The organism is Marinobacter sp. AL4B (assembly GCF_019916045.1).
GTDB lineage: Bacteria > Pseudomonadota > Gammaproteobacteria > Pseudomonadales > Oleiphilaceae > Marinobacter.
Genome location: NZ_JAILWZ010000013.1, coordinates 399199 through 514541 on the forward strand (window position 1 = coordinate 399199; position 115343 = coordinate 514541).

A 115343-nucleotide genomic window follows, 5' to 3' on the forward strand; every position below is an offset into this window, starting at 1 on the left:
CCGTCTACCTTGCGCTCGCAGACGAAGAATCGGCAGCCAGAATGATCAAACAGCTCGAATTTTTCGGTTTCCGCGCGTCGGCCTATCAAACGCCCAACGAATTAATGGAGGCGTGTGCACTGAGCAAACCCGAAACCATCCTGATCGACATCAACTTTGGTGGTGGAGCATCTTCGGGAATTTCGACGATTGAGCACCTGCAGGAACAGCATGACACCCCCATCCCGATAATTTTCATGAGCGACGAAGACGGCTCAATCGAAACGCGGTTAAGAGCGTCCCGGTGTGGTGGCGAAGAGTTCTTCTATCCGGCGGTTGATCCGGGCCAGTTGATCGAGAAAATCGAGACTTATACCCATGGTAATACCGTCGAGCCGTACAGGGTACTGGTGCTCGACGATTCCCGGGCTCAGGCCAAATTCATGGAAACGGTGCTGAAGAAGGCCGGGATGAACGCCCACATCATCACCGACCCGATGCAGATCATTACAGCACTGGAGCAATTCTCTCCCGAGATCATCCTGCTCGACATGTACATGCCCGGTTGCACAGGTATGGAGATTGCCCGCGTCATTCGCCAACAGGACAAATTTCACAGCGTACCGATCATCTACCTGTCGGCCGAAGACGACGTTGGCAAACAGCTGCACGCTATGAGCTTGGGCGGTGATGACTTTCTAACCAAACCGGTTGACCCCAAGCATTTGATCGCCACGCTGCACAACCGTGGCCGTCGAGCCCGTTCCTTATTGGCACTGATGATTCGCGACAGCCTGACGGGGTTGTTCAATCACACCCACACTCTGTATTTGCTGGAACAGGAAATCGTTCGGACGCGCCAGAAAGACCAACCGCTTTGTTTCGCCATGATCGATCTGGACTACTTCAAGAAGGTGAACGATACCTTCGGTCACCCGATTGGTGACCGAATCCTCCGAAGCTTATCCATGTTCCTGAAGCAACGGCTGCGAAAAACTGACCACATCGGGCGGTACGGCGGTGAGGAGTTCGCGCTAATTCTGCCTAACACTCGCCCCAGCGATGCCCGCAACGTGGTCAATGAAATTCGGGAACGATTTGCCGAGCTCGTGCAAGAGGCCGGCGACCGCCAGTTCAAAGTGACCTTCAGTTGCGGGCTGGCCGCGTCGCAGGGCGACAGTTCACAGTCGTTGTGTGAACGGGCCGATCAGGCCTTGTATGTCTCAAAAGCTAATGGTCGAAACTGCGTCACACTGGCTGAAGAATGATGCCCCCGGGCCGGGCTTTCTGCTCGGTCCATGAAACCAATGTCGAATACCCGCCCTATTCGCCATCACCGACAATGCTAGCCATCAACGAAATGTCATCGCGCGTGAGGCAATTGCTGTGTAATCTTTTTCAGGATCAAAAGTCGTATCCGAAGATTGTCAAAAAGTGTTGATTTGAAGCGAATAAGTACGCACCATTCAACTAAACTGTCGTTATCTTCGGCGATCCTGTAAAAAATAAACAAGGCAAATTTCATCATGTCTACCATACTTGTGCTACATGGCCCCAACCTTAATATGCTCGGCACACGAGAGCCCGAGGTTTATGGCCATGAGACGCTGGCAGACATCGACGACCGCTTGCGACATCAGGCTTCAGAACAAGGCCACCATCTGCTGCATCTGCAATCGAATGCAGAGTATGAATTGATTGACCGTATTCACGAAGCCCGGGCTGAAGGGGTGGACTTCATCATTATCAATCCCGCCGCCTTCACCCACACCAGTGTCGCCTTGCGGGACGCTCTGTTGGCCTCGGGCATCCCGTTCATTGAAGTGCACCTGTCGAACGTGCATGCGCGGGAGCCGTTCAGGCACCACTCGTATTTTTCAGATATCGCCCAAGGCGTTATCTGCGGTTTAGGCAGCCAAGGTTACAATCTTGCTTTACAGGCTGCCCTGCAAAAAATTCACTGATATACCAGAGACAATGGGACTGGAATAGTTATGGATATTCGCAAAATCAAAAAACTGATCGAACTGCTCGAGGAATCTGACGTCGAGGAGCTGGAAATCCACGAAGGAGATGACTCCGTTCGCATTTCCCGTCGTCGCGAGCAAGCCGCCGCAGGCCAATTCGTAAGCCACTACGCAGCGCCAGCACCACAAGCGGCCCCGGCTCCTGCAAGCGCACCTGCAGCGGAAGAAGCCCCTGCGGCATCCCCTGCCATTAATGGCCACGCGCTAAAATCGCCGATGGTGGGCACCTTCTACCGTTCGCCGTCACCGTCTGCACCGGCCTTTGTAGAAGTGGGCCAATCGGTCAAGGCCGGCGACGTCATTTGCATTGTTGAAGCAATGAAGATGATGAACCAGATTGAAGCAGACAAGTCTGGCACCATCACCGAAATTCTGGTCGAAAATGGCCAGCCGGTGGAGTTTGACCAACCTCTGGTCGTCATTTCCTGAATCTGGTGATTGCTACCCATGGCTATGTTAGAGAAAGTTCTGATCGCAAACCGCGGTGAAATCGCCCTGCGTATACTCCGCGCCTGCAAAGAGCTAGGCATTAAAACGGTGGCGGTTCACTCTCAGGTAGACCGCGACCTGATGCACGTTCGCCTGGCAAATGAAACCGTCTGCATCGGCCCAAACAGTCCGACAGACAGCTATCTGAACATCCCGGCGATTATCAGTGCGGCGGAAGTGACAGATTCTGTCGGTATCCACCCCGGCTACGGCTTTCTGGCAGAAAACGCAGACTTTGCCGAACAAGTCGAGAAAAGCGGGTTCCGCTTCATCGGCCCGAGAGCAGAGACCATTCGCCTGATGGGCAACAAAGTCTCTGCAATCGAAGCCATGAAGAAAGCTGGCGTACCGACGGTTCCCGGCTCAGACGGCCCTCTCACCGATGACGATGAGCGGACGTTGCAGGTAGCTCGCAAAATCGGCTACCCGGTCATGATCAAAGCAGCTTCCGGCGGCGGTGGTCGCGGTATGCAGGTAGTTCACTCCGAGGCAGCCCTGCTCAAAGCCGTTCAGATCACTCAGTCAGAAGCAAAGAACGCTTTCGGCGATCCCACGGTTTATCTGGAAAAGTTTCTGGAAACGCCGCGCCATGTTGAGGTTCAGGTTCTCGCCGACATGCACGGCAACGTGATCCATCTGGGCGACCGCGACTGTTCTATGCAGCGCCGCAACCAGAAGGTCATTGAAGAAGCCCCGGCCCCGAATATCAATCCGGAATCCCGCGAGCGCACCCTCAAAGCCTGCACCGATGCTTGCAAAGAAATCGGTTACGTAGGCGCTGGCACCTTCGAATTCCTGTATCAGGATGGTGAGTTCTACTTCATCGAAATGAACACCCGCGTTCAGGTAGAGCACCCGGTATCCGAAATGGTCACTGGCGTGGACATCGTCCGCGAACAGTTGCGCATTGCCAGCGGGTTGCCACTGGAATACAGCCAGGACGAAATTCAGATTTCCGGTCATGCCATGGAATGCCGGATCAACGCAGAGGACCCTCAAACCTTCGCGCCCAGCCCTGGCAAGATCAAGCATTTTCATGCCCCCGGCGGCAACGGTATTCGTGTCGACTCCCATCTGTACAGCGGCTACACCGTGCCTCCGTACTACGATTCACTGATCGCCAAGTTGATCACGTGGGGTGACGATCGAAACATCGCACGCCGACGCATGAAGAACGCATTAGATGAAATGTTGGTTGAGGGCATCAAGACAAATCAGCCACTGCACAGAAAACTGGTGCGCGACGGAGGTTTTAAACAGGTAGACTTCACCATTCACTACCTTGAAAAACTGATACAGGATTAACCATGCCCTGGATACAACTCCAGATTCCAGCTGATCCCGACAATGCGGATCAGCTGGAAGACTTGCTTATGGAAATGGGTTCGGATGCCGTTTCCATGGAAGATGCCGCTGATCAACCCCTCTACGAGCCTGACCCAGGCACAACCCCGTTGTGGAGCCAAACCACCGTAACAGGTCTGTTTCAATCGGACCGGGATATCGAGCAGCTGTGCTCCGATATTCGGGATGCCTGGCATCAGCAAACCCAGCAAACTCTGGCAGAGATTGAGGTTACGCTGGTCGAAGACAAAGATTGGGAGCGGGCCTGGATGGACGACTTCCATCCATTGCGTTTTGGCGAGCGGCTCTGGATTGTTCCAAGCTGGCACGAAGCCCCCGACCCGGATGCCGCTAACCTTCTGCTGGACCCGGGCCTGGCTTTCGGCACCGGCACCCATCCTACAACAGCCCTCTGCCTGCAGTGGCTGGATGGCCAGGATGTTGATGGCAAGCAAGTAATCGACTATGGCTGCGGCTCCGGCATTCTCGGCCTTGCGGCTCTGTTACTGGGCGCCAAGCACGTGATTGGCGTAGACACCGACCCTCAAGCTCTGGAAGCCAGCCGTGAAAATGCCCGGCGCAATGAGGTTGAAGACGATCGGCTGGACCTTTACTTGCCCGGCAGTGACCCCGACACCCAAGCCGACGTGATGCTCGCCAACATTCTGGCACAACCGTTGATTGGCTTGGCGCCTCGTTTAGCCGCCCTGACTCGCACCGGCGGTAGCCTTGTACTCTCCGGTATTCTGTCGAACCAAGCCAGAGAAGTTATGGAAGCCTACGAACCTTGGTTTATCATGGACGAACCCGAACAGAAAGAAGAGTGGGTACGCCTCACAGGACGGCGCAAGGACGAGTGACGAATCAAACGTTTACGTCTAAACTGCGTGGTTCTTAGTAATCACGCAGTGACGGAGCGTTCAGGATAACAGCATGACCCAGAGCAGCCTGCAAACACAGTGCCCCGAGTGCGCCACTCGTTTTCGGGTAACTGACGAACAGCTCAGTGTCGCCGGAGGCAAAGTCCGCTGCGGCAACTGCATGGCCATCTTTAACGCGAAAGAGCACCCCATAACGGCTTCCCGCGAGAGTGCGTCATCTCCAACCCCTGCCCGCTCCGGACCTTCAATAACTAAAGATTCCACCAACGAAGACACCCGCAGCAGCGTGATTGACGACGACTTTGTCTTCGCTGATAACCCTGAAGAGGATGCGGAAGAAGGCCTTTACGCAGGGGGCAAACTCACGTTCTCTGAAGACGAACTGAGCGAAAGTTTTCTCTCGGTTGACGACCGTCATAACGAAAGTTTCTCTGAAGACCACGAAGACCCTATAAGCGCAAATATCGATGAAAGCTGGGCAGAAGCCATGCTTTCAGACGATCATCCCGCACATCCAGAGAAACATACCGCTGAGCCTGAGCCTGAGCCTGAGCCTGAGCCTGAGCCTGAGCCTGAGCCTGAGCCTGAGCCTGAGCCTGAAACAGCATCCGTCAGCTCTGCTTCAGACGGCCAGCACGACCAAGAAACAGGCGGCCCAGCCCTCTCAAGCGAAGAAGCTGACCAGATGGGCGACCCCATAATTAATCAGGCTCGCCCGGAACAAACCTCTGCGACCTTATATCAGGATTTACGGCGAGAGCCAGTGTCGGTTGGCGGCGGGGGCAGCCGCCTTCGGGCAGTGCTGTGGAGTCTTGTGACACTCGCACTGCTTGGGCTCTTAGTGGCACAGGCTACCTGGTTCCAGTTTGACCGGTTATCCGCCATTCCTCAGCTACGACCCTTTTACGAGAAAGGCTGTGAATTGGCCGGTTGCGAGCTTCAGCCACTGGTGAATGTCGATGCCATACAAAGCCGTAAATTGGTGGTTCGCACAGCCCCGGACAACCGAAACCAGTTGATCGTCGATGCGGTTATCATCAATCGCGCCAACTTCGAGCAGCCATTTCCCTCTATTGCCCTGACCTTTTCCAACTTGAATGGAGACGTGGTGGCGCAAAGCGTTTTCGGCCCCGAAGAGTATATCGCCGGTGACGGCAAGGCACTGGAAAACATGCCCACAGATACCCCGGTCAAGATTGCGATCCGGATTCGCGACCCCGGACGCGACGCGGTCAACTACAACCTGCTCTTCCGTCCGTAGATACCGATAGCCCAAACAAAGGCCTGCAGTCGGTCGAGCAAAAGTCAACCAGACAGAGCGAAAAATAATCAACTTTTTCGCTCATTTATCCCTTCAATCAAACTGCCCTCGGCGGTATCATTACCGCCCTTCGGGAAACAGTCGATCAGATTTTGAGCAACGACTAAAAACCGAATTTTGCTAAACCCGCTGTGACACGGACTCAGATCATGCTGCCAACGGCAAAAATCGGGCCGTACACCCTGCCCAACCCATTGATAGTTGCACCCATGGCCGGTGTAACAGATCGCCCGTTTCGGCTTTTGTGTCGAAGAATGGGCGCCGGTTTGGCTGTATCGGAAATGGTCATAGCGGATAGCAAGCTCTGGCATACGCGCAAATCTCGCACCCGGATGAACCATCAGGGCGAACCCGAACCCCGGTCAGTGCAAATTGCCGGCGGCGACCCAGACATGCTGGCCGATGCCGCAAGGCAAAACGCCAAGTTTGGTGCCCAGATCATCGACATCAACATGGGGTGTCCAGCCAAAAAAGTTTGCAACAAGGCCGCTGGTTCGGCCTTGATGAAAGACGAAAAGCTGGTTCGGGAAATTCTGGAAGCGGTGGTCAGCGCCGTTGATATTCCGGTGACACTGAAAATGCGCACAGGTTGGGATCGCGACAACCGAAACGCCAAAATAATTGCAAAAATGGCGGAAGACGCAGGCATTCGGGCCCTCGCTGTACACGGCCGCACAAGAGCCGACAAATACCTGGGCGATGCCGAATACGACACCATTGCCGAAGTAAAAGCCAGTGTTGGTATTCCAGTGTTTGCCAATGGCGACATCACCACACCAGAGAAAGCCCGCCATGTGCTGACCTACACCGGCGCAGACGGGCTGCTGATCGGCAGAGGCGCACAAGGCCGTCCATGGATTTTCCGGGAAATCATGCACTTTCTGGAAACCGGCGAACACCTTGCGGCTCCGCCCCTGAATGAAGTCGAGCAGATACTCCTGGAGCATCTTGCCGAGCTGCACAGCTTCTACGGGGAAAAGATGGGCGTGCGTATCGCCAGAAAACATGTGGGCTGGTATCTGCAGACCCACGACGAAAGCAAACAGTTCCGCAGTCGCTTCAATGGGATCGAAGACCCACTGGAGCAAAAAGACAGCATCGCACAGTACTTTGCACGCTTACGAAATGGAGAGGTATTCGCAGCATGACCGCTGAGACTTTGGCACACGATAATCTGAGCACCCCGGCCAACGATGAATTGCATCAGTTGCACACGGTAAACGGCAGCGGCAATAGCGTCACCCTGCGCGACAGCGTAGAAGTTGCTCTGAAGAACTACTTCGCGCAACTGGACGGAGCACCCGTCACCGATGTGTATCAACTGGTGCTCTCTGAAGTTGAAGCACCGCTGCTCGAGCAGGTAATGAAGTACACCCGCAACAACCAAACCAAGGCATCCACCATGCTTGGTCTGAATCGCGGAACCCTGCGCAAGAAACTGAAGCAATACGGTCTGCTATAATCAGACTCGATCCACAAGGGCCTCCCGGATTCGTTCGCGAGGCCTTTGTTCTTTATTCAGGCTACCCTCGGCTTATCTGAACAGCGAAGAAACTGAACCATGGCAAACCAGGCTAACACCCCCGTCCGTCGCGCCCTGATCAGCGTGAGTGATAAAACTGGCATCGTCGATTTCGGCCGTGCCCTGACCGAACGCGGTATAGAGCTGCTCTCTACTGGCGGCACTTTCCGACTGCTACAGGAAAACAAAGTACCGGTCACCGAAGTGTCCGACTACACCGGCTTCCCGGAAATGATGGACGGCCGGGTGAAAACCCTGCATCCGAAGATCCACGGTGGCGTTCTGGGCCGTCGCGGTACCGACGACGCCATCATGGCCGAGCACGGCATTAACCCGATCGATATGGTGGTGGTGAACCTCTACCCGTTCGAAGACACCGTTGCCAACCCGGATTGCGATCTCGCCACGGCCATCGAAAACATCGACATCGGTGGCCCGACAATGGTTCGCGCCGCGGCTAAAAACCATAACGACGTTGCCATTGTGGTGAACGCTTCCGACTACAGCCGCGTATTGAAAGAACTCGAAGAAAACGACGGTGACCTGACCTACAACACCCGTTTCGATCTGGCGGTCAAAGCCTTCGAACACACCGCCGGTTACGACGGTGCCATCGCCAACTACCTAGGCGGACGCACACCGGATAACGACAACGCTGACTTCCCTCGCACCTTCAACGCCCAGTTTGTGAAGGTTCAGGATATGCGTTACGGCGAAAACCCGCACCAACGCGCCGCTTTCTATGCCGAAAGCAACCCGCGTGAAGCTTGCGTCGCCACTGCCAAACAACTGCAAGGCAAAGAGCTCAGCTACAACAACGTAGCCGATACCGACGCCGCTCTGGAATGCGTGAAGCCATTCGCAGATCCTGCCTGCGTCATTGTTAAGCACGCCAACCCTTGCGGCGTCGCCATTGGTGCCGACATTCTTCAGGCCTACGACCTGGCCTTCGCCACCGATCCGACCTCAGCCTTCGGTGGCATCATCGCCTTTAACCGCGAGCTCGATACTAAAACCGCCCAAGCCATCGTTGATCGCCAGTTCGTGGAAGTCATCATTGCCCCTAGCATCGCGCCGGAAGCGGTAGAGATCGTATCTGCCAAGAAGAACGTTCGCCTGCTGGCCTGCGGCGAATTCGACAGCCACCGAGCCAAGACCATGGACTACAAGCGCGTCACCGGCGGCCTGCTGGTTCAAGATCGCGACTTGGGCATGGTAGCGATGGAAGACGTTAAAGTGGTTACCGACCGCCAGCCCACCGAAGAAGAGCTGAACGACCTGTTGTTTGCCTGGGAAGTGGCCAAATACGTTAAGTCCAACGCCATCGTCTACGCCAAAGCCGGCCGCACCATCGGTGTGGGTGCAGGCCAAATGAGCCGCGTATACAGCGCCAAAATCGCCGGCATTAAAGCCGCCGATGAAGGTCTGGAAGTCAAAGGCTCGGTGATGTCTTCCGACGCCTTCTTCCCATTCCGTGACGGCATCGATGCCGCCGCCGCTGCCGGCATCACCGCGGTGATTCAACCGGGCGGTTCCATGCGCGACCAGGAAGTGATCGACGCAGCCAACGAACACGGCATCGCTATGGTCTTCACCGGCATGCGCCATTTCCGTCACTGATCACAGCATTCAGGAGCACAACATGAACATTCTGATTATCGGCAGTGGCGGTCGTGAACACGCACTGGCCTGGAAAGCCGCCAAGTCCCCGCTGGCCGACAAGGTTTTTGTCGCACCAGGTAACGCCGGCACAGCCCGCGAGCCCAGTCTGGAAAACGTCGATCTGGACGTCATGGATCTGGACGGACTGGCCAACTTTGCCGAACAGAACAATGTCGGCCTCACCATCGTCGGACCGGAAGCCCCGCTGGTTGCCGGCGTGGTCGACAAGTTTGAAGATCGCGGCCTACGCATCTTCGGCCCCAGTGCCGGAGCAGCCCAGCTTGAAGGCTCCAAAGCCTTCACCAAGGATTTCCTGGCCCGCCAGAAAATACCAACCGCGGACTACGCCAATTTCACCGACGTTGACGAAGCCCTCGCCTACGTTCGTGAGAAAGGCGCACCGATTGTGGTTAAGGCTGATGGCCTGGCCGCCGGTAAAGGCGTCATCGTTGCGATGACTCTGGAAGAAGCCGAAGACGCCATTCGCGACATGCTGGCTGGTAACGCCTTTGGCGATGCCGGCAGCCGCGTGGTCGTTGAAGAGTTCCTGGACGGCGAAGAAGCCTCGTTCATCGTTATGGTTGATGGCAAGAACGTACTGGCCATGGCGACTTCCCAAGATCACAAGCGCGTTGGTGACGGCGACACCGGCCCCAACACCGGCGGCATGGGTGCTTACTCTCCGGCGCCAGTGGTCACAGCCGATGTGCACCAGCGCATTATGGACGAAGTGATCATGCCGACCGTTAACGGCATGGCAGCAGAAGGCCACCCTTACAAGGGTTTCCTGTACGCCGGCCTGATGATCGACGCTTCCGGTGCTTCCAAGGTGATCGAGTTCAACTGCCGCTTCGGTGATCCGGAAACTCAGCCAATCATGCTGCGCATGAAGTCTGACATCGTTGAACTGTCCCTGGCAGCCGTTGACGGTACCCTAGACCAGTGTGATTCCGTGTGGGACGAGCGCGCCTCAGTGGGCATCGTTCTGGCCGCCGGTGGTTATCCGGGCAGCTACAATAAGGGCGACGTGATCTCCGGCTTGCCGGAAACCGAGGTAGACGGCGAGAAAGTCTTCCACGCCGGTACCAGCCTAAAAGACGGCAACGTTGTCACTAACGGCGGTCGCGTACTCTGCGCCACAGCCCTCGGCAACACCGTCACCGAAGCTCAACAGCGCGCCTACGAATTGGCCGTGAAAGTTGAGTGGGACGGCGTATTCTGCCGTAAAGACATTGCATACCGGGCGATTGCCCGTGAACAAGGCTGATTTGTAACGCCGATCACACGCAGTGTCAGCCCGGTCATTGACCGGGCTTTTTTATGCCGTAATGTGGTACCCCTTCAAAAAATGAACGACCTCAACGCTCCCGGGGAACCAAGCATGTTGCAATCATCACCTATATCCCTTGCTCTGCTGTTTGTAACGGTGTTGCTCACCACCGCATGCTCGCGGCAAGGCATTTACGAAAATGCCATGGACTGGGAACGCTCCGGTGCCGGGCTCGAAGTCAGCCAAATAAACGTAGGTGAGTTGGAAATTACTTACCTCCGAAACCGTGAAGCCAACAACGGCAACACCATCGTTCTTGTGCACGGCTTTGCCGCCAACAAAGACAACTGGATACGAATGGCAGGGGAGCTCACCGAAGAGTTCAACGTATACGCCATCGACCTACCCGGCCACGGCGACAGCAGCAAACCCCTCGACCTCGGCTACCGACTGGAAGAGCAAGTCGGTTATCTTGCCCTCATTCTTAAAGCCCTGAACATCGAAACCATGCACATGATGGGCAACTCCATGGGTGGGGCCATCACCGCGCTCTATGCAGCCACTTACCCCGAACAGATTGAAACGGCGGTTCTGTTTAACCCCGCCGGCATCCTGGAATACCACAACGAACTCACCGAACTGGTGCTTGCCGGCGACAATCCGCTGATCCCCACCCAACCGGGCGACTTTGAGCGTTTGGTCGACTTCGCGATGGAAGAAAAGCCCTTTATTCCCTGGCCCATACTGGGAGTGATGGAAGAAAAAGCCATTGCCAATCAAGACATCAATAAAAAGATTTTCTCCGACATCCGCGAAGCTGGCCTGAACTCTGATTTTCGTGATGCAATCAAACACATTGAAGATCCGGTTCTGATCGTCTGGGGCAAAGAAGATCGTGTGCTGGATTACCGTAATGGAGCCCTCTTCAAACAAGACATACCCGGCGCCCAACTGACCATCCTCGAAGGCATCGGCCATGCGCCGATGATCGAAACACCGGAAGAATCGGCCCAGCTGTTTCTTGAGTTTTCCCAGCCCTACCGGTCAAATAACGACCAAGAAAAAATGGTAGCGCGTTAGCCGTAAATCGACTTCAATGCGGGGAAAAAACAAGGTAGCCTTCTTGTTCTGTTCCCCGGTAAGAGCCTTCCATGCCTGAAGCGATCTGGATTTCCTTTGCCTTTGGCCTCGGCCTGCTGATCAAAACGGTGCATCTGCCCCCGCTCATTGGCTATCTCGCAGCGGGCTTTATCCTCAGCGCCATGGCTGCTAACCCATCCATCCCGATCTCGCCGGAACCCACCGCCGTGCTGGATCACATCGCCCATCTGGGCGTTTTGCTCATGCTCTTTACCGTCGGACTCAAGCTGAAACTGAAATCGGTGATCAGCCCGGAAGTCATTGGTGGCAGCCTGCTGCACTTCGCAGTAACCGCATTGGTATTCGCACCCGGCATATATCTGATTCTTGACGTCAGCTGGTACACCTCGCTGATGCTGGCGATCGCCTTGTCCTTCTCCTCGACCGTGCTGGCCGCCAAGGTATTGGAAAACAAACGAGAACTGCGTGCTTTCCACGGACGAGTGTCGATTGGCATTCTGATCATGCAGGATTTAATTGCATTGGTGGTGATGAGCCTGGCGGCAGGGCAAACGCCATCGCAATGGGCGCTGATCGTATTTGGTCTGCCCTTGCTTCGACCGGTTCTGTACAAGCTCCTGGACGCAAGCGGCCACGAAGAACTGCTGGTCCTGCTTGGCTTGTTGCTTGCACTGGTGCTGGGTGGCTTGGGCTTTCAGGCAGTTGGGCTTAGCTCGGAACTCGGCGCACTGGTGTTCGGTGCCATTCTGGCCAACCATCCGAGAAGTCAGGAACTGGCCAAATCCTTGTGGAGCGTGAAAGAAATCTTCTTGGTGGGATTCTTTCTTCAAATCGGCATTGACGGCCTGCCAGGAAAAGACGCCATCATCTTCGCAATTGTCGTGGCCTTGATTCTTCCCTTAAAAGGCATCTTGTTCTTCTTCCTGATGCTGCTTTTCCGCCTGCGTGCACGTAGCAGCTTCCTGACCTCATTGGCACTGACCAATTACAGTGAGTTCGGCCTGATTGTCGCCAGCGTAGCCCTGCCTGAATGGTTGGTTCCGCTGGCCTTAGCGGTGGCGCTGTCATTCCTGATATCCGCGCCGCTCAACCGCTTGGCACACCCACTGTACGAACGCTGGAGCCACCGCCTCGTGCCCTTCGAAAACGATCGGCGGCACCCGGATGAACTGCCGATATCATTGGGTGATACCCGCGTGGTTGTGATGGGTATGGGGCGAACCGGAACCGCCGCGTACGATGCACTGAGCGACACCGAAGCCCGCCTCATGGCTTTGGATTCCGACTTAGCCAAAGTTGCGCGACATCAGAAACAGGGGCGCAACGTGGTCTACGCCGATGCCGAAGACAACACCTTCTGGGAAGCCCTGCACATGCCCTCGGTGGAAGCCGTCATCCTCGCTATGGGCGATATAGAAGCCAAACTGATCGCCGCCCGCATGCTGAGGAAACTCGGCTTCACCGGCTACATCGTCGCCCACACCATGTTTGAAGACGAAGCCGAACGCATTCGCGAAGCCGGAGCCAACGAAGCCTATCTCACCATGAGCGAAACCGGGGTGGCCCTAGCGAGCCACTTGCAGCAGATAGCCCCGGAAGTCCCTGAACCGGAGGTTACGCTTTCCGACCCCAGGCAGCCATCAACTTAACGCGCAGGTACGAAAACCGGTAAACACATCATTTCTCTGGGGCAAATAAGCCTGCCGATACGTGCCACGAATCAAACTCGATGTCGTGGCACAACTCCCGCCGCGAGTCACCTTGTGGTCGCCAAACTGCAGCGTTGACATAAACGGGTACATATCCACTTTGAAGCCGTCGTAGGGCAAAAACTGATCGCTGGTCCACTCCCACACCGAACCCAGCATCTGCCGACACCCAAACCGACTCTCACCCGCGGGGTAATCAAACACGGGATTCTGCGACATCGAGCGACCATTCATATCCGCGCGAGAAGCGTCCGGCGCCTGATTCCCCCAAGGGAAGCGCCGAAAAACCTCACCTGGCTGGTTCGCCAAAGCGGCCACCTCCCACTCATACTCCGTCGGCAAACGCCGCCCGGCCCAACGACACCATGCCTCCGCCTCCCAGAACGAAACATGTGTCACCGGCGCATCCGGGTTCAACGGCAGCCACTGATCAAACAACCGAACCTGCCACTGCGCCTCATGGCACCGCCAATACACCGGGTGCCCTGGAGCTGACGCCAACCACTGCTGCCCGCCAAACGACCACAACTCCGGCCGCTGATAACCGTCATCCTCAACAAACGCTAAAAACTCCCGATTCGTCACCAACGCCCGACTGATCGCAAACCCCGGCAACTGCACCTCAAACCGCGGCTTCTCCGCATCAAACGCAAAATCCTCCGCCGCAAACGCCTCCGAAGCCCCGGGCATCCCCATCACCCAACGCCCCGCCGGTACCTCCACATCACCGGCAACCGCGTCACCCGGTGCCGGCCGATCACCAACAAAATCCGCCGGGGCCGGATAATTCACCGTCTGACGACACCAGATCAAAGACTCAATGTGCATGTTCTGGTGAAAAATCGCATAGCGATACAAATACAGCTCCTGATCCGTCAGCTCACAACGCCGAATACGCTCCGCAACTCGATCATAAACCGTCCGAAAATACGCCAGCGTCTCCTCACGTCCGGGAAACAAATCCCTGCGCCAACGATCCCGGTGCTGAACATGAAACGAATCCCAGAGATCGTCCATCGCCGGGTTATAACTCGCCGTGCCGTCCAGCAATTTGAATACAAACACCTCATAGAAAAACGCCGAATGCCCCATCTCCCAAAGCGGCGGATTCACACCGGGGTGATAGGGAACCTCCAGCTGGGTGTCCGATAACGACTTGATGAGTTGTTCGGTTCTGGTACGGGCGAGCGCCAGCTCATCAAACAACTGGGCTTTTATTTCAACGACAGACATCGAGTTTAGGTTCACTAAAAGTATCTCCCTGCGCCTGGGAATCGGCAGAGGGGAGGCGCTTCCAAAAATGTGCGCAGCCATGGATGGCGGAGCAGAAGCGTCACATGGACGTGCCGAAGGAGCGGTTTTTGGAAGCGCCTCCCCTCTGCCGGCTCTTACTCCCAAACAGCATAACAACAAAAAACCGCCGAGGGCAGAAACCCAAGGCGGTTCAATAACATTCACAAAGAGCCGACCGAAGTCAGCTCTAATCGTCAGGCCTTCTTACGCTGCTTGCGCCAATCCCCAAAGTCCTCAATTAACATATAGAACAAAGGCACAAAAAACAGCGCCAAGGTACTGGCCGCCAGCATACCGCCAACCACCACCGTACCAATCTCCTGACGACTCACCGCACCCGCGCCGGAACTGAACGCCAACGGCAACGACCCCACAATGAAGGTCAACGCCGTCATCATAATCGCTCGGAAACGCTGGCGCGCAGCCGCACTGGCCGCCTCAAACGAACTCATACCCGATTTCCGGTTCTGCGCCGCAAACTCCACAATCAGAATCGCATTCTTCGCCGCCAGCCCAATCAACACCAACAGCCCCACCTGGAAATAGATATCATTCGGGAAGCCACGCCACAACGACGCCAGCGCTCCCCCAAACACGCCAAACGGAACCGCCGTCGCCACCGCCACCGGCAAACCCCAACGCTCATATTGTGCCGCCAGAATCAGGAACACCAGCAACAAACCCATGCCAAATGCCATGGCTCCGGAGTCTGCGGAATCCTGTAACTGATAGGCTTCACCGGTCCAGCCAACCAACGTATCGCGATCAAACTGCTCTGCAGCGACAGACTCCAACGCCGCCAGCGCCCCACCCGTGGTATACCCCGGGCCAGGGTCAGCCAGCAACTTCGCCGCCGGATAGACGTTAAATCGGTTCAAGATATCGGGTCCACTGGTACGTTCCAGCTCAACCAACGAGCTGAGCGGAATCATCTCGCCGTAATGGGAGCGAACAAACACCTTACGTAAATCCCCCGGATGGCTACGAAACTCTCCTTCCGACTGAAGGTTCACCTGCCAGTTACGGCCCTCCAGGGTAAAGTCGTTCACATACAATCCACCAAAGGTGCTCTGCATGGTCGTAAAGATCTGGTCAATGGGCACACCGGCTGCCTGAGCCTTCTCACGGTCCACGTTTGCCTTGTAACGAGGAATACCGGTATCCAGCGTCACCCGTACGTTGGTCAACTCCGGGCGAGCATTCGCGGCCTGAGTGAACTTGTCAGCCATCGCCTTGATCTCGGCAGGGGTACGGCCACCGCGAGCCTGAATGTAGCCTTCCACACCACCGGTGGTCGACAAGCCTTGAATCGGTGGCGGCGTAAAGGCAATCACAAAGGCTTCCGGCATGCCAAAGCCAATACCCATGATCTTCTTGGCAATATCGGCTGCACCCTGGCCATCGCCTTCTCGCTCAGCCCAATCTTCAAGCGTCACAAAGGCCACACCGCTGTTGGTGCGCAGTGCACTGGAAATGATATCGAAACCGGCAAAAGCCACCACGTCTTTCACTTCGGGCAGGCTCTTCATCTTCGCCGCCAATTCATCCCGGGCATCCTCAGTGCGGCTCATAGCCGACACTGGCGGCAAGGCATAAGCCGCCAACACAAAGCCCTGATCTTCCTGCGGCACCAAACCCGAAGGCATCTTGTTCATCAGGAACACCACGCTGCCCAGCATGGCCGCAAACAACAGCACACCCACGACCGCGTGGTTCAGCAACCAGTCCACCACACCCGAGAAACCTGCTGTCAACTTATCGAAGCCGGCATCAAACCAGCGGAACACCGTCAGCTGTTTACTCTCTTTGCCCAGCAGCATGGCACACATAGCCGGTGTGAGCGTCAGTGCCACAACGCCTGAAATGACCACCGACACAGCAATGGTAATCGCAAACTGCCGGTACAGCTCGCCACTGAGCCCACCCAAGAACGCAACCGGCGCAAACACCGCCACCAGTACCAATGTTGATGAAACTACCGCTCCAGACACCTGGCCGATGGTGGTTACCGCGGCATCGTATGCGGTCATGCCTTTCTCTTTAATCAGCCGCTCAGCGTTTTCCATAATGATAATGGCGTTATCCACCACCACCCCGATGGCCAGTATCAACCCGAACAGAGTCAGCAGGTTCACCGAGAAACCCAGTGCCTGCATACCCGCAAAAGTGCCGATCAAAGACACCGGAATGGCCATCAATGGAATCAGGGTGGCACTGATGTTCTGCAGGAACAGGAACGTCACCAACACCACCAACACAACCGCCATAATAAAGGTGCTGAACACCTCTTGAATGGAGATATCAATAAAGCGGGTGGTGTCATAAGGAACGCTGAACTCCAGACCTTCCGGGAATCGATCCGAAATCTCTGCCATCGCCTTGTTCACTGCTTCAGCGGCATCCAGGGCGTTGGCTCCCGGCTGCAGATAGATGCCCATAGGCACAGTCGCACTGCCGTTATAAATCGCCGCAAAATCGTAATTCAGAGCACCTAATTCAATCCGCGCAACGTCTTTCAAACGCAAAGACGCACCTTGCTCGTCGCTGCGCAAAATCACTTCGCCAAACTCTTCTGGACTGGTCAGGCGGCCGGGGGCCGATACACTGAAGGTAAAAGCCTGTCCTTTCGGCGCCGGTTCTGCGCCAATTCGGCCGGCAGCAAATTGGGCGTTTTGGGCACGCAGTGCGTTCGCCACATCGCCCGGGGTCAATTCGTACTGAGCGAGTTTGTCAGGCCGGAGCCAGATTCGCATCGAGTAATCCTGTGCACCGAACAAAGAGGCATTACCAATACCCGGCAATCGCACCAGTTCGTCGAGCACATTTAACAAGGCGTAGTTAGAGATCTCCACCACGTCCATGGAGTTATCGGGAGACGATAACGCAATAACCTGCAGAATCGACGTGGAACGGGCTTCTACTTTCAGGCCTTGGTCGCGAACGGATTGGGGCAGTCGCGCCAGCGCCTGTTGTACCCGGTTGTTCACGTTGATGGTCGCCTGATCCGGATCGGTTCCGATCTCGAACGATACTGAAATCCGAAAGCTGCCAGAGTCGGTCGCACTGGATTCCAGATAGATCATGTCGTCCACGCCGTTGATCTCTTGCTCCAACGGTGCGACCACCGAGTCAGAGATTACATCGGCACTGGCACCGGGGAATCGTCCGTCCACCACGACTTGCGGCGGCACCACATTCGGGTATTGCTCCACCGGCAATCCGAGCAGAGCCAACGCACCGCCCAAGGTGATAATGATCGAGATAACCGTAGCGAAGATCGGCCGGTCTATAAATGTGCGCAACATCAGTTCGCGCCCTCCCTGGCACTCTCATCCATAATCTTTACCGGTGAATCCGGGCGAAGGTTGGCCAAACCACTGACAATGAAACGATCACCGGCTTCCAATCCTTTCAGGATAATCTGGCGGCCGTTGGTTACAGGGCCCAGTTCAACACCCCGCGTCTGGGCTTTACCCTCACTGTCGACCACATACACCATCGGTCCTTTGGGGCCCTCCGCTACGGCGGCTTCCGGCACCAGTATGACGTTTTCGAAGTTTTGCAGCTCAACCCGCACTCGCACAAACTGCCCCGGCACAATCACATGTTCCGGGTTCGGGAATACGGCTCTCGCCGACACAGATCCGGTGCGGGGGTCGAGAGTAGAGGCGGTAAAATCAATCCGACCCTCCATCGGATATTCTTCACCATTCACCAACACCAACCGGGCGGATACATCCTGAACTTCATCCGAACGGGCCATGCCCTCCGTTGCGGCACGGCGAATACTGGCGTCGTTTTCTGGCAACGCGAAGCGCACGTGAACCGGATCAAGCTGAACAATGGTCGTCAGCAACGTGCCCGTGTCCACCAAACTGCCTTCCGGTAGGTCCTCAAGGCTGGTCACGCCACTCAACGGCGCGGTCACTTTCGTGTAACCTCGGTTCAGCTCCGCTTTGGTCATACCCGCCTCGGAAACCGCCAAATTAGCTTCCGCCAGCTCCAGAGCCGATTCGGCAGAATCACGATCCCGCTCACTCACCGCTTTACGCTTATACAGAGACGAGATCCGGGCCCATTCCCGCTCTGCCTGACGCAAATTCGCTTCGGCCACCTGACGCTGGGCCTTGGCCAACTGGAACGCTGCCTCTGCTGGTTTGGGGTCTATAAGGAACAAAGGATCAGTCTCTTTTACCATTTGCCCTTCTGCATAGAGCCGTTCCTCAAGCACCCCGCTGACGCGCGCGCGCACTTGCACCTCCCGCGCACCCCGTGCTCGTCCGGCGTAATCCTGGCGTACGGTGGCATTGCTCAACTCAGCCGTTTCTACCGTCACCGCTGCCGGCGGGAAACCGCCTCCGCCTTGCTGCCCGGCACTGTCTTCACTGCTACAGCCAGTTAACACTAACAGAGTCGACAAGCCGGCAATAATCAACCCGGCTCGGGCTGTGGGGCGATGAAATATTTCCATGGTCATGTGCGTTCTCCTGAACACGAGGCAAGATCAATCCGGGCAAACAAGCAGGTTAGAATGGCCTGCAAAATTAGCATGCAAACATACATTCATTCGTGTATGTATGTAAACATATTCTCCGCTATACTGACGGTATATACCGACACTAAAGTTACGGGATCATGGCACGGAAAACGAAAGCAGAAGCAGCGGCGACTCGCGAGTCCATTCTCGATGCTGCCGAACAGGTATTTTTCGACAAGGGCGTTGCGCGCGCTTCGCTCGAACAAATCGCTCACATCGCTGGGGTAACCCGAGGCGCTATCTATTGGCACTTCCGCAATAAACAAGACATTCTCGATGCCATGCTTGAACGAGTACGCGCACCTGTGGAGGACATGTTAGCAAACGCTGGTGAAGGCGACGGTGGCTTCGACAACCTTAAAGCAGTCTGCATTTTAGCGCTGAAAAAACTGGCCGAAGACAAACGCTACTTCAGGGTCCACTACATTCTGCTGCACCGCAACGAGTCCGACCAAGCATTAAGCCGCCACCGCGAGCTGTCTGCCAACGAGATCGCTCAACTGATCGAGATCATGACCTTGCCGGAGAACCGGCAGCGACTGCGCTCTCATCTCACGCCTGAGCAGGCGGCCTATTTGCTGCACACTCAAATGCTTGGCCTGTTTTTCCACTGGCTAACTGCCCCGGATCAATTGCCCCTGGCCGATATGGCCCACACACTGGTCGAAACTGTATTCTTTGGCCTGCTTGCGGACAATTAGGACCACACCCAAAGAATCATCGGCACTGCGACAACGATCACGACCAAAGAAAGCGGCAAGCCCAGCCGCCAGTAGTCACCGAACCGGTATCCGCCCGGCTCCATCACCAACGCATTGGATTGGTGCCCAATAGGCGTCAGGAAGGCACAGGAAGTTCCCACCGCAACCCCCATCAACGCCGCATCTGCCGGCAAACCTAATTGGGCCGACAGCCCCAGAGCAATGGGAGCCACCAGTACCGCTGCCGCTGCGTTATTCACCAGATTCGACAACAACATAGAGCCGGTCAGAATAATCGTGAGCGCCACCCAGTTTGCCTGCCCCTGCGCCACACTCAAAATCTGGGCCGCGATAAGATCGGCCCCTCCGGTCGTCTCCAGCGCCTGACCTACCGGAATCATTGCGGCAAGCAACACGATGACCGACCAATCAATCGCCTGATAAGCCTCATTAGCATTGAGGAGCTGAAACACCACCATCGCAACCGCACAGCCAACCAACGCCACCGGCGGTGCAAGTACTCCCGACATAATCAGACCTATGGATCCAATGAAAAGACCGCCCGCCAACCACAGGCTCTTTTGCCGCCCCAACGACAACTCACGCTCTGCCAAGGGTAAGCAGCCGAGCGTTTTGAGCGTCGTCATCAGGGTACTTTCATACGCCTGAACGAGCAGAATGTCACCGGAACGAAATCGAATATTGGATACCCGCTGGGTTAATCGATGCCCCTGCCGGGCAATTGCCACCACGTTCAAGCCATACCGCTCCCGAAGATTGATGCGGTTGGTTGTGCGCCCGATGAGCTGGGACGACGGTGTAATCACCGCTTCAATGAGCCGAACATCGCCAGCGGCAATTTCTTCCTCTCGCTCTTCACGAGCCTTTTTAATCCGAGCCTGTTTATCTTCACCACCGTCTTCGTCGCTGTCTTCAACGGTATTCGCTAATGCTAGCCCGGTCTTTTCAACAAATTCCTGCAGACTTTGGGCATCCGCCTGCACCAACAAAACATCGCCTTCCCTCAACACCTGATAAGGAGACGGCGCCGGAGAACTTTTCTCGTTTCGAATAAGGGCCAATACCGCCACACTCTCCTCTTCCTCGCCAGACGTCAGGAGGTTATGCAAGGTGCTCCCTGCGTAATCACTGGCATCCGGCACTCGCAGTTCGGTGACATAATCCCCGACATTGAAGAGAGCCTCGTCGTCGGCAGGGTTAACTCGCCGAGGCGTGAAGCGCCAACCCACCAGCCCGATAAAAACAATGCCTGCGAAGGTGATTGCCAACCCTACGGGCGCAAAATCAAACAACCCGAAACTGCCGCCCTGTCGGTAGCTGGCAATGATGATGTTTGGCGGGGTACCAATCAGGGTAATAGTGCCGCCTAATAGCGATCCGAACGCCAGGGGCATGAGCAGAAAAGACGGTGAGCGGCCAGACTTTCGCGACATCCAAATTGCGACCGGCATCAGTAGGGCCAGCGCCCCCACGTTATTGATAAAGGCAGAACAAAGAGCAACAACCCCCGTCAACGTCACGACTTGCAGTACCGCATTGTGCCCGATTCTGGCCAGGTAACGGGCAATCGCATCAACCACCCCACCACTGACCAGCCCCTGGCTGATCACCAGTACCGCTGCCACAGTAATCACCGCAGGATGGCCAAAACCGGCAAAAAGATCAGCAGCGGGCACCAATCCCGCAACCGCGATCGCCAGCAACGCCAGCATGGCCACCACATCAAAACGCAGACGATTCCATACGAACATAATCAGCGTGATCGCAAGCACCAAAAAAACCGTGCCTTGTTCAACGTTCAATAGCGCACTCCTTTTGCCAGCTTTCTTGGAGCATACAACAAAGCACAGAAAACGAGAGACTCACTCTAAAAAGCATCAGCCCTTTATACACCTCGCCATAGCGACGCGATCGGCGGAAGATCGCAACTCTTGTCAGCCTTTCTGACGTTATTCCAGGCACAAAAAAAGCGGCCCCGTTTCCGGGGCCGCTTTTAAACACTGTTTAGGTAGTCGAGATTAGATGTTCTCGAACTGACCCATAGTGTTGTCTTTACCACCAGCCTTCAGCGCAGCGTCGCCTGCGAAGAATTCTTTGTGGTCATCACCAATGTTAGAACCAGCCATGTCCTGGTGCTTAACGGTAGCGATGCCCTGACGGATTTCCTTACGCTGTACACCAGCAACGTAGGCCAGCATGCCTTCGTCACCGAAGTAGCCTTTCGCCAGGTTGTCAGTAGACAGTGCCGCAGTGTGGTAAGTCGGCAGAGTGATCAAGTGGTGGAACACACCGGCTTCACGCGCCGCATCACGCTGGAAGTTGCGAGTCCACTCGTCAGCCTGTTCAGCCAGCTCAGTGCCATCGTAGTCAGCGCTCATCAGACGATCGCGATCGTATGCAGATACGTCCTTACCTTCTTCCTTCATGGCATCGAACACCTGCTGACGGAAGTTCAGAGTCCAGTTGAAGGACGGGCTGTTGTTGTAAACCAGCTTAGCATCGGGAACAACTTCCTTGATGCGGTTTACCATGCTAGCGATCTGACCAACGTGAGGCTTCTCAGTCTCGATCCACAGCATGTCGGCGCCGTTCTGCAGAGAAGTGATGCAGTCCAGAACAACACGATCTTCGCCGGAGCCAGCTTTGAACTGGAACAGGCCAGATGCCAGACGCTTGGGCTTCAGCAGCTTGCCGTCAGACTTGATCACAACGTCGCCGTTTTCGATCTGGGAAGCGTCTTCGATGTACTCGCCATCGATGAAGCTGTTGTACTGGTCACCCAGGTCACCCGGCTCGTTGGTTACAGCGATTTGCTTGGTCAGGCCAGCACCCAGTGAGTCGGTACGAGCAACGATAACGCCATCGTCTACACCCATCTCAAGGAACGCCAAACGAACAGCGTTGATCTTGGACAGGAAGTCGGCGTGAGGAACGGTTACTTTACCATCCTGGTGGCCACACTGCTTCTCGTCAGAAACCTGGTTTTCGATCTGGATGCAGCACGCACCCGCTTCGATCATTTTCTTAGCCAGCAGGTAAGTTGCTTCGTCGTTACCGAAACCAGCGTCGATGTCAGCAATGATCGGTACAACGTGAGTTTCATGGTTGTCGATCTGCTTGATCAGCTCAGCAGCCTTGGCGCTGTCGCCTGCATTTTCAGCAGCTTCCAGTTCACGGAACAGGTGGTTCAGTTCCCATGCGTCAGCCTGACGCAGGAAGGTGTACAGTTCTTCGATCAGAGCAGGTACAGAAGTCTTCTCGTGCATAGACTGGTCAGGAAGAGGACCGAACTCAGAACGCAGAGCAGCAACCATCCAGCCAGACAGGTACAGGTAACGACGCTTGGTGTTACCGAAGTGCTTCTTGATAGAGATCAGCTTCTGCTGACCAATGAAACCGTGCCAGCAACCCAGAGACTGAGTGTACTTGGACGTGTCGGCGTCGTAAGCAGCCATGTCTTCACGCATGATCTTCGCAGTGTACTTAGCGATGTCCAGACCAGTCTTGAATTTGTTCTGGGCGCGCATACGAGCAGCGTGCTTAGGGTTGATGGCATTCCAAGTCGGGTTTTGCTTGACGAGGGATGCGATCTGATCAACGTCTTGTGAGTAGGGCATGATCTCTATCCTTTCTACGTTAGTGTTCAAAAGGTACGAATGACTGCTGCCAGGCAGTAATCGCTGTCAGCCTGCTAGGTAAATGACGAGCATTGGCTGACGTTGGGCGACACTTTACTGCCTTCAATCTTATAATTGAAATTTATATTATGTATTTTCAGCATTTTCTCTATGAATAGTGCTTCGAACCACTTTCACCTCAAACACTTGCAGAACTCACTCACCCACTAAGGCATTGGGAACCGCTTAGGTTCGGCACATCACCAAGAGCTGATCACCTTTGCGAAGGTCCAGGTATTGCTTACGCGTCGGGTTCATTTGCAGGTGGCGGCCACGTTCATCCGCTAATTCGCGACGAACGCCCAGCGCGATCTCTCCTCTGGTCGCCAGAGTTTTTTCGAGAAACTGAAAATCCGCACTGGCAGGCAAGGGATAGTCTTCGGGATCACGGAACTGAATTTCCGCCCCTCCCACGGTAAACAACTCGTCGAGTACCACTCTCAACTCTCGACGCAGCGCAACTTGAGCCAGCACATGGCTCAAGATCACCGGGCTAATCAGCATTTCACTCTGATGACCGTACATCAGGTGGCGGTTGTCCGGGTCGCTCAATTCGAGTGTGACCTGCGGCCGAACCGCGGCTTCCGACAGGATATCTTCCAGTTGCAGATAACCGACCATGGCACGGGCATCCGCTTCCTCACCGGAACCCATGCGATCACTGCTCAGCAGCATCACGGTATCATATGAGGCAGGGTCCAGCTTCCTGAGCTCATCCTCCACCATGTAATCGGCTTCAAGCAGGCGGCCGTTGATCTTCTCAATCTCGACACCGTAGCGGGACAACTCTCGCTGCCGTTCATCCAAAGGCGTGGCAGACACCATGTCCAGTTCGAACTGCAACCCAGAATAGCTGCCAAACTCCGCCACCAAACTCGGCACCCGGCGGTTCCAGCCCAGCACCAGAACACGATGCTTTTCAGACTTTACTCGGGCCGCCACAGGCATCGCCACTCGCTCGACAGGTGCCAAGGGTTCTGCCTTTGGATCTGGCCCGGTGTGGGCGTATTCTCTGGCAAGTACCACCACGCGGTCCTCGGTTCGGATCACGGTGTCAGAAGTCGCCAAAAGATTCACCTTCCAAGTACCGTTATTAGCCGGGTGCAGGAGCCCCAACACAATCGCGTATGGCCGCTGCGAGGCCAGTTCGCCCAACGTCAAGCCCTCCGCAGTTTCACCGCCTCGAACAAAAATCTCGTTGCCACCATCGGCGGTCAATAACTCGTTATAGACTTCGGATAGATTCGGATGCAGCACGTTCTGTACCATCAAGCGACTGATGGTGGAGCCGCCCGCAACCACCTCAACAGCACCCGGGTATGCCCTTTCAATAACGGGCAACTTGCGCATATCCTGAATTTCAGCGACAACATAGGGTAAAGGAGCATTTAAATGACGGGCTTGAGCGGCAATGGATAACAGCGCTTTCACCGTTTCCACATCGGAAGTCACTATGCTTCCGGCGTTATAGCCCTGACTGGGCACAATCACCGCCGCCGCATCCAAGCAAGCCACTCGATGTAATGCCTCCGGCTGGATCGCAGAGCCGCTTCGTAAGATAACCTCTCGAGCACGACTACCCACCCCGGGCTCGTTGCGCAACTCGTAGAGCTGCTCGACACTGGCTTCTTCCGCCAGTACCACGAGACGTAGCCGCTGAGCATCGTGCTTCTCGAGAAAACGCTGCATTCTGCCTGTTGACCCGAACAACTCCGCCACTAGCGGCGGAGTTTGTGCGGTCCAGCCAAGCACCACCACATGACTTTTCAAGGTAACAGGAGTCAGACCACGCTCAAGGTCAGTCATTTTAGCGATCAACCAGCGGGTCAGGATCGCCACCAGCGTACCCATGAACACCACATAACCAAGGATGGTCAGCATGGTTGATACAATTCGCTGCCAAGCACCTACATCGTCGCCCAGATACCCGGGATCGGTCAGGCGCAAAAAGGCCCACCAGATCGCTGCGCCTGGCTCCTCAAACTCGCCGCCTTGAGGGACCACCAAGAGGCCGCCAATCAATGAGATCAAACCTATAAAAAGTCCGACCACCAATAATTGAAAACCCGCGCCTTTAAGTAATTGGCGTTCTAGAACAAATTTAACTCGATCGATAATTCGAAATGGCAGCATGATGACCCTCTTTTGAGGGCAGTTTAACGCAGATTTTGCAGAGAGCCAGAAGAGGCCGCCTCCAAAGCTGCCGACAATGTCGGATAGAACTGACTGACACCCGCCTCTGGCTGCACACCGGCGCGAGCCAGAGTCCGCAGAGGCTGGAACTGAAGGTCCGCAACGAATATCCGGGTATTGGCTTCGCGGCAACTCGCAATCAGTTTATTGAGCGCCGACAAGCCACCGGCGTCCAGCACGGTCACGCCATCCATGTACAAAACAATACCGCGCGCTTGTTGGGACAGCCCCGCCAACTCTCCGAACACCCGGTCTGCCGCCGCGAAGAAAAGTGGGCCATTGATTTTGAACACTTTCCAGTCTTCCGATAAGCCGAACGGCTTTACCCGCTTACTACTGGAAATGTCGGTCACTTTGGTCATCTGCGCCATTTCCCGCATGAATAACACCGCAGCCAGCAGAACCCCTGCGGTTATGGCGATCACCATATCCAGGATGACGGTCAGACTGAAGCAGGTCAGAAAAACCAGCACATCCATACGCGGCGCGGTTTTCAGAAGGTGAACAGCTTTAGGCGCCTCACTCATGTTCCAGGCCACCATGATCAACAAAGCGGCCATCGCAGGCATTGGAAGGTAGGCAAGCACGCCCGCCAGAGATATCAGCGCCAACAAAACCACCAAGGCGTGAATCATCGCTGACACGGGGGACTCGGCACCGGCGCGATAGTTCGCAGCAGAACGGGCAATCGCGGCCGTAGCCGTAATACCCCCAAAAAACGGCACGACAATGTTACCAATACCCTGGCCCATCAATTCACTGTTCGCGCTGTGACGCTTGCCCGTCATGCCATCCAGCACCACGGCACACAACAGCGACTCAATGGCTCCCAGCATGGCAATAGCAAACGCCGCTGGTAACAACGCCTGAACCATCGCCCAAGACAATCCAACAGGATCGCCTTCTGCATTCAATTGCTGCCAAGGCCAGGTAAATTCAGGCAAGAAAGGGGGAATACCCGCGCCTGTGCTGCCGTCCGGCAGCAAGTAACTGAAACGGGAACCAATGGTTTCAATCGCTGCTCCGTTTGAGTTGAACCAAAGCGCCAACAAGCTACCAATAATCACCGCCGGAAGGTGTGGAGGCACCGGAGTTTTCAGCCGGGGCCACAGAAGCATGACCGCCAAGGTTGCTGCCGCTACCAGAGTACTCATCCCGTCGAGCGCCGGCATCTGCTGGGCCAGCACCGCCAGTTTGTCCCAATAGTGCTCAGGCATACTTTCAACCGACAAGCCAAAAAAATCCTTGACCTGCAAGGTGGCGATGACCACCGCTATGCCGCCGGTAAACCCAAGCGTGACCGACTCCGGGATGTACTCAATAAAACGTCCTAAGCGCATAAGCGCCATCATCACCAGCAACACACCCGACATCAGCGTAGCCAGCAGCAAGCCGCCCAATCCATAGTTCTGAGCGATGGGGTATAAAATGACGACGAAGGCTGCGGTGGGGCCAGATATACTGAACCGGCTACCGCCCAACAACGCGATAATAAAACCGGCAATGAAAGCGGTATACAAACCGTATTGGGGAGCCACGCCACTGGCGATCGCCAGTGCCATGGCTAACGGGATGGCGATGATTCCTACGGTAACGCCGGCCATCAAATCTTTCAAAAACCGGGAGCTGGTGTACCGCTCATCAATACAGGCTTCGCGAAGTGCGTGGGCAAACCTCAAGGAAAAAAGATGAGCGCGATGCGGCATGAGCAAACTCCCGGTTGCGAAGACAGGCCTACAATTATATGCTCATCTTAATAACATTCAATGTTAACCTGATTAACATGCGAGGCACTCTGAAGTCATGACGAAAGAAAATCGTACCGCGCGCCTGACCCTTCTTATCGACCCCGATAAAAAAGCCGTATTCGAAGAACTCTGCAAACAGGACGATGTCACCCCTTCCCAAAAGGTTCGGCAATTCATCCGCGAGTACGTGGAACAAAAGCTGGGGGAAGATTGGCGCGAACAACGTAATAAAGACCTCGATTAAACAAGGCACCCTACGTCTATGACAAAGCTTTCAATCGCTACGCTGATCGCCGTAGCTATGCTCATCTCATCGGGCTGCGCGCTGACGCAGCCACAGGTCGAATCAAGCATCTCGGCACCGGCAACGCTATACGAAAGCGTAGTAATTGACTCAAACTCTCGCCAGCCCGTGTCGCTTGAAGAAATCTCTAATACGCTGTCCAAAGCAGACATCATCATTATTGGCGAGTATCACGGCCACCCGGCCTCCCACCTTCTTCAGGCTCGGTTGTTATCGTACCTCCACAACCACAACCCACACATCACGTTAGCTATGGAACAATTCAACCTGGACCATCAGAGCGATCTAAACAACTACCTCGCCGGCAAAACGGGTGAAGCGGAAATGATCGAAGATGCCAATGCCTGGGACAATTATCGCGGCTCATACCGGGCGATTGTTGAATACGCGCGCGCCCACAATCTTCCGGTGATCGCAGCCAATGCCCCTGCGAAAACGGTTCGCTGTATCGGTCGAATTGGGCCAGACTACCTCAATGCACTAACCGAGAATCAACGGCAACAACTGCCTGCACAGCCCTTTCTGGATACACCGGCCTATCGGGAAAAGTTTATTAAAGCGATTTCCGGCAGCCACGGCTCAAACGACCCCGCAATCTCGGAGCGTATGGCCAACGTTTACAAGGCCCAACTGTTACGCGACAACACCATGGCCAGCCGTATTTTGCAGGCGAGAAACAACCATCCGGAGCATCCGGTGCTGCACCTGACCGGAACCTTTCACAGCGAGGAGAATCTCGGTACCGTAGCTCTGCTGAAAGAACGTGCGCCGGAGCTGTCGGTTGTTGTACTGAGTCCCGTATTCTGGGAGACAAAGGACACCTCCCCATCTTTGGAGCCACAGTTAGGCAAGGGCGACTTCTTATACTTGATCCAACCGTTACCCAAGGAATATCGTGATCGCGACCGGCAGAATAAAGCCATGAAGACACGCTTTAGCGGCCGGACAGAAACCCACTGCACCAGCGAATAGCGAGCAACAACCAAAAGGAAATGGAATTATGAAGGTACTCGTTGCAGTCATCCTTGGGCTGAGCGTTGTTTTCTCTGCCTCACTGCTAAAGGATGGACTCACCGGGCTAAAAACCGGAGACCGCTTTGTCACTGTCAAAGGTGTCGCGGAACGGGAAGTGAACGCCGACCTCGCGCTCTGGCCTATTCGCTTTGTCGCCAGCGGTAAAACCTTGGAGCAGGCGCAAGCAAAAGCCCGAAGCAGTCGGGAAGCCATCATGGCATTCCTGAAGCTTCAAGCCATTGAAAACAACGCGGTGGAGCTGCAAAGGCTCGACGTCACCGATACCCGCGCTAATCCGTATCAAAGTGACGGCGAGCAAAAGTTCATCGTCAATCAAACGCTGATGGTGCGTAGTGCACAGATTGAGCGCATTCGCCAAGCGGCACAGAATGTCAGCGAACTGGTAGATTCTGGCGTTCTGCTCTCGTCCGATTACGGCCCCGGCGGTCCCACTTACCTGTTCAACGGACTGAACACGATTAAGCCCGAGATGATTGCCGAAGCCACCGCGTCTGCCCGGCAGGCAGCGAGCCAGTTTGCCCGGGACGCCAACGCCAGCTTGGGTGGTTTACGCAGAGCCAATCAGGGTGTATTCCAAATCCTTGCCCGGGATCAGGCTCCCGGCATTTCCGAACAGCAGCAACCGGTGAAAACCGTACGAGTGGTCTCCACCTTCGACTACTATTTGGAATAACCCCTCACTGGGTTTGCACCATTTCATCAGTGACCTGATAGTCGCCGGCCAGCCAGCGCATAATTTCGCTGGCAGCCGGGTGATCAAAAGCATCGTAGGTGTGTGCCAGAGCCTGCTTTCGCTCCTCACTGAGACGCCCTAACCCCGCATCCTGCAAGCTCAACAAATCCTGCTGAATCTGGTTTGCCAAGCCGTCGCCAAGCAGCTCTCGGGCCGCATGGTAAAAGGCTTGGCCGTACTGGTAGTTCGGCCCCTGCCAATAGGATTCAACCAAGGTCAGCGCCGGTATCGCCGTCAGCGTCGGTTGCAAAGCAGGATTAATGGCATGGCCTGCCAGATGCGCCGCATTCGCGGCCGGCCGGCCGGTAAAAGCCCGGAGGTGCAGGTGCCGAGACATTCGGTCACCATCGTTCACCGGATAGTTGTCCCACAACACCGGTTTTCGGCCCAGACGATCGCCCACACGCTTTAGATGCCCCGAAGAGATTTCCCGTGAGCACACTTCCTCACCGGTCCAGAACACCCGTACATCTTTATCAAGTTCGGCGCCCAGCGTCTCAAGATAATCTGAAGGCCGCTCACCGAACACCCGATCCAGCACCGGATCATCGGAATAATAGGTGGGGCAGATGCTGAATGTCGTTGCGTCACTGTGCGCTTTCACCCAGCGGACAATATCAGCCTGAGTGCTGGCCAGCGACGGCGTGTTCGAATGCATGTCGTCAAACAGAATCGCCAACTCCTGCACCCCGATTCGATCCAGCGCTTTCAGTTTTGCGGCCAGCGCATGTCGCGCATTCTCGTCGAACTGATTGAAAATCTCGAACGGGCTCAACCCCACACCAAAGCGCACACCTTCGTGTTTACACAAGTCGGCAAACTCTACCAAAGCAGCAAACTCTTCCGCCGGATGCGGCTCCTGCCAACACCGGCGCAAATAGGGGTCCGCCTTGGGCGCGTACAAATAAAAACCATAACCATGCCCTGCCAACGTTTTAAGCAACTTACGCCGCTCGGCCCAACTCCACATAGGACCGTAAAACCCCTCAATTACCCCGAGCTCAACTGTCATACCTTGCTTGCTCCCTAGCACTGACTTTTAGACATCATACACCCGCGCTGAAACTCTCTTCGAACCTTAAACCATGAACAGATGGTCAGTTAGGGGCAACCGAATTGTATACTTGCCCGGCGTCAGGCCCGCTATCATGAACCTACATCGTCACCGGAACGTGCCAACGCCATGCAGAATAACCAAAGTCGCCTGACAGCCCTAGATGCGCTTCGCGGCATTGCCGCACTCGGCGTTGTTCTGTTCCATTTTCTGCCCTACTACAACGAACTCTATGGACACAGCTTTGACAGCCCTTCCTTTCTGGAGTTCGGGCGTTACGGCGTACATCTGTTCTTCATGCTCAGTGGTTTCGTCATATTCATGACTTTGGAACGCACCCAAACCGCCGGGTGGTTTGGTCTTGCCCGAGCGTTTCGGCTGTTACCTGCATTGTGGGCGGGCATCGCTTTGACCTTTCTGTCCGTACATTGGCTGGGGCCCGAAGACCGTGCCGTCGAGCCGGTGTCGGCGCTCTTGAACATGACCCTTCTGCACGAATATCTGGAGCATCCACATGTTGATGGCGCCTATTGGAGCTTGGTGATTGAGGCCAACTTTTACGTCTGGATTGCCCTACTCTTTTACGGACTGAAGAGCTGGCAACGGCTCCGCCCTGCACTCTGGTTGTGGACTGCAGCCAGCTACATAGGCGTACTCTGGTGGAAAGCGATTCCGGAGCCGATGGACTTTCTAGTGAAAGATCTGTTGTTCGTGCGTTATGCCCCTCTGTTTATCAGCGGCATGCTGCTCTTTCGCTGGCATAAATACGGCAAACCACCCGCCGCCGATATTATCTTGCTGGCTCTGACCCTTGGCCATTGTCTGATCGCCTACAAAGCTCCCTACAACCTATTTGTTCTAGCGTGCTACGGCGTTTTCATTCTGGCCGCCAGCGGTCGTTTGAACGTACTGTCCCGGCCGAGCTTGCTATGGTTGGGCAGCATTTCCTATACCCTCTACCTAGTCCATCAAAATATCGGCTATGGGCTGATCACGCTGTTTTATCAGTGGGGGCTGCCCGGCCCTGCGGGCGTTGCACTGGCTCTCTGCACAATCATTGCTTTGGCTTCAGCCCTTCATTATGGCGTTGAGAAACCAGCCTTAAGCGCTTTCCGCCAATGGCGCAACTATCGTACCCGAACCACGTCTGCCAGCTCCCGAGAGGGAGCCTGAGCGCGCAACCCTTTCGGCACTAGACATATGTCGTAATTTGTACATTTTTTGATGCACTCCATCCGCCAAGTATGCAAACCTGAACTAAGCTATTTAGCAATACTCGCTGGAAACATTGTCCAGCTCCCCGGCACACAATTAAAACAATAGAAAAGGTTGGAAAGACCATGAAGATCCGCACCTTTATATCGGCGACTGTGCTCGCTGTGGCCACCACGTTTTCTGCTTCGCAGGCTCTGGCCCAAGAAAAATTCACGTTAAAACTTGCCGAAACCTGGGGCCCAAACTTCCCGATCTTTGGCGACACCACCAAACGCTTTGCCGAAACCGTTGAAAAAATGTCCGACGGTCGCCTGCGAATCCGTATCGACTCGGCCAACAAACACAAAGCCCCACTGGGTGTGTTCGACATGGTTAAAGCCGGTCAGTACGACATGGGCCATTCCGCCTCCTACTACTGGAAGGGCAAAGTCCCCGAAACCTTATTTTTCACCAGCATGCCCTTCGGCATGAACGCCATGGAGCAGTATGCGTGGTTCTATCACGGTGACGGCATGGAGCTGATGCAAGAAGTGTATGAGCCTCACAACATGTTGTCGTTTCCAGGAGGCAACACCGGCATTCAGATGGGCGGTTGGTTCCGAGAAGAAATCAAATCGCTGGACGATCTTAAAGGCCTGAAAATGCGGATTCCCGGCTTTGCCGGCGAAGTCTTCGCCGAAGTGGGCGTAAACCCCACCAACATCGCCCCGGGCGAGCTGTACACTGCTCTTGAGCGCAACACCATTGATGCAGTTGAGTGGGTTGGTCCGGCACTGGATTTGCGCCTAGGCTTCCAGCAAATCGCTGACTACTACTACACTGGGTGGCACGAGCCTGCGACCGAGTTGCAATTCCTGATCAACAAGCGTGTATGGGAAAAACTGCCAGCAGACTTGCAAGAAATTATGCGAGTAGCCATGCGCACTGCATCCTACGACATGTTGGTGCACTCTCAGCACGCTAACGCGGAAGCTTGGGCGAACATCAAAAAAGAATACCCCAACGTACAGATCAAACGATTCCCCGCTGACATCTTCCAGGCCATGTACGATGCCAACAAAAAACTGTTGAAAGAATCAGCCGAGAAAAGCCCAATGGCTAAAAAAATCATCGACTCACAGCTGAGCTACCAGAAGCAAAGCCGTGCCTATACCGAAATTTCTGAACGTGCATACCTCAACACCATGGGAGAAGTTCAGTAAACTCTGGGCCATGCTAAATCAGAGCCGGGATCGCTCTTGAAAGTGGTTCCGGCTTTTTTCATTAAAAAGCCACATAAAACATCCACTCAGCGGAGGAAGAGGTTTAATGCGCTGGATTATCAGATTAGATGAGGGCCTGGCCTGGCTCTCCAGACTCTGCGGTTGGATCGCCTGCGTGGCCATGATTCTGATGGCCGCCAACGTTTTCTACGACGTCGTCACCCGCTACGTTTTCAGCGATGTCTCGATTGGCATGCAAGAGATGGAATGGCACCTGTACTCGATGGTTTTTTTGATGGGCATCCCCTACGCCCTGCGCACAGACGGCCACGTACGAGTAGATGTGTTCTACACCAATTGGCAGCAAAAAAACAAAGCGTGGATTAACCTTATCGGCGCCCTGATCTTTGTGATCCCCTTCGCCTACCTTATCGGTTTTTATGGCTACAGCTTTGCGATTGACGCCTACGAGATGGGCGAAGGCAGTGGCGACCCGGGCGGCTTGCCCCATCGCTGGATCATCAAATCGGTTATCCCGATCAGCGCGTTCTTTATCGGCGCTGCAGGCTTGAACATGATTACCTACGCCGTCCGCGTACTGGCCGGTGAAAAGTCCTATGATAGCGAGCACAGCGCAGGAGGTTTGGCATGATCGGTATGATTATGTTCCTTGTGGCCCTGTTCATGCTGATGCTCGGCTTCCCCGTGGCCTTTACCTTTGGGGGCGTGGCCTTGTTCTTTGGCATCTTCGCCGAGGGCATGGATCTGTTTGCCTTCATGCCTTACCGCATCATGAGCGTCATGCAGAACACGGTACTGATGGCCGTGCCCCTGTTCATCTTCATGGGCGTGATCCTGCAACGCACGAAACTGGCCGAGCAACTACTGACCTCAATGGGCCGTTTGTTCGGCGGCTTGCCGGGTGGCTTGGCCATTTCCACCATTCTGGTAGGCGCACTGCTTGCCGCCTCTACCGGCGTGGTAGGTGCCAGTGTGGTGGCCATGGGTTTGATTTCCCTGCCGGTTATGCTGGCCCACAATTACGACAAGCGTTTGGCCACAGGCACCATCTGCGCTTCGGGAACTTTGGGCCAGATCGTACCGCCATCAATCATCCTGATCATTTTGGGCGACGTATTAGGCTTGCCGGTTGGCGATTTGTTCAAAGCTGCCGTCGGCCCCGGCATGTTGCTGATTGGACTGTATATTGTTTACATTCTGTTCATGACCCGCCTTAAGCCACAGACGGCTCCCCCGATGCCACCGGACGACAGCATCAGCCGCAGCAAAGAAATTCGCAACGCACTGCTGGCCATCATCCCGCCTTTAGCGCTGATTGTCGTGGTTCTTGGCTCAATCTTTACCGGCATCGCCACCCCCACCGAATCATCCGCACTGGGCGGCGTAGGTGCCGTGGTTCTGGCCATCATCTACCGCCAATTCAGTTTTAAAATGGTGTGGGACGCTTCCAAAGACACCGTGAAAGTGACGGCCATGGTCTTTGCCATTCTTATCGGTGCCACTGCTTTCTCAATGGTTTTCAGCTACACCGGCGGTGACTACTTGCTAGAAGAATGGTTGCTGATGCTGCCCGGCGAACAATGGGGCTTCATCATATTGGCCATGTTGGTGATTCTGGTACTGGGATTCTTCATCGACTTCGTGGAGATTTCCTTCATCATCGTGCCAATTCTGGCGCCGGTGGCAGAAGCTATGGGCATCAACATGCTCTGGTTTGCCATCCTGATTGCCATGAACCTGCAAACCAGCTTCCTGACGCCACCCTTCGGGTTTTCGTTGTTCTATCTCAAGGGCGTTGCGCCCGCCGAGGTGAAAACGACCGACATCTACAAAGGCATTATTCCGTTTATTCTGATTCAAATTCTGGTGTTAGCGCTGATTGTCATCTTCCCGGAATGGTTCGGGATGAGCTCCACCTACTAAACCCCGCATGAAAGGCAGGCCGGAATGCTCCCGGCCTGCCTTTCATCTCCCCCCCCGACCTGTCAAAATCTGGTCATTTTATATACAATTCAGGAAGAGCGACTCTCAGTCTGGCTTTCGGGACCGCCGGTATTGCAACCAACGGGAGCCTGAATTATGTCTAGCAGCAACGCCCGCAAGGCTAAGCAATCAGGCAAGGATGCTCCGCACCTCCTGAGCATTTCTCGTGAGGGGCCTCTTCCTGACCGGGAACCCCACAACTACGAGCGCTGGCTGCTCGACAAATTCATTCGCTTGGCCGGCTCCCCCCCCATTTGTTTCCAATTATGGAATGGCGATCGGATCGAGCCGGAATACCAGACCGCCCGCTTCACCTTAACTCTGAACGATTCCAAAGCGCTCTATGCCCTGGTAACCGACCCAAACTTGGCCATGGGCGATTTATACAGCTCGGGGCGGATCGACATAGACGGTGATCTCAGCGACTTCCTGGAAACCGTGTACCGCTCGGTTCACGCCGCCCGTCGACAGTGGCCAAAGTGGCTAGATAACCTATGGAAGAATCCGAACCCACGCTCTTCCGGCCTGCCGCAAGCCAAAGAAAACATCCACCACCACTACGACCTGGGTAACGAGTTCTACAAACTGTGGCTGGATCAGGCTGAAATGCAGTACACCTGCGCCTACTACGAACACCCGGACTACACACTCGAACAAGCACAGCTGGCCAAACTGGAGCACGTATGCCGAAAACTGCGACTGAAACCGGGTATGACTGTGGTGGAAGCCGGCTGTGGCTGGGGCGGCTTGGCCCGCTATATGGCGCGCAATTATGGCGTGACCGTTCGTTCCTATAACATTTCTCGAGAACAACTCAACTACGCCAAAGCGGAAGCACGACGGCAAGGGCTTAACGATCAAATCCGTTACATCGAAGACGATTACCGCAACATACAAGGCGAGTACGATGCATTTGTATCGGTGGGTATGCTGGAACACGTAGGCAAGGACAACTACCCGGCACTGTCCGATGTAATAAAAAGATGCCTTAAGCCCGACGGCCTTGCTCTACTTCACAGCATCGGGCGCAACCAACCAATGCTGATGAACGCCTGGATCGAAAAGCGCATTTTCCCCGGCGCCTACCCGCCTAGCATTGCCGAGTTCATGCACATCTGCGAGCACAATGATTTTTCGGTACTCGATGTGGAGAACCTGCGTTTGCATTACGCCCAGACCCTGAACCATTGGATGGAAAACTTTGCCCGGCAGCAGGATGCCGTAACCGCTTTGTACGATGAAGGCTTCACCCGAGCCTGGCGATTCTATTTAGCGGGCTCCATCGCCGCCTTCCGCGCGGGCTCGCTGCAACTTTTCCAGGTTGTTTTCAGCCATGGCGATAACAACCTGTTACCGCGAACCCGTCAGGATTTGTACGCCACACCGACCACACCGGAGCACTCATAATGGATACCTTCGATGCCATCATCGTGGGCGCCGGCCCCGCCGGCTCCACCCTCACCCATGCTCTGGAGAATGCCGGCAAGAACGTTTTGATCGTTGATAAAGCGTCGTTTCCCAGAGACAAAACTTGCGCTGGCTGGGTAACGCCGGCGGTTCTTGAAACCTTGCGCATTAATATCAACGACTACCGCCGCGATCGAACACTGCAATCCATCAGTCGATTCCGGATCCGCATGATGGGCCAGAGTCCTGTGGAAAACTGCCATGGCGGCGTGGTCAGCTACGGCATTCGGCGCTGCGAGTTCGATGCCTACCTGCTGGACCGGGTCAAATCCCGCAAACAACTGGACACCCCGGTGAAATCCATCACCCGGGATAGCGGCCTCTGGCAGGTGAACGAGCAGTGGCAAGCCCCGCTCTTGATCGGAGCGGGAGGGCACTTTTGCCCGGTAGCCAAACAGATCGGCTCAGGCCCGGGTAAACATGAAATGGTCGTAGCCGCCAAGGAAGTGGAATTTAAAATGACCCCAGCGCAAGCCAAAGCCTGCGCAGCTCGGGGTGACACCCCAGAACTCTGCTTCTGCCACGACCTCAAGGGCTACGCTTGGGTATTCCGGAAAGGTGATTTTCTGAATATCGGCTTGGGGCGCGAAGACAATCACAAGCTGACCGATCATCTGGAGGACTTTGTTCACGAGATGAAACAAGCCGGTCGTATTCCCAACGATTTACCCAACCGTTTCAAAGGCCACGCTTATCTGTTGTATGACCACGCCGGGCGGCCGCTGTTCGATGACGGGGTTCTATTGGTCGGGGATGCGGCGGGGTTGGCGTACACCCAAAGCGGTGAGGGCATTCGGCCCGCCATTGAGTCCGCATTGATTGCGGCCCAAGTCATTCTCGACGCACCGGATTGCTCCGCCTTGTCTCTTCGCCACTATGGCGAGCACATAGCCAAACGCTTTGGTCGCCGTTCCGATGCACAGGCAACAGCTTTCGAAATGCCGGACTGGCTCAAACAACCTCTTGCCAGCACTTTGATGCGCTCCCACTGGTTTACACAGAAGGTAGTGACAGAAAAGTGGTTCCTGCATCAGCAGATCCCGCCGCTGCAGATCGCGGTATAAAATACACAAAAGCCGGGCAATGGTGCCCGGCTTTTGTTTTCCTCGCGCCAACCGTTGGCGTGACCAAGGTTAGCGGTTGGGGGGGGTGCGGCTTAGAACTTCACGCGCATACCGGCCAAAAAGCCCATGTCCGTGTCATCCTCATCGGTGTCGGCGATTTCAGCAAATACGCTGACGTTCTTTGCCGTCGGGAATTTGTAGGTCACGTTCGCGTACCAGGCCGTCACGTCGTCGCTCTTGTCTTCTTCCTGGTTCTGCATGCCAAGTGCGACAGCCGTGGTGCTGGTAACGTCAATGATCGCTGCAATGTTATACAGCGTTGTCTCGAGATCCGTATTGCTATCATCGGTGACACTGTAGTCAGCGGCCAGGCCAAACATGCCGAAGTCATAACCGGCACTCAGCCCCCATGTATCGTTGTCGTCCTGACCAATGGGCGTATTACGCTGGTACGCAGCAGCCAGTTCCAGGCCAGCAATTTCCGTAGAGGCAAACAAATCGAAGAACTCGCCGGTGATGCCGCCTTTGTCCTCCGCCTCCAGTTCGTAAGAAGCAACCAGGTAAACGTTGTCCAGTTCTACATCAACGCGGAAGGTATCGTCACCATCCGTTTTTACCGCGTCAAACTGATCTTCGTCCAGCGGTGATTCATAAGCTTCTTCAATACCAAACTCGTCAGATGCAAAGTTTTGCTTACCCATGGATAGCGATGTAACGCCATACTGGATACCAACGTAGGCTTCTTCAATCGGCTCATCGACATCTTTGCCGTTGGCGTGGTCTTTGAAATCAAAATCCAGGCGACCGAAGGCTTTCATATCGTTGCCCAAGTCATAGCTCACGTAGTTCTTCAGTTCCAGGTCATCAAAATCTACGTACTCATTAGTGTCGTCACCGATTTTCTTGCGCAACTGAACTTGGAAATCACCGTTCAGTTTGTAAGTAAAACCTTCTTTTTCATAAACGGTCGCGGCATTTACAGATCCTGCAGCAACAGTAGACACAGCAACAGCCAGAAGAAGCTTTTTCATTATTTACAACTCCACGTTCATTTTTGGTTTCGTGTTTATCGGTTGCTGGAATCGACCCAGCTGTTCCACTCTTCTCGAGTTTGTTCGTCAGCTTTCAAATACCAGTAACGCAGCATCCTGCTGACCATTTTCTGATCCGGATCGCCTTGCGGATCCAATAACCCTTCTGGGGTCATTTGCAGCTCCGCATCGACGTTCTGTGCTCGCACAGCCACCGCCGCAAAGGCGCGGGAACGGTTGTAGGCCGACAGCTCGCGCGGATAATCGCGCACCAGCTGAAAGCCCTCTTTCTCGAGCACGTCGGTCGTGAACGCCACGGCTCGACCCTGCTCATCCATCAGCCGCCAATTGCCCTGCTGATTGAAGTTCTCCATTTCATGTCGGGTATCGATTCCCGGAGCACTTAGCTTCAGCTCGGCATTCTCACCGCTGAAACGGACAACGAAGGCATTGCTGGTTTCCCGAATATCCTCCCGGCCGACTTCGGTGGTGCACTCCACCACCAGCTGTTGTGTGCCATCAGCCAACGTGAGTCGCTGGCCGGAGGAGGCGGTCTGTTCGCTGCCCTGCACCGCTTGCACATTTACACAAGCGCCCAGCGTCAGCTGCACCTCAGCGAGAGCCGGTAGCGGCAGCAGTGCAATCGTCAAACAGGTAATGCGGGTAAATCTCGTCACGTTCTGAATCCAATAGGTGGTCACCGGCAACGGTGTTGAATCAACTGGAATGACACTATGGAGGGAGGGTATGACAGCGCTATTACAACGCGATTTGGCCAGGTCGTTTTTATTTCTTGGTGTTCAGAAAAAGTAAAACCGCACCTGGAGGCGCGGTTTTACTAGGCAGTTAAGGCTTTAATATCAGTTTGTTGATGCTCCAGCCGATTCAATTCGATAGAGCGTAGTGGTTCCACTTACCTCGTTACCCACCGCCAGGATCGGCCGGCGGGTCGGACTGTCTTCGGCCCGGATGAACGCCATGCCCTCGGGCCCCAGATCTCCGGCCTTGCCAGTTTCAACCTCCGACGAGTTGACAGAGAAATCTCGATTATTCAGGTACTGCACAAATTGTGGACTCTGAGGGTTTGTGACGTTATAGACCATAATGCCTCCCACGCGCTCCAATCCGATAAAGGCATAATTCTGACCTTGGATCTCGCCAACGGCCACGGCCTCAGGTTCGGGCCCCTTATCATCAGAACGGTCATCCACACCGTTCTCATCGTTGGTTGCATTAAAGCCTTCAGGAATCAGATTAGCCGTGATGCGCTCGAAGTCGTTGCCAGAATCAAACACTCGTTGTCCCTGTTCGTTCCAAATAGAGAACGACCGGGCACCATAGCTAAAGAGCTCACCGAATACACAATCTTTCTCGACATCGGTGGCCTTATCGGCCGGATCACAATCGTTGATCACGCCCAGTGTGGAGGTCACCTTCAAGCGGCCCAGATTAGCCTTATGCTGCAGTGCCTCGCGCTGCGTCTCGTTACCGAACGCTTCGTTTAGCTGAAGGTCCTTCACCCGGAACTCTTCACTAAAGCCGTCGTAATCCCGAGCGTCACCTTCGTTCGCGGTAATGTAATAGGTCTTGCCGTTGTAGCCATAGCTGGCAATCGCATCGGGCTGATACATGCCTTTAACGGGCCAATTCTGAAGATTGATAGCGCCATCCTTGTTACTGGCATCCATCTCATTACCCAGTAGACGATGGTCTTTGAAACCCAACGGCAGAACATCGACAATCCGGGCGTTCTCAATATCCAAAACAGCAACCGCATTGTTCTCCTGCAAGGTCACCCAGGCTCGGGCATTGTCTTGAGAAACCGCGATGTACTCTGGCTCAAAGTCCTGAGCGGCTGAAGCCCCCGGTCCAAAGATGCGAATACCGGATTCACGCAGTTCCTGTTCACGACCGTTGTAGGCACGGAAGTCCGCAGTTTTTACCGTAGCGTTTGCAACACCGTTGGCAAGGTCGATCACGCTCACCGAACCTTCCGGGTCTACGGTGTAGTCACCACTCGGCTCGCCCTCGTTAGCGACCAATACTTTTTGACCGTCGAGGGTAAAGGTCACCATGTCTGGCAGCGCGCCCACCGTCACCTCACCCACTTTGGACAAGTCGGATGAGTCGTAGAACACAACTTTGCCTTTCGCCTGCTTGACTTCCGCTTCAATGGCTACCGCCACCAGGTCCCCATAAACCGCGACACTGTTGGCAGATGCCCCTTTCCGGCTGGCGTCGATAGTGTCGATCAGTACAGGAGAAGCCGGCTTGCTAATATCCAGCACATCCACCGTGGCAGCCTTGGCGTTAACCACAAACAGCCGCTGGTGCGTGGGATCGTGCGCGATGATTTCCGCAGCGCTTTCATCAAACACATCACCTTTCGGTACATAGCTGCCCAGCACACTCAGCTCAACCAATCCGGGTACTTCAGCGTTGGTCCGAGAGTCAGTGTCTACTGCACAGGCAGCAAGGCTGCTCGCTGCAGCGAGAACGGCGGAAGTCAGGAGAGCACGTTGAAAAATCATGTTTACCTCGGGTTTGGGTCGTCGTTGTTTAAATGACGACTCACCCTATGGCAAACAGATGACAGAAAAGGGACGAAAATAAGTCAAGTTGAAGACATACGTAAAAAAATGGCGGCTCCAAGAGCCGCCATTTGAGATGCCGTCACTTAAGCGGGTTTAGTGTCCCAGGTAGCTCCGGTACATCCAGACTGTTTTTTCCTGCTCTGAAATGTAATCACTCATCAACGCAGAAGTACCTTCGTCGTCGGCTTCGCCGGCAAGGTTAAGAATGTCACGTTGCTTGGCGATCAGCTTGCTGAAGCTATCAACAATGTTGGTAACAGCTTCTTTGCCGTCAGACACATTCTTCCGCTCAACCACTTCCGACTGTTCCATGTACGTGCTGTATGCATGCGCAGGTACGTGGCCCAGAGTCAGAATGCGCTCAGCAATCTCATCAATTTTGAGCAACAGGTCGTCATACTGCTCTTCAAACTTCACGTGCAGTTCGAAAAAGTTCTCGCCCTTGATGTTCCAGTGGTATCCGCGAACGTTCATGTAAAAAATCTGATAGTTCGCCAGAAGCCCGTTCAGGGCGTCCGCCAGTTTCTGAGTTTGTGCTGTATCAAGACCGATAAAATTCTTACCCATGATGAACCTCCTGGTTTTATTTTGGGCTTTCGATGGCTAAACAATAAGCCCATTTGTGGCGCTATTGAAGTTTAGTTCTCCAATCGCAACGATAGCGGTCAACTATAAAATAAACCTAAAGCTCATAGGTTAGCGCTATCACGATCACTCAAACACTCTATTTGAGAATTACTATCATTTGATTTTTAATGGCGTTAACACATTATCTTTGCGGAGTAAGTCATGAGCGCGTTAAAGCACTATGTTCACAATCACGGTAAAAACGTTGATCAGTCGATGCTGAAAACCATCACGTTTGCGATTACTCATTTTACCGTCGCCTTCTCCGTCGCTTACCTGTTAACAGGCGACCTGTTAATCGGCGGATTGATCGCCATGGTCGAACCGGCCATCAACACTGTCGCTTACTTCTTCCATGAAAAGATGTGGGCCCGCCACACCACGAATTCAACCACTACACCTGAAAGTCACTTTCAGGTGACACCCCAACACGGCTGATTCCTACCTCGAGCCCGGGCTAACTGCCCGGGCCACAGTCCATGCACTCGTCGACCGGCTCGGGCCCTTCCTCCAGGCTGTGATGAAGATTTTTCAAGGCGGTTCTCAACCCTTCTTCAATAACCGGGTGGTAAAAGGGCATGGCCAGCATCTCATCGACACTCATTCGTTTTTGAACACACCACGCCAACAAATGCGCGATGTGCTCTGCTGCCGGGCCGAACATCTCGGCGCCAAGAAACAAGCCGCTACCGTGTTCGCCATACAGCCGTAACAACCCTCGATTTTTACCGATGACTTTACTGCGGCCTTGATTCTCGAAACTGACCTCTCCAACCGCAAAACACCCCGGATATTTTTTATCAACGTCATGAATGTTTAAACCAACGGAAGCAATCTGCGGATCGGTAAACACCACCCCCATCGAGGCTTTCCGCGTTACCGCTCTTACATCAGGCCAGTTAGCAGCGTTATCTCCAGCGATGCGCCCTTCATCTGCCGCTTCATGCAGTAGCGGCCGCTCGTTGTTAACGTCGCCAACCAAAAAGATATGGCTATCACTGCACCGCATAGAGTTGGCGTCCACGTCTGGCATGCCGCGGTCATCTAGCTCGATACCCGCATTCTGAATATCGAGGTTATCAATATTCGGCCGGCGCCCTGTCGCCGCCAACAGATACTCAAAGGTATCCTTATGCTCCTGCCCATCTTCTACCCAAGTGATCTGCACACCCTTTTCGGTTCGCTCGATTCGCTTGGTCTCGGCTTTCGAGCTCAGAGGGAGCTCCTCACCAAACGTTTTCAGCGCGTAGTCGCGAATTTTCTCATCACGAATGCCGCCTATGCCGCCGCGCACGCCAAACAAACGAATGCGAACGCCCAACCGGCTTAGCGCCTGCCCCAACTCCAGCCCAATTACACCAGGACCAAACACGGCAACCGATTCGGGCAAGTCGTCCCAATTGAAAATGTCGTCGTTCACCACCAAGCGATCTTTCGCATCGCTAAACATACTTGGGACATTCGGCCTAGAACCCGTTGCAATCACAATGCGATCAGCAACCACTTCGGTATGTTCGCCCACAATCAAACGGTTTGGGCCCGCAAAACGGGCGTGTCCCATCAACCGCTGTTCGTCTGGTTGGTTCTCCATGGACCGGACAACCGATTGCACAAACCGGTCTCGTTCGTTGCGCACTCGTGCCATCACCTGTCGGCCGTCAATTTGGATGTCACCAACCTGCACACCAAACTGACCAGCCTGGCCGGCGTTGTGCGCACTTTCTGCAGCAGCGATCAGCAATTTGCTGGGCATACAGCCCACGCGGGCACAAGTGGTGCCGTATTGGTTGCCTTCGATCAGCAACACCTTGTCGGTTTTCTTTCGTGCCCGCTGGTAAGCAACCATACCTGCGGTGCCAGCACCGATAATGGCCACATCAACTTCACGCTTTTCCATCAGGCCTCCTAAAACAACATTTCGCCGAGTTTTCTATGACTTACGCTTCGAGTATAGAAGCTTATTGACTCATGACAGGTGAAAACGATAAAAAATCCGCTTATGCTTTCGGCTTTCACTAAGATGGGGACAACAGGTGCAGAACTACTGGCTGGAATTTCTTACCGTGGCGTTGATTCATCTGCTGGCCGTCGCCAGCCCCGGGCCCGACTTTGCAGTGATGCTGCGCCAGGCCATCACTCAATCACGGCGAAACGCATTGCTCAGTGCCGTGGGTATCGGGCTGGGGATTTTGCTGCACGTTGGCTATTCGCTGCTGGGCATCGGGCTAATCATCCAGCAATCGGTCATGTTGTTTACCGTGTTGAAAATCGTTGGTGCTCTGTATTTGTTGTGGATTGCCTGGCACTGCCTACGAGCAAAGCCTGGCAATGTTCATGTGGAAACGAATAATGGAAAGGTTCAGTCAGGTTGGGCCGCTTTCCGGCTCGGCTTTCTAACCAATGTGCTTAACCCGAAAGCAACGCTGTTTTTTGTGTCCTTGTTCTCCGTGGTCATTAACCCGGACACACCCGTGCTGCTTCAGGCCGGGTACGGCCTCTATATGGCCGTGGCTACTGGTTTGTGGTTTACCTTGGTGGCGCTGTTCTTCACCCACCCCCGTGTCCGCCGGGGCTTCAACCGGTTCGGACACTGGCTGGACAGGGTCATGGGCGGTGTTCTGGTGCTGCTGGCCGGGCAGCTTTTATTCTCTACAGTGAGCGGATCAGAGCCTCTGTCTGCTCCCAACCCAGGCACGGGTCAGTAATCGAGCACCCGTAAACCAGGTCTTCGCCGTCGTCCTGACGGCCGAAGGCCAGAAAGCTCTCCAGCATCAAGCCTTTGATGTGGGTGCCGCCGTTGCGCTTCTGAGCCATCACCTCATGGGCAATCTCGACTTGCCGTTCCGCCTGTTTGCAAGCGTTATCATGACTGCAATCCACCATCACTGATGCTGACACACCGGCGCTTTGCAATTCCTTCACCGCTCGAGCAATGCTTGTCTCATCGTAGTTAGTGACACCTCGGCCACCACGCAGCACCAGATGGGTATCCGGGTTTCCGGCCGTAGTGATCATCGCCGGCGCTCCCGATTGGGAAATGCCCATATGGTGATGGCTGTGCGCCGCAGACTTCATGGCATTGATCGCCACAGCCACGCCACCGTCAGTACCGTTCTTGAAACCGGTAGGCATTGGCAAACCGCTGACCAATTCACGGTGAATCTGAGATTCTGTCGTGCGGGCACCGATTGCCGTCCAGCTTACCAAGTCACCAAGGTAATCCATCATGAACGGACTCAATGCCTCAGTGGCCAGCGGCAACCCCAATTCAGACAAGGCCAGCAACAACTTTCGGGAACGCACCAGACCTTGGTTCAAATCACCTTCACCGGTGCGGGCAGGGTCGTACAACAGACCTTTCCAGCCCACCGTCGTACGAGGCTTTTCAAGGTAGGCACGCATCACAATCAGGAACCGGTCACTGACTTCATCCGCCAGTGCTTTCAATTTGGTGCCGTAGTCCAGCGCGGCCTGCTCATCGTGAATCGAGCACGGCCCGATAACGATCAGCGTGCGCGGGTCATCGCCATTCAGCACGTTGCGAATCTGCTCTCGGTAACCGGCGATGGCCCGGGTCAATGGCTCACCGGCAGGAAACTGATGGCGCAGCTCATTGGCGGTTGGCAGCTTGGCTTCCTGGCGAGGCTGGCAAGTGGTCGACGATACTGTATCCAACGTTTCAGTTTTCAGAGGCATGTTCATATCCGTGTTCCCGTTATCCCTATGTCAGAATCAAAAAAGCCCCGGCTGGGCTACCAGTCGGGGCTTTTTGAGTCCGGTGGCAGCCTGGGTTGTTTGCCGGGCTGCCTTCCTCGCTAAATTCGGTCGATGAAGATCTTACGGGCGGCCCGAGCTCTGGCTAAAATAAAAGCCATAACCACACCACCAAAAATACACAGCCGAACCTTCGGCCTTCAGGTTTTCACCGAAAGCTTTCAGAACATTCAATTGACAGGCTGCGTATAGTGTCTTCATGCTTTTTACTATATACCCACGGTTTTAGGGTTGGCAACCGGCAATCCTGATTATTTTATCGTCAGCTGCCGGCTTAAAGGATTGTGGAGGTCTGCATGAATATCGTAAAACTGAGCCGGTTCATCCGTTTTCAAGTCTTAGGGATGACTTGCCTGCTGGTATTGTCCGTATTTGCTGCCAACGTTCAGGCAGAACCCGAAGCCCGCATTTATCAGCTGGAAAACAGGACCGCTGAAGCTGTCTCCCAACAAATTCGTGCGCTCTATCAACAAGCTCCCGTTACTGTGACAGCGCGGGGCCTGCAACTAGTAGTTCGAGGAGAACCGGAACTGCTGGACGAAATTGGCACATTGGTGAACACCATGGACGTAGCACCGATTCAAATGCGCATCAGCGTTCGCTACCGACAGGACATCGGAGGTAAACAATCAGGGGCCGGCGTCAGTTTTTCAAACAACAAAGCGAACGCCAGTGTGCAAAGCCGCACCTACAGCACGAATTCCAACACGACTCGTCAGCTGATCGTTCAAGACGGCCAGTCAGCGCACATCACGTCGGGCAGCGTGCGCAGCTTGCCATTCGCCGTTCAGGGTGGCCGAAACCCGGCGTTGATTCTGGAAAAGGTCAAAACCCGAAGCGGCTTCGTGGTGAGCCCACAGGCCATATCGGGCCAAGCCATCGAGCTGAATATCGTTTCCTTTGAAGAAGATCCGGCCGCACTGGAAGGCTATGAAACCGAAGCTTTGATGACCATACGCCGGGTTCAACCCGGGCAGTGGGTTGAACTTGGCGGCACTCGGACGGAGGAAACACACCAGCGAGACGGCATTATCTATCGGGCAAACGGCAAGCAAGCCGACAACCAGTCGATTGAGGTAAAGGTGGAAGTACTGCCCTGACTCAAACGCCGCGCTTACCCAGCAGCAGGTCTCGGGCCTCATTCAGCTTAGCCGCCAGATAATCATTGCCCCCGCGATCCGGATGCAGTTTCTGCATGAGTTTTCGGTGGGCAGTAACAATGTCATCCCGGGGACATCCCGGTTGCACACCCAGAATATCGCAGGCCTCTTGTTCTGACATCGTTCCGGGGGTTGAGGCATTTTGGCCGGCCGAAGCGCCATTCGGGCCATTGGCCCCCTCGTTTTGAGACCCCGACGAATCACCCATCATTTTTCGAAACAAAGGCGCATAACGGAGCAGCGCAGGCAGCTTACGTAATAAAGGAATAAGCGCAGCCACCGCTGCGGTCAAAACATGCACTCGCCCGGTCAGCACCATAAACAGCAGCATCGCGCCGCCGGCCACCAGTACAATTTTCCAAATGGCGGCTTTCTGCCCTTGCGGCGACAAGGCTCCCCACTTTTTAAGCACCACAAAGACCGCAGCGGCCAGGGCCAGGCCCAATATCAGCTGCATGGTTCAATCCTCTCCTGTCCCGGTCAGGGATCATCGCATCACGGTTTGAGGGCCAATGTACTGCGTTCAGCACCGTCACGCACGAATCAATTTTGCGCATCTGGCCACAAAATAATCAAATAGGCCTAACATTGTTAAATACTGGCCGTAATTACCCTTAAAAAGGTCTTTTTAAGCAACCAAGTTGATGACAAAACACTGTAGCTTTTGTAGCATGCTACTTGCTACGATTGCTGACCATTTTTGTCACTACTTTAAACAACCGTCATCAGCCCTTGACTCGCCAAGACAAGCTATTGCTTTTCTTCGTCTTGGCGACGGAATACGCATCAGGAAACCAGCCCCAGGAACTCATCTATGCGCACCGCATCCCGTTTTGTCATCGCCATCATTTTTCTGGGTGTCGTCCTCGGCGGCATCTTCGGCTACAAATTCATGCAATTTGGCCAGATGAAAGAGATGTTGTCACAGCCACAACCGCCCGCCATTATTTCGGTTACTCAGGCAACAACCGAGAACTGGCAGCCCTCCATCAAGGCCGTTGGCAGCATTGAAGCTGTAAACGGTATTGCTGTTTCCAACGAAGTTCCTGGTGTCATTAACTCCATCAACTTCGAATCCGGCGATAGCGTTAAAAAAGGCGATATTCTGATCGAACTGGACGCCGCGATTGATGAGGCTGCATTGCGCACCCGCCGAGCCGAAGCGAATCTGGCCGATCAAGACTTCAAGCGGATTTCCGACCTTCTGCCCAAGCGTGCGGTTTCACAGTCTCAATACGATACGGCGAAAGCCAATTACGACGCCGCTCGTGCCCGCGTCAACGAAGCACAAGCGCAACTCGACAAGAAGATCATCCGGGCGCCGTTTGATGGCACACTCGGCATTCGCATGGTTAACCAGGGTGAATATCTCCCAACCGGCAGCCCTATTGTCGAAGTAAACATGCTGAACCCCATCTACGTGGACTACACGCTGTCAGAGAAACATCTGGCTAACGTTGATCGGGATTATCCGGTGTCTGTCACGGTTGCCGCCGTGCCTGATCAAAAGTTTGAAGGAAAAGTCAGCGCCATCAACACCTCCGTCAGCCCGGAAACCCGCACCGTGCGGATTCGCGCCACGCTGAACAACGATGAGCACCTTCTGCGCCCAGGCATGTTCGCGACCATCCAGACCGGCCAGCCCAGAGACAACAAAGTCGTCACGCTTCCGCGTACCGCTATCTCCTACAACACCTACGGCAATTTTGTATTTGTAGTGACTGAGAACGACAGCGGCAAGCTGATCGTTGAGCGCCGCACCGTCACGACCGGCGAAGTTCGCAACGGTCGCGCTGCTATTACTTCCGGATTGGAATCGGGTGAAACCGTGGTGTCCAAAGGCCTGCTCAGATTGCGTGCCGGACAACGTGTCGAGATTCAGGATGAATCCGACAAGGAGGCGTCTGAATAATGCGTTTCACTGATATCTTCGTCCATCGGCCGGTTCTTGCCACAGTGGTCAGCTTGCTGATCCTGTTGGTAGGTGCACGGGCCGCCATGGAAATGGAAATCCGCCAGTATCCGAAACTGGAAAGCACCACGGTTACCGTCACCACGGCTTACCCCGGTGCCAGCTCGGATCTGATCAAAGGTTTCATTACCACGCCCCTGCAGCAAGCCATTGCTGAAGCCAGTGGCATCGATTATTTGACCTCCACCAGCTCCCAAAGCGTGTCGACCATTCAGGCTAAAATGGAGCTGAACTACGACGCTAACGATGCCTTGGCAGAGATTCAAGCCAAAGTAGCCAGTCAGCGCAACGTATTACCCGCGGAAGCTCAGGACCCGGTGATCACATCCACCACCGGTGACAGCACCGCATTGATGTACATCGCCTTCTACAGCACCGAGCTGGATGTTCCGCAAATTACCGATTACCTGACCCGGGTTGTGCAACCCAAGCTTCAGGCCTTGCCCGGCGTCGGTAAAGCTCAATTATTGGGCCGAACCTTTGCCTTGCGAGTCTGGCTGGACCCGGAGCGCCTCGCCGCAGTTGATATGACGCCGACAGAAGTCGCCGCCAAACTTACAGCGAACAACTACCAGGCCGCCGTGGGCCAAACCCGGGGCAAATACACCGAAGTCAGCCTGACCAGCGATACCGACATCGCAGACCCTGACGCCTTCCGTAACCTGGTGGTTAAGCAATCCAATGGCACGCTGATTCGGCTGCAAGACATTGCCCGTGTTGAACTCGGCTCCCAGAACTATGACAAGATTGCGCTGTATAAAGGCCAACCGGCTACCTACGTCGCCATCGAAATGGCGCCGGGCGCCAACCCGCTGACCGTTGCAGATCTGGTGAAGTCCGAACTGCCAGACATTGAAAGTCAGCTACCCAGCGGCATGGGAGTGCGACTTGCGTACGATGCCTCTGACTTTATCGAAGACTCCATCAACGAGGTAATAAGTACCCTGATCGAAGCCATGATCATCGTACTGGTGGTGGTGTTCCTCTGCCTGGGCTCAATCCGGGCCTCTGTGGTACCTTCCGTTGCCGTCCCGCTGTCTTTGATTGGCGGCGCGTTCATCATGCTTATTTTCGGCTTCTCCCTAAACCTGCTGACTCTGCTGTCGATGGTTTTAGCGATCGGTCTGGTGGTGGATGACGCCATCATCATGGTGGAGAACGTTCACCGACACATAGAACAAGGTGAGTCACGCTTCGAAGCCGCCATTAACGGCGCCCGTGAAATGGCGACCCCGATTATCGCCATGACCACCACATTGGTGGCGGTGTACGTGCCTATCGGTTTCATGGGCGGGCTGGTTGGCTCGCTGTTTACCGAATTCGCGTTCACGCTAGCAGGCACTGTAGTTATCTCCGGTATCGTCGCCCTAACACTCTCACCCATGCTGTCCGCCAAGGTGCTGAAGCCTCACGGCGAGCCCGGAAAGTTCGAACAGTTGGTCGAGAAGTTCTTCAACGGTATAGCCAATGGCTACAAAGCGGCACTTTCATCGTTGATGCAAACCAAATCGGTTGTCGTATTCTTCGCATTAGTGGTGTTGGGCTCCATCTACTTCATGCAGATGATGAGCCAGAGCGAGCTGGCCCCTACCGAAGATCAGGGCATCCTGTTCCATCAGGGCCTTGGCCCCGAAACATCCACCTTGGACTATCTGCTTGAACACGGTCAGGAAGTGCAAGGCCGCATGTCGGAGCTGCCGGGTTACAAAGAGGACTTCATGATCATCGGCATTACCAGCCCGAACGCCGTGTTTGGCGGCTTCAAAATGGCGCCATGGAGTGAACGTGAAGTCAGCCAATTCGATATTCAGCCAAAACTGGATGCCGAACTGAAGAACGTAACCGGCTTACAAACAGCCGTATTCCCGCTGCCTGCATTACCGGGTTCTGGCGGCGGCCTGCCCTTCCAGTTCGTGGTCAGCACCGGTGGTAGCTATGAACAGCTGGATCAGGTGGCCGACGAAATTCTTGGTAAGGCGATGCAAAGCGGCAACTTCATGTTCCTGAAGAAGTCCATCAACTTCGATAAGCCGGTCACCCGCATTCACATCGACCGTGATCGTGTTGCCGACCTGGGTCTATCGATGCAGGAAGTCGGGCAATCGTTGTCTAGTATGCTCAGTGGCGGTTACATCAACCGCTTCAATATGGAAGGCCGCTCTTATCAGGTAATTCCACAGGTAGATGACCAGTTCCGCCCGAGCAAAGAATCGCTGGATGATTACTACATTCGCACCGGAAGCGGCGAACTGGTACCGCTATCCAGCGTAGCCAGCTTCACCGAAGAAGTAGAACCGTCGAACCGCACCCAGTTCAACCAGCAAAACTCGCTGACTCTGGAAGGCGTGGTGATGCCGGGCGTTGCTGCAGGCACCGCCATGGAATTCATTGAGCAAACCGCCGATGAAGTGTTCCCGCAAGGCTTCAGCTCTGACTACACCGGAGCCTCCCGCCAGCTGGCGAACCAAGGTAGTGCGCTGGTTGTGACGTTCTTCTTGTCACTGCTGGTGATCTATCTGGTACTGGCGGCTCAGTTTGAGAGTTGGCGCGATCCGATCATCATTCTGGTGTCCGTGCCCATGTCGGTGGCAGGTGCCATGGTGTTTATCGTGCTCGGCTTTGCCACCATGAACATATACACCCAGGTGGGCCTGATCACGTTGATCGGGGTGGTGTCGAAGAACGGTATATTGATCGTGGAGTTCGCCAACCAACTGCAGAAAGAGCGTGGTCTGAACAAGGTCGACGCGGTGATCGAAGCAGCAGCAATTCGCCTGCGCCCGATCATCATGACCTCTCTGGCGCTGATTTTCGCGATGGTCCCACTGCTGATCGCAGTAGGCCCGGGTGCACAAAGCCGATTCGCCATTGGCCTGACCATCAGCGCCGGTCTGGGCATTGGTACTTTGTTCACCGTGTTCGTGCTGCCAGCCTTCTACATCTTGCTGGCGCGTGATCATCACAGCGAAGCCGGTGATAAAAACAACGATGAAAAAGAGGTCGCAAAAAGCAGTAGCTGACCGAATGTTTAGCCACCACCTAAGCGGATCGCTTTGAGTGGTGGCTAAACGCCCTTCCCCGCAACAATTCCCCGAACAGACGCAATAAGGTAGTCTGGCGTTTTCGCGGTCTGATTGACCGTTCACCCCAAATCACCAACAGGGCCGCCAGCACATTGACTCTCGGAACTCTCTTCTGGCTTTTCACCGCAGGCTTTGCCGCTTGGTATTGGTGGCAAGCCAAAGCCATCACAGACTTCGTACTCGATGCCGCTCGCCGGTACTGCAAAACCATGGACGTGATGCTTCTAGACGATGCCGTCTTTCTCCGGGGCCTTTGGTTCAAGCGTGACGACACCGGCAGCGTTCGGGTCTGGCGCCGGTTTCTGTTCGACTTCACCACCACCGGTGAAGAACGCTATACCGGCCGTATAATCATGCTCGGGCGCAAAATCATTCAGATGGAACTGGAACCCCACAAATTCTAAGTCCTGAAACACAATTGTCACATTTCTGTAGCATCCTATCTCTATCGCAACTGTTTGGTATGGATGCTCTTAAATGGCTGTTTCTGATCGAATTTACCTCCTTCTTTTCTTGCTCTGCTCAGTGCTGGCGTTCCCCCCACTGACCACGGCCCATGAACTGGAAATTCACGGTTCCAATACCGTCGGAGCCACTCTGGCGCCATCGCTGGTCGAGGGTTATCTTGAGCAGCTAAGCAACGATCAGGTCTTACGCCAACCCGCTGCCCGCGAGAACGAGCAGATTTTGGTCACCCGTCAACACAATAAAAAGCTGTCAGTATTGGTTGCCGCCCACGGCTCCAGCACGGGATTTCGCACGCTGGCAAATGGTCAGGCCGACATCTGGGCATCTTCCCGCCCGGCACGCCCTGGCGAAGCGGCAAAAGTCAGCGACACCGCAGACCTCACAGGACTTGCCAGTGAACACGTGATTGCCATCGATGGCCTTGCCATTTTGGTTCATCAATCAAACCCGGTCAGCCAGATGAGCATCGAAACACTTCGGAAAGTGTTCAGCGGTCAGATTCGAAACTGGGCGGAAGTGGGTGGAAGCAATAATCTCATTCGACTGTATGCTCGGGACAACCGCTCCGGCACCTGGGATACCTTCAAGACGTTAGTGCTCGATAAAGCAGCCCCCCTGCACGACTCAGCGCTTCGATACGAATCCAACGACCAGCTATCCGATGACGTATCCCGCGACCCTTACAGCATTGGTTTTGCCGGATTAGCGTCTGTTCGAAACAGCAAGCTGCTCGCGATTTCTGACGGTGACGCCCCCGCTCTTAAGCCTAACCAGCTCACGGTCGCCAGCGAGGATTATCCGCTGTCCCGCCGGTTGTTCATGTACACCTTGGGCGAACAAACACCCGACTTGGCCAAAGGGCTGATTGAATATGCACTCAGCGCCGAGGGCCAGGGTCGGGTAGCGGGCTCCGGCTTTATTTCCCAAAACCCGATCGCCGTGAAGCCCGAGTTTGATGACTCTGTTCCGGCAACCTTCAAACGCCTGACCCAAAGCTACCAGCGCCTGACGGTCAACTTCCGATTCGCGGAAGGCCGCACCAAACTCGATAACAAAGCACACCGGGACTTGCTGCGGGTGAAACACTATTTGCAGCAGCACAAACGCTCTGCTGACGACCTGCTGCTCATCGGTTTCGCCGATGCCCAAAGCGACGAGCTACGTGCCCAAATGATCTCTGAGCTGAGAGCTCTGTCAGTTCGCCGAGCGCTTAATCACGCGGGCGTTCCGTATGTGTCCTACACGGGTTACGGCCACTACATGCCTGTTGGCGGTTCGGGTAATCAGCGCAATGGTCGAGTGGAGGTGTGGATAAAATCCCGGTGATGGTGCTGGCGGAATAGCGTAACGGGAAATGCCTACTCGGATACCAGACACAGGCCCGCCGGGCGGGCCTATACTGCCATTGTCACCTCCCAACAACAGACAGGAACAATGGACATCAAAAAAGACCACCTCTTTGCGATCAACCTGAACGTCCGGGGCATTCAACCTTCGGCCACCCTCCGCATCAACGAGCAAAGCAATCAGCTGCGCGCGGAAGGTAAAGACATCATTAAACTGGGTTTGGGGCAATCCCCGTTTCCGGTTCCCGAGCGTGTGGTGCAGGCACTCAAAGACCACGCACACGAGAAAGATTACCTTCCGGTCAAAGGCCTTAAAGGTCTGCGAGAGTCCATTTCCGGGTACATTAACCGCAGCGAGCGGATGCGTTCTACCTGGGAAGACGTACTCATTGGCCCAGGCTCTAAAGAACTGCTGTTCATTCTGCAGCTGGCCTACTACGGTGATTTGCTGATTCCGCGCCCGAGTTGGGTATCTTACGCACCGCAGGCTCGCATCATCGGCCGTTCAGTACATTGGTTGCCGACACACGCCGAAAACAACTGGCAACTAACCGCCGAAGAGCTGGACATCATCTGCCGGGACGACCCATCGCGCCCGCGCATCCTGATTTTGAACTACCCGTCCAACCCGACCGGCTGCACCTACACCGACGACCAGTTACTCGCTATCGCCAATGTGGCTCGGAAGTACGACCTGATTTTGCTATCGGATGAAATTTACGGCGAAGTGCACTTCGAAGGCCGGCACAAATCCATTGCCCGCTACTATCCCGAAGGCACCATCGTCAGCACGGGTATGAGCAAATGGTCGGGTGCCGGTGGCTGGCGGTTGGGCACGTTCATTTTTCCGCCCGAACTGCGCCCACTACAAGATGCCATGGCGATCATTGCCAGCGAGACCTTCACCTCGACGGCGGCTCCCATCCAGTACGCGGCCATTACCGCTTTCAATGGCGGGGATGACATTGACCACTATCTGAACCAGTCCCGGCGAGTACTCAAAGTGGTGGGTGAATACGTGCACCGTCGCCTGAGTGAAATGGGCGCCGTAGTACGTAAACCCGAGGGTGCCTTCTACGTATTCCCGGACTTTTCGAGCTTCAGCGAACGATTAGCCAATCGGGACATCAAAACCTCGCAGGCGTTCTGCTCAGCGCTGTTGGAAGATACCGGCGTCGCCATTTTGCCTGCCAGTGATTTCGGCTTTGTGCCGGACCACATGGGCGCACGTTTGGCGTTTGTCGATTTCGACGGCGCACAATCGCTGGTTCTCGCAGGCGGCGATTACGCTGAAAAAGAATTGGCCGATGATTTTGTGCAACAGGCTTGCCCACGCATCGTGCTGGCCATGGACAACATGGAGAGGTGGCTGAACAGCTTGTAACCCCCCCGCATGTTAGACTGGCACCCTCACTTAATCATCACGGGGGTGCCATGTCTGATTCTCTGTCTATGCGCGACATAACCGATTTCGCCGAAGCGCTGGCTAAAGAGGCTGGAGAGCTGATCCGCCGCGAACGGGAAGAAAGCACCCTCCGCACCGATTACAAAGACCAGACCGAACTGGTCACCCACGCCGACGTAATGGCCGATGAGTTCATCACCAACGCTATTCGCGAGCGCTTCCCCGACCACCGCATCTTGTCGGAAGAAACCATGCCGGACCTGACTCAGGCTGAGCATCTCGAGACTCCGCTATGGATCATCGACCCCATCGACGGCACCGTTAACTATGCTTATGGGCACCCTCAGGTGGCGGTTTCCATTGCTTACGCCGAGCGCGGGCAGGTGCAAGTGGCCGTGGTGCATGCGCCCTTCCCCGGTGAAACCTTCCGGGCCACCAAAAGCGAAGGCGCCACACTGAACGGTAAGCCTATTCAGCACAGCGGTGCTACCTCACTGAGGCAGTCGCTGTTCGCCACCGGCTTTCCGTACACCAAAGACCATCTGGAACCCCTGATCAAACGGCTGGATGCCATGATTCACCAATGTCGCGATCTGCGCCGAATCGGCTCTGCCGCACTGGATATTTGCTGGGTAGCCTGCGGCCGGCTGGATATTTACTATGAAAACGTCAGCCCGTGGGATTTTGCGGCTGCACGCCTGATCGCCTGGGAAGCGGGCGCAACGGTGGGCCATTTCGGCGATGTACCGGCAGACTATCCCGTCGACCTCTGGGGCCGGGATATTCTCATCTCAGCACCCGAGGTATGGCACCCGGCACGGTCGATTCTTCGCATCGCCTCCGGCTACGAGTAAGCCGGGACGGAATCAGCCCCAGATGGACTCAGCGACCAAGGCCCAAGCCTCGTCGAAATCTGCGCTGGGAAGTCGGGAGAACGACGAGCGCACAAAACGCTGAATGCGCCCTTCCAAAAATACCATCACGAAGTCGGCTCCACGTGCCGCACTGGTACGTGGGCGCAAGCCCTGCCGGATTTCCCCTTCCTTCAGCGACTGGCGCATCTGGGTTTCCAGGCGCTCATAAAACTGGGATGCCCGCTTGCGAAGGGATTCGTCTTCGCCCATCAAGGCATCGCCCGTCAGCACACAACACAGCCCCGGGTTTCGTTCAGAAAACACCAGCACCAGATGCACAATCTGTTGCAGGCGCACACGTACATCGTCCTGCTCCTGCAGGACCACCTGACAACGAGAAAATACTGCGTCTTCCGCAAACTCAATCAAGGCCTCGAACATCTTCCGCTTGCTGGGAAAATGCCGATACAAAGCCGCTTCGGTCACGCCCACAGACTTCGCAAGGCCTGCCGTGGTAATACGGGCCCCCGGATCTTTCTGCAGCAATTCAACAAGAGCCTGCAGGATCGTCTCCCGCCGGCTGGATTTTGGCTTGGTCATATAGGGATTACAGCGCTCTGGAATTCTGTTTTTAATATTATACGCCCTCTCCTCGAACGGGAGAGGGTCGTGAAAATCATGACTTAGAAGAAAGTGCCGTCAATCGGTGACGATGCACTGGCGTATAGCTTCTTGGGCATACGGCCTGCCAGATACGCCTCGCGGCCGGCTTCGATGGCCAGGCGCATGGCGTTTGCCATTCTGATCGGGTCTTTTGCCTGCGCAATGGCGGTGTTCATCAACACGCCGTCACAACCCAGCTCCATCGCGATGGTGGCATCCGAAGCCGTTCCGACCCCCGCATCAACCAGCACCGGCACCTTGGCATTTTCCACAATCAAGCGAATATTGTAGCGATTCTGAATACCCAGCCCGGAACCAATCGGCGCACCCAACGGCATGATGGCAATGCACCCCATCTCTTCCAAACGCATTGCCAGCAGCGGGTCATCCGAGCAATACACCATCACCTTGAAGCCGTCTTTAATCAGCTCTTCAGCGGCAGCCAAGGTTTCAGGCATGTTCGGGTACAGGGTTTTATGCTCACCCAATACCTCCAGCTTCACCAGATCGCGACCATCAAGCAGTTCACGGGCCAGCTTACAGGTGCGCACGGCGTCTTTCGCGGTGAAGCAGCCGGCGGTGTTCGGCAAAATGGTGTAGCTGTCTGGCGAGATCACATCCAGCAGATTCGGCTCATCCGGATTCTGCCCGAGATTGGTACGACGCACGGCCACCGTCACAATCTCTGCCCCACTGGTCTCAATGGCGTGGCCAGTTTCCATCAGATCGTTGTATTTTCCTGTCCCCACCAACAAACGGGACTGGTATACCTTGCCTGCAATTTCCAAAGGCTTATCTTCGGGGAGCTGGATTTCCGGTGTATCTGTCATAACCTACCTGAGTTGTATGAAAAAGAGGGGGCGTTCACGGTTCGTGAACCTGGCGGGGCTGACCACAAAGGTGGTGGAATCAACCACCACCGATGGCATGCACAAACTCTACCCGATCGTTCTCGCCGAGGGTAAATTCCGCATGTTTGCTACGGGGCACGATGTCCTCGTTCACCTCAACCGCGACCCGTTTGCCGGTCAGCGCAAGGTGCTCAATCAAAGCCGAAATGGTAACTTCGCCGGGAAGCTCCATCACTTCTCCGTTAACCTGAACCTGCATAGCTCTGCTTTTCTCCATCATCGTTTCAACGCTGCCGCAACCAGCAGCGCCCAACCAATTATCAGGCATACCCCACCCATCGGTGTTACCGGCCCAAGCCATGAGGCACTGGTCAGCACCAAAAGATACAAGCTGCCGCTAAACAGAAAAATGCCTGCCAACCAAAAACCACAAGCAAGGGTCAACAAGCGGTGATTCAGGCGTAGCGCGGGCATCAAACTCGCAACCACCAACGCCAACGCGTGGTACATCTGGTAACTGACGGCGGTTTGAAACACGTCCAACCCACGTTCGCTGACAACATGGCGCAGGCCATGGGCACCAAACGCGCCCGTCATCACCGCCAACAAGCCGGCAAAAGCACCGGCCACCAGGGCCCAGCGCAACACAATGGCTTTGGGGCTAACTGCAATCACAGTGAACTTTCTCCCCGGTGTCGAGATTCATCAGCGTCAGCACACCGCCCCATACGCAGCCGGTATCAAGGCCTATAAAGCGATCGCTGCCAGTATCCCCTTCGATGGCTGCCCAGTGGCCGAAAACCACTTGCACATCATCCTGACGTGGATAGCTGAACCAAGGGGCGTAACCTTCCGGCGCGCTGTCTGCCGATTCTTTGGCCCTTAGCTCAAGGCTACCGTCCGGCGCAATAAAACGCATACGAGTGAGGTAGTTAGTAATCACTCGCCAACGGTCCATGCCAGAGAGGGTATCACACCAACGCTCGGGCTTATTGCCATACATTTGGGTGAAGTACTCGTCGGCATCGCTACCCTGAATCACCGCTTCGACTTCGCGCGCATAAGCCACCGCCTGTTCAACACCCCAGATATGAGGCAAACCAGCGTGGGTCATCACCAGATTGCGATTAGCATCGTGGACACACAATTTTTGCTGGCGAAGCCAGTGCAGCAAGCGGTCACGATCCGGTGCTTCAAGAATGTCGTGCAGCGTGTCTTTCTTCTTTGGACTATGGCCACCCCATGCCACCGCCAACAAATGCAGGTCGTGATTACCCAGCACCACCTTGGTGGCATCGCCCAAACCCTCGAGATATCGCAAGGTCGCCAACGACGAAGGCCCCCGGTTGATCAAATCCCCGGCGACCCACAGCCGATCCCGCGAGGGCGAGAAATCGACCGAGGCCAACACATCTCGCAATCGTTCGTAGCAACCCTGAATATCGCCAATGGCGTAGTCAGTCATTACTTACCTCTTCTGCACCGCCGTTCGCCGATTTCGCATCGACCAACAAATCAGCGATTCGCACATAGTCGGCCAGGCTCAGGTTTTCCGGGCGCAGGCCGTCGTTGATATCCAGCGACTGAAGCTGCTCTACCGTTACCATCGCCCCCAGTGCCTTACGCAGGGTTTTTCGGCGCGCATTGAACGCCGTGCGCACGACCGATTGAAGGGTTTTTAAATCCTTGGCGGGGTACGGCAATTCTTTATGGGGCACCAATCGAACAATGGCAGAATCCACCTTCGGCGCCGGCCGGAAGGCTCCCGGCCCAACTTCGAACAACGGCTGCACTTTGCAGAAATACTGAGCCATGATCCCCAAACGGCCGTAGTTGTTGTCACCCGGCACCGCGGCCAAGCGTTGCACCACTTCCTTTTGCAGCATGAAATGCATGTCTTGCACCACACCGGCCTGGGCCAACAGGTGGAAAATCAGTGGGGTCGAAATGTTATACGGCAAGTTACCCACAATACGCAGCGGGCGGTCAGTGGCCAGCTGGCTAAAATCAAAACTGAGCGCGTCGGCCTCGTGGATTTTGAAATCCGGGTAGTTGAAAAACTTGGTTCTCAGTACCGGAATCAAATCCCGGTCCAGCTCAACCACCTGCAAGCGCGGGTTGATCGACAGAATTTCTTCGGTGATCGCTCCAAGCCCCGGGCCAATCTCAACGATCACGTCTTCTGGCTTCGGATTGATCGAACGGACGATCTTTTCAATCACGCCCGGATCGTGCAAAAAGTTCTGGCCGAAGCGTTTGCGGGCCTTGTGGCCATGTTGGTTACTCATTCATGCTCTCCGGCTGTAGCCGCCTGGCGGCAGCGGGCCATGTGTTCACCCACGCGAATGGCTGTGTGCAGGCTGCCAGCATCGGCTTTGCCGGTGCCAGCCAAGTCCAAAGCGGTGCCGTGGTCTACCGAGGTGCGCACAATCGGCAGCCCCAATGTAATGTTGACCGCACGGCCAAAGCCTTGATATTTCAGCACCGGCAGGCCCTGATCGTGGTACATGGCGAGTACCGCATCAGCGTCGTTCAGCCAATGCGGTGTGAATAATGTGTCTGCCGGCAGCGGGCCGGTCAGCAATATATTTTCTTGGCGAAGCTGATCCAACGTGGGCTCAATCACTTCAATTTCCTCTCGGCCTAAATGGCCACCTTCACCGGCATGGGGGTTCAGTCCGGTAACCAGAATGCGGGGCTGCTCAATACCGAAAAAAGTTTTCAGATCGGCGCTCAGAATACGCGTTACTTGCGTCAGGCGTTCCGGGGTAATCGCCGCCGATACGTCTTTCAGAGGTAAGTGAGTGGTTACCAAAGCCACCCGAAGTTCTTCGGTGGCCAACATCATCACCACGCGCTCAACGCCGCATAATTCCTGCAGAAATTCAGTATGGCCACTGAACGCAATACCGGCTTCGTTAATCACGCCTTTGTGGACGGGCGCGGTAACCATGCCATCAAAGTCGCCGCCCAGGCAGCCTTGGGCAGCCAGCGTTAGCGTATCCAACACGTATTGACTGTTACCAGTATTCAGCTTGCCCGCAGCGGTAAAATCACAACCGTCTACGTGGCAAACCGATAGGTGCCCTGCACAGGTTTCCGGCTGCATGCCCGGTTGCCAGTCGTGCAGTTGCACCGCAAGGCCCAGTTGCCGGGCCCGCTGTTCCATCAGGTTTTTGCCGGCAACCACCACAATGCCTGCAGCCCGGTTTTCACCTGCCAGCTGCAAACACAGTTCCGGCCCGATTCCGCCCGGCTCGCCGGCGGTCAGCGCCAGAATGACCGGGTTCGTCATGATGCCTCTTCGTCCTCTTCCTCGCTGCTTTCGTTCATATCAGCGTATTCGCCTTTGAATTCAATAAAGGCTTCGTCGCGGATTTCCCGCAACCAGTTCTGCAGTTCGGTTTCGAACTTGCGCATATAAATCGCCTGCCGCGCTTTCGATGCACGGCTCTCTGCCGTCACATCCTGATTCCGGCGCTCTTCCACCAAAATCAGGTGCCAACCAAACTGCGAGCGAACCGGGCCGTACACTTCGCCAACCTCAGCGTCGATCATGCCCTTCTCGAATTCTGGCACCATCTGGCCGGGGCTTACCCAACCCAGATTACCGCCGTCAGAACCGGATACCGAGTCATCGGATTCTTTACGCGCCAGCGCTTCAAAATCAGCACCGTTCTGCAACTGCTGGTAGATGTCGCGAATCTTGCGCTCAGCTTCCGCTTCGGTCACTGCCTCGGATGGACGGATCAGGATATGGCGGGCTTTATGCTGTTCAATAAAGGTTTGTTGTTCACCGCCACGCTTGTCCATCACCATCACCAGATGGAAACCACTGTTGTTTTCCAGCACTTCAGAAGGCGTACCCACTTCCAGATTCGGCACCACCGGCGCAACCAGTGAAGGCAACTGGCTTTCCGCGCGCCAGCCCATGTCGCCGCCTTCAAGGGCGTTACTGGCATCAGATTCTGCAACCGCCACTTCTCGGAAGTCTCGACCCTCCAGGATTTGTTCACGCAAACGCTCAGCTGTATCACGAGCTTCATTTACCGACGCTTCGTTACCGGGATCATCCACTTGGATGAAAATGTACGCCAACCGGTATTCAGCGCCCTGGCTGCCCGAAGCCTTCTGGGCCTGCAGGTAGTTTTCCACTTCGCGGTCGGTAATCCGAATGCGGTTCCCCACCCGGCTCTGCTGCACACGGCTGGTCAGCATCTCATTACGAATCTGCTCCCGAGCCTGCCGGTATGTTACGCCTTCCTCCGCCAGCTGCCCCTCGAACTGAGCCAGCGTCAAGCCGTTGCTGGCCGCAATATTGCCCAGGGTCTCGTTCAGCTCGTTATCGCTGATCCGCATGCCCATTTTGTCTGCCATCTGCAGCTGAACCGATTCCACAATCAACTGCTCAAGCACACGCTCTTCCAGCATCTTACGAGGTGGCAATCCGGTGCCTTGGGTGCTCAAACGACCAATGATCGTGTTCAACCGTGCTTCCAAATCGGTTTGCAGAACCACACCGTCATCGACAATGGCTACCACACGATCCAATACTTTTCGTTCCGCTTGGGCTGCCACTGACAAAGCCATCATGGTCAGTGCCAACAGCAGAGTCAGTCCGTGGCGTACAGTCGCCTTCATAGTCACCTCTTGGTTTTTAAATTCTCAGCCGCCCCGGCGAGCGTCAGGGTTAACAGCCTTAGTTCGTTTTAACGGTACGCAGTTCCAAAACGGCGGCGTTCGCGCTCGTCATAACCGTAGATCGCATCACCGATGCTGTTAGACGCCCCGCCGCTGCCACCAAGCCCTTTCAGCTCAATGCGGAAAAGCAAGCGGGTGTCCAATTGCTCGTCATCGGTCAGGTAGTTCTGGTGCACTACCTGGAAACTCCAGCAGCAGTTGTTGTATTCGAGACCCGCCAACGACCCTACCGTGCGGTCGAGTTCGGAGTCCCACACCCAGCGGCCAATGGCGCTGAGTTTATTGGTTACCGGGAATACCGTACCAATGTCGGTTTGTTCAAGTTCATCCGGGCGGCTGTAGGTGTGGCCCAGCGTGGCCAAATAGCGGTAATCCTCGGAATGGAAAATCAGCTGGCTACGTCCTTCTTCGGTTTTCTGGGTGTCGTGGTCCCACAAGCCCGAGGTACGAATTTCAAGATTGTCCAGCGGGTTCAATACCAACTCACCCGCCAGCGGCGAATTGGCTCGGTCCGACGCCCCCTCACCAAACAAATTCACTTCCCGGTCATCAAAGTAGCGAATCTGACCGACACTGATCCGTGCACGTTCAGCACCGGTGACCAGATCGTTGAAGCGACTAGTCAAAGCCACCGTCAGCTGGTTCGCATCGCCAACCCGGTCGCCGCCGTTAAAGCGGTTGCGCTCGAACAACCGATCAAATCGGAAGCTTTTGACATCGGTATCGAAATCCGGAATGTCGTTCTGATCCGCGTCGGCATCGGCCCAAGCGTAGTACAACCGCGGCTCCAATGTTTGATTGTATGGAATATCAAACAGGCTGGAGCGGCGGTCAAAATACAGCCCGTTATCCCATTCAAACACCGGTACAGTGCGATCCACACTCGCATTCGCCAGCGTGTAATCGTCCAACTCGTAGCGGGTATAATCCAGACTCACCGAAGGCCGGCTGAAACCCCACAGCGCGCGCATTGGCAATGCCACTTCCGGAATTGCCCGCAGACGATGGCCGTTAGCCTGATCCAAACCGGTCAGGTCGTCGTTATCGCGGTAGAACCAGGTGTACTGACTTTCGACTCCCGCCTGAAACGCACCTACATCCACCTCGCCAGCGTAAAGCACTTCAGGCAGCTGGGCATAAGGCTTGTTAACGTCGGCAATGCGTTCGGCAACGGTTTGGTAACCGTTCAAATAGGCATCGAAATACTGGTACTGGTCGGAATAGCTCACCCCGCCACGGCGTTGCAAATGCGTGGTTTGGTCAATTTCCAGCGAGCGGTTCAAATCGCTCAGGTAATCTTCATCCGATACGACAGAGAAATCACCGTAACCCCGCCAACCGCCTCCAAAACTGGCGCGGGTGGAGAAATCCAGCGCCCAGCGTTCTCCGTCGGCACCAACGACTTCGTCTTTGTAGGCTGGGTCATCATTGATGTACCCCAACTGCAACACGGATTCACCATACCGGCTCAGATAACGTCCTTCCGCTTCGGTGAACAGGCCACGGCCATGAATATACTGGGGCGTGAGCGTGGCATCGTAATGGGGCGCCAGGTTCAGGTAATAAGGCAGCGCGAAGAACGCACCACTACCCGCACTAGACGAGCCGAATTGCGGGTACAGAAAACCGGTCTTGCGGCGGTCATCAATGGGGAACGTAATGTAGGGCCAATAAAACACCGGCGCATCCAGCACTTCCAAACGCACATGCCTAGCCGAACCGAAGCCTTCGGCCTGATCCAACTCGATGTCGGATGCCACAATCGCCCAGTCATTCTGCCCCGGACCACAGGTGGTGAGCAGGCCATCGGTGATCAACACCTGATTTTCGTCCACCCGCGACAGCGAAGATGCCTCGCCTCGCAACTCAGACTGGTGCAGCAGGAAGGTCGCCGTGTTGATATCCAGCTGGCCGGAATCGGCCGAATAATGGGCGTTTTCACCCGTCAGCAAAAAACCTTCACCGCGGCTGACCATCGGGCCTTGCAGGCTCAACTGACCGGATTGAGTGTTATAGCGGGCTTCAGAACCGGAGGCCTGAAAACTGCCCTGACGCAGGCGCACATCGCCTTTCAGGTACAACTCTGAATCCACCTCATAGCGGGCATCCAGCGCACTGGCTTCCAAAGGCTGATCGCTTCCTGCTCCGGCGGGAAACACAGGGACCTGACCACTCGCGGAAGTAGACGGCAAATACCCGCCGCCACAAAACACTGGAACCTGTGCTTGCACGTCCGGGGGCAGCTCACTTCGGGGGCGCCAATCGATCTCCGCCGCGCTCGGGGCCTGATGACTATGTTCTTCCGCAATAGAGGCCGCTGGCGCAACTACCATTGCCAGCAAAAGCCCGGATAAACGGGGCTTAAACCACAACTGCTGACGGTAACGGCTGGGCACGACGGCAGGCTTCCTGTTTCAGATGAATGGTGACTGTTCTCAAGAACAGCTGCCTAGTTTACACGCGCCCCCCGAGCTTGTTAACGGAAACACCGCTGCAAATCCGTTTTACGCTCTTTATACTCCTCTGCTAACGTTGCTACACAACAGAACAACTCAGGAATTACCATAAAATCATGGATACCCGTCTGCAGCAGCTGACCGATTGGGTCAGGCGTTTTCCCGGTTTTGACAGCGCCAGCCCGGAACCCGTTTCCGGCGATGCCAGCTTCCGCCGTTACTTCCGGGTATGGCGGGAAACCTCCGGACAAGCGCGCACGCCGTTCATCGTGATGGACGCACCACCCGAACACGAAAACTGCGAGCCCTTCGTCGCCATCGCCAAACACTGGCACCAGCACGGCATCCACGTGCCCGACATCGCCGGCGAAGACCTCAGCAAAGGCTTCCTATTGCTGGAAGATTTCGGCGACAACCTGATGCTGGGCGCAACCACCGCAAGCAATGCCGACAACCACTACCGGCAAGCGCTGGACGAACTGGCACGCATCGCACAGCAAACTGCTCCGGCGGCCCACCCATTGCCCCACTACGACGACGCCATGCTCGACCGGGAAATGGCACTCTTCCCCGACTGGCTGCTGGAAAAACACCTTGGCCTGAACCTCAGCAATCAGGAACGAGCGCTGCTGGACACCACCTTCAGCCTGTTAAAAGAAAGCGCACTGACCGAACCGGAAGTGACCGTGCACCGGGACTACCACTCCCGAAACCTGCTGATTCGCGATGGCCAAACCGCCCCCGGTGTGATCGATTTTCAGGATGCCGTGATCGGCCCAGTCACTTACGATGCCGTTTCATTACTGAAAGACTGCTACGTCCGTTGGCCGGAAGAAAAAATTGTGGAGTGGCTGGAACACTACCGTATGGCCAGCCTGAATGCCGGCCTACACAACGCCGACCCGGAAACCTTCCGCCAGTGGTTCGAACTGATGGGCATGCAACGTCACCTGAAAGCCGCCGGTATATTTGCCCGGTTGGCGATTCGCGATGGCAAAACCGGTTATCTGGGAGACATTCCTCGAACTGTCAGCTACATCCGCGATGCCAGTGCCCGCCAGCCAGCCTTCCGCCACTTCCATGAATGGTTGTGCTGCACGGTCATTCCGGCCATTGAGAGCACAATTGGCCCGGTGCCCATCCCGGAGAAACGCTCATCGTGAAAGCCATGATTCTGGCCGCCGGCAAAGGCGAGCGTATGCGCCCACTCACGCTGACAACCCCTAAGCCTCTGCTTCGCGCCGGCGGCAAGCCGTTGATTGTTCATCATCTGAACAACCTGAAGCAGGCCGGTTTTCAGGACGTGGTGATTAACCACGCCTGGCTGGGCGAGCAAATTGAACAACAGCTCGGCAGCGGCGAATCATTCGGCGTAAACCTGCACTACTCGCCCGAAGGCGAGCCGCTGGAAACCGCCGGAGGCATCGTGCGCGCCCTGCCCCTGCTTGCTGCCGATGACGCCGAATGGTTCCTGGTGATCAACGGCGACATCTGGACAGACTTCCCACTCGGCCAATTGCAGCCACCGACCGACCCAAACTGCGATGCCGTGCTGGTGCTCACGAGCAACCCCGAACACCACCCCACGGGCGACTTCCACCTAACACCGGAAGGCCTGCTATGCTCTGAAGGCGAAACCAAACTCACCTTCACAGGCATCAGCCTGTTGCGCCGCCGCCTGTTCAACGGGCTCGACGACACCGCAGGCAAACTTGGCCCGGTGCTTCGCGATGCCATGGCACAACAACGCGTAAGAGGCTTGAAGCATTCGGGCCAATGGATTGATGTGGGCACCCCTGCCCGGCTGGAACAACTCGACACTTTGCTGACGGAAAACGCACCGCAACCATGACCAACGCGACAGGGCCGTCTTTGCCGGCAAGCATTGAATCGGTTTTCTCGGACCTGCTACACGAGCTGTCCAGTTGCGGGCATCAGGCCAACACCTTGATCGAACGCGCCCGATTGCCACGCCGCTGCCGAAAGCCGCTGTTCTTCTTTTTGGGCTACATCGCCAAAGCCGATGGCCGGGTAATGGAAGGCGACATTCGCTACGCCGAACTGCTGATGAAAGCGCTGCGCTTATCCTCGCGCCAGCGCAAAAAAGCCATCGAGCAATACCAACTCGGCAAAGACGCCAGCGGCACACCCTTACATCGTGGGCTCTGGAACCGCATCGTCGCCAAACTGTCTCCTGGCGCCGCCATCAAAATGGCCATGTGCCTGTGCCACGGCGCACAGATTCTCGGTAAGCCCAGCAAAGAACGACGCTACCGCTGTGAAGACGCCATCGACAACCTCGGCCTGCCGATGGCCGTCAGCGACGACATTTTTGCCAGCTACGCCAGCAAAGTATGGATTCGTTCCGCCAGCATCGTCGAAAAGCCCAAAAGCTACGAACAAGCCTGCGAAATACTGGGTGTTACCCGGCGGGACAGTTTCGAAACCATCAAACGCACTTACCGCAAGCGCCTGTCTACCTGCCACCCGGACAAACTCTCGCAGCAAAAACTGTCGCCTACCGAGCTGGATGCCGCCAAAGATCAGCTTCTGCGCTATCAACAAGCCTGGGAGCTGATCAAACGGCATAACCGTTAACAAAACCACATCCCTCGCGCTGCGAAAACCAGCAACAAGCTGATAGACTTACAAGCTTTGACAGCTGCCGTAATTCACCTGACCGAGAGTGCGCCGATGAACCCTTTCCTGATTGCTCCGTCTATCCTCTCCGCCGATTTCGCCCGCTTGGGTGAGGAAGTCGATAACGTATTGGCCGCGGGTGCCGACGTGGTGCACTTCGACGTGATGGACAATCACTATGTACCCAACCTCACCATCGGCCCCATGGTGTGTGAAGCCTTGCGCAAGCACGGCGTTACCGCCCCCATCGATGTACACCTGATGGTGTCTCCGGTGGACGACCTGATCCGCATGTTCATCGATGCCGGTGCCAGCTACATCACCTTCCATCCGGAAGCTTCCAGCCATGTTGACCGCTCTCTGCAACTGATCCGCGATGGCGGCTGTAAAGCCGGGCTGGTATTTAACCCGGCCACGCCACTGAGCTATATGGATTACGTGATGGACAAACTCGACATGGTGCTGATGATGTCGGTTAACCCGGGCTTCGGCGGCCAGAAGTTTATCCCCGGCACCCTCGACAAACTGCGGGAAGCCCGCAAGCGCATCGACGACAGCAACTACAACATCCGTTTGGAAATCGACGGCGGCGTTAAAGTTGACAACATTCGTGAAATTGCAGAAGCCGGTGCCGACACCTTCGTGGCCGGTTCTGCCATTTTCAACACTTCGGATTACAAGGCCACCATCGACGCCATGCGCGAAGAACTGGAACAGGCCCGCAAGGTTATAGGCGGATGAGCTTAAAGGGACTTTTTAACCACCGGTGGCCAGCCGCAGCGCTGTTTGACCTAGACGGCACACTGGTTGACAGTGCGCCGGACCTGGCGGCTGCCGTTGATGATATGCTCACCAAACTGGGCCGAAGCCCGGCCGGGCTTGCCAATGTGCGCAGCTGGGTGGGCAATGGCGCCAGTATTCTGGTGCGCCGCGCACTGGCCGGCAAAACCGATTGGGAGCCTGCGTCGCCAAAAGACGATGCCCTGCACCCGGATGCACTGAACATTTTCTACCAGAGCTACGCTGAACTGAACGGCCGCCACGCGGTGGTATTCAAAGGCGTGTTCGAATGTTTGGATCACCTCAAAGCCAACGGCTGCCGCATGGCCGTGGTCACCAACAAGCCCGATCAGTTTGTTGCGCCCTTGTTGGAACAAACCGGACTGGCGCCCTATTTCGAACTGTTCGTGGGTGGTGATACCTTAGCGGTGAAGAAACCAGACCCGGCTCCGTTGCTGCATGCCATGGAAAAACTGGGCAGTACCATCGGCACCACGGTGATGGTGGGCGATTCCACGGCAGACGTAAACGCGGCTCTGAAAGCAGGCATGCCCTGCGTCGCTGTGCGCTATGGTTACAACTTCGGCGCTTCCATCGACAGCCTTGGCGCCGATGCAGTAGTAGATTCGCTGACCGAGCTTTTATAAACACGCAGACCCGAATTCAGGAAACGACAAAATGACACCTGAGCACTTCTCCAGACTGGCCCAAGACGGCTACAACCGTATCCCGGTGTACCGCGAAGTCCTGGCGGATCTGGACACACCTCTGAGCACCTACCTGAAACTGGCCAGTGGCCCGTATTCCTATCTGTTCGAATCTGTTCAGGGTGGTGAGAAGTGGGGCCGGTACTCCATCATCGGCCTGCCCTCACGAGAAGTGCTGAAAGTCTACGATCACCGCATCGAAGTTAGCCAGAACGGCAAGGTAGTGGAACAAGCCGACGTGGAAGACCCACTCGTTTTTGTGGATCAATACCAGAAGCGCTTCAACGCACCCGATCTGCCCGAGCTGCCTCGCTTTAACGGCGGGCTGGTGGGCTACTTCGGTTACGACACCGTGCGCTACATCGAGAAGCGCCTGCGCAAGAGCTGCCCGCCCGACAAAATCGGCACCCCGGATATCCTGCTGATGGTGTCGAATGAAATCGTGGTGTTCGACAACCTGCGTGGCAAGCTGCACCTCATCGTGCACGTAGACCCGGCGGTTGAAGGTGCCTACGAACAGGCACAGGCCCGCATCGACGAACTGGAAAACCAGCTGCATCGCACCACCGCTGATGCACCTCGCACGCCAGAGCACCTGCGCGGCAAAGAAGTGGACGAGAGCGATTTTGTTTCCGGTTTCTCGCAGGACAAATTCGAAGCGGCTGTGGATAAAATCAAAGGCTACGTGCTGGACGGCGACGTGATGCAAACCGTCATCTCCCAACGCATGTCGATTCCCTTTGAAGCACCGCCACTGAACCTGTACCGCTCGCTTAGGGTGCTTAACCCGTCGCCATACATGTACTTCCTCGATCTGGACGATTTCCACATTGTGGGCTCGTCACCGGAAATTCTGGCACGGGTAGAAGACGAAGAAGTGACCGTGCGCCCTATCGCCGGCACCCGCAAACGCGGCGTCACCGATGCCGAAGACAACGCACTGGAAAAAGAACTGCTGGCCGACCCAAAAGAAATCGCCGAGCACCTGATGCTGATCGACTTGGGCCGCAACGACGCTGGCCGGGTATCCGAAACCGGCACCGTGCGCTTAACCGACAAGATGATAGTGGAACGCTACTCCCACGTGATGCACATTGTCTCCAACGTCACCGGACGCTTGGACAAAGACACCAGCTGCCTGGACGTACTGCGCGCCACTCTGCCAGCAGGCACCTTGAGCGGCGCCCCGAAGATCCGGGCAATGGAAATCATTGATGAGCTGGAACCGGTAAAACGGGGCGTATACGGCGGGGCTGTGGGCTACTTGTCGTTCAACGGCAACATGGATACGGCCATCGCGATCCGCACCGCCGTGATCAAAGACAACACCCTGCACATTCAGGCGGGCGCCGGCGTAGTCGCCGACTCAGTACCTCGTCTGGAATGGAAAGAAACCATGAACAAGGGCCGGGCCATTTTCAAAGCCGTCGCCATGACCTACAACGACTACGACCACTAAGGCCCGGTACGAATTACCTGCCGATCAGTTCGCTGACGGCAGGTTTCCTCCCAACATATTCTCGACCACTGCGGCGTTATAAAAGGTTTCCACGGTTTGAATCTTTTCGTCCCGAACCCGGAACCAAACCGCCAACCGCACATCGCCAATCTGCTCGAAGTAGGTTTGGTAGTCCAGAATCGCATACACATGCTCGCCATCGGCACTGAGTTGGCGCAGCAATAGATCTTTCTGGATGGCCACCATACCGAACTGGTAAGACACCATGTCATCTCGATTCAGAAAACGCATGTTCGGGCCGACATACTCAAAGCCCTCTTCAGCCAGCAGCGTTTTTGCTTTTTCCAGGCGCTGGCCACTTACGTCAGCGATAAATTGCGCCACAATCTCTTTCGGCTGCATGACTCAAAACTCCGATTTTTATTAGCGTGAAATAGGTGCACTACAGACACTTCGAATTCGCTCAGCGGGCACCCAAAGCTGCTTGATCAAATACACCTTGAACGACTCATCGAACGGCTGATCGGCCACGGCTTTTTGCATACACCGCATCCAGGCATCGCGATCTTCTTCACCCACGGGCAAATGCCGATGAACCATCGGAATGTTGATGCTACCGAAATGTTCTGCAAAAAGCCTTGGCCCGCCTAGCCAGCCCGACAAAAAGTAAGCCAATTTGGTGCGGGACTCGGTTAAATCCGGCCGGTGCATCGCCAGAATCTGCCGCGCCTCCGGCAGCGTTTCCATGTAATCGTAAAACGCATTCACCAACCGGGTAATACCTTCCAGCTCCCCGGCGGCGCGGTAGGAGGTATCACCCTGGCCGTATTCAAGTATTACCGTGCTCATATAGCTTTAACTCTAATGTAAGAAGCTGCCAAGAGCACTCTACTACAGTTCTGACAGGCTAATACACTCGACCATTGAACCTACTATCGAGTCGGCATCAACGTAATTTCGCGAACATCGCATCTCGGGTTGGCAGACATCGCATACACAACCGCATCCGCCACATCGCTGGCATCCAGCTTGTCCGGCTTGGCTTCATCGAAAAAGGGCGTATTCACCATGCCCGGGCAGATGGTGGTACACCGGCCGTTCCATTCCCTCATCTCGGCTGCCAGGTTCTGACCGAAGCCGTAAGCAAACCACTTGGAGGCACCATACACAGAGCCTTTCAGCGTGATCTTCCCGGCCACGGAGCTGGTGATAATGAAGTGCCCTTGAGTTTCTTTTAAGGAGGGCAAACTGGCTTTGGCCGTATACAACAGCGCATTAATGTTCACATCCAGCATGGTCTTCCATTCATCGGGATCGCCGTTTTCAATGCCGGGAGAGTTCACGCCGGTACCAGCATTCGCGAACACCACATCGATTCGGCCAAACGCTTCTTTGGCCTTTTCCACGACATGGGTAATTTCGTCCAGCTTGGAGACATCGGCCGTAACTGCCAAGACCTTGTCGTCACCCCACTTTTTGACCATTTCATTGAGCTTATCGGTGCTTCGCGCCGTAATAACAACTTTATGCCCCGCTTCGATCACCTTCTCAACGGTGGCAGCACCAATACCACTGGACGCGCCAGTGATCAGAACGATTTTTTCATCTTTCATTGCTGTTACTCCTGATTGAGGCCAAGCTCTTTTAGAACTGCGACATTTAACTCTACTCGCGTGAAACGATGACAACCAGCTACCTCGAACAAACCACATTTGCGTTTCTCGATATTGAAACCACCGGCGGAAACTCGTCCCACGACCGGATTACGGAAATAGGAATCCGCTTCTGGCGCGCCGGAGAGGTTGTGGATGAGTGGCAAACCTTGCTGAACCCCGGCATGCGCATCTCACCGTTTATCGAGCAACTGACGGGCATCTCCAACGCCATGGTCGCCGATGCACCGTCGTTTGAAACCATCGCGGATACGCTCGAAGAGAAACTAAGGGATACCGTATTTGTTGCTCACAACGCACGCTTCGACTACGGATTCATCAAATCGGAATACCGCCGGCTCGGGCGGCTGTTTTCGGCACGGGTACTTTGCACCGTGAAGCTGTCCCGGCGCTTGTACCCAGAGTTTCGCAGACACAACATGGACACGTTGATTGAACGCCACGGTCTGGCACAGGTACAACGGCATCGCGCCATGGGCGATGTGTCGGCTATGCTGGAGTTTTTCACCCACGCGCGGACGGAAAAAGGCGACGCAGAACTGGAAGCAGCCATTGGCACCCTGCTGCAACGGCCGAGCATTCCCTCACACCTGCCGCCGGATACCCTGACTGATTTGCCACGGGGCCCGGGTGTTTATCGGTTTTACGGTGAAAACGACGTGCTCTTGTATGTGGGCAAGAGCACCAACATTGCCCAGCGTGTGGCCTCGCACTTCTCCGGTGATCACAACACCAGCAAAGGCGTGCGCATTTCTGAAAGTTTGCGCAGGATCGACTACACCGAAACCGCCGGCGAACTCGGAGCCCTGTTGCTGGAGCTTCGACAGATCAAAACGCTGAATCCGCTTTTCAATCGCCGATCCCGCGCGGCGAAGAATCTCGTGAGTATCGAGCTGGCACCGAACGAGTCCGGTTACCTGCGAGCGCGCTTGGTTCGGGAGATAGAGCCGCATCGGCTCGCCCGTTATTTCGGACTGTTTCGCAGCAAGCGCGATGCCGAGCGCGCGTTGACCGGCATTGCCGCCAAAAACGAACTGTGCAATCAACTGCTAGGACTAGAGCCGGAACGCGATGGCCCCTGTTTCCAACGTGTGCTGGGGCGCTGCAAAGGAGCCTGCGAAGGCATTGACGACGTAACTCGTTATAATCTGAGAGTGCAGATTGCGATTCACCAATTACGTTTGCAAACCTGGCCGTGGAAAGGCCCGGTCGCGATTGTGGAGCATCGAAGTGATGGGGCACAGCCTGACATTCTGGTGATCTACAACTGGATTCACGTGACCACAGTGCACGACGAACAAGAGCTTTATGATCTCTCCCTGTCGGGCCAGTCGGTCACCTTTGATCTGGACTCTTACAAGTTACTGGTTAAAGCGCTGATGGGCAGCGGGCCAAAAAACCATTCACTGATCGAACTGCCGGCCGTGGGTGCGCCCGATGTGCTCATGGCAACCACTCGCGGCTAGTGCTTATATAGGTATTACCACCTACAAAAAAGCTGATCACAGCCAAGTTTCATGCAATACTCAGCCTTCATACCAAAAGCGACCGTAGAATGACCTCTTTAAAGCGAACCATTTGCATACTGACTCTACTACTAACCTTTGTCGGCTGCAGCAGCAACAAGAGCATTCAGTTCGAAGGAGAAGAGCTCGAAACCTCCGCTTACGACGGTACCTTGGCCCGCGTTTCGATTTACGGCATCAATGATGGTTACGACTCTGCCGACGGCGACGTTCTGGCGGAGCTACAGGCTGTCGCCAAAGACAAGCTAAAGGGAAACCGCAGCCTTTTCAGCGGCTCCCGCGACAAGCTGTACATTTTAAAAATTAAGGCTTCCCCTTCAGAAAGCGGTGTGGAGTGTATCAATACGAAATTCAGCCACACCACAGAAGGCACGCTCGACACCCATTTCACGTTGGCGACTCTGGAACGGACTCCCCAAACGTTATTCGATGTGGAGATCGAGACAAACGGCCGCCACGAAGTTTCGACGTTCTCGGATGCCAAACACTTAATAAACTGTGGAACGGTAACCGCCATCGCGACCGATGCCATCTCCCGAAGCATCCGCATTTTTGATCTCTTGATCAAAGAGGCCAACGGCCTGGATGTCACACGCGAACTGGAAACGGTGAAAAACGACGAAGACATAAACGGCAGCACCATTGTTATGAAAGCCGTCGGCAAAACGCTTTATGGTGTTTTAGCGCCCGTTGCTATCGTTATCAACAGCGCCGCAGAAGCGGATTGGAGCAGTGCGATTTCATCAGCAGCCAAAGCCGCGGATAACATGCCCACAGCCAGTTATGACCCGCTCACAGCACCCCATACAACACCGGCTTATACTGTTAACAGCCCTGTAACTCAACGACCGCAATCAACACAAACCACGTCACCCCAAAATCAGCCTTCTAGCGGCTCAACTCAAAGCCGCCCGAAAACACCGGCCGCAACCAAGACAACGCCAACCAGAGCCCCCCGCAAAACGGCCACGGCGGAAATCCAAGCCCGCGGAACAACGGATATGCACTTCCCTTATGACCAAGCGCTGAACCTGGCGACCACCAATGCCGACACCCAGGCCCGACAGTCGTGCAGAGAGAACTACCGGGGCAAAATCAGCACGCTGGGCGACCCGAACATGGAAAAGAAAGAGTGCGTAGAAAACCGCAATCAGGAATATCGCTGTGTGGTTCAGATCGTTCATACCTGTGAATACAAACAATAGAAGGGCAATCGTTATGAAGTACCTGCTACTGCTGGCTCTGACGCAGTCTTTGCTAGGCTGCGCCATCGCGTTCCCGCCCAGTGATAAAGGCTTCAACCAACAAGCGGTAACCGGCAAAGAAAGCGTTTACATCGCCAGCGCAAGCAACAGCAACCCCGCCTGTCATGACAGCAGGCTCATCGAAGAGCTGAAAGGTCGCTTTGAGGTATTGAACTACGTTGAAGCCGATTCCGAATATGACGCGGATCTCGCGCTTTTTCTTGATTCAGAGTGCAGCGTGGAACAAAACGGCGCAGACATGGCCTCGGTAATTCTCCCCGTTGCTTCATTCTTCATTTTGCCCATTACCGCAACAACGGAATACCACGTTCGTGTCGAGACCTTCGAGCACGGCGCGCCGGCAAAAGACTATTTTTTCGATGGCAGCAGCAAAGTGCTAACGCATCCGTTTTACTTCGGGAAACTCGCGGACAAGCATAAAGAATACGTGGAGCAGTCCACGCCGGCGATGAGCAGCAGAATCATCAATGCGCTTGAGGAAGATTACTTTTTGTAGGATTTCAGAGCTTGGCAGGTAGCATCAAAGTCAGCGCTTGAAACTCTGAGGCCAACATCGAGTAAATCGCCTGATCGAGATAACGGCCGTTCACATACTCCCGCTCCCGAAGCACGCCTTCAAGCTTGAACCCCAACCGCTCCGGAATGGCTCGGCTTTTGGTATTACCGGTGGCGCAGGCAATCTCGATTCGGTTCAAATCGTATTCCCGAAAGCCTTGCTCAACCAGTGCCTGCACCGCCCGCGCCATGAAGCCTTTACCCGAATAGGCTTCACCCAACCAATATCCGATGCTGCCAGTGCGATTAGACAAATCGAACGAATGAAAACCGCACACACCGCATAACGCCGAATCGGAGAAAATGGCGTACTGCGGGCCTTGGCCGGATTGGTATTGATTGATGGCGGCTTCGAGAAAGCATTCCGTATCAGCAGGGGACTCGGTTAGATCGACCCAGGGCAACCACTCGCGCAGATGCTCGCGGTTGGTGTTAATGAGAGTGAACAGCTCATCTTTGTAGGTCAGGCTAAGTCGTTTTAGCTCCATGAGTTCGGCTATGAACAATTTTTCCTCCCGTTCCTGAAGATAAGCGAGCGTAGGTATTACCACCTACAAAAAAGCTGATCGCGACTAGGTTTCATGTAATACTCAGCCTTCATATCAAAAGCAGCCGTAAAAAGCTCCCTTTAACACGAACCTTTTGGATTCTGACGAATGCGCAGAAAACCGCAATCAGGAATATCGCTGCGTGGTTCAAATCGTTCATACCTGCGAATACAAACAACAGAAGGGCAATCGTCATGAAGTACCTGCTACTGCTGGCTCTGATGCAGTCTTTGCTAGGCTGCGCCATCGCGTTCCCGCCAAGCGATAAAGGCTTCAACTCGGAAGCCGTAACCGGCAAAGAGAGCGTCTACATCGCCAGCGCAAGCAACAGCGACCTCACCTGTCATGACGGCATACTCATCGAAGAGCTAAAAAGTCGCTTTGCATCATTGAACTACGTTGAAGCGGACACCGAAGACAATGCTGATCTCTCGCTGCTTCTTATATCGGAATGTAGCCTGGAGCATACTGGCGCAGACTTGATCTCGGGAGCCTTCAACATTCTCTCTGCGTTTATTCTGCCCAACACCGCGACAACGGAATATCATGTGCGAGTCGAGGCCTACGAATATGGCGCTCCGGCAAAAAACTACTTTTTCGATGGCAGTAGCAAAATACTGACTCATTTTTTTTACTACGGGAGTCTAGCGGAAGAGTACAAAGAGTATGTCGAGCGAACGACTCCGGCTATGAGCAGCAGAATCATCAATGCGCTTGAGGAAGATTACTTTTTGTAGGCTTTCACAGCGGGGCAGATGGCACCCAAATCATTACCGCGTCGCAGTTTCACCAGACAGCGTCTCGATAATGCGGCAGTCCATGATAGCCCCGCCTTCGCAACACGCCGTCAGCCTTTCCAACTCGTGTTCCATTGCACGTAAATCTTTCAACCGAGAGCGCACCTGTTCCAACTGTTGCTCTACTTTGGCATCCACGCCAGCACAGGAGTCCTGCTGCCGATCAGCCAGCGACAGCAGTTCCCGAATATCATCCAAGCTGAACCCCAGCCCGCGGCTTCGCCGAATAAACAGCAGCCGTGAATAATCCGCTTCGGAGTACAAACGGTAGCCAGATTCCGACCGGCTGGCTTCCGGTAACAGCCCAATTTTTTCGTAATAGCGAATGGTCACGGCCTTGATGCCCGTATCAGCGGCCAGCCGGCCGACTGTGTAACTTTTTTCGCTCATCGTCATTGACCTTATAGTTACTATAACCCTTAGTGTACCGATGAACTGCCAACTTTAGGAGGCTCTGTCGTGGACAGCTGCTGCGAGAATAAGGCCGGTGAACTGGCCCAACTGAGGGCCAATCAAAGCCGGGTGCTTTACATTGCCTTTGCCATTAATGCGCTGATGTTTGTGGTGGAATTCGCCGCTGGCTGGATCGCAAGCTCGACCGCGCTACTGGGCGACTCCCTGGACATGTTTGGCGATGCGTCGGTCTATGCACTGACACTGTTCGTACTAGACAGAAGCCGGCAGGCACGCGCAGGGGCGGCGCTGTTCAAGGGCGGCTTCATGCTGTTGTTTGGGCTGGTTGTTGTAGCAGATGCTATCCGCAAGCTGATGATACAGGAAGTGCCCGCAGCTGAATGGATGGGGGCGATTGGCGTTCTGGCTCTGATCGCAAACGGCATTTGTTTCGCGCTGCTCTACCGCCACCGAGCAGATGACCTCAATATGCGCTCCACCTGGCTGTGTTCCCGGAACGACTTGTTCGCCAACACCAGTGTCATCATTGCCGCTGGACTGGTCGCCCTCACAAATACACTGTGGCCGGATATCATTGTGGGCCTCGCCATTGCCGCGCTGTTCCTGCACTCCGCCTGGCAGGTTATGCGTGAAGCGGTTCAGGAGTGGCGTGTCGGTCGTGCTGAAACTACCAACCAACAAAGCAAGGAAGAGGTCAAAAGCGCCGAAAGCAGCTGCTGCTCATCAGCGCAAAGTACCTGCGGCAGCAAATCCGGAGGGAACTCCCAGTAACGGATAACCGCCAGCAGCTTCATGTGGGCGGTTGGCCATTGTCATCCTATTTTTACTCATCCATCGGAGAATTCATTCATGAATCGTCGTACCATCGTTGTTGTCGTAGGATTGGTACTGGTTGCCGCCATTGCAGCCGCTGTTTTGTACCAGCCACAGCCCGAACAGACTCAAAAAACGACCGCCAGCGAAAAGCCCATAGCCACGGCCGAACCCATCGCAAACCAGCAAGCATTGGAGCGCTTTCATTCGCCCACATTCGGACCGGCCGATGCACCGGTGACCATCGTTGAGTTTTTCGACCCGTCTTGCGAAGCCTGCCGGGCATTCTACCCGGTCGTGAAACAGATTCTTGCGGAATACCCAGGCCAAGTGCGGCTGGTATTGCGCTACACCCTGTTTCATCAGGGCTCTGAAGAAGTCTCAAGAATTCTGGAAACCGCCCGCCTGCAAAACATCTACGAACCGGTTCTGGAAGCTGTGTTAGAAGTGCAGCCTGCCTGGCACGACGACCCGACAGTGGCCAAAGCATGGGAAGCGGCTGAAGCAGCCGGTCTGGACCTGACCAAAGCCCGTGAAGATATGCAGTCTGAACGGATAAACGCCATCCTTGAGAAAGACATGCAGGACGTCCAAACCATCGGCGTTATGGGCACCCCGAGCTTCTTCGTGAACGGCCGCAAACTCACGCAGTTTGGTGCTAAACCGCTACTTCGCCTTGTTCAGGAATCACTTCGGAACGCAGAGCAATAAGCCTCTGCGGCTGACTAGAATTCGGATCGGCTTGGTGTCCCCGGAAACGCCTATAAGGGGAACGGGGCACCAACGATCACGTATTAAACGAACCCACAGATACGTGCGAATGGATAGGGGCTCGCCAATCTACCTTGTTAAGCCGCCACCTGCTTCGGATTCGCTCCGTACTGGTTTTGCTCTGGCTTACTGTCCAGAACCATAAACACCAGCAGTACCAGTGCGCCGATAACCGGGACAAGTACAATCAGAAACCACCAGCCACTGCGCCCCGTATCATGAAGCCGGCGAACGGTAACCGCTATCCCCGGGATTAAAACAGCGAGCGAGTAGATGCCACCCAGCAACCCTACTCCCGCAGTTTCGCTATAACTCCCCATCACACCATCGATTGCCCCAAGCGCAAGGCTGATGATGATATTGAACAAGATGAAAAACCAATATTCTTTACGTCGCGCCCGGCCGCTGAATACTGCATATTTCTTTAATACTTCCAGATACCAGTTCATCTAAAATCCTTTTAAGCCCCGACGTTAATTGGGCCCGTCAGCAGAGGGGCGTGCTGCCAACGGGCCATTACTGCACAGGAAAAAGGCTAAAACCCCCACCAATTCCAAATCTTGCCGATACCGCGCCAGATTCCCCCGAGAATGGCTGGAAACAGTTTCGGGAGCAACAGGGCCAATACAGCAAAAACGACAATACAGGTAACGAGATAACGACTGCTGAGAAAACCATCCCAATACACGGCCAGTTCTAGGTTTACCCAGAACCAAATGAATACTGCCGTTGGGATAGAGAAGAACAACGATGCGAAGAGGCTGATCAACCTTGATTCAATTGGTCCGCGTTGGTTGCGGTTATTTGCCATGAGTTTTGAACACTCCTTGCGTATATCGCTTCGTGAAAACGGCACCATAGGCCGCAGGAAGCCAACTTTCACGTCACCAGCCCAGCGCCTCATCGCATTTATCCACAGGGGTTACGATTCCCTAACGGACGGACTCCCGCATATCTAATGCGGAGAGCAGGCAAAGTGGTTCCTGAATTGCAGACCAGCCTTCCTCGGATACCAGAACGGCGTTGTTCCGCTTACCCATGATGACGATTGGCTGGTGCAACTCGGCGACCTCATCAATCAACCGATAGAGTTTTTTTGCGCGCATCAGTTACTGTGATTTCTGTCATAACGCGCCTCTCGCGTGTTTAACTTTTGACCAATCTGTACGCTTTTGGATAAGTATGTTAAAGCGAACGTTTTTCATGACGCTGAGCTAAGCGGCGGCCCTTCATGGACCTTGGACTTACGCTATATGTTATATTCACCTGTTTCTCTGAACAGTGCCTACAGCTTTACGAAAACAAGGATGCACTTGGACTTCCTTTAATAACGGATTCGTTGTGTCACCAAAGTAATTTACTTTACTTCCTCCGTCCCCTCCCTTCACAAAATCACCAAAAAAACCAATATTGAAAAGCACTTTCGCCAAGCCTTGAGTATTCGCATCACTCCTAAGCTTTGCAAACCATTCTTCGTCTATACTTACCTCATCAAGAATTTCAAACATTCTTTCTTCGAGAGTAATTTCGTCGATTTGATACTTTGTTCTGAAATACTTATGCCTCCAGAACTCAAATACTCTATCAAGATCAGGATACTGGTTCACGAATTCAGCACACAAATCCTCTTTTTTCCAAGTGGAATAGTCGTCTTCAACATCCTTTAACGTATCACCATCCGGTCTATTCTCGGCAAGCGCCTCTGTGTATATGCGCGACAGCTGTAGAAGTTCTCGAGGCCTACCTAGCGTCCTCTCTATCATCCATCCAAGAGTAAATTGATTACCTACCTTCTCTGGAAAGACCCTTAGGAAATCTTTTTGATTTTCTCTGCTAGGCTCACCGTCTAACGATTGACAAACCCTCTCTGCCAACAAACTTCTAAAACTATCATCCGTCCACTGAATTCTATATATGTCTCGATACTTGTCACTATGCGTCGTCTTCTTCATTAGAATGGAATATATGTCATCCCTAATAAAAAAAATCAAATTAACGTTGCTGTGAATTGACTTCAAATACATTGATGCCGTTAGCAGTCCAAGAAGGATTTGATTACTCCTTTCACTATTATCCCACCCAACATCAAGGTCATCGACCAATATAGTTGTTTTGCAACCATCTTCTGCCAGTTTCTTTAGATGGTATTCGTACCTGTCTATTGCCGAAGATTCTTTGATTATGCTTTCGAGCTGAAATCCCAGTTCACCGATATCCTTAAATCTCAGCTTGATTGAGCTTAGTATGTTAGATACGGCTTCTACAAAATCGGAGTTCGTAACACCTTCGGCTTTAGCAAATTGCCTAGCAGCATCTGCACTTCCAACGGTAAGTTTGTTCCCCTGCTCCGAACCTATTGCATTGAGACTTTTTCGCATGATGCTATTCAACCATGCAAATTGAAAAATAGTCTCATCACCACGTTCCTCCTTCAAAAGATCTACGCCTGCCAGATTTCTAAAAATACCATTTGTAGGTGATACTTCGACAACTATGTGGTTTTTTTCATCTGAAAAATGATCTATCAATTTCTTTCTAATCGCAGTTTTTCCCGCGCCTTTTCTACCAATTACAAATGTCTTTTTGAAATTTGTCACTCGGTTAAAGTTCGATGGCGTAACAAAATAAGTCAATAGCGCCGGGTCATTTTCTGCGCTGTCATTACCCCAATCAATTTCACGTATATCCTGCATTTATATCCCTTAATACAATTAAATTTTAAGCAATTTTTCTAAAACATAACGTGACTGCAGAAAAACCATAAATGAGCGAGCATTCCAACGTCTACAATCTCGTCTTTTAGCTGGCCCGTTCAGCCGACAGTTTCCAGTTTTAGGATCGATTGCCCTTTATAGCTCCCGATCCTAGCGTTTCAGCGTTCAGGCACCCCTGACCGGCGTCCGAGGCGTGCGTCAGGAGGACATAATTCCCGGGATCATGCCGCCATCTGCCCGTAATGCGCCAACTTCTCAATATTGTGCTCCAAGCATTTTAGCTGCCACTACCCTGCACTTTCTTTCTATCCCGTAGGCTGAAACGATTGAGCCGCTCATTCGCGCCGATGTTGCCGGACACTGGCTCCTCCACCGACATACGATGACTGTAGATTTCCTTGCCCTGCGGACTGTCCATTCGGTGCTTCATCCAATCGAGGGAAGTCCACCAATCAGTTAATGGACATGTTAGGTTTTTTGACGGCTTGAGTTCTCTGCCAAAGGTTCTGGTTCTTGTTGATCGAGTTCTTCTCGAACCTTACTCGTAACAGTTTCTAATAGCTCTTGGACCAACGCGGTTTTCAATACTATTCCTAACCCGAGTACCTGCTGAACACCAGCGGAGACACCAACAGGTATCGTTTGCAACTGTTGGTGTTTAATCATCGTTTCTGTAACTACGCCGACCAACTTGAAGTGTGAGCCTAAAGTTGCGAATACTGGGCTGCCGCTTGATCCAGGAAAAACTTGCGCATCTATAACCATCTGTTGATGATTATTGAAATTAATCTTTGGGACGCTCGCTATATACCCTTTCCTTAATATCGGTAGGTTGTGGGCTACGTCATAGCGATTTTCTGGATATCCCACGAACCACACATCTTTACCGGGAAGCAAGTCGGGTTCCTGAAACGTTGAAAGCATTTCAGGATAAAGATTCTTATGGAAGATTTCTTGATCTTCTTGCGTTATAACCGAAACATTTAAGCAAGCAAGATCGACAGATGGATTCGGATGTTCGGAATACACCCCAGAGAAATTATCAGCCTCAAGGGTTTTTATTTCACCTAATAGAGGGCGAGAAGGGTCTTCGGGGTCCCGCCGATGAAAATTTAGCGTGATTTTTTGATTTGGATTCCCATAAACATGCTTATTGGATATTAGAAGCATCACCGCACGATTCGAATCATCTCCAAGTGGCGCTTTAAAAAGAAACCCCGTTCCTATAGATGCCCCCTCTCCCGAAGCCTGAGGAATCGTGATTCGCACTGTGCTAAAAAAAACCTGCTCTTCAAACTTTTCCAAATCCATTTTTTACTCCTTGGAAGCCTAACATGGCGTTATACGAACGCGTTCGTATAACGCCGTCTCTTTAAAAACCAGCACAGACCCCACAGCAACCATATCAAAAGCTTACTAACAGTCACGCTTTTTCCCTCAAAATTCCGAGAACCGTCTCCCAATCAACACAGTTAGCCGCTTCCCTCTTTCACCACCCCCCCATGCAGTCCTCCCCCCAATCCCGCTATACTCCAGAACCATCAGCTCTATACTCCATAGCCAAATTCCGTAAGGCCTTCAATGACCCACAAAACCACACTGCGGATTGCCACTCTTTCTCCGGTTCGCTCGCCCATCAGCGCCAACAGCGAACACCGCGCGGCCAAGGCGTTGCAGGGTGGCTCCGGTTACGGTGGCAAGCGTTTGCTGCCGGCTTCGGATGCGCTTACGTCTTTCGATTGGCCCTGGGCCAACGGCTACGGCACGCTGGCCCACGACAGCTTGCCGGTGTTCTTCCAGCCGTTTGGTTGCTACGACATTGATACTGCGGCCGCCCAGGAGCGTTCGGAGAATCTGGCGCGCATTTGCCATGAGTGGAACGGCGAGATCGAGGCCTGCCAGTTGTTCCTGTACGACGACACAGTGGCACTGCTGCGGTTGGATGTCATGATCCAAGTAGACGAGGCCATGCTGGCAACGCTGATTGAATCCGGCCGGTTAGACCGTACCCTGTCGGATGCGGCGAGCGACGTTTACGGGGCGCTGATTTATCCGTGTTTTCAGGCTTACTGCCGGGAGTTTTCCGGGCGCTTTGGCAAGCGTAAATCCGGCGATGAGCAGCAGCTTCGCGATCCGAACAAGCTAGCGGTTTTTAAAGACGTTGCGTTCAAAGAAATCACCGCTCCGGACAGCCATGTGCTCTGGACCGGGCGAAGTATTGTGGCCAGCCCGGAAGAGCTGGATCAGCCAGTGGGAGAGCTGTTGCGCCAGTGGGCGTCTTACGCCGGCTCCCTCGACGATCTCAAACAGGCGCGCCACTATGTAGGATCTGGCAACATTCTGGTGGTGGGTGACCAGCCGCAAGACTGTCGCGACGACTGGTTCCGGGGCTTGTCCATCTGCCAGCTTTATAACGCCATACTGTTCATTTACGGCGCCATTCTGAAATCCAGTTATTCACAGCTCACCGATCTGCTGAACGCAAAGCGTACCCGCAACGGCGAGTTGAACCGGTTAATGGCGAATATCACGGTGAGCCTGGATCACCTCGAATTCAGCCGGCTGGAGTTCAAAGAAGCCCGGGCCGGTGTTCAGGCGGAACGGGCGCGAATCGTGGAAGACACCTGCGCGGCCTGGCAGCTGGACACGTTGATCAGCAGCGCGCTGGAACGTACGGATTTGATTCGTTCGCGCATTGCCCGGTTGCTGGAGGCGCGCAAATCTCGCGTGGATAAAACCGTTGAACTGATTCTCGCCGGCATCGGGGGCGTGGCGCTGGTGGAGCTATTCCTGTCGCTGACCACCGCATCCCGCAACCTGCCTAAAGATGACTTCCCGGGTATTCTGGATGTGTTCTTGTGGTTGCCGCCCAATGGGGCCATTGCGTTATCGTCTGCCCTGCTGGTGGCGATCTTCATCTATATTTATCTGGCCAAGCGCTAACTCGTGACTGATAAGGTTTTAACCATGACAGACAATGCCCGTATCCGCTTTTTGGTGCTGTTCTCAATCAGCCCGGAGAAAATGACCGATGTCGGCGACTTTGTGGCGGGCCATTTGTCGCAGCGGTTTGGTGGAACCACGGTGCTGCATTCTTCCGACAGCGCAACTTTAACCGGGTTCTGGGCTGATGATGGTCAGGCGTTCAAATCCGCCTACGAGGGCGAAATCCACAAGGAGCCAGTGATCAGTCTGATGCTGTCGGTAATGCCGGACGACGAGGAAGAAGCCTTCAGCCGGATTAAGGCCACACTGGCAGAGGCCGCCAAACGCTTTGCGCTGGATTGCCGACACGTGCATGTGGAAACCCTGCGCGCGTCAGCACGGCATTTTGATCTTCAGGCCGAAGTTTGATCTCGGCTTCAGGCGTCTGCACGTGGGGCAACCGCTATAGAGCGCCAAGCCGCATCAGCGAACACATCAATGTGCTCTAGTGGGGACGTGGTTACACGGCCCGATAGCCACGCGCGACAGTAGTTTTCCGACTGACCAATCAGTAGTGACGGATAGGTTTCAGCTGGCAATGAGCGAATCAGGCCTGCTTCAACAGCAATTAACAAAAACTTCTTAAGCGCTCCATAGCGCACCTCATTGCGCTCCTTTAACTGCTCTTTTCGCGCCCCGGTAGAAATACTTTTACGAGACTCAAACATAAAGCGCGCGAGGCGGGGGTTTCCAACAATCCATTCAATGTAGACACTAACCCATGCTTTGAGGGCCTCGCGAACGCTGCTCGTCTTCAGCAGCGCGACCTTGAAGCTCGCCTGCTGGTCATCAAGGGCCGCGAAATAAATCGCCGCGGCCAACCCTTCCTTGCTGCCAAAATGATGGTAAATCGTCCCCGTGCTGCTACCGGATTTCTCCCTGATTTCCTCGATCGTTACAGCCTCGAATCTCCCCTCATCAAAACACTTTAACGCGCAACTCAAAATATGGCGCTTCGTCGCTTTATTGGTGCCCGGGTACGCACGCTCAAATGCTGGCTCCATCTGATCGGCTCCTCAGCCATTGACAGAATATAATTCTAGAATAATATTCTAAAAAACTTAACAACGGTACCGCTGATTATGAAAAATACGATTCAACCCAACCTCGCGCTGTTCCAAAAAATGAGTTCGCTCCCCATGGGGCGGCAACTGTTCAGCAAGGGCGTGTGTATCAAGGCGCCATATTTCAATTCCATCAAGCCGCTCATGACCGACCTGCGACCAGGAAAAGCAGAAGTCCAAGTCAAAAAACATCGCGCGATACAAAATCATCTGGGCACGGTTCACGCTATTGCTATGTGCAATATGGCCGAGTTGGCCGGAGGTATGATGACAGACGTCAGCATACCGACGACTCATCGATGGATCCCCAAAGGAATGAAAGTCGAGTACCTCAGCAAAGCCACCAGCGATTTAACCGCCGTAGCAACAGGGACTCTGCCCGACGTCTGGCCCGACGCTGACGAGTTCACTGCTAATGTCGACATTAAAGACCGGCAGGGCGTTTCGGTTGCGCGGATGGAAATTGCAATGTGGGTCTCGGTGAAGAAGAAATAGCAGAAGTAGCCATTTTCAAAGCGAATAAAGGAAAAAGGACTTTCCTGCTGGATGCTCTCGAGCAACTGAGTGTTGTACCGGTGCCTGCCGGCTGCAATAATCGTTCGTCTTTAAACGCACTCATTTCAAACGAAAGCCACTGAGAGTAATATTGTGAGTAACACCGCCAGCACGGCAGTAAAATACACTTACAAAACGATAGGTTAGAACTGCTATGCTGCTGATGATTGATAACTACGATTCCTTCACCTACAACATTGTCCAGTATCTGGCCGAGCTGGGTACCGAGGTTCAGGTGCACCGGAACGATGAAATCACCATTGAGGAAATCGAGGCGCTGAACCCGGAGCGACTGGTGATTTCCCCCGGCCCCTGCACCCCCAACGAAGCGGGCATTTCCATGGAAGCCATTCGCCATTTTGCCGGCAAGCTTCCGATTCTGGGCATTTGCCTTGGCCATCAGTCTATTGGGCAGGTGTTTGGCGGCGACACCATTCGCGCCGGGCGCGTAATGCACGGCAAGGTGTCCCCCGTTTACCACAAAGACACAGGCGTGTTCCGGGGCTTGAACAATCCGCTACAAGCTACCCGTTACCACAGTTTGGTGATTGATCAGAACACCCTGCCGGATTGCCTGGAAGTGACCGCCTGGACCCGCAACGAAGACGGCTCCATCGAAGAAATCATGGGTGTGCGCCACAAGACTTTGCCGATTGAAGGCGTGCAGTTCCACCCCGAGTCGATCATGACCGAGCAAGGCCACGAATTGCTGCGCAACTTCCTCAAATCCTAAGAAAGGACACCCCCGCATGGATATGAAACAAGCCCTCGACCGCATTGCTGCCAATCTGGATTTGTCCCGTGAGGAAATGAAGGATGTGATGCGCATCGTGATGAAAGGCGAAGCCACCGATGCGCAGGTGGGTGCCTTTCTGATGGGGTTGCGTCTGAAGAGCGAAACCATTGACGAGATTACCGGTGCCACCGAAGTCATGCGAGAGCTGGTCACCAAAGTTGAGATTAATGCGGAGCCGCTGGTTGATATCGTGGGTACGGGCGGTGATGGTGCGAATCTGTTCAACGTATCGTCTGCGGCCTCGTTCGTGGTTGCCGCGGCTGGCGGCTTTGTGGCTAAGCACGGTAACCGGGGCGTGTCATCCAAGAGCGGCAGTGCCGATTTGATTGAGAAAGCCGGTGTGAATCTAACCATGTCACCGGAAGAAGTTGCCCGCTGCGTGGAAGAAATCGGCGTGGGCTTTATGTTTGCCCCGTCTCACCACGGCGCGATGAAGCACGCCATTGGCCCCCGCAAAGAACTGGGCTGCCGGACCATTTTCAACATCCTTGGCCCCATGACCAACCCCGCGGGCGTGAAGCGTCAGCTGATCGGAGTGTTCACCAAAGCCCTGTGCCGCCCGATGGCGGAGGTGATGCAGCGTTTGGGTGCCGAGCACATCATGGTGGTGCACTCGAAAGACGGGCTGGATGAAATCAGCCTGGCCACCGAGACCTACGTGGCCGAATTGAAAGACGGCGAGATCACCGAATACAGCATCACCCCGGAAGACCTGGGCATCAAGAGCCAAGCGCTCGTAGGCCTGACCGTGGATTCGTCTGAAGAATCCCTGAAGCTCATCCGTTCAGCGTTCGGTCGTCAGCACGACGAAACCACCGAAAAAGCCCGCGACATGATCGCCTTGAACGCCGGCGCGGCGATTTACATTGCCGGTTTGGCCAACACGCCGCAAATGGGCGTAGAAATGGCGCTGGACGCCATGGGCTCTGGCCTGGCTGCAGGCAAGATGTCTGAGCTTGCCGATTTTTCCCACTGCTTCTGAGGCCGACATGACAAACAGGCACAATGATCGTACCCCCACCATTCTGCGCAAGATTGTGGAGCGCAAATGGCAGGAAGTGGACGAGCGCAAACCGAAAACCTCCATGGCTGACCTCAAGGCCATGGCAGGCGACCAGCCGCCGGCGCGAGGCTTCGCGAATGCTCTGCGTTCGCGCATTGAACAACAGCAGACGGCGGTGATTGCCGAGATCAAAAAAGCCTCCCCCAGCAAAGGCATTCTGCGCGACCCGTTCGAGCCGGAAGCCATTGCTGAAAGCTACGAAAAAGGCGGCGCGGCCTGTTTGTCAGTATTGACTGACCAAGACTTCTTCCAAGGCCACGAAGACTATCTGAAAGCAGCACGAGCGGCCTGCAGCCTGCCGGTGATCCGCAAGGATTTCATGGTCGCGCCGTATCAGGTCTACGAAAGCCGTGCCATCGGCGCCGACTGCATTCTGCTGATCGCCGCCTGCCTGACCAAAGACCAGATGCAGGAATTGGAAGGCATTGCCCATGAGATCGGGCTGGATGTGTTGGTGGAAGTGCACAACGGCGAAGAGATGGACGATGCGCTAACCTTGAGCACTCCACTGGTGGGTATTAACAACCGTAACCTGCACACCTTCGAGGTGTCGCTGGACACCACCTTCGACCTGTATCAGCGCATTGGGTCTGACCGTTTGGCCATTACCGAAAGCGGCATTATGACCCGTGCAGACGTGCAGACCATGACCGAGCGTGGTATTTACGGTTTCCTGATCGGCGAGTCGTTTATGCGTGCACCGGAACCCGGCGAGAAGCTGCAAGAACTATTCAGCTGATTCATTCAGCCATGGAAGCGCAATGACCAGCCCCAACGCAGAAGCGAACGACCCAATCCTGGCCGGCCCTTATTGGCCGGCTTTTTTCCGCTATGCCCTACCCTCGGTGGCCGGGCTGCTCGCGCTCACCACCGCCAGCATTGTGGATGGCATTTTCATCGGCAATTTTGCCGGGGCCGACGCGCTCGCGGCGCTGAACCTGCTGATTCCCTGGTTTACGCTAATGTTCGGGCTGGCGTTGGCGTTGGCCATTGGAGGCACGGTACGGGCCGGTCGATATTTGGGTGAAGGCAACCGGGCTGCCGCGTCTGCGATCTTCAGCAAATGCATGACAGCAACGCTGGCGCTGGCTTTGACCGGCGCGCTGGTCGGGCTGCTGTTTCACGAATCCATTTATCGATTACTCGGGGCGTCACCCAGCGTCTTCCCGCTGATGTCCGAATACTATCTGGTGATTATCTGGGTGATAGTGGTGCAGCTGCTGACCATGGTGCTGTATTACTTCGTCCGGGTAGACGGTTTTCCCGGGCTGGCCACCACGGCACTGGTGTTGGGTGCGGCTGCCAACATCGCACTGGATGCGTTGCTGGTAGGGTATCTGGAATACGGCCTGCGCGGTGCCGCCATCGCCACCGGCATAGCTCAGGTCCTGCAGCTCTCGGTGTTGGCTCTGTATTTTGCCAAACCCACGCGCAAGCTGACATTCCGGCTGCAGCAACAAAACTGGCGCGAAGTGCCCAAGGCCTTCGCCAATGGCGTGTCTGAGTGGATCAACGAGATGTCGGTGGGCTTGGTGATGCTGCTAATCAACTGGCTGCTGATGACCTCTCAAGGGCTGGCCGGGGTGGCGGCATTCACCGTAGTGAACTACCTGATCTTCCTCAGCCTGATGGTGTTTTACGGCATTGCCGACGCAATGCATGTGTTGATCAGCCACAATCTGGGCGCAGGCAATGCCGAACGCATCCGTCGGTTCATGGGCTGCGGGGCTATGGTGATTCTGGCCTTGGCACTGACACTGGTCGGCACGGTATGGCTATTCGGCAATGACGTGGTTCGGCTGTTCCTCGACACTTCGGCAGACCCGGCCACGGCGCAGTTAGCCGATCAGTATCTCGCCATCCTTTGGCCGCTTTTTTTGGTCAACGGCATCAACGTACTGCTGTCGGTGTACCTCACCGCCACCCACCAACCTCTGCCCTCGGCGGTGGTGGCGTTCTCCCGCAGCCTGGTGTTACCGGCTCTGTTGCTGATGAGTATCACCCGCTTTGCACCAGACTGGCCGCTACTACTGGCGCTGCCTATCGCCGAATGGCTGACCTTCGGGCTCGCGCTGGCGCTGTTTATTCGCTTTCGGCCCCAGCGTTTGATTATGTCTCGCACGGCTTAGCGCCAAATGTAAAAGATGTAAATATATTTCAATTGAGGATAATTCTCATTTAGATTAACTCCAAATTCTGACTTTGGAGTGTCGACATGGGACCGTCCGCCCGCGCGATTGCCGAACAGGCAAGCTTTCAAGCTTTTCTTCATGGTTATCTGCAGGAAATAGATCCCGGTCAGTGGCGTGAAAACACTCGCTCTGCCCGCACGCCCAACCAATGGACCTGCGAGCTGTCACTTGAAAGCCAGCGCTCCCGCCTCGCCATCAACATTGTGTACCATTCTGACCTTGGCCGGCATCGCTACGGCAAAGTACAGCAGTGGCTGAGCGGCCGCTATTGCTGGGCCGAGATTGAGCCCTTTCAGGCCATGTGCCTGCTGGTGCGGGAGCTCTACGCTCGTTCGGCGGGCATGGTGCCGGAACTGCGCAAACAGCGGGAACTGGAGCTGCTGCACCGGCTGACCGACAGCTACGGCGTGATGACCCGCTACGTTGCCAAACGCCGGCACGACCCGCGCCTTCACCAGAACGGGTTTCTTGAGGCTGAGCAATCCCTGCTGTTCGGCCACGCCAGCCACCCCACTCCGAAAAGCCGGCAAGGCATGCCGGAATGGCAGCAAGACGCTTACGCGCCCGAGCTGACAAACCGGTTTCAGCTGCATTACTTCATGGTGCACAAATCCTGCGTGGAGGAAGATTCGGCAACCGCTTTGCCCGCCAGGGCTATGGCAGAGTTTCTGATCAAAGGTGGCCACCCCACATTAAACCTGCCCGACGACCACGTTCTGATACCGGCCCACCCGCTGCAGGCCCAGTGGTTGCTACTGCAACCGCCTGTGCAAAGCGCCGTTGAAGACGGTGTAATTCATCCCTTGGGAGCGCTGGGGCCGGAGTTTTCCGCAACGTCGTCCGTGCGTACTCTTTACAGCGAGCAAGCCGACTGGATGCTGAAGTTCTCCATTCCGGTCAAAGTGACCAACTCATTGCGGGTTAACAAGGTGCCGGAGTTGCGAGCCGGCGTGGTGATGGCCCGGTTAATTCAACAAACCGGCTTTGCCGAGAGCGAGCCGGCGTTCCGCATCCTGCAAGATCCCGCCTACTTAACGGTAAAACTGCCCGGGCAGGCCGAAAGCGGGTTTGAGGTGATCTTTCGGGAAAACCCCTTCCCCAAGGGCCAGAACCACGGCGTGATCAGCCTTGCTGCGCTGACCCAAGACCCTTTGCCGGGGCGCAATTCCCGGTTGCTGAGCCTGATCGAAGGCGTGGCGCTAAATGAAAACCGCAGTCTGGCATCCGTCAGTCGGGATTGGTTCCAGCATTACCTCGCCTGCGCCATCGCGCCCGCCCTGCGGCTGTACGACGAATACGGCATTGCGCTGGAAGCCCATCAACAGAACAGCCTTCTGGACATTCGCGGCGGCTACCCGGATGCCTATTACTACCGGGACAACCAAGGCTACTACCTGTCCGAGAGTCGGCGCGAGTCATTGACGGCGCTGTGCCCGGATGTGCGTGATACTCCGGAGCTGTTCTATCGGGATGCGATGATTCGCGACCGCTTCTGTTATTACCTGATTGTGAACCAGCTGTTTTCGGTGATTGCCCGCTTCGGCGTGGATGGGCTGGTGTCAGAGGCGGTTCTGCTGCGGCAGCTGCGCAGTTTTTTGCAGTCGGAACTGGTGCGCCTTGATGGCCCGGCCCGGCCGTTAGTGGCCATGTTGCTGGAAGACAGCTGCCTGCCCTACAAAGGCAACCTGCTGACCCGTGTGCACGATGTCGATGAGCTGAACGCCGAGCTGGAAATGGCCGTGTATACCAGCATCCCCAACCCGCTGTGTCGCCGTGTGCAATCTGTACTACCCAGCCAGCTACGCAAACAAGCCGTTGAGGTGCACCATGGCGCTGCGTAATCCGCTGGCCGAATCCGCTTCGGTGGCGGCACTTGCAGAAACCCCACAGCAACGGGTACTTCGACAACTGCTGGAGGCCTTATTGTTTGAAGGCCTTCTGCCTTGCTACAAAACCGATCCCCGCAGCGAAAGCTGGCAGTGGCTAAACTTTCCGTTAGGCACGCTGCAGGCCCGCTGCCGGGGCCGGGTTCGGGGCTTCAGTCGCGTACGTCTGGACATTGAAACCCTGAGTTTTTATCGCAATCAACGCCCGGTGACGGTGAGCCTAACGGCGCTTATTCAGGAGTTACCCGGCTCCCGATCTCGGTACCAGATACTGTTGAAAGAACTGACCTCCACTATCGCTAATGAAGAACAGCTTCAAAACAGCCATCAAACCCGCACGTTATACGATCGGCGCTCGCTGCACGGCGAAGCGTTGGACCGGGCCATTCATGAGGGGCACCCCTACCACCCGTGTTTCAAAAGCCGGGTGGGGTTTGGCGCCGACGATTTAATGCGCTACAGCCCAGAAGCCAGCGCCGGTTTCCGGCTACACTGGGTGGCCGTACCTCATTGCTATCTGGCCAGCCAGCTGCCCGCTTCTGACCTGGCATTCTGGCAAGCAGAGCTGGGCGAGGAAACGGCGTTTTTGCTGCGCGCGGCGTTTCATCGGGTTGGCATTGATTGGCAAGACTACGGCGCAGTGCCTATGCACCCTTGGCAATGGCAACACCTTAGTACCGGGCCGCTGGCCGGGCAGCTTAAGGACTTCGATATTCGCGATCTCGGGCCATTGGGCGACCGCTACCAGCCCAGCCAGTCGCTGCGTTCGCTGTTTAACCTGACTCATTCCACCAAGGCTTGCGTCAAGCTGCCACTGGGCATTCACAACACTTCTTCTCGCCGGCATCTGGAGCCGCATTCGGTGCCATCGGCACCGGCCATCAGCCGCTGGTTGGAGGCGATTATTGAATCAGACCCAAGGCTCTCGCAAGACTACCCGCTCCGGCTGCTACCGGAGTACGCCAGCCTGAGTTTCATCGCGCAACCCGGCACCCTGCCCGGGCAACACCCGCTTGAAGGCGAGTTGGCTGTCATCTGGCGCACCAGCCTCAGCGCCCGGTTGTACGAGGGCGAACAGGCGGTGCCGCTGAATGCGCTGTTTCAATGGCAACCCGACAGCCAGCCGTTCATCCAACCGTGGGTGCAGCGGTACGGCCTTGAGCCCTGGCTGAACGCTACGCTTTCGGCCTTGATTCTGCCGGTCTGGCACATGCTGGCCGCCCACGGCGTTGGCTTAGAAGCCCACGCTCAAAACAGCCTACTGATTGTACGGGAAGGCTGGCCCAATGCGCTGTTGTTGCGGGATTTCCACGATAGTGTGGAGTACGCCCGCAACTACCTCGCAGCCACCACGCCAGAACCGGATCTGGGCGAACGCCAAGCCGGTTACGATCAAGCACCGGATGATCTCTATTACCGGATGACGGGCCCCGAAGCCTTGCGAGAGCTGGCTGTGGATACCCTGTTCATCTACAACCTCAGCGAATTGGCCTTGCTGCTCGAAGATGCTTACGGGTTTGCAGAAACCCGATTCTGGGCCCAAGTGCGCAAGCTGCTGGACCAATACGCTTTGCAACACCCGGACCTTCGGCACCGATTGGCACAACTGGGCTGGGACCAGCCAAGGTTAAAAACCGAATCACTACTGACCCGAAAACTGCAACCGGACACGGGAACTTTGAGCCACTGGGTTCCCAATCCACTGGCCACCAGCCCGAACGGTTCCCCTGTTTCATTCACCGATCACCAGCAAGCGAGGTTATCGTGACTGCTCCTTTGTTTTACGTTGATAACACACCCTACAGCCAAGACGATTGTGACCGCATTGTGGCGCCATTGGTTAACTCCGGCCCGTTCCAAAATCCGGCCAGCTGCCGTTTGGCGGTTTGCCTGCAAGACACGGCCCACTGGCTGGCCCTGTGCCTGTGGCTGAAACCGCTGGGTGCCAGCGTGCTGCCTATTCATCCCGGCACGCCCCGGCAAGCAGCACTCACTCTGGCAAAAGACACTGGTTGCAGCCATTTACTGTTCGGGGACAGCCTGCGCGATGCCGCCCCGGAGACTGTCGACGCACGGGCACATTCGGGCCAGGCCACGGGGGGCGAGTTGATACAGCTCAGCTCTGGCACTACCGGCAAGCCCAAGACCATTGCCCGCTCGTGGCGAGACATCGACCGTGAACTCACGGCCTACGTTGAGCACTTCACTGAAGCGCAGCCACTCACGCCGGTGGTGGCCTGTCCGGTCACCCATTCCTATGGTTTGATCTGTGGCGTGTTGGCGGCATTGGAACGAGGTGCCACCCCGCACGTGGTCACCAATCTGAACCCCCGGTTCATTTTGTCACAGCTGCGTTCAGCGCCGGAGCACTTGTTGTATGCCTCTCCCACATTGGTCAGCCTGTTGATCCGGATACTGCCGCCAAGCGAGACGCTGCATACCGTGATGCTATCCGGCGCGCCTTTGTCTGCCCCGGTATTGAATCAGCTTAGGGACCGCTGCCAACGGCTGTGCCAGCAATACGGTTGCTCGGAGGCCGGTTGTGTTGCGCTCACAGCGAACGTGACCGAACCCGGTTTGCTGGGCACGCCCCTGCCCCATGTTTCGCTGGATGCCGGCACCTCTGCGGAGCAGCCTGACGACGTCCTGATTACCATCAAAGGCAGCGGCCAGCACATTAATACCCGGGATCTGGGCTATTTCGACGCCCACGGCCAATTGCACTTTCTGGCGCGCACCGACGACACCATTAACGTGGCGGGAATCAACGTTTACCCCGGCGCGGTCGAAGACGTGTACCTAAGTTACCCGGGCATACGGGAAGCAGTGGCTTACAAGCAAGCCGACAGTTTCGCTGGCGAGCGAGTGTGTCTGCGTTTTGTGGCGGATTCCGAGCTGGACATCGATCAGCTCAAACAATGGAGCCGTGAATACTTGTCGCCCCATCAGGTACCTGCGGTCATCGAGCAGGTGGAAACCATTCCGCGCCTGCCCAACGGAAAAGTTAGCCGCCGCCTTTTGAGCGAAGCGCCTGCCCACACGCTCGCAGCGGAGGTGCCTGCATGAGCGTCAACCGCCATGCCGCTATCAAGGCGGCTCTTCAGCAGCATTTGCCGAACACGCGGCTCTCCGCTTTCACGGGCAGTGCCCGTTTGAACGCGGATTTGGCCATCGACTCCATCATGTTGCTGCAATTGATTGTGCATCTGGAACTGGAACACGGCTTCAACCTGCCGGAAGAAACCTTACTGACGCAGGAACTCGAAACTGTGGATGATCTGGCCCGGCTGTTGGTCGCCAACGACCACAAGGAGCCGTCGCTGTGATCAAGGTGCACTGTTTTGTCAGCTGCGTGTGCGAGATCATCAAACGTACACCCGGGGTCGACCACCGTCCGTTTTACTTCGGCGTTTGGGATGCCGATTTTTCGGTGAATGATGCCATGGAGCTGTCGTACCACTCGCCCCACACCCGCCATAACGAGTTCCGTGACTGGTACAAGCTGCTGTACGGCATCAGCATTGAACCTTGGTACAACCCTGAGGCGGACAAAGAAACCAACATCCAGACATTGGTGTCGCTGGTGGAAAACCGGCCCTCGGACCGGCAAGTAATGGTGATGCTTGACCTGTACCGGCTACCCGAACGGGAGAACAAATTTCACCAGAATCCGTTTCCGCACTACGTGATGCTGGAAGCCACCGACAACCCCGGTGAATGGTTCATGTCTGATCCGGACTTCCGGTGGGAAGGGGTGTTGCCGAAAGCCCGGATTCTGGAATCCGTGCGCTCTCCGGCCGCCGCCGGTGGCTTCTATTTCGATGGTTTGAACATACACCACACGCCGGCTGAAACCGTTGCCGCCTACTTCGCGCAATGCATGAAGGCCAACCACAACCCGTTCACCGATGCCCTGCGGCGCATCCTTCGTGCCCATACCGGGCCCGATGCCTGCCAACCGCTGGCACACCTGTCCCATGCTTTTCGGGAAATTCCGGTGATGGCGATTCGCAAGTACGCCTACGAACACGCCTTCGCCTGGCTACTCGAAGATCAAGGCAAACAAGCCGAAGGCGCGCCCTGGTTTGAAGCGGTCTGCGAAGACATCGAACGTTTGGTGAAAACCTATACGCAAATTCAGTTTCGCGCTTTGAAATTGGTGATGTCCGGCAATAACGATCTGCTGGCCAGCGTTGAGCAACTGTTGAATGAACAAGATGAGCGGGAACTCGCCATCAAAACCAGCCTGCTGGAATTGTTCGATGACTGGCAGCGTTATCGCAACATCGGCGTGCCCCGAACCGATACCGAACAAGCCCCACTGGAGGTGCTGTGATGATCCGTTTTCACCTGTGTACCATCTCATTCCGGCACCATTTGGTGTCGTTACCAGAGCTGGCCGACTGGGCCAAACGCAACGGCTTCGACGGCATTGAACTTTGGGCCGTGCACGCACGCCATCTGGACCGGCAGCCTGCCTTGGATGGCCACTGGATAGAACGCCAGGGGCTGCGCATTCCCATGGTCAGCGATTACCTACCGCTGGATGGCAGTGAAGCGGAAGCGCTTCGCAAAACCCGCGAGGCCTGTCGGTTGGCAAAGCGTTGGCACGCAAACAAGGTGCGCACCTTTGCGGGGCCATTAGGCAGCGACGAGGTTTCGCCCGGCCAGCGCCGGGCTATGACTCAGCGGTTAAAAACTCTGACCCGGTGCGTGGCCGGTGAGGGCCTGTCGCTGATGCTGGAAACTCACCCAGGCACCTTGGCAGACACCGTGGGCTCCACCCTCGAACTGCTGAGCGACATTGACCACTCGGCCCTGGGGATCAACTTTGACGTGCTGCACGTTTGGGAGTCTGGTGCTAACCCTTTGGTTGCGCTTAAGCAGCTGGCACCCTGGGTACACCATTGTCACTTCAAGAACATTCAACAACACAGCCAGCTAGGCGTGTTTGCTCCCGCTAACGTGTATTCGCCAGCGGGTACGCGTGAGGGCATGGTGCCGGTTTTGGAGGGTGCGTGTGACTACCAGCCTATACTGGCAGAGCTGGCGGCGTGGCAATCAGAAGGCATCGATCTGGATGTGTCTCTGGAATGGTTCGGTTCGGACAGCTACCGGGTACTGAACAGCGATCTCCGCCAGCTACGCAAGGTGCTGGCAGAGCAATGCACTCAACCTCAAGCGGTCGCGGGGTTCCATTGAACCTCGGCCACCTCATCGCCAGCAAAGCGGATGAGGTGGGACGCCACCACCTGCCCCAACTCGTCCAATTCGTCCGCAGTCGGCGACTGGCATTCCAGCGACAGCGCTCCGTTTAGGGTACTCAACCGGCACTCTCCGATGGAGAAGGTGAGCAACCCGTTGGTTTCGCTCCACACGGCTTCGATCTTGTGGCTGAAATGTTTGCACAAGCGGTTAATCAAACGGCTGGGGTTTGCGGTGGATACTTGAGCGTTCATAAACGGCATAACAATCTCCTTGGGTTCAGCGAACACTGGCGGGCAAGGGGCGGTCCGCCAGCACAATGGGTTGGCCCTGTGAACAGCGTTCAATACGGGCTTCAATGCCGTAGGTGCGTGCCAGCAAGTCTGGCGTTAATACCTGTTCCGGCGTGCCGAGTTCGGCCTGACCGCCGGGCGACAACACCAGCACCTGGTCGCAATAACGCAACGCCAGATTGAGATCGTGGCACGCCACCAATGCCACAGAACGCTCTTGATGGGTGGCATCGCGCACGGCGTTGAGCACATTCAATTGCCAGTGCAGATCCAGCGCACTTGTGGGCTCATCCAACAGCATCAGCGGTGTCTGGCGTACCAGCACTTGCGCTAAGCCCACCATTTGCCGCTGACCACCCGACATTTCCGACAGCCGACGCAAGGCCAGCTGACGAATGCCCAGCGTATCGAACACATTTTCAATGGCTTGCTCTGTCTGTTCGCGAGTCCAGTCGCCCCGAGCCGAACGGCAGGCACTGAATACAGTTTCATAGGCCACCAATGGAATGGCTTGCGGCAGTGGCTGAGGCAGGTAGCCAATTCGCCGAGTGCGCTGATGCGAACTCAGCGCCGCCAGATTTTCACCGCCAAAGGTCATGTCACCGGAAATCGGCAGCAAACCTGCAATGGATTTCAGCAAGGTGGATTTACCGACCGCGTTCGGCCCGATCACAGCCACCAAGGCTCCCGCCGGTATTTCCGGCAGAGACAGGTTGTTAAACACGGCCCGGTTTCGGTAACCGGCGGTTACGGATTGCAGCTGCAATGTCACAACGCGACCCTCCGGCTGCGGCCGATAATCAAAAGGATAAACAAGGGAATGCCCACCAGCGCGGTGACTATACCCACCGGCAGCACCACACCCGGCACCAGCAGTTTGCTGGCGATGGAAGACAACGACAGCAACACCGCGCCGGCCAGCGCGCTGCCCGGAAGTAGGAAACGGTGATCTTCGCCGAGCATCAGCCGGGCAATGTGCGGGGCCACCAATCCGATAAAACCAATTTCGCCGACAAAACACATGGCGGCAGCGGTCAGCAGACTGACCCGCATCAGTACCGTAAGCCGCAGCCGTTCAACGCGGATGCCCAAACTGCGCGCCTGTTCTTCGCCACTGCGCAGCAGTGTCATAGCCCAGGCGTTGCGCAGCGAAAACGGCAGGCAGACCGCCAGCACCGCGGCGACGATCATAACTTTATCCAGACTCGCCCGGGCCAGACTGCCCATGGTCCAGAACACAATTTGCTGCACCGACTCTGCGTCTGCGACAAACTGGATCAGCCCCACCACGGCATTGATGCCGAATAACAGGGCGATACCAAACAGCACGACTGCATGCACCGACGCGCCCAAGGTGCGCGACAACAGCAAAATCAGCAAGGAAGCCACTGCGGCAAAAACAAACGCCGACAACGGCAGCAACACATGGGCCGCCAGCCCCAGAAAAGAGATGTTGAAGGCAATCACCAAAGATGCGCCCAGCGTAGCTGCCGCACCCACGCCCAAGGTGAACGGGCTGGCCAGCGGGTTATTCAACACCGTTTGCATCTCAGCACCGGCAAGGCCCAAGCAAGCGCCTACCACCACGGCCATCAAGGCATAGGGCAATCGAATGTCTTCAATAATCACCCGGGTACCGGCATCGAGGCTGTCCGGCTTCAGCAAGCCGTGGATCACATCGCCAAGGCCCAGCATGGACGGCCCGCTGGCGATGTCCACCAACAAGGCGGCGACAGCGATTACTGCCAGAGCCGCAAGACACAACACCCGCCGCAAGACAAAACGACGGTATTGGGCGGCCAGCGAGGTTCCCGGGGCTGAGTTATCCACAACGCCATTTGACGATGGGGCCACGGCGCTCATTCAGGAGTCTCCTGAGCACTAATCCAATAAACCCCATCCAGCTCGACTGGCTGAAAGCGTTGGTAGAATTCCACCAGCGTCGATTCCGGGTTCAGATCGGCAAAAGCTTCCGGGTGAAACCATCGGGCCAGAGCCTGAACAGCGATGACGTTCATCGGGGTGTTGTAAAAATGGTGCCAGATGGCCATGGCCTGCCCCTCACGGATGGGCTTTACCGCACGCAACCCGGGCCGGTTTGTGGCCTGAGCCAACGACGCTCGGGCCATGCCCGCATCGATACCGGCGCCGAGCATGACGTAGCTGTAGTCAGCGTCAGAGCGGGCGTACTTTTGCGAGCCGATGGCCGTGGCCACGTAGTAATCCGGCGGGTTGCTGATCAGGTATTCAAGGTTCAAGACCCCACTGACACCCGGTACTTTACCCTCGGCAATGTTGCGCGCGCCGGCGGCTTGGAGGAAGTGCCCCATCATGCCTTCAACCATAGTTTCACAGCAGCTGTCGTGCAGGCCTAGCCGGCTGTGCAGGAATACCGTGGGTTTATCCGGCGCCGGAATCTGCCCCACCACGTCGGTAACTTTCTTCAGCTGTTGGCGATAGAACCGATTAAAGGTTTTCGCCTGCTCTTGCCGACCCAGTACTTCGCCTAACACGGTCATGCTTTTCGGGGTATTCACCAGCGGGCTCCGCCGGAAGTCTATGAATACCACGGCGATGCCCGCCCGCTGCAGCTGGTCGATCAGCTGGCCGTTACGAGCTCCGGGGCCGTGTCCTTCCAGGCTGAAGATGGCGAGATCTGCGCCCATGGCGAGCACGCTTTCCAAACTGAAACTGTCGGCGGAGGTGTGGCCCACCCGTGGCACATCTGCCAGTTCCGGGAAGGCTTTCAAATACTGGGCGTACCCGCCCGGATCGGTCATTTCAAAATCCGGAAGCATACCGGCGAGGCGGTCAGGCAGGGCATCACCCTCCAGAATGGCAAGCGCTGGAATATACCGACTTTCACCCAATATAATCCGGTTTACCTCACCAGGCAGCTCCACCGAACGACCCGCTAAATCCGTAACGGTTCGGGCCGCGAACGAGACGTCCGCCCACAAACAGAAAAGGCCGCCCAGCAGGGCAGCAATAACTCGGGTTCTCAACATCAGGTACCTCAGAAACGCATGGCCAGACCAAGGCGGACATCCCGGCCTGGTGCGGGTAAGCCAACGACCCCTTCATAACCAGCAATATGCTCATAATCGGCGTTGCTGGCATGGTCGAGGTATTGATTGTCGCCCACATTCTTGACTGCCAGGGTCAGGCGCAGATCTTCGTTGCCGGTGGGCAACCAGTTTACGAACACGTCGTGCACGCCGTAGCCGGGCTTGTCGATGGTGCCCACTGACGTTTCCAGATTATCGATCCCCTGAACAAACTGGCCTTGCCAGCCAAATTCCAGATTGCGGTTCAATCGGTATGCGAGATCGGCCACCCAGGTGTCACCGATGGTGTTGCCCAGCAGGTTATGCTCGTACACGGTCAATGGCTGACCATCCACCTCGGCATCGTTGCTGTGGAAGCTTAAACCTGCGTTCAGGGCGTTCCATTGATAACCCGCGGAGATGCGGTAGCCGTCGGATTCAAGATCACCGATATTCTCGTAAATGGCCGGTCCGAATAACGCATCCGCGATGGCATCTTTAACTTCTGAACGGTAAACCTCAGCTGACAGAGTGAAATTCTGATAGGCGTAATCAAAGCCGACTTCGGTGTTTTTCGCTTTTTCGCCTTTCAGGTCCGGGTCGTTCTGTCCACGATCAATTTTGAACGCATCGTGAGGCATGGGGCCGCGGAACGCTTCCGCATAGCCTGCCTTCAGGGTCAGGCCATCCAGCACATGCCAGGCCAGACTGGCGTTCGGGCTCACGGCGTCTTCACTGAACTTCTGGTCGTTGTTGTCACGCAGGTTGTAGTCGTCGTAGCGGGCACCCGTGCTGAGCAACAATTGCTGGGTTAGCCACAGATCGGCTTGCAGATAAACGCCGAGAACATCGCCGGTTTCCTCTTCAGCGCGCTTATCGGTTTCGCCGCCGGCATTGATTTTATCTTCCCGGTAATCGACGCCGTAGGTCAGGCTGTGATCGCCGAGCTGGCTCGTGTTGCGTAGGTCACCACCGATACTGCGACTGAAACCATAGTAGCGCCCCCAGCGATCTTCGACGTTCTGCTCTACTTCCGATTCAGTCTGATACAAGGTGAATTCAGTATCCAGCCAGGGATTCCCTTCCGGAGCCACAGCGTAGTTCAGTGTGGTGGTGTCTCGGCGGCCGTCCAGCTCGTAAAGTTTGTTGAAACCGCTCACAACCCACTGTGGACGCTGCGGGCGTTCGCCCTCATCGGTGCGCACTTCGTGGCTGAGGCGCAGGGTTTGGCCGTTGCCAAAATGCCCCACTACTTTAGCCATACCCATTTGCTGGCGCGCATCGGTACCCGGTACTTCGTCGCCGTTGCCATCTTCATAGCGTTCGTGGTCGCTCTGGCTGACAGACACCAAGGTGCTCCACTGGTCGTTGAGGCGGCCAAAAATCGTGGAGTTCACGCCGTAGCCTTTGGTGTTCGAGAAGGAGCCCAATTTCACCAATGCACCTACGTTCTCACCCTCACGCAACAAGTCTTCAGGATCTTTGGTCACAAAACGAATGGCACCGCCCAGTGCGCCGGCCCCTGCCGTGGCTCTGCCGGCACCGGTTTCAACTTCTACCCGCTTCAACAGATCCGGGTCTACGGCGATACGACCCGTGTGGTGGAACAACGCGCCAGCCTGAGTGGCACCATCCACACTGACGTTCAGCAGCGGATCTTCAAAACCACGCACGTAGACTTTCTGCGCCACGCCCACGGAACCGCCCACACTCACCTCCGGTTCACCGGCGAATACATCTTCAAGATCGTCGGCCTGATAACGCTCAAGGGCTTGTGCGTCTACCACCGCGTCTGCCTCGGCCACGCGCTCAGCGGTTACCTCGATAGCATTCAGTGTGACGGGTTCAGCGTGAGCCAATGGCGCGGCCAAAAGCGCCAGCCAGAGGGTGCTGCGCCGAAACTGTGTGGGTTGTGCGACCGGGGATGAGACTGCCATAACGACCATACTCCATTATGATAAGCATTCGTATTTGGAATGCATTCTCGATAACTTGTGTCGCCAAGGGAACCGGTTTTACATTTGTTACATTTCGCCGTCATCGGCTGCCGAAAAATAAACTACCAGAAACAGTATCCTTTGCCATGAACCGTTTGCAGCCTATCCCCCGCCATACCAACCTCTACCAGCTTGCGGCGAATGCGGCTCAAGTGCATATCCAGACTACGGTCGTACCGGCTGAACTCTTTTTCGAGTACAACACGATAGAGGTAGGGTTTGCTCAGGGGTTCTCGTTGGTGCAGCACCAGAATCCAAAGTAACCGGAACTGAATAGGGGTCAGGGTTAACGGGCGTTCCTTATAAAACACCTGCATGGTTTGGCGGTCTAACTGCAGCTCGCCCACTGAAAGGCTTGAGGGCTCGGAGCGGTGATCAAGAGCGCCACGGGTACGCCGCAGCAACGCCTCAATGCGCAGGAACAATTCTGTGTAACTGAAGGGTTTGGGTACACAGTCGTCGGCGCCTTGCTGATAACCCAGTATGCGCTCGTCCTCGGAACCATCGTTAGTCAACATCATGACCGGTGTCTGGCAGGTTTTACGAAGCCTTTGTAATACTTCGAAGCCGTTCATGGTGGGCAACAAAACATCCAGCAGGATCATATCCAGCCGCTGTCCCAATGCCGCCACCAACGCTTGATCGCCTTGATGGCTTTGCAGCACTCGATACCCCTGAGAGGTTAACTGGCGGGCCAGTTGCTCACGGAGGCTTGGGTCGTCTTCGGCGATCAGAATCTTGGGATTATTGTTGGCAGAAACAGCCATTTATTGATACCGACTATCAAATGATAATAGGTATCATACGCAGCACTACTACCTGCCTCAAGTGTCGTAATTATTCGCTTGTTTCGGACAGGGCTTCTTGCAGCAACGCTAATAGATGGGGCGGCAGACTGCCCGCCAGCTGCAACGCAGCCTCATGGCCTCGCGGGGTCATTTTGGCCCAGGTACGGCGGACAATGGTGAGCCACTTGTCTTTGTCGTAATCCGGGTTTTCTTCGTAGAACCGGGCGAAGTAGCGCTCCAGAAACACCATACAAGCCACATCTTCCAGCAATTGGGTGTCTGGATCGTTGCGCAGTTCGCGCTTGGTGAGGATGGTTTCTACCCGCTCGCACTCTTCCTGCGGATAACCACATTCCGCCATGATTTCCGCCGCACGCCGACCGTGCATGCGGCCACAAGCCTGCCGCCACTGGTAGTAATTCTTCCGACCTTCGCCGAAATCACTTCTTGGCATGGTCCAGCGTTCGATGTGCTGGGCCCGACAGGCAATCTGCATACGCTCGGAAGGCTCCGCATCCAACGCAAACAACCAACGCGTCATGTGCAGACTATAGGCGTACTCCTTGGGGAGGTTCTCGCCGTTAACCTGCTCCATATTCGGATCGGTTCGATTGGCGCGATCAATGGCCTCAAGGGCCTCAAGGGCCTTCGTTAGCTTTATGGTTTGCGTCATTTTTGGTCCTGATAAAAACGGATGCAGTCGATTATGGCTTATGCCTGAGCCGAGGGCCGCGCTTTGATGCGATCGTACCAGGCCTGCAGGTTAGTTTGCTCCGGCTTGGGGCGAATGTTCACTACTCGCGCAAAGGCCAACGTGGTGAAGGCGTTGATGTCGGCTGCGGTAAATTTGTCGCAGCAAACGTACTCTTTGCCTTCAAGGTGCTTGTCCAGGAAGTGCATGAACTTTTCCACACCCTGCCCGCACTCTTCACCCCATTCCTTGATGGGGTTCATGCGATCTTTGAAATACCCGGTGGTGTGCTGGAAACACATGCCGGTGGGCATAAAGAAGTAGAAGTCGATCCAGCGCAGCCATTGCTCGATCTGGGCTTTTTCCAATGCATTATCACCCAGCAGCTTCGGTGCGTCGGGGTAATTCTCTTCAAAGAAACGGCAAATAGCCATGGTTTCTGCCAAACATGTACCGTCGTCCAACTCCATCACCGGGACTTTTTTCATCGGGTTCCGGGCTTTGAATTCCGGTGTCAGGTTTTCACCCTTTTCGATGTCTACTTGCACGAACTCAGCCTTATCCAGCAGGCCTTTCTCCGCCATAAAGATGCGGACTCGGCGCGGGTTCGGGGCACTTTTTGCTTCGAAGATTTTCATTTTGTTGTTACCTTCAGTTTAGGGGTTTTCGATATCGGATTTGAAGGCCTTGATGGTGTCACCGGACTGCGTTTTCAGCAACAATTCTCCGTGACGACCAATATGGCCGGAAACCACTTCAGACATCAGTGTCAGGAACTTGCGCTCCTGGTTCATCAACGAATCGTGGCAAGCCATCATGGTGCTGCCCATCTGGCCGAACGTCAGGTTTTCACCGGTCAGAGCATAGCTGCCCATGTAGCGGTTACAAGAAGCGCGGCCACTGATACGGTTTTCATCATGGAAACGGATCGTCATCATGGAACGATCAATGATGCCGTCGCCGGCCAGATCATCCACTACCCACTCTGCGCCCTGGAACAGCCGCTCACGATCACCGCCACACCCTTCAAACGTATTGCCATCCACCGTCAGGCGCACTTGCGCCGGATACTGGGCGCCAGACATGGGGTTCTCGCACAGCTGATGAGCCACTGACACTTCGATTTTGCGTTCATCGACTTTGCCTTCATAAACGCGCCCGTGACGGTTAGCAACGGTCTCACGCAGCCATACGCCCTCCAACACCTCACCATCGTAGGGCAGAGTCAGGTCCACTTGGTTGTTTTCGATTTCAGCCAACCAGTTCGGCTCTGTGCCCATAGCCTTAAACGAAGATTCGATTGCACCCGGCTCAAGGCACTCAGGCAAGGCATCGCCTTTCAGAGTGAGAGTGGCACGCTCACCTTTGGCCCAGAATCGAGTCTGGGTGTCTCCCGGCGCTACGTAAAGAGCGCCTTCATCGGTCGGAGACGGTTTCAGCAACACACGTCGGTTCAGGTATTCGATGCCAAGAAGCCCGCTTTCGTCCACTCCGGTTACTTTCAAATCTAGCTGGCCACATTGGTATACCCCGTAGTCTGACAAACTTTTCACTTCGGGTTTGGTGGCACAGGCTGAGACGGCTAGACCTGCTGCAATGACAGCAGAAACAGACAGGGCGCGACGCAACAACATAAAGACATCCTCTGGCATGACAGACTGTAGCAAGCTAGTTTAGTGATTCCTGCCGGTTTTCACCATGACCATCCTGTCAGTTGGCTGGCCAAACTCGGCGGTTGCCTTTCCTAGCATGGGAATTAGCTGACAGTACGGGTAATCTTGGCCAAACATTTCACGGAAGCGTTCACATGGCCATTAAACTCTATCAGTTTTGCATTTCACACTACGCCGAAAAGATACGCTGGGCGCTGGATTACAAAGGCATCAGCTATCAAACGGTGAATTTGCTGCCCGGCCAGCACGTTAAAACCATCAAACAATTGACCAAAGCCGAGTCGTCGGTGCCGGTACTGGACCACAACGGGCACATTATTCAAGGCTCTTCAGCTATTTTGGACTACCTGGATGAAACCTTTCCCGAACGCCCCCTGACGCCCGAATCACCGGAAGCGCGGGCAGACGTGCTGGCTTGGGAGAAGAAACTGGATGACCTGGCCGGCTCGGCCATTCGAACCTGGGTTTACCATTATTTCCTGCAACGCCCGAAGGTGGTGATTCCGCTTCTGGCCGCTGGCACCCCGTTCTACAACAAGATCATGCTGAGCCTCGCCTTCAGCCGGGTTGATGACATCATGCGCAAGTGGATGAAGATCAACCAGACCACGGCAGACGCTTCTCAGCAAACGCTCGAAACGGTGCTCACCGAACTCGCCGAAGTGTATAGCCAACAGCCTTACCTCGTCGGAGACCAGTTCTCTCGTGCGGATCTGACCGCGGGCGCTTTGCTGGCTCCGCTGTTCCAGCCCGAGCAGTACCCGGTGCCTTGGCCCAAGCCCGCGAAAATTCCGAAACCCGTTCAGACCGTGCTAGAGGAATGGAAGGACATCGTCGCGCCCGTTGCGGAGATGTACCGCAACAACCGCTAACCAGACAGGCTGTCGCAAAGCGCTACTCACAATGGCGCTATAAGACATCTGAAAAAACCGAGCACGTGCCATGATACAAGCTGAATAATAACCAACATGGCTTTTGTTATGGCTCTGATCGATATGATGCACTCGGTGCTTGAGAACAGCGGACTGCTCGCGCTTTGGGAGACGCTGGCCCCCTGGTTGGCATTGGATGAGCGACAGCTGATTTTTGTGGTCGCCACACCGGTCTTCATTGCCGTGGCAGTTTGGGAATATCTGAAAATCCGCCACAACCCGAAGCTGATGGATGTGCCCGAGGCGATCCGCAATTTCATGCTAGGTGCGGGTTATCAAACCACTGAGCTGCTGTTTGCCGGGATGATTGCCTTTCCGGTGTATGCTCTGTGTTACCACTACCGCCTGTTCGACATCGAACTGAATGCTTTTACAGCGGTGCTGACCTTCATTGGTGTGGATTTCTGCTATTACTGGATGCACCGTTCCAGCCATCGAATTCGCTGGTTCTGGGCCGCCCATGTGGTACACCATTCCTCCGAACGCCTGAACTTTTCTACTGCCATGCGCCAGAGCGCGACCAATATCTTTAACGGTAACTGGGCGTTTTACCTACCCATGGCCTTGCTGGGCTTCAATCCGGTGTGGATTGGAGTAGCCTACGCGCTGTCGCTGGTGTACCAATTCTTCATTCACACCACGCTGATCCACCGCCTGCCGGCAGCCGTGGAATATGTGTTCAATACCCCCAGTCACCACCGCGCCCACCACGGGCGAAACAAACGGTACATCGACCGTAACTACGGCGGGGTGTTGATCATTTGGGATCGCCTGTTTAACAGCTTCGTGCCCGAAAGTGACGATCTGCCGCCGACTTACGGCATTCCCCGCCAAGTATATTCAAACAACCTGCTGGTACTGTGGACTCACGAATATGTGGATATGTTCCGCGACATGGGCAAACCCGGCAGTCTAAGCTCTCGTTTAAAACATTTGTGGAAACCGCCGGAGTGGCAACGCCCGGTTGCACAGGAACCGGTTAAGAATTATGAACCAGCACACTCTGAACCTGACCGCCGCTGACGGCTACCAGCTTACCGGTACTCTGTTTCAGCCCGAATTGCCCCTTGCCTGTCTGGTGATCAGCCACGGTATGGCCGAGCACGGCAACCGTTATGCCGAGCTTGCGCAGTGGCTGAGCAAACATCAGATTGCCGTGATCAGCTATCACCATCGGGGCCACGGCCCCGATTGCACCCCGGACAGCCTCGGCCACTATGCCGACAATGAGGGCTGGGCCAAGGTAATTAGCGATCTGGGCCTCGTTGTTGGCCACGCTAAAAGCATTTTCCCTGAGCTGCCCCTGAGTGTTCTGGGCCACAGCATGGGCTCGTTCATCGCCCAAAGTTATGCACAGCAGCATGGGGGCTCTATTGATGCGCTGATACTGAGCGCATCCAACCGCATCAACAAAGCAGAATTGATTCCTTCACGCTCACTTATCGGGCTGATCAAGCGGGTTCGCGGCAAACGCCACCAAAGCAAACTGATTGCCAACCTGACCTTTGGGAAATTCAATCGCATGTTCCGGCCCAACCGAACCGAATGCGACTGGCTAAGCCGGGATGAACAGCAAGTGGATCAATATCTGGCTGACCCGTTGTGCGGATTCGAATGCAGCACCGGGCTGTGGCATGATTTCCTCGGCGGCATGCTCACCATCGACCCGGCATTCTGGCGCAAAGATCTACCCGTACATCTGTTTTCCGGCAGCAACGACCCGGTCGGTGAAATGGGCAAGGGTATCCGCCTGCATTTTCAAGCCATTCGCGACTCCGGCATTCAGAAAGTGACTTTCCGGCTTTTTGACGGCGGCCGCCACGAGATGCTCAACGAACTCAACGCCGAGGATGTATGGCAACACCTGCTGCAGTGTATTCCGACCGTTCAAACCGCATGCGCCGAGCCTTTGTCGGCCTGATCACGGCCTGCCTGTTTCTGCCCGCCGGGCAGGCCCGGGCCGAACAAACTACGGTTGCCGTGGCCGCGAACTTTACCGGCACCATGGCGAAGTTGATCACACTCTTCGAGCAGCAAACCGGGCATCAAGTGCACGCCAGCTATGGATCCACTGGCAAGCTGTATGCGCAAATCCAGCACGGCGCGCCCTACGATGTATTTATGGCTGCCGATGCTGAGCGCCCTCGCTTGCTGGCCGACAAAGACTTGGCCGTAGTCAGTTCGCAGATTCCTTATGCCGAGGGCCGGCTGGTGCTTTGGAGCCGCGACCCGGATCTGTTTCGGGATGGCCAGCAATACCTGAACAGCCAGCCTCAGCGTCTGGCGATCGGCAATCCCAAAACCGCCCCCTATGGCATCGCCGCAATCGAGGTTTTGGAGAGTCTCGGGCTGGCCGAGTCACTCACACCAAAACTGGTCAGCGGCGACTCCATCGCGCAAACCTTCCAGTTTATCGCCACTGGCAATGCTCGTGCCGGCTTCGTGGCTCAAGCTCAAGTGCGTGCCTACAAAGGAGCCGAAGGCGTTGCCTGGCAGGTCCCCAAAACACTGCACAACCCGATCAGTCAGCATGTAATTTTGCTTAATCGGGGCCACCAAAACCCTGCAGCCCATGCCTGGATGGCATTTCTAAATGGCTCAAAAGCACAGGCGATCATCCGCGAAGACGGGTACGATATCCCGCTACAGTCCACTCACTGAACCGGCGGAGATTTCATGGGCCCGGAATGGCAGGCCGTTTGGCTAACATTGAAACTGGCGGGCATCACCACGGTGTTGCTGCTGTTAATCGGCACTCCTATTGCGTGGTGGCTGGCCCGCACTCAACACTGGCTTCGCCAACCCATTGCCGCGATTGTGGCGCTGCCGCTGGTGTTACCGCCGACCGTACTGGGCTTTTATTTGCTGATTGTGATGGGCCCCGATGGAGCCATTGGCCAGTTGACCGAAAGCCTTGGCTTGGGGCTATTGCCTTTTACCTTTGAAGGTTTGGTGGTGGCATCGGTGATCTACTCCCTACCTTTTACCGTGCAACCCTTACAAAATGCCTTTCTGAGCTTGAACGAGAACCTGCTGGAAGCTGCCGCCACGCTGCGCGCCTCGGCTTGGGATCGCTTTCTATCCATCGCCATCCCGTTAGCGCGCCCGGGCTTTCTGACCGCCGCGGTGCTGAGTTTCGCCCATACCATTGGTGAATTCGGCGTTATTTTGATGATTGGCGGCAGCATTCCCGGTGAAACCAAGGTGTTATCGGTGGCCATTTTCGATCACGTGGAAGCACTGGAATACACGCAGGCGCATTGGCTCTCTGCCGGCATGCTGGTGTTTTCTTTTGTCGTACTCGTCACCCTGTATACCCTGAACGGGCGTCTCCAGCCGGGAGTGGTTCGATGAGCCATCCGGACACTATTCAGGCCCGATTTCAGTGCCACTTCGATAAGTTCGCCATGGATGTTGACCTCAACCTGCCTGGCTCCGGCATTACCGCCATTTTTGGTCATTCCGGATGCGGCAAGACCACCCTGTTGCGATGCATTGCCGGCTTACAGGCCGCCCAAGGACAGCTTTCGGTTTTGGGCGAGCCTTGGCAAACCGCCAGCAACAGTTGGCCGGTGCATCGTCGGCCTTTGGCTTATGTATTTCAAGACACCAGCCTGTTTCCGCATTTGTCGGTTCGCAAAAACCTGCTGTACGGCTACCGACGGGTGCCGGCCGAACAACGCAAGATTAGCCCGGAGCAAGTCTATGACTGGCTCGGCCTGTCGCCGCTGCTGAAGCGCATGCCCGCAGGACTTTCTGGCGGTGAACGCCAGCGCGTGGCCATCGGACGAGCTCTCCTGACCAGTCCCCGTTTGCTATTAATGGACGAGCCGCTGTCGGCGCTGGACCAGCAAAGTAAACTGGACATTTTGCCGTACCTCGAGCGCATGCGAGACACGCTCGAGATCCCGGTGCTTTACGTTTCCCATTCCACCGCCGAAGTGGCGCGGCTGGCCGATCACATTGTGATGATGGAACACGGGCGTGTGGTTGCCCACGGACCGCTTCAGGAAACCTTGGCGCGAACGGATCACCCGTTCCGGCTGGAAGAAGACGCTGGCGTGATTCTCAATGGAGAAATAGCGGAAGTGGATGACCGCTGGCAATTGTGCCGAGTGGTGTTCGATGGCGGTGAGCTTTGGCTGCGTCATCACGATCACCTCCACGCTGGCATGTCGGTGCGTGTTCAGGTGTTAGCTCGGGACGTCAGTATTGCTTTGCAGGAACAGCGGAACCAAAGTATTCAGAACCTGCTGCCGGCAACGGTCGATCACATTGCCCGGGAGGTCATGCCGGGCACCAGTCTGGTTCGTCTGTTGGCAGGGGATACTCCGTTTTTAGCGCGGTTGACCTCCCGCTCGGTACACCAGCTTCGGCTTTCTCCCGGGCTGGCCGTGTGGCTGCAGATCAAATCGGTCGCTTTGGCAGACTAGCGCCCATAAAAAAACCGCTGCGAGGCAGCGGTTTTTTCTAAGCTCTACAGATGCCCATTAACGGGTGCCGTAGACCACCATGGTTTTCCCTTTCACCTGCACCAGACCTTGCTCTTCCAGCGTTTTCAGTACTCGGCCCACCATCTCGCGGGAGCAACCGACAATGCGGCCGATTTCCTGACGAGTGATCTTAATCTGCATGCCGTCTGGGTGAGTCATGGCATCGGGCTCTTTGCACAAATCCAACAGCGTGCGCGCTACCCGACCGGTCACGTCCAGGAACGCCAGGTCACCCACTTTACGGGTGGTTTGGCGCAAGCGAGAGGCCATCTGCTCACCAATGAAATACAGAACCCGGGGATCTTGCTGGGCGATTTCACGGAATTTGGTGTAGCTTATTTCAGCCACCTCGCATTCGGTTTTGGCTTTGACCCAAGCACTGCGCGAATCCATGTTGTCGAACAGCCCCATCTCACCGAAAAAATCGCCGGTGTTCAGGTAGGCCATAATCATTTCGCGGCCATCGTCGTCTTCAATAATGACGGTTACCGACCCTTTTACGATGTAGAAGAGGGAGTCACTTTTGTCGCCCGCATAAATAATGGTGCTTTTGGCTGGGTAACGCCGGCGATGGCATTGGGAAAGAAAGTAATCCAGATGTTTGGTTTTCTGCTCAACCGGCTTGATGATAGTAGCCATAATGCGAGATGTGCCTCCTCAGCGTATTGCCGATCCTGATCTTTGTTATATCCCTGCATTTCCCTGCAGGTTACGGGATTATCTATTTATCCACGCAACTTATAACAAGATGGTTGCTCAGGGGCAACTGGCATGCAAAGGCGTGGATTTCTGAAAGTCTGTGCTAGCATCCCTTCTCATTACCGATTCAACATGGGAGAAGAACAAATGAAAGCAACGGTAGACTGGACCGGCAATGTTAGTTTCAAAGCCACCAGCGGCACCGGCCACAGCGTACAAATGGACGGGCCACCCGACCTCGGCGGGCAGAATCTTGGGCCGCGCCCCATGGAAATGTTGCTCATGGGTGTCGGCGGTTGTTCTTCGTTTGACGTCATGTCCATTTTGCAAAAAAGCCGACAAAACGTGACAGCCTGCCATGCCGAACTGGAAGCAGAGCGGGCCGATGCCGTGCCAGCGATTTTCACCAAAATTCATCTGCATTTCGTTGTGACCGGTCACAACTTGAAAGAAAAGCAGGTAGAACGAGCGGTTAGCTTGTCTGCCGACAAGTATTGCTCGGCCTCTATTATGCTGGGCGCAGCCGGTGTGGAGATCACCCACAGCTTCGAAATTCGAGCGGCGGAATAAGTTCGTAAAGCCCCGCGAACCGTAGCTTTTCGGGGCGTATTCAGGTGCTTAAAAAAAGTCCTTGCAAACACTATTCATCGACATAAGCCGTATGCATAATACGCACCTTTCTCCGCCGGTCTGCGCAAAAGGTGAACAACATGTTTGCCTGGTCAGTAGTCGGTGGCGGCCTCGGTAGGGGGACTAACCTCACCCTGTCACCATTCATCTCCAATCACCGGAGGGGCTGAGCATGGAATCAAAACTCCAGTTGCACGGTTTTAACAATCTGACCAAATCACTAAGCTTCAACATCTACGACATCTGTTACGCGCAGACCAACGAGCAACGTGAAGCATACATCGATTACATCGACGAGATGTATAACGCCGAGCGTTTGACTCAGATCCTGACTGACGTTGTGAAAATCATTGGCGCGAACGTTCTTAATATTGCCCGTCAAGATTACGAGCCCCACGGTGCGTCGGTCACCATGCTGATTGCCGAGCACGACGTAGACGACTGCGAAGAGAATTACGACGAATCGCCCGGCCCATTGCCCGATACCATTGTGGCGCACCTGGACAAAAGCCACGTGACGGTTCACACCTATCCGGAAAGCCACCCTCACGACGGCGTGAGCACCTTCCGTGCTGATATCGATGTGTCTACCTGTGGTTTGATTTCACCGCTGAAGGTGTTGAACTACCTGATTCACAGCTTCGATTCTGACGTGGTCACCGTCGATTACCGGGTGCGTGGTTTTACCCGCGACATCGATGGCACCAAGCACTACATCGACCACGACATCAATTCGATTCAGAACTACCTCACGGAAGACACCCAGAACGCCTATCAGATGATCGACGTGAACGTGTATCAGGAGAATCTGTTCCACACGAAGATGATGTTGAAAGAGTTCAACCTAGATAATTACGTGTTTGGCACCAACGCAGAAGAGCTCGATCCTGCCGAAGCCAAGTCCATCGAAGACCGGCTACGCCGGGAGATGCTGGAAATTTTCTATTCCCGCAACGTGGAATAATTACTTTGAGAGGCAGCTATTCTCAGCTGCCTCTCAGGCAAACGCCTTGCCGGCCATTAGCCTCTGAACCATGGGGCGCACAATCAAATCCATAGCCAGTGGCATTTTCGTTCCCGGGATCACCAAGGTGTCGTGCCGGGACAAACGGCTTTGGGGAATCGCCTGCAGCAACCAGCTGAAGTCCACATCCGTGACTTCACGAAAGTGAATCACGATCATGCTTTCATCTTCACTCGGCACTTCTCGAGCGATGAACGGGTTGGATGTATCCACCAACGGTACACGCTGAAAGTTGATATGGGTGTGAGAGAATTGCGGCACGATGTCTTTTACGTAGTCATCCATACGGTTAATGATGGTTTCCACAACGGCTTCGGGACTGTATCCGCGTTTGTTGGTATCCCGGTTGATCTTCTGAATCCATTCCAGGTTTACGATGGGCACGACGCCGATCAACAAATCCACATACTGGACCAGGTTGAAGTTTTCGCTCACCACTCCGCCGTGCAATCCTTCGTAAAACAGCACATCGGTGTCCGCCGGCAATGAACTCCAAGGCGTAAAGGTGCCGGGCTTATGGCCGGCTGTAATCAGCTCGTGATCTTCATCGTGGACGTACTGGCGGCATCGACCATTGCCCGTGTGACTGTAGTCGTACATTAGGGCTTCAAGCCGGTCGATGTGGTTGGCAGCAAGGGCGAAATGGTTGCGCTCACCAAACTGGCCTTTCGCCGCCAGGCGCGCCATCTGCTCACGGGTATAACGGTGAAAGCTGTCACCACTGACCATCGCGGCCTTGATGTCTTCTCGGGCAAACAATCGCGCAAAAATCTGACCAGTGGTACTGGTGCCGGCACCGGAGGAGCCGGTCACCGCAATAATCGGGTGGCGCTTAGACATAAAAGCAGAATTCCTGAGGGTCAGATCAAGCTGGTTAGTAATTTAGGCTTTTCGATAACAAAGCCCTGAGCATAGTCCACGCCCAACTGCGCCAGCTTATCCAGAACCTCACGAGTTTCAACCTGAGTGGCCACAACTTCCCGATCCATAAAATGCGCCATATCAACCATTGATTTGACCATGGCCTGGTCAGTGGCGTTGGTAGCCAGCTGATGAGTAAAGGCACTGTCGATTTTGATCAGGTCGATCGGCAGCGAGCGCATGAAGTCATAAGCGTTCGGACCGGTCCCAAAGTTACCCAGACAGAAGCGGCACCCAAGTTCTTTCATTTCTCCGATAAACCGGGCAACGGCCGGCACGTCGTGGATGGCCGAGGCTTCGGTTAACTCAAACCACAAGCGTTCGATGGGGGCGTCTTTTTCACTGAGCTTTTCGTAAATAAATTCCAGCAGGGCCTGATCATTCAACGAATGGCCAGACAAATTAATACAGATACCGCCAACCTCTCGGGCACCGGGCTTTTTTTCCTGCAGCCAATCCAGCATATGACCCACAACCCAACGGTCTACCGCCTGCATTCGGTCATAGCGTTCTGCCATACGCACGAGGTCGCGGCCGGTCACTAACTCGCCGTTATCATCGTACATACTGATCAGGATTTCATACTGGGCGACCGACATCCGGGCCTCCGGATGCAGCGGAATGATCTTCTGGCACCGCAGTAACATTCGATCATCGGCAGGATCCCCAAGATTCGCAACACGGGCCGCTATCTGATCCTGTCGCGCCTGATCTTCGCCACCGTCACTGTAAACAGACACACGCCCTGCGCCGCCGCGACGGGCGACCGACAGTACCTGTTCGGATGTTCTCAGCCAGCGTTCGGCTGAGGTCACCGCAGCGACCGTCGGCACGATGCCAACATTGGCGGTTAATTCATAGGTTTTGCCATCAAAACGGAATTCCGCCGCCTCGATAGCGCTAACCAGCGATTGGGCTACTGCGCTCGCCTTGTCATCCGGCACCAGCATCGCGAATTCTGTGCCCTCAACCCGCGACACGGGCATGCCCTCATCTGCGTGTTTACACAGTATGTCGGCCACCTGTTTCAGGGTTTCATCGGCGGCTTTCTGGCCCGCCACATCGTTCAGCAGCCGGAAGCCTTTCAGGTCCAGATGCAGCAGCGTGCGGGTGTCTTCACCTCGCGTGAGTTGATGCTCTAACAATCGTTCGAATTCACGACGGTTCAACAGATGCGTCAAATCATCGTGGGTCGAGACCCAAGACAGT

110 protein-coding genes and 2 pseudogenes (2 of these 112 only partly in view) are annotated in these 115343 nt (G+C 55.1%); 64 read left to right on the forward strand and 48 right to left on the reverse strand.

All coding sequences use genetic code 11. The features are described 5' to 3' along the window. From K5L82_RS12180 to K5L82_RS12235, 12 genes are all read left to right on the forward strand, one after another. Window positions 1–1247: the 3' portion of a diguanylate cyclase gene (locus tag K5L82_RS12180; protein ID WP_133007334.1), read on the forward strand. Its footprint begins 364 nt before the window's first position; only the last 1247 of its 1611 coding nucleotides appear in the window; the start codon falls outside the window, past its left edge; the stop codon is at window positions 1245–1247. 258 nt (window positions 1248–1505) lie between these two features. Next, window positions 1506–1943, forward strand: coding sequence for a type II 3-dehydroquinate dehydratase (gene aroQ / locus K5L82_RS12185; protein ID WP_133007333.1), 438 nt, complete (start codon window positions 1506–1508; stop codon window positions 1941–1943). A 30-nt stretch (window positions 1944–1973) separates the two neighbouring features. After that, a complete protein-coding gene (gene accB, locus K5L82_RS12190; RefSeq protein WP_133007332.1) occupies window positions 1974–2435 on the forward strand; it encodes an acetyl-CoA carboxylase biotin carboxyl carrier protein in 462 nt (153 codons plus the stop codon). 18 nt (window positions 2436–2453) lie between these two features. Beyond that, entirely contained in the window at window positions 2454–3800 is a 1347-nt protein-coding gene (gene accC / locus K5L82_RS12195; protein WP_133007331.1) for an acetyl-CoA carboxylase biotin carboxylase subunit, read from the forward strand. A gap of 2 nt (window positions 3801–3802) precedes the next feature. Next, a complete protein-coding gene (gene prmA / locus K5L82_RS12200; RefSeq protein WP_223134326.1) occupies window positions 3803–4699 on the forward strand; it encodes a 50S ribosomal protein L11 methyltransferase in 897 nt (298 codons plus the stop codon). Window positions 4700–4772: 73 nt separating this feature from the next. Then, window positions 4773–5981, forward strand: coding sequence for a DUF3426 domain-containing protein (locus K5L82_RS12205; protein ID WP_223134327.1), 1209 nt, complete (start codon window positions 4773–4775; stop codon window positions 5979–5981). Window positions 5982–6190: 209 nt separating this feature from the next. Further along, window positions 6191–7189 carry a tRNA dihydrouridine synthase DusB gene (gene dusB / locus K5L82_RS12210; protein ID WP_223134328.1) on the forward strand — a complete coding sequence of 333 codons (999 nt, stop codon included), beginning with the start codon at window positions 6191–6193 and terminating at the stop codon, window positions 7187–7189. Continuing rightward, window positions 7186–7503 carry a DNA-binding transcriptional regulator Fis gene (fis, locus tag K5L82_RS12215; RefSeq protein ID WP_133007327.1) on the forward strand — a complete coding sequence of 106 codons (318 nt, stop codon included), beginning with the start codon at window positions 7186–7188 and terminating at the stop codon, window positions 7501–7503. The genes dusB and fis overlap by 4 nt, the downstream gene beginning before the upstream one ends. A gap of 99 nt (window positions 7504–7602) precedes the next feature. Continuing rightward, on the forward strand, window positions 7603–9183 hold the full coding sequence (purH, locus tag K5L82_RS12220) for a bifunctional phosphoribosylaminoimidazolecarboxamide formyltransferase/IMP cyclohydrolase (RefSeq protein ID WP_223134329.1): 1581 nt from the start codon (window positions 7603–7605) through the stop codon (window positions 9181–9183). A gap of 22 nt (window positions 9184–9205) precedes the next feature. After that, a complete protein-coding gene (purD, locus tag K5L82_RS12225) occupies window positions 9206–10492 on the forward strand; it encodes a phosphoribosylamine--glycine ligase (RefSeq protein ID WP_223134330.1) in 1287 nt (428 codons plus the stop codon). Window positions 10493–10606: 114 nt separating this feature from the next. After that, entirely contained in the window at window positions 10607–11575 is a 969-nt protein-coding gene (locus K5L82_RS12230) for an alpha/beta fold hydrolase (protein WP_133007324.1), read from the forward strand. A 71-nt stretch (window positions 11576–11646) separates the two neighbouring features. After that, window positions 11647–13245: a cation:proton antiporter family protein gene (locus tag K5L82_RS12235; RefSeq protein ID WP_223134331.1), complete on the forward strand. Its 1599-nt coding sequence runs from the start codon at window positions 11647–11649 to the stop codon at window positions 13243–13245. On the opposite strand, the gene senA is transcribed toward K5L82_RS12235, so the two are convergent. The 3 genes from senA to K5L82_RS12250 all read right to left on the reverse strand — a co-directional run bounded on the left by senA (window position 13237) and on the right by K5L82_RS12250 (window position 19075). Continuing rightward, window positions 13237–14553 (reverse strand): selenoneine synthase SenA, encoded by a 1317-nt coding sequence (gene senA / locus K5L82_RS12240; RefSeq protein WP_316933393.1) that lies wholly within the window; start codon window positions 14551–14553, stop codon window positions 13237–13239. The two genes, K5L82_RS12235 and senA, sit on opposite strands and share 9 nt — an antisense overlap. A 239-nt stretch (window positions 14554–14792) precedes the next feature. Then, on the reverse strand, window positions 14793–17903 hold the full coding sequence (locus K5L82_RS12245; RefSeq protein ID WP_133007322.1) for an efflux RND transporter permease subunit: 3111 nt from the start codon (window positions 17901–17903) through the stop codon (window positions 14793–14795). Next, window positions 17903–19075, reverse strand: a complete 1173-nt coding sequence (locus K5L82_RS12250) for an efflux RND transporter periplasmic adaptor subunit (RefSeq protein ID WP_223134332.1) — start codon at window positions 19073–19075, stop codon at window positions 17903–17905. Before K5L82_RS12250 ends, K5L82_RS12245 begins: the two co-directional genes overlap by 1 nt. Before the next feature lie 158 nt (window positions 19076–19233). On the opposite strand from K5L82_RS12250, the gene K5L82_RS16750 reads away from it, so the two are divergent. Beyond that, window positions 19234–19836, forward strand: a complete 603-nt coding sequence (locus tag K5L82_RS16750; RefSeq protein WP_223134333.1) for a TetR family transcriptional regulator — start codon at window positions 19234–19236, stop codon at window positions 19834–19836. Here K5L82_RS16750 and K5L82_RS12260 read toward each other — a convergent pair. The 4 genes from K5L82_RS12260 to dauA form a co-directional block, all read right to left on the reverse strand. After that, window positions 19833–21659 (reverse strand): SLC13 family permease, encoded by a 1827-nt coding sequence (locus K5L82_RS12260; RefSeq protein ID WP_223134334.1) that lies wholly within the window; start codon window positions 21657–21659, stop codon window positions 19833–19835. The two genes, K5L82_RS16750 and K5L82_RS12260, sit on opposite strands and share 4 nt — an antisense overlap. A gap of 216 nt (window positions 21660–21875) precedes the next feature. Then, window positions 21876–23474, reverse strand: a complete 1599-nt coding sequence (locus K5L82_RS12265; RefSeq protein WP_133007318.1) for an isocitrate lyase — start codon at window positions 23472–23474, stop codon at window positions 21876–21878. A gap of 246 nt (window positions 23475–23720) precedes the next feature. Beyond that, window positions 23721–25667 (reverse strand): CASTOR/POLLUX-related putative ion channel, encoded by a 1947-nt coding sequence (locus K5L82_RS12270; protein WP_133007317.1) that lies wholly within the window; start codon window positions 25665–25667, stop codon window positions 23721–23723. Between the two features lie 23 nt (window positions 25668–25690). Beyond that, window positions 25691–27433, reverse strand: a complete 1743-nt coding sequence (gene dauA / locus K5L82_RS12275) for a C4-dicarboxylic acid transporter DauA (protein ID WP_223134335.1) — start codon at window positions 27431–27433, stop codon at window positions 25691–25693. Window positions 27434–27530: 97 nt separating this feature from the next. Between dauA and K5L82_RS12280 the strand changes: the two genes are divergently transcribed. The 3 genes from K5L82_RS12280 to K5L82_RS12290 are packed head-to-tail and all read left to right on the forward strand — an operon-like array spanning window position 27531 to window position 29487. Next, entirely contained in the window at window positions 27531–27719 is a 189-nt protein-coding gene (locus K5L82_RS12280) for a CopG family transcriptional regulator (RefSeq protein WP_223134336.1), read from the forward strand. 18 nt (window positions 27720–27737) lie between these two features. Next, window positions 27738–28751 (forward strand): ChaN family lipoprotein, encoded by a 1014-nt coding sequence (locus K5L82_RS12285; protein WP_223134337.1) that lies wholly within the window; start codon window positions 27738–27740, stop codon window positions 28749–28751. A gap of 28 nt (window positions 28752–28779) precedes the next feature. After that, window positions 28780–29487 carry an SIMPL domain-containing protein gene (locus K5L82_RS12290; protein WP_223134338.1) on the forward strand — a complete coding sequence of 236 codons (708 nt, stop codon included), beginning with the start codon at window positions 28780–28782 and terminating at the stop codon, window positions 29485–29487. A gap of 4 nt (window positions 29488–29491) precedes the next feature. On the opposite strand, the gene K5L82_RS12295 is transcribed toward K5L82_RS12290, so the two are convergent. Beyond that, window positions 29492–30559 carry a beta-N-acetylglucosaminidase domain-containing protein gene (locus K5L82_RS12295; protein WP_223134339.1) on the reverse strand — a complete coding sequence of 356 codons (1068 nt, stop codon included), beginning with the start codon at window positions 30557–30559 and terminating at the stop codon, window positions 29492–29494. A gap of 171 nt (window positions 30560–30730) precedes the next feature. Here K5L82_RS12295 and K5L82_RS12300 point away from each other — a divergent pair, with 171 nt between their 5' ends. The 6 genes from K5L82_RS12300 to K5L82_RS12325 all read left to right on the forward strand — a co-directional run bounded on the left by K5L82_RS12300 (window position 30731) and on the right by K5L82_RS12325 (window position 37553). Continuing rightward, complete coding sequence (locus K5L82_RS12300; RefSeq protein ID WP_223134340.1) at window positions 30731–31774, forward strand: acyltransferase family protein; 1044 nt, start codon at window positions 30731–30733, stop codon at window positions 31772–31774. A gap of 167 nt (window positions 31775–31941) precedes the next feature. Continuing rightward, window positions 31942–33018 (forward strand): TRAP transporter substrate-binding protein, encoded by a 1077-nt coding sequence (locus K5L82_RS12305; RefSeq protein WP_223134341.1) that lies wholly within the window; start codon window positions 31942–31944, stop codon window positions 33016–33018. Window positions 33019–33124: 106 nt separating this feature from the next. Beyond that, on the forward strand, window positions 33125–33670 hold the full coding sequence (locus tag K5L82_RS12310; RefSeq protein ID WP_223134342.1) for a TRAP transporter small permease subunit: 546 nt from the start codon (window positions 33125–33127) through the stop codon (window positions 33668–33670). Beyond that, window positions 33667–34962, forward strand: coding sequence for a TRAP transporter large permease subunit (locus K5L82_RS12315; RefSeq protein WP_223134343.1), 1296 nt, complete (start codon window positions 33667–33669; stop codon window positions 34960–34962). Before K5L82_RS12310 ends, K5L82_RS12315 begins: the two co-directional genes overlap by 4 nt. A gap of 156 nt (window positions 34963–35118) precedes the next feature. Further along, a complete protein-coding gene (locus tag K5L82_RS12320) occupies window positions 35119–36429 on the forward strand; it encodes an SAM-dependent methyltransferase (RefSeq protein WP_223134344.1) in 1311 nt (436 codons plus the stop codon). Further along, window positions 36429–37553, forward strand: coding sequence for an NAD(P)/FAD-dependent oxidoreductase (locus tag K5L82_RS12325; protein WP_223134345.1), 1125 nt, complete (start codon window positions 36429–36431; stop codon window positions 37551–37553). The genes K5L82_RS12320 and K5L82_RS12325 overlap by 1 nt, the downstream gene beginning before the upstream one ends. 92 nt (window positions 37554–37645) lie before the next feature. On the opposite strand, the gene K5L82_RS12330 is transcribed toward K5L82_RS12325, so the two are convergent. From K5L82_RS12330 to K5L82_RS12345, 4 genes are all read right to left on the reverse strand, one after another. Beyond that, the gene (locus K5L82_RS12330) at window positions 37646–38584 is read right to left on the reverse strand and encodes a porin (protein WP_223134346.1); all 939 of its coding nucleotides are present in this window, start codon (window positions 38582–38584) and stop codon (window positions 37646–37648) included. A 35-nt stretch (window positions 38585–38619) separates the two neighbouring features. Beyond that, complete coding sequence (locus K5L82_RS12335; protein ID WP_316933394.1) at window positions 38620–39261, reverse strand: DUF2057 domain-containing protein; 642 nt, start codon at window positions 39259–39261, stop codon at window positions 38620–38622. Between the two features lie 183 nt (window positions 39262–39444). Beyond that, window positions 39445–41115, reverse strand: coding sequence for a choice-of-anchor I family protein (locus K5L82_RS12340; RefSeq protein WP_223134347.1), 1671 nt, complete (start codon window positions 41113–41115; stop codon window positions 39445–39447). 156 nt (window positions 41116–41271) lie between these two features. Continuing rightward, entirely contained in the window at window positions 41272–41745 is a 474-nt protein-coding gene (locus K5L82_RS12345; protein WP_223134348.1) for a Dps family protein, read from the reverse strand. 222 nt (window positions 41746–41967) lie between these two features. Between K5L82_RS12345 and K5L82_RS12350 the strand changes: the two genes are divergently transcribed. Further along, window positions 41968–42243 carry a DUF2061 domain-containing protein gene (locus tag K5L82_RS12350; RefSeq protein ID WP_262492652.1) on the forward strand — a complete coding sequence of 92 codons (276 nt, stop codon included), beginning with the start codon at window positions 41968–41970 and terminating at the stop codon, window positions 42241–42243. 19 nt (window positions 42244–42262) lie between these two features. Here K5L82_RS12350 and K5L82_RS12355 read toward each other — a convergent pair whose 3' ends face one another. Further along, window positions 42263–43702, reverse strand: coding sequence for a dihydrolipoyl dehydrogenase (locus K5L82_RS12355; RefSeq protein ID WP_223134349.1), 1440 nt, complete (start codon window positions 43700–43702; stop codon window positions 42263–42265). 136 nt (window positions 43703–43838) lie between these two features. Here K5L82_RS12355 and K5L82_RS12360 point away from each other — a divergent pair, with 136 nt between their 5' ends. Beyond that, on the forward strand, window positions 43839–44510 hold the full coding sequence (locus K5L82_RS12360) for a LysE family translocator (RefSeq protein ID WP_223134350.1): 672 nt from the start codon (window positions 43839–43841) through the stop codon (window positions 44508–44510). On the opposite strand, the gene K5L82_RS12365 is transcribed toward K5L82_RS12360, so the two are convergent. Next, window positions 44455–45507, reverse strand: coding sequence for a 3-deoxy-7-phosphoheptulonate synthase (locus K5L82_RS12365; RefSeq protein ID WP_223134351.1), 1053 nt, complete (start codon window positions 45505–45507; stop codon window positions 44455–44457). The two genes, K5L82_RS12360 and K5L82_RS12365, sit on opposite strands and share 56 nt — an antisense overlap. A gap of 368 nt (window positions 45508–45875) precedes the next feature. On the opposite strand from K5L82_RS12365, the gene K5L82_RS12370 reads away from it, so the two are divergent. Beyond that, on the forward strand, window positions 45876–46679 hold the full coding sequence (locus K5L82_RS12370; RefSeq protein WP_262492653.1) for a secretin: 804 nt from the start codon (window positions 45876–45878) through the stop codon (window positions 46677–46679). A gap of 1 nt (window position 46680) precedes the next feature. Here K5L82_RS12370 and K5L82_RS12375 read toward each other — a convergent pair whose 3' ends face one another. After that, a complete protein-coding gene (locus tag K5L82_RS12375) occupies window positions 46681–47196 on the reverse strand; it encodes a molecular chaperone DnaJ (RefSeq protein WP_133007298.1) in 516 nt (171 codons plus the stop codon). Window positions 47197–47553: 357 nt separating this feature from the next. On the opposite strand from K5L82_RS12375, the gene K5L82_RS12380 reads away from it, so the two are divergent. From K5L82_RS12380 to K5L82_RS12405, 6 genes are all read left to right on the forward strand, one after another. Next, on the forward strand, window positions 47554–48651 hold the full coding sequence (locus K5L82_RS12380) for an efflux RND transporter periplasmic adaptor subunit (RefSeq protein WP_223134352.1): 1098 nt from the start codon (window positions 47554–47556) through the stop codon (window positions 48649–48651). Further along, entirely contained in the window at window positions 48651–51731 is a 3081-nt protein-coding gene (locus K5L82_RS12385) for an efflux RND transporter permease subunit (protein ID WP_223134353.1), read from the forward strand. The genes K5L82_RS12380 and K5L82_RS12385 overlap by 1 nt, the downstream gene beginning before the upstream one ends. A gap of 155 nt (window positions 51732–51886) precedes the next feature. Continuing rightward, complete coding sequence (locus K5L82_RS12390) at window positions 51887–52198, forward strand: DUF3301 domain-containing protein (RefSeq protein ID WP_223134354.1); 312 nt, start codon at window positions 51887–51889, stop codon at window positions 52196–52198. Window positions 52199–52271: 73 nt separating this feature from the next. Then, complete coding sequence (locus tag K5L82_RS12395; RefSeq protein WP_223134355.1) at window positions 52272–53588, forward strand: substrate-binding domain-containing protein; 1317 nt, start codon at window positions 52272–52274, stop codon at window positions 53586–53588. A 108-nt stretch (window positions 53589–53696) separates the two neighbouring features. Next, on the forward strand, window positions 53697–54992 hold the full coding sequence (locus K5L82_RS12400; RefSeq protein WP_223134356.1) for a pyridoxal phosphate-dependent aminotransferase: 1296 nt from the start codon (window positions 53697–53699) through the stop codon (window positions 54990–54992). A gap of 50 nt (window positions 54993–55042) precedes the next feature. Beyond that, window positions 55043–55867: an inositol monophosphatase family protein gene (locus K5L82_RS12405; RefSeq protein ID WP_223134357.1), complete on the forward strand. Its 825-nt coding sequence runs from the start codon at window positions 55043–55045 to the stop codon at window positions 55865–55867. Window positions 55868–55879: 12 nt separating this feature from the next. Here the strand turns inward: K5L82_RS12405 and slmA are convergent, their stop codons facing one another. The 9 genes from slmA to K5L82_RS12450 all read right to left on the reverse strand — a co-directional run bounded on the left by slmA (window position 55880) and on the right by K5L82_RS12450 (window position 64415). Beyond that, the gene (gene slmA, locus K5L82_RS12410; protein ID WP_223134358.1) at window positions 55880–56467 is read right to left on the reverse strand and encodes a nucleoid occlusion factor SlmA; all 588 of its coding nucleotides are present in this window, start codon (window positions 56465–56467) and stop codon (window positions 55880–55882) included. A gap of 83 nt (window positions 56468–56550) precedes the next feature. Beyond that, the gene (locus K5L82_RS12415) at window positions 56551–57360 is read right to left on the reverse strand and encodes a thiazole synthase (protein ID WP_223134359.1); all 810 of its coding nucleotides are present in this window, start codon (window positions 57358–57360) and stop codon (window positions 56551–56553) included. A gap of 79 nt (window positions 57361–57439) precedes the next feature. Next, on the reverse strand, window positions 57440–57640 hold the full coding sequence (thiS, locus tag K5L82_RS12420; RefSeq protein ID WP_133007289.1) for a sulfur carrier protein ThiS: 201 nt from the start codon (window positions 57638–57640) through the stop codon (window positions 57440–57442). A gap of 17 nt (window positions 57641–57657) precedes the next feature. After that, complete coding sequence (locus K5L82_RS12425) at window positions 57658–57978, reverse strand: DUF423 domain-containing protein (RefSeq protein ID WP_223134927.1); 321 nt, start codon at window positions 57976–57978, stop codon at window positions 57658–57660. 64 nt (window positions 57979–58042) lie between these two features. Further along, window positions 58043–58846 (reverse strand): symmetrical bis(5'-nucleosyl)-tetraphosphatase, encoded by an 804-nt coding sequence (locus K5L82_RS12430; protein WP_223134360.1) that lies wholly within the window; start codon window positions 58844–58846, stop codon window positions 58043–58045. After that, the gene (gene rsmA / locus K5L82_RS12435) at window positions 58839–59669 is read right to left on the reverse strand and encodes a 16S rRNA (adenine(1518)-N(6)/adenine(1519)-N(6))-dimethyltransferase RsmA (protein WP_133007287.1); all 831 of its coding nucleotides are present in this window, start codon (window positions 59667–59669) and stop codon (window positions 58839–58841) included. The genes K5L82_RS12430 and rsmA overlap by 8 nt, the downstream gene beginning before the upstream one ends. Next, the gene (gene pdxA / locus K5L82_RS12440; RefSeq protein WP_223134361.1) at window positions 59666–60676 is read right to left on the reverse strand and encodes a 4-hydroxythreonine-4-phosphate dehydrogenase PdxA; all 1011 of its coding nucleotides are present in this window, start codon (window positions 60674–60676) and stop codon (window positions 59666–59668) included. The genes rsmA and pdxA overlap by 4 nt, the downstream gene beginning before the upstream one ends. After that, the gene (locus K5L82_RS12445) at window positions 60673–62022 is read right to left on the reverse strand and encodes a peptidylprolyl isomerase (RefSeq protein WP_223134362.1); all 1350 of its coding nucleotides are present in this window, start codon (window positions 62020–62022) and stop codon (window positions 60673–60675) included. Before K5L82_RS12445 ends, pdxA begins: the two co-directional genes overlap by 4 nt. 68 nt (window positions 62023–62090) lie before the next feature. Continuing rightward, entirely contained in the window at window positions 62091–64415 is a 2325-nt protein-coding gene (locus K5L82_RS12450) for an LPS-assembly protein LptD (RefSeq protein ID WP_223134928.1), read from the reverse strand. Between the two features lie 239 nt (window positions 64416–64654). Here K5L82_RS12450 and K5L82_RS12455 point away from each other — a divergent pair, with 239 nt between their 5' ends. The 6 genes from K5L82_RS12455 to trpE all read left to right on the forward strand — a co-directional run bounded on the left by K5L82_RS12455 (window position 64655) and on the right by trpE (window position 70124). After that, entirely contained in the window at window positions 64655–65701 is a 1047-nt protein-coding gene (locus K5L82_RS12455) for an aminoglycoside phosphotransferase family protein (RefSeq protein ID WP_223134363.1), read from the forward strand. Beyond that, window positions 65698–66390: an N-acetylmuramate alpha-1-phosphate uridylyltransferase MurU gene (gene murU / locus K5L82_RS12460; RefSeq protein ID WP_223134364.1), complete on the forward strand. Its 693-nt coding sequence runs from the start codon at window positions 65698–65700 to the stop codon at window positions 66388–66390. The genes K5L82_RS12455 and murU overlap by 4 nt, the downstream gene beginning before the upstream one ends. Beyond that, a complete protein-coding gene (locus K5L82_RS12465; RefSeq protein WP_223134365.1) occupies window positions 66387–67136 on the forward strand; it encodes a DnaJ domain-containing protein in 750 nt (249 codons plus the stop codon). Before murU ends, K5L82_RS12465 begins: the two co-directional genes overlap by 4 nt. A gap of 96 nt (window positions 67137–67232) precedes the next feature. Then, on the forward strand, window positions 67233–67919 hold the full coding sequence (rpe, locus tag K5L82_RS12470; RefSeq protein WP_133007672.1) for a ribulose-phosphate 3-epimerase: 687 nt from the start codon (window positions 67233–67235) through the stop codon (window positions 67917–67919). Further along, window positions 67916–68605: a phosphoglycolate phosphatase gene (locus tag K5L82_RS12475; RefSeq protein WP_223134366.1), complete on the forward strand. Its 690-nt coding sequence runs from the start codon at window positions 67916–67918 to the stop codon at window positions 68603–68605. Before rpe ends, K5L82_RS12475 begins: the two co-directional genes overlap by 4 nt. 31 nt (window positions 68606–68636) lie before the next feature. Further along, entirely contained in the window at window positions 68637–70124 is a 1488-nt protein-coding gene (gene trpE / locus K5L82_RS12480) for an anthranilate synthase component I (RefSeq protein ID WP_133007280.1), read from the forward strand. A 24-nt stretch (window positions 70125–70148) separates the two neighbouring features. Here trpE and K5L82_RS12485 read toward each other — a convergent pair whose 3' ends face one another. The 3 genes from K5L82_RS12485 to K5L82_RS12495 form a co-directional block, all read right to left on the reverse strand. Then, window positions 70149–70526 (reverse strand): nuclear transport factor 2 family protein, encoded by a 378-nt coding sequence (locus tag K5L82_RS12485; RefSeq protein ID WP_223134367.1) that lies wholly within the window; start codon window positions 70524–70526, stop codon window positions 70149–70151. 21 nt (window positions 70527–70547) lie between these two features. Continuing rightward, window positions 70548–70973: a group II truncated hemoglobin gene (locus tag K5L82_RS12490; RefSeq protein ID WP_223134368.1), complete on the reverse strand. Its 426-nt coding sequence runs from the start codon at window positions 70971–70973 to the stop codon at window positions 70548–70550. Window positions 70974–71056: 83 nt separating this feature from the next. Continuing rightward, window positions 71057–71737 carry an SDR family oxidoreductase gene (locus K5L82_RS12495; protein WP_223134369.1) on the reverse strand — a complete coding sequence of 227 codons (681 nt, stop codon included), beginning with the start codon at window positions 71735–71737 and terminating at the stop codon, window positions 71057–71059. Between the two features lie 68 nt (window positions 71738–71805). Here K5L82_RS12495 and K5L82_RS12500 point away from each other — a divergent pair, with 68 nt between their 5' ends. The 3 genes from K5L82_RS12500 to K5L82_RS12510 all read left to right on the forward strand — a co-directional run bounded on the left by K5L82_RS12500 (window position 71806) and on the right by K5L82_RS12510 (window position 75084). Further along, window positions 71806–73263 carry an exonuclease domain-containing protein gene (locus K5L82_RS12500; protein WP_223134370.1) on the forward strand — a complete coding sequence of 486 codons (1458 nt, stop codon included), beginning with the start codon at window positions 71806–71808 and terminating at the stop codon, window positions 73261–73263. Window positions 73264–73352: 89 nt separating this feature from the next. Further along, window positions 73353–74528 carry a hypothetical protein gene (locus tag K5L82_RS12505; RefSeq protein WP_223134371.1) on the forward strand — a complete coding sequence of 392 codons (1176 nt, stop codon included), beginning with the start codon at window positions 73353–73355 and terminating at the stop codon, window positions 74526–74528. 13 nt (window positions 74529–74541) lie between these two features. Beyond that, entirely contained in the window at window positions 74542–75084 is a 543-nt protein-coding gene (locus K5L82_RS12510) for a hypothetical protein (protein ID WP_223134372.1), read from the forward strand. A gap of 4 nt (window positions 75085–75088) precedes the next feature. Here the strand turns inward: K5L82_RS12510 and K5L82_RS12515 are convergent, their stop codons facing one another. After that, window positions 75089–75649 carry a GNAT family N-acetyltransferase gene (locus K5L82_RS12515; protein ID WP_223134373.1) on the reverse strand — a complete coding sequence of 187 codons (561 nt, stop codon included), beginning with the start codon at window positions 75647–75649 and terminating at the stop codon, window positions 75089–75091. A gap of 236 nt (window positions 75650–75885) precedes the next feature. On the opposite strand from K5L82_RS12515, the gene K5L82_RS12520 reads away from it, so the two are divergent. After that, on the forward strand, window positions 75886–76428 hold the full coding sequence (locus K5L82_RS12520; protein WP_223134374.1) for a hypothetical protein: 543 nt from the start codon (window positions 75886–75888) through the stop codon (window positions 76426–76428). Between the two features lie 33 nt (window positions 76429–76461). Here K5L82_RS12520 and K5L82_RS12525 read toward each other — a convergent pair whose 3' ends face one another. Beyond that, on the reverse strand, window positions 76462–76878 hold the full coding sequence (locus tag K5L82_RS12525) for a MerR family transcriptional regulator (protein WP_133007272.1): 417 nt from the start codon (window positions 76876–76878) through the stop codon (window positions 76462–76464). Window positions 76879–76947: 69 nt separating this feature from the next. Between K5L82_RS12525 and K5L82_RS12530 the strand changes: the two genes are divergently transcribed. After that, the gene (locus K5L82_RS12530) at window positions 76948–77673 is read left to right on the forward strand and encodes a cation diffusion facilitator family transporter (protein ID WP_133007271.1); all 726 of its coding nucleotides are present in this window, start codon (window positions 76948–76950) and stop codon (window positions 77671–77673) included. A gap of 78 nt (window positions 77674–77751) precedes the next feature. Next, window positions 77752–78426 carry a DsbA family protein gene (locus K5L82_RS12535; protein ID WP_223134375.1) on the forward strand — a complete coding sequence of 225 codons (675 nt, stop codon included), beginning with the start codon at window positions 77752–77754 and terminating at the stop codon, window positions 78424–78426. 137 nt (window positions 78427–78563) lie between these two features. Here the strand turns inward: K5L82_RS12535 and K5L82_RS12540 are convergent, their stop codons facing one another. From K5L82_RS12540 to K5L82_RS12565, 6 genes and pseudogenes are all read right to left on the reverse strand, one after another. Continuing rightward, window positions 78564–78935 (reverse strand): DUF805 domain-containing protein, encoded by a 372-nt coding sequence (locus K5L82_RS12540; protein ID WP_223134376.1) that lies wholly within the window; start codon window positions 78933–78935, stop codon window positions 78564–78566. Window positions 78936–79021: 86 nt separating this feature from the next. Continuing rightward, window positions 79022–79297, reverse strand: a complete 276-nt coding sequence (locus K5L82_RS12545) for a hypothetical protein (RefSeq protein WP_223134377.1) — start codon at window positions 79295–79297, stop codon at window positions 79022–79024. A 121-nt stretch (window positions 79298–79418) separates the two neighbouring features. Continuing rightward, window positions 79419–79614, reverse strand: a pseudogene (locus K5L82_RS12550) (type II toxin-antitoxin system Phd/YefM family antitoxin). 134 nt (window positions 79615–79748) lie between these two features. Continuing rightward, the gene (locus K5L82_RS12555; RefSeq protein WP_223134378.1) at window positions 79749–81179 is read right to left on the reverse strand and encodes a P-loop ATPase, Sll1717 family; all 1431 of its coding nucleotides are present in this window, start codon (window positions 81177–81179) and stop codon (window positions 79749–79751) included. Between the two features lie 242 nt (window positions 81180–81421). Further along, window positions 81422–81636 (reverse strand): annotated as a pseudogene (locus tag K5L82_RS12560) (transposase); the annotation flags it as partial. A 32-nt stretch (window positions 81637–81668) separates the two neighbouring features. Beyond that, window positions 81669–82511: a serine protease gene (locus K5L82_RS12565; protein WP_223134379.1), complete on the reverse strand. Its 843-nt coding sequence runs from the start codon at window positions 82509–82511 to the stop codon at window positions 81669–81671. Between the two features lie 270 nt (window positions 82512–82781). On the opposite strand from K5L82_RS12565, the gene K5L82_RS12570 reads away from it, so the two are divergent. Beyond that, a complete protein-coding gene (locus tag K5L82_RS12570; protein WP_223134380.1) occupies window positions 82782–84143 on the forward strand; it encodes a hypothetical protein in 1362 nt (453 codons plus the stop codon). 24 nt (window positions 84144–84167) lie between these two features. After that, entirely contained in the window at window positions 84168–84554 is a 387-nt protein-coding gene (locus K5L82_RS12575; RefSeq protein WP_223134381.1) for a hypothetical protein, read from the forward strand. 8 nt (window positions 84555–84562) lie between these two features. Here the strand turns inward: K5L82_RS12575 and K5L82_RS12580 are convergent, their stop codons facing one another. Next, a complete protein-coding gene (locus K5L82_RS12580) occupies window positions 84563–85189 on the reverse strand; it encodes a TetR/AcrR family transcriptional regulator (RefSeq protein WP_223134382.1) in 627 nt (208 codons plus the stop codon). 78 nt (window positions 85190–85267) lie between these two features. Here K5L82_RS12580 and K5L82_RS12585 point away from each other — a divergent pair, with 78 nt between their 5' ends. The 11 genes from K5L82_RS12585 to K5L82_RS12635 all read left to right on the forward strand — a co-directional run bounded on the left by K5L82_RS12585 (window position 85268) and on the right by K5L82_RS12635 (window position 96943). Then, the gene (locus tag K5L82_RS12585) at window positions 85268–85744 is read left to right on the forward strand and encodes a hotdog fold domain-containing protein (RefSeq protein WP_207924312.1); all 477 of its coding nucleotides are present in this window, start codon (window positions 85268–85270) and stop codon (window positions 85742–85744) included. Window positions 85745–85958: 214 nt separating this feature from the next. Further along, complete coding sequence (locus K5L82_RS12590; protein ID WP_114335463.1) at window positions 85959–86537, forward strand: aminodeoxychorismate/anthranilate synthase component II; 579 nt, start codon at window positions 85959–85961, stop codon at window positions 86535–86537. A gap of 16 nt (window positions 86538–86553) precedes the next feature. After that, window positions 86554–87582 (forward strand): anthranilate phosphoribosyltransferase, encoded by a 1029-nt coding sequence (trpD, locus tag K5L82_RS12595; protein WP_223134383.1) that lies wholly within the window; start codon window positions 86554–86556, stop codon window positions 87580–87582. 7 nt (window positions 87583–87589) lie between these two features. Next, the gene (gene trpC, locus K5L82_RS12600; RefSeq protein ID WP_133007260.1) at window positions 87590–88402 is read left to right on the forward strand and encodes an indole-3-glycerol phosphate synthase TrpC; all 813 of its coding nucleotides are present in this window, start codon (window positions 87590–87592) and stop codon (window positions 88400–88402) included. Window positions 88403–88424: 22 nt separating this feature from the next. Continuing rightward, window positions 88425–89792 carry an MATE family efflux transporter gene (locus K5L82_RS12605; protein WP_223134384.1) on the forward strand — a complete coding sequence of 456 codons (1368 nt, stop codon included), beginning with the start codon at window positions 88425–88427 and terminating at the stop codon, window positions 89790–89792. 86 nt (window positions 89793–89878) lie between these two features. Beyond that, on the forward strand, window positions 89879–91696 hold the full coding sequence (locus tag K5L82_RS12610) for an IucA/IucC family protein (protein ID WP_223134385.1): 1818 nt from the start codon (window positions 89879–89881) through the stop codon (window positions 91694–91696). Further along, window positions 91683–93509, forward strand: coding sequence for an IucA/IucC family protein (locus K5L82_RS12615; RefSeq protein WP_223134386.1), 1827 nt, complete (start codon window positions 91683–91685; stop codon window positions 93507–93509). Before K5L82_RS12610 ends, K5L82_RS12615 begins: the two co-directional genes overlap by 14 nt. Next, window positions 93506–94807 (forward strand): AMP-binding protein, encoded by a 1302-nt coding sequence (locus K5L82_RS12620; protein WP_223134387.1) that lies wholly within the window; start codon window positions 93506–93508, stop codon window positions 94805–94807. The genes K5L82_RS12615 and K5L82_RS12620 overlap by 4 nt, the downstream gene beginning before the upstream one ends. Continuing rightward, a complete protein-coding gene (locus tag K5L82_RS12625; protein WP_223134388.1) occupies window positions 94804–95067 on the forward strand; it encodes a phosphopantetheine-binding protein in 264 nt (87 codons plus the stop codon). The genes K5L82_RS12620 and K5L82_RS12625 overlap by 4 nt, the downstream gene beginning before the upstream one ends. Further along, window positions 95064–96077, forward strand: a complete 1014-nt coding sequence (locus tag K5L82_RS12630; protein ID WP_223134389.1) for a DUF6005 family protein — start codon at window positions 95064–95066, stop codon at window positions 96075–96077. Before K5L82_RS12625 ends, K5L82_RS12630 begins: the two co-directional genes overlap by 4 nt. Beyond that, window positions 96077–96943, forward strand: coding sequence for a sugar phosphate isomerase/epimerase family protein (locus tag K5L82_RS12635; protein ID WP_133007253.1), 867 nt, complete (start codon window positions 96077–96079; stop codon window positions 96941–96943). Before K5L82_RS12630 ends, K5L82_RS12635 begins: the two co-directional genes overlap by 1 nt. Here K5L82_RS12635 and K5L82_RS12640 read toward each other — a convergent pair. The 9 genes from K5L82_RS12640 to K5L82_RS12680 form a co-directional block, all read right to left on the reverse strand. Further along, a complete protein-coding gene (locus tag K5L82_RS12640; protein WP_133007252.1) occupies window positions 96919–97209 on the reverse strand; it encodes a DUF2218 domain-containing protein in 291 nt (96 codons plus the stop codon). The genes K5L82_RS12635 and K5L82_RS12640 overlap by 25 nt on opposite strands. A gap of 16 nt (window positions 97210–97225) precedes the next feature. After that, complete coding sequence (locus K5L82_RS12645) at window positions 97226–98011, reverse strand: ABC transporter ATP-binding protein (RefSeq protein ID WP_223134390.1); 786 nt, start codon at window positions 98009–98011, stop codon at window positions 97226–97228. Continuing rightward, on the reverse strand, window positions 98008–99102 hold the full coding sequence (locus K5L82_RS12650; RefSeq protein ID WP_133007250.1) for a FecCD family ABC transporter permease: 1095 nt from the start codon (window positions 99100–99102) through the stop codon (window positions 98008–98010). The genes K5L82_RS12645 and K5L82_RS12650 overlap by 4 nt, the downstream gene beginning before the upstream one ends. After that, window positions 99099–100247 carry an ABC transporter substrate-binding protein gene (locus K5L82_RS12655; protein WP_133007249.1) on the reverse strand — a complete coding sequence of 383 codons (1149 nt, stop codon included), beginning with the start codon at window positions 100245–100247 and terminating at the stop codon, window positions 99099–99101. Before K5L82_RS12655 ends, K5L82_RS12650 begins: the two co-directional genes overlap by 4 nt. An 8-nt stretch (window positions 100248–100255) precedes the next feature. Next, on the reverse strand, window positions 100256–102223 hold the full coding sequence (locus tag K5L82_RS12660) for a TonB-dependent receptor domain-containing protein (RefSeq protein ID WP_133007248.1): 1968 nt from the start codon (window positions 102221–102223) through the stop codon (window positions 100256–100258). A 122-nt stretch (window positions 102224–102345) separates the two neighbouring features. Next, window positions 102346–103050, reverse strand: coding sequence for a response regulator transcription factor (locus K5L82_RS12665; RefSeq protein WP_133007247.1), 705 nt, complete (start codon window positions 103048–103050; stop codon window positions 102346–102348). A 70-nt stretch (window positions 103051–103120) separates the two neighbouring features. Further along, on the reverse strand, window positions 103121–103744 hold the full coding sequence (locus K5L82_RS12670) for a DUF4202 domain-containing protein (RefSeq protein ID WP_223134391.1): 624 nt from the start codon (window positions 103742–103744) through the stop codon (window positions 103121–103123). 38 nt (window positions 103745–103782) lie between these two features. After that, window positions 103783–104400: a glutathione S-transferase family protein gene (locus K5L82_RS12675; protein ID WP_133007245.1), complete on the reverse strand. Its 618-nt coding sequence runs from the start codon at window positions 104398–104400 to the stop codon at window positions 103783–103785. An 18-nt stretch (window positions 104401–104418) separates the two neighbouring features. Further along, window positions 104419–105396 carry an META domain-containing protein gene (locus K5L82_RS12680; protein WP_223134392.1) on the reverse strand — a complete coding sequence of 326 codons (978 nt, stop codon included), beginning with the start codon at window positions 105394–105396 and terminating at the stop codon, window positions 104419–104421. Window positions 105397–105569: 173 nt separating this feature from the next. Between K5L82_RS12680 and K5L82_RS12685 the strand changes: the two genes are divergently transcribed. The 6 genes from K5L82_RS12685 to modC all read left to right on the forward strand — a co-directional run bounded on the left by K5L82_RS12685 (window position 105570) and on the right by modC (window position 110800). Beyond that, on the forward strand, window positions 105570–106307 hold the full coding sequence (locus K5L82_RS12685; RefSeq protein ID WP_223134393.1) for a glutathione S-transferase family protein: 738 nt from the start codon (window positions 105570–105572) through the stop codon (window positions 106305–106307). A 108-nt stretch (window positions 106308–106415) separates the two neighbouring features. Then, complete coding sequence (locus K5L82_RS12690) at window positions 106416–107390, forward strand: sterol desaturase family protein (protein ID WP_223134394.1); 975 nt, start codon at window positions 106416–106418, stop codon at window positions 107388–107390. Then, entirely contained in the window at window positions 107356–108288 is a 933-nt protein-coding gene (locus K5L82_RS12695; protein WP_223134395.1) for an alpha/beta hydrolase, read from the forward strand. Before K5L82_RS12690 ends, K5L82_RS12695 begins: the two co-directional genes overlap by 35 nt. After that, window positions 108222–109028 (forward strand): molybdate ABC transporter substrate-binding protein, encoded by an 807-nt coding sequence (modA, locus tag K5L82_RS12700; protein ID WP_223134396.1) that lies wholly within the window; start codon window positions 108222–108224, stop codon window positions 109026–109028. The genes K5L82_RS12695 and modA overlap by 67 nt, the downstream gene beginning before the upstream one ends. 15 nt (window positions 109029–109043) lie before the next feature. Beyond that, window positions 109044–109721 (forward strand): molybdate ABC transporter permease subunit, encoded by a 678-nt coding sequence (modB, locus tag K5L82_RS12705; RefSeq protein WP_223134397.1) that lies wholly within the window; start codon window positions 109044–109046, stop codon window positions 109719–109721. Beyond that, window positions 109718–110800 carry a molybdenum ABC transporter ATP-binding protein gene (modC, locus tag K5L82_RS12710; RefSeq protein ID WP_133007239.1) on the forward strand — a complete coding sequence of 361 codons (1083 nt, stop codon included), beginning with the start codon at window positions 109718–109720 and terminating at the stop codon, window positions 110798–110800. The genes modB and modC overlap by 4 nt, the downstream gene beginning before the upstream one ends. A 57-nt stretch (window positions 110801–110857) precedes the next feature. Here modC and crp read toward each other — a convergent pair whose 3' ends face one another. Next, the gene (gene crp, locus K5L82_RS12715) at window positions 110858–111499 is read right to left on the reverse strand and encodes a cAMP-activated global transcriptional regulator CRP (RefSeq protein ID WP_114335439.1); all 642 of its coding nucleotides are present in this window, start codon (window positions 111497–111499) and stop codon (window positions 110858–110860) included. A 207-nt stretch (window positions 111500–111706) separates the two neighbouring features. On the opposite strand from crp, the gene K5L82_RS12720 reads away from it, so the two are divergent. Beyond that, complete coding sequence (locus K5L82_RS12720; protein ID WP_133007238.1) at window positions 111707–112129, forward strand: OsmC family protein; 423 nt, start codon at window positions 111707–111709, stop codon at window positions 112127–112129. 232 nt (window positions 112130–112361) lie between these two features. Next, window positions 112362–113153 (forward strand): adenosylmethionine decarboxylase, encoded by a 792-nt coding sequence (speD, locus tag K5L82_RS12725; RefSeq protein WP_133007237.1) that lies wholly within the window; start codon window positions 112362–112364, stop codon window positions 113151–113153. A gap of 33 nt (window positions 113154–113186) precedes the next feature. Here the strand turns inward: speD and K5L82_RS12730 are convergent, their stop codons facing one another. Together K5L82_RS12730 and K5L82_RS12735 are read right to left on the reverse strand one after the other, a co-directional pair. After that, window positions 113187–114053: a phosphoribulokinase gene (locus K5L82_RS12730; RefSeq protein ID WP_223134398.1), complete on the reverse strand. Its 867-nt coding sequence runs from the start codon at window positions 114051–114053 to the stop codon at window positions 113187–113189. 20 nt (window positions 114054–114073) lie between these two features. Next, on the reverse strand, window positions 114074–115343 hold the 3' portion of the coding sequence (locus tag K5L82_RS12735; protein WP_223134399.1) for a DUF1631 family protein. It continues 2465 nt past the right edge of the window; only the last 1270 of its 3735 coding nucleotides appear in the window; the start codon falls outside the window, past its right edge; the stop codon is at window positions 114074–114076.

Excerpts from the sequence above, each read along its gene's own strand:
- K5L82_RS12395 (WP_223134355.1), top strand. The coding sequence starts at position 52,272 with ATGGCTGTTTCTGATCGAATTTACCTCCTTCTTTTCTTGCTCTGCTCA.
- K5L82_RS12500 (WP_223134370.1), top strand. The coding sequence starts at position 71,806 with ATGACAACCAGCTACCTCGAACAAACCACATTTGCGTTTCTCGATATT.
- K5L82_RS12610 (WP_223134385.1), top strand. The coding sequence starts at position 89,879 with ATGGGACCGTCCGCCCGCGCGATTGCCGAACAGGCAAGCTTTCAAGCT.
- K5L82_RS12510 (WP_223134372.1), top strand. The coding sequence starts at position 74,542 with ATGAAGTACCTGCTACTGCTGGCTCTGACGCAGTCTTTGCTAGGCTGC.
- purH (WP_223134329.1), top strand. The coding sequence starts at position 7,603 with ATGGCAAACCAGGCTAACACCCCCGTCCGTCGCGCCCTGATCAGCGTG.
- K5L82_RS12320 (WP_223134344.1), top strand. The coding sequence starts at position 35,119 with ATGTCTAGCAGCAACGCCCGCAAGGCTAAGCAATCAGGCAAGGATGCT.
- K5L82_RS12690 (WP_223134394.1), top strand. The coding sequence starts at position 106,416 with ATGGCTCTGATCGATATGATGCACTCGGTGCTTGAGAACAGCGGACTG.
- K5L82_RS12325 (WP_223134345.1), top strand. The coding sequence starts at position 36,429 with ATGGATACCTTCGATGCCATCATCGTGGGCGCCGGCCCCGCCGGCTCC.
- K5L82_RS12380 (WP_223134352.1), top strand. The coding sequence starts at position 47,554 with ATGCGCACCGCATCCCGTTTTGTCATCGCCATCATTTTTCTGGGTGTC.
- K5L82_RS12495 (WP_223134369.1), bottom strand. The coding sequence starts at position 71,737 with ATGAAAGATGAAAAAATCGTTCTGATCACTGGCGCGTCCAGTGGTATT.
- K5L82_RS12570 (WP_223134380.1), top strand. The coding sequence starts at position 82,782 with ATGACCCACAAAACCACACTGCGGATTGCCACTCTTTCTCCGGTTCGC.
- K5L82_RS12475 (WP_223134366.1), top strand. The coding sequence starts at position 67,916 with ATGAGCTTAAAGGGACTTTTTAACCACCGGTGGCCAGCCGCAGCGCTG.
- K5L82_RS12365 (WP_223134351.1), bottom strand. The coding sequence starts at position 45,507 with ATGAACATGCCTCTGAAAACTGAAACGTTGGATACAGTATCGTCGACC.
- K5L82_RS12235 (WP_223134331.1), top strand. The coding sequence starts at position 11,647 with ATGCCTGAAGCGATCTGGATTTCCTTTGCCTTTGGCCTCGGCCTGCTG.
- K5L82_RS12640 (WP_133007252.1), bottom strand. The coding sequence starts at position 97,209 with ATGCCGTTTATGAACGCTCAAGTATCCACCGCAAACCCCAGCCGTTTG.
- K5L82_RS12545 (WP_223134377.1), bottom strand. The coding sequence starts at position 79,297 with ATGGCAAATAACCGCAACCAACGCGGACCAATTGAATCAAGGTTGATC.
- trpE (WP_133007280.1), top strand. The coding sequence starts at position 68,637 with ATGACACCTGAGCACTTCTCCAGACTGGCCCAAGACGGCTACAACCGT.
- aroQ (WP_133007333.1), top strand. The coding sequence starts at position 1,506 with ATGTCTACCATACTTGTGCTACATGGCCCCAACCTTAATATGCTCGGC.
- K5L82_RS12525 (WP_133007272.1), bottom strand. The coding sequence starts at position 76,878 with ATGAGCGAAAAAAGTTACACAGTCGGCCGGCTGGCCGCTGATACGGGC.
- K5L82_RS12455 (WP_223134363.1), top strand. The coding sequence starts at position 64,655 with ATGGATACCCGTCTGCAGCAGCTGACCGATTGGGTCAGGCGTTTTCCC.
- K5L82_RS12265 (WP_133007318.1), bottom strand. The coding sequence starts at position 23,474 with ATGCCCTACTCACAAGACGTTGATCAGATCGCATCCCTCGTCAAGCAA.
- K5L82_RS12665 (WP_133007247.1), bottom strand. The coding sequence starts at position 103,050 with ATGGCTGTTTCTGCCAACAATAATCCCAAGATTCTGATCGCCGAAGAC.
- K5L82_RS12415 (WP_223134359.1), bottom strand. The coding sequence starts at position 57,360 with ATGACAGATACACCGGAAATCCAGCTCCCCGAAGATAAGCCTTTGGAA.
- K5L82_RS12685 (WP_223134393.1), top strand. The coding sequence starts at position 105,570 with ATGGCCATTAAACTCTATCAGTTTTGCATTTCACACTACGCCGAAAAG.
- K5L82_RS12205 (WP_223134327.1), top strand. The coding sequence starts at position 4,773 with ATGACCCAGAGCAGCCTGCAAACACAGTGCCCCGAGTGCGCCACTCGT.
- K5L82_RS12590 (WP_114335463.1), top strand. The coding sequence starts at position 85,959 with ATGCTGCTGATGATTGATAACTACGATTCCTTCACCTACAACATTGTC.
- K5L82_RS12250 (WP_223134332.1), bottom strand. The coding sequence starts at position 19,075 with ATGACCATGGAAATATTTCATCGCCCCACAGCCCGAGCCGGGTTGATT.
- K5L82_RS12660 (WP_133007248.1), bottom strand. The coding sequence starts at position 102,223 with ATGGCAGTCTCATCCCCGGTCGCACAACCCACACAGTTTCGGCGCAGC.
- fis (WP_133007327.1), top strand. The coding sequence starts at position 7,186 with ATGACCGCTGAGACTTTGGCACACGATAATCTGAGCACCCCGGCCAAC.
- slmA (WP_223134358.1), bottom strand. The coding sequence starts at position 56,467 with ATGACCAAGCCAAAATCCAGCCGGCGGGAGACGATCCTGCAGGCTCTT.
- K5L82_RS12485 (WP_223134367.1), bottom strand. The coding sequence starts at position 70,526 with ATGCAGCCGAAAGAGATTGTGGCGCAATTTATCGCTGACGTAAGTGGC.
- K5L82_RS12430 (WP_223134360.1), bottom strand. The coding sequence starts at position 58,846 with ATGACTGACTACGCCATTGGCGATATTCAGGGTTGCTACGAACGATTG.
- K5L82_RS12720 (WP_133007238.1), top strand. The coding sequence starts at position 111,707 with ATGAAAGCAACGGTAGACTGGACCGGCAATGTTAGTTTCAAAGCCACC.
- trpD (WP_223134383.1), top strand. The coding sequence starts at position 86,554 with ATGGATATGAAACAAGCCCTCGACCGCATTGCTGCCAATCTGGATTTG.
- K5L82_RS12230 (WP_133007324.1), top strand. The coding sequence starts at position 10,607 with ATGTTGCAATCATCACCTATATCCCTTGCTCTGCTGTTTGTAACGGTG.
- dusB (WP_223134328.1), top strand. The coding sequence starts at position 6,191 with ATGCTGCCAACGGCAAAAATCGGGCCGTACACCCTGCCCAACCCATTG.
- K5L82_RS12655 (WP_133007249.1), bottom strand. The coding sequence starts at position 100,247 with ATGTTGAGAACCCGAGTTATTGCTGCCCTGCTGGGCGGCCTTTTCTGT.
- K5L82_RS12285 (WP_223134337.1), top strand. The coding sequence starts at position 27,738 with ATGACAAAGCTTTCAATCGCTACGCTGATCGCCGTAGCTATGCTCATC.
- K5L82_RS12295 (WP_223134339.1), bottom strand. The coding sequence starts at position 30,559 with ATGACAGTTGAGCTCGGGGTAATTGAGGGGTTTTACGGTCCTATGTGG.
- K5L82_RS12425 (WP_223134927.1), bottom strand. The coding sequence starts at position 57,978 with ATGACGGGCGCGTTTGGTGCCCATGGCCTGCGCCATGTTGTCAGCGAA.
- K5L82_RS12345 (WP_223134348.1), bottom strand. The coding sequence starts at position 41,745 with ATGGGTAAGAATTTTATCGGTCTTGATACAGCACAAACTCAGAAACTG.
- K5L82_RS12565 (WP_223134379.1), bottom strand. The coding sequence starts at position 82,511 with ATGGATTTGGAAAAGTTTGAAGAGCAGGTTTTTTTTAGCACAGTGCGA.
- crp (WP_114335439.1), bottom strand. The coding sequence starts at position 111,499 with ATGGCTACTATCATCAAGCCGGTTGAGCAGAAAACCAAACATCTGGAT.
- K5L82_RS12315 (WP_223134343.1), top strand. The coding sequence starts at position 33,667 with ATGATCGGTATGATTATGTTCCTTGTGGCCCTGTTCATGCTGATGCTC.
- K5L82_RS12680 (WP_223134392.1), bottom strand. The coding sequence starts at position 105,396 with ATGTTGTTGCGTCGCGCCCTGTCTGTTTCTGCTGTCATTGCAGCAGGT.
- K5L82_RS12245 (WP_133007322.1), bottom strand. The coding sequence starts at position 17,903 with ATGTTGCGCACATTTATAGACCGGCCGATCTTCGCTACGGTTATCTCG.
- purD (WP_223134330.1), top strand. The coding sequence starts at position 9,206 with ATGAACATTCTGATTATCGGCAGTGGCGGTCGTGAACACGCACTGGCC.
- K5L82_RS12730 (WP_223134398.1), bottom strand. The coding sequence starts at position 114,053 with ATGTCTAAGCGCCACCCGATTATTGCGGTGACCGGCTCCTCCGGTGCC.
- prmA (WP_223134326.1), top strand. The coding sequence starts at position 3,803 with ATGCCCTGGATACAACTCCAGATTCCAGCTGATCCCGACAATGCGGAT.
- modC (WP_133007239.1), top strand. The coding sequence starts at position 109,718 with ATGAGCCATCCGGACACTATTCAGGCCCGATTTCAGTGCCACTTCGAT.
- K5L82_RS12450 (WP_223134928.1), bottom strand. The coding sequence starts at position 64,415 with ATGGTAGTTGCGCCAGCGGCCTCTATTGCGGAAGAACATAGTCATCAG.
- K5L82_RS12300 (WP_223134340.1), top strand. The coding sequence starts at position 30,731 with ATGCAGAATAACCAAAGTCGCCTGACAGCCCTAGATGCGCTTCGCGGC.
- K5L82_RS12340 (WP_223134347.1), bottom strand. The coding sequence starts at position 41,115 with ATGATTTTTCAACGTGCTCTCCTGACTTCCGCCGTTCTCGCTGCAGCG.
- K5L82_RS12490 (WP_223134368.1), bottom strand. The coding sequence starts at position 70,973 with ATGAGCACGGTAATACTTGAATACGGCCAGGGTGATACCTCCTACCGC.
- rsmA (WP_133007287.1), bottom strand. The coding sequence starts at position 59,669 with ATGAGTAACCAACATGGCCACAAGGCCCGCAAACGCTTCGGCCAGAAC.
- K5L82_RS12370 (WP_262492653.1), top strand. The coding sequence starts at position 45,876 with ATGAATATCGTAAAACTGAGCCGGTTCATCCGTTTTCAAGTCTTAGGG.
- K5L82_RS12695 (WP_223134395.1), top strand. The coding sequence starts at position 107,356 with ATGAACCAGCACACTCTGAACCTGACCGCCGCTGACGGCTACCAGCTT.
- K5L82_RS12540 (WP_223134376.1), bottom strand. The coding sequence starts at position 78,935 with ATGAACTGGTATCTGGAAGTATTAAAGAAATATGCAGTATTCAGCGGC.
- pdxA (WP_223134361.1), bottom strand. The coding sequence starts at position 60,676 with ATGACGAACCCGGTCATTCTGGCGCTGACCGCCGGCGAGCCGGGCGGA.
- K5L82_RS12505 (WP_223134371.1), top strand. The coding sequence starts at position 73,353 with ATGACCTCTTTAAAGCGAACCATTTGCATACTGACTCTACTACTAACC.
- K5L82_RS12270 (WP_133007317.1), bottom strand. The coding sequence starts at position 25,667 with ATGCTGCCATTTCGAATTATCGATCGAGTTAAATTTGTTCTAGAACGC.
- K5L82_RS12520 (WP_223134374.1), top strand. The coding sequence starts at position 75,886 with ATGAAGTACCTGCTACTGCTGGCTCTGATGCAGTCTTTGCTAGGCTGC.
- K5L82_RS12465 (WP_223134365.1), top strand. The coding sequence starts at position 66,387 with ATGACCAACGCGACAGGGCCGTCTTTGCCGGCAAGCATTGAATCGGTT.
- rpe (WP_133007672.1), top strand. The coding sequence starts at position 67,233 with ATGAACCCTTTCCTGATTGCTCCGTCTATCCTCTCCGCCGATTTCGCC.
- K5L82_RS12555 (WP_223134378.1), bottom strand. The coding sequence starts at position 81,179 with ATGCAGGATATACGTGAAATTGATTGGGGTAATGACAGCGCAGAAAAT.
- modB (WP_223134397.1), top strand. The coding sequence starts at position 109,044 with ATGGGCCCGGAATGGCAGGCCGTTTGGCTAACATTGAAACTGGCGGGC.
- K5L82_RS12330 (WP_223134346.1), bottom strand. The coding sequence starts at position 38,584 with ATGAAAAAGCTTCTTCTGGCTGTTGCTGTGTCTACTGTTGCTGCAGGA.
- K5L82_RS12310 (WP_223134342.1), top strand. The coding sequence starts at position 33,125 with ATGCGCTGGATTATCAGATTAGATGAGGGCCTGGCCTGGCTCTCCAGA.
- trpC (WP_133007260.1), top strand. The coding sequence starts at position 87,590 with ATGACAAACAGGCACAATGATCGTACCCCCACCATTCTGCGCAAGATT.
- K5L82_RS12375 (WP_133007298.1), bottom strand. The coding sequence starts at position 47,196 with ATGCAGCTGATATTGGGCCTGGCCCTGGCCGCTGCGGTCTTTGTGGTG.
- speD (WP_133007237.1), top strand. The coding sequence starts at position 112,362 with ATGGAATCAAAACTCCAGTTGCACGGTTTTAACAATCTGACCAAATCA.
- K5L82_RS12445 (WP_223134362.1), bottom strand. The coding sequence starts at position 62,022 with ATGAAGGCGACTGTACGCCACGGACTGACTCTGCTGTTGGCACTGACC.
- thiS (WP_133007289.1), bottom strand. The coding sequence starts at position 57,640 with ATGCAGGTTCAGGTTAACGGAGAAGTGATGGAGCTTCCCGGCGAAGTT.
- K5L82_RS12385 (WP_223134353.1), top strand. The coding sequence starts at position 48,651 with ATGCGTTTCACTGATATCTTCGTCCATCGGCCGGTTCTTGCCACAGTG.
- modA (WP_223134396.1), top strand. The coding sequence starts at position 108,222 with ATGGCAACACCTGCTGCAGTGTATTCCGACCGTTCAAACCGCATGCGC.
- K5L82_RS12585 (WP_207924312.1), top strand. The coding sequence starts at position 85,268 with ATGAAAAATACGATTCAACCCAACCTCGCGCTGTTCCAAAAAATGAGT.
- K5L82_RS12625 (WP_223134388.1), top strand. The coding sequence starts at position 94,804 with ATGAGCGTCAACCGCCATGCCGCTATCAAGGCGGCTCTTCAGCAGCAT.
- K5L82_RS12670 (WP_223134391.1), bottom strand. The coding sequence starts at position 103,744 with ATGACGCAAACCATAAAGCTAACGAAGGCCCTTGAGGCCCTTGAGGCC.
- accB (WP_133007332.1), top strand. The coding sequence starts at position 1,974 with ATGGATATTCGCAAAATCAAAAAACTGATCGAACTGCTCGAGGAATCT.
- K5L82_RS16750 (WP_223134333.1), top strand. The coding sequence starts at position 19,234 with ATGGCACGGAAAACGAAAGCAGAAGCAGCGGCGACTCGCGAGTCCATT.
- K5L82_RS12350 (WP_262492652.1), top strand. The coding sequence starts at position 41,968 with ATGAGCGCGTTAAAGCACTATGTTCACAATCACGGTAAAAACGTTGAT.
- accC (WP_133007331.1), top strand. The coding sequence starts at position 2,454 with ATGGCTATGTTAGAGAAAGTTCTGATCGCAAACCGCGGTGAAATCGCC.
- dauA (WP_223134335.1), bottom strand. The coding sequence starts at position 27,433 with ATGCCGCATCGCGCTCATCTTTTTTCCTTGAGGTTTGCCCACGCACTT.
- K5L82_RS12280 (WP_223134336.1), top strand. The coding sequence starts at position 27,531 with ATGACGAAAGAAAATCGTACCGCGCGCCTGACCCTTCTTATCGACCCC.
- K5L82_RS12355 (WP_223134349.1), bottom strand. The coding sequence starts at position 43,702 with ATGGAAAAGCGTGAAGTTGATGTGGCCATTATCGGTGCTGGCACCGCA.
- K5L82_RS12290 (WP_223134338.1), top strand. The coding sequence starts at position 28,780 with ATGAAGGTACTCGTTGCAGTCATCCTTGGGCTGAGCGTTGTTTTCTCT.
- K5L82_RS12580 (WP_223134382.1), bottom strand. The coding sequence starts at position 85,189 with ATGGAGCCAGCATTTGAGCGTGCGTACCCGGGCACCAATAAAGCGACG.
- K5L82_RS12635 (WP_133007253.1), top strand. The coding sequence starts at position 96,077 with ATGATCCGTTTTCACCTGTGTACCATCTCATTCCGGCACCATTTGGTG.
- K5L82_RS12605 (WP_223134384.1), top strand. The coding sequence starts at position 88,425 with ATGACCAGCCCCAACGCAGAAGCGAACGACCCAATCCTGGCCGGCCCT.
- K5L82_RS12535 (WP_223134375.1), top strand. The coding sequence starts at position 77,752 with ATGAATCGTCGTACCATCGTTGTTGTCGTAGGATTGGTACTGGTTGCC.
- K5L82_RS12575 (WP_223134381.1), top strand. The coding sequence starts at position 84,168 with ATGACAGACAATGCCCGTATCCGCTTTTTGGTGCTGTTCTCAATCAGC.
- K5L82_RS12305 (WP_223134341.1), top strand. The coding sequence starts at position 31,942 with ATGAAGATCCGCACCTTTATATCGGCGACTGTGCTCGCTGTGGCCACC.
- K5L82_RS12650 (WP_133007250.1), bottom strand. The coding sequence starts at position 99,102 with ATGAGCGCCGTGGCCCCATCGTCAAATGGCGTTGTGGATAACTCAGCC.
- K5L82_RS12675 (WP_133007245.1), bottom strand. The coding sequence starts at position 104,400 with ATGAAAATCTTCGAAGCAAAAAGTGCCCCGAACCCGCGCCGAGTCCGC.
- K5L82_RS12615 (WP_223134386.1), top strand. The coding sequence starts at position 91,683 with ATGGCGCTGCGTAATCCGCTGGCCGAATCCGCTTCGGTGGCGGCACTT.
- K5L82_RS12400 (WP_223134356.1), top strand. The coding sequence starts at position 53,697 with ATGGACATCAAAAAAGACCACCTCTTTGCGATCAACCTGAACGTCCGG.
- K5L82_RS12405 (WP_223134357.1), top strand. The coding sequence starts at position 55,043 with ATGTCTGATTCTCTGTCTATGCGCGACATAACCGATTTCGCCGAAGCG.